Here is an 83,975-nt window from a genome sequence, read left to right on the forward strand (position 1 = left end):
TTTTGCAGGCGTGACGCCGCGCCAGAGGATGCGGCCATTCCAGAGCGGGGGGCCTTCGTCGGGGTAGAGTTTTTCTCGCGTGGCGGAATGGATGCCGTCGGCGGCGATCAGGATCGTGCCGTCGTAAGTCCCCGCGGCCTTGCCGGTCGCCTTGTCGATGAAATCGGCGCGCACGCCGTCAGCGGTTTCGCTCCAGCCGGTCAGATGATGGCTGATGAGGATGTTGTCGCGTCCGAGGCGTTCGACCGCGGTGTCGAGCAGGAGCTGCTGGAGCGTGCCGCGATGGATCGAAAATTGCGGCCATTGATAACCGGCCTCAAGCCCGCGCGGCTCGCTCCAGATCGGCTTGCCGTGCTTGGAGAAATAGGCAAGCTCGCGGGTGCGCACGCCGCTGGCATCGAGCTTGTCCATCAGGCCGAGCTCGATCAGCTCGCGCACCGCATGCGGCAGCACGTTGATGCCGACGCCGAGCGGCCGCAGTTCGGCGACGCTCTCGAACACTTTCGTGGGAATGCCGATTCCGTGCAGGCTGAGCGCAAGCGTCAGCCCGCCGATGCCGCCACCGGCGATGAGTACGGTCATGAGAAAACCCCTCCAATTGGGGGGTCTTGGCACAGGCGGGCGCCGGTGGGCAACTGCGAAGAGCAAGAGCACTGAGAATGCCCTACTATGGACCTCGGGGCCAGCAGCCGTTAACTTCCGGCTTTCTCATGAGGTCCGACATGCTCAAGCTCTACTACGCCACCGGCACCTGCGCGCTCGCCACCTACATCACCCTGGAAGAGGCTGGTGCCGACTATTCGGCCGAGCGGCTGAGCTTCAAGACCAACCAGCAGACCAGCGCGGATTATCTCGCGATCAACCCGAAGGGCCGCGTGCCCGCGCTGGTGACCGATCGCGGCGTCCTGACCGAGACGCCGGCGATGCTGGCCTATCTTGCGCAGACCTTCCCCAAGGCGGAGCTCGCGCCACTGGACGATCCCTTCGACTTCGCCCAGGTGCAGTCGTTCAACTCCTATCTCTGCTCGACCGTGCACATCAACCATGCCCACAAGATGCGCGGCGCCCGCTGGGCGAGCGAAGAGAGCTCGTTCGCCGACATGAAGCAGATGATCCCGAAGACCATGGGCGCGTGCTTCTCCCTGATCGAGCAGAAGATGTACAAGGGGCCCTGGGTGATGGGCGAGCAGTACACGATCTGCGATCCTTATCTCTACACCCTGTCGACCTGGCTTGAAGGCGACAGTGTCGACATCAACACAACGCCGAAGATCGCCGATCACTTTAAGCGCATGTCCGACCGTCCCGCCGTGCGCAAGGTGATGGACGCGCAGAAGGCGTAGGATCTTGTAGGGCGGGCAAAAGCGCAAAGCGCCGTGCCCCACCAACTTCCACACGACAACAGAAGGGGTGGGCACGCTTCGCTTGCCCACCCTGTAGGACTGCGACGTTAGGAAGCCTTTCGCTTCTCCAATTCCCGTCCCGTCTCCAGCATCAATCGCCGCAACCAGATCGATCCCGGGTCCATCTGGGACCGCGTCGGGTAGAACATGAACTGCTCGTCGATGCCGGGGTCGAGCGGCGGCGTCACCGTGATGAGGCCGAACTGCTTCGATAGCGCCGCGATCAGCCGGCACGGCACGAAGGCAACGAGGTCGGTGCGGGCTGTGACGTGCAGCGCTTCGAGATAGCCTGACACCACCAGTGAAATGTGCCGGTCGATGCCCTTGGTGCGCAGCCAGGTGTCGATCAGGTCCTCAGCGCTGCCGCGGATGATGACGCCGACATGGCGTGCGGCGAGGAATGTCTCGCGCCGCTTCAGCTTCGCAGCCATGGGATGGCCGCGCCGCACTGCCAGCGCATCGCTGTCGGTGTAGAGCAGCTGCCGATGAAAGCCCTTGAACGCGTTGCCGATCGAGATCACGAGATCGATGGTGCGGGCGAACTCGGTGTTGAAGATCGCAGGTCCCCGCCACGGCACGATGTCGATGCGGACGTTGGGCGCAACGCGCGTCACCTTCTCCATCAACGGCGGCATCAGGAGCTCGACCGCGAGATCCGGCATCATCAGGCGGAATTGCCGTTCGCTGCGGCCGGCGTCGAAGTCGTCAGGCACGAACAGCCCGCGCACCTGGTCGAGCGCCTGCGCCAGCGGCGCGCGCAAGGCTTGCGCCCGTGGCGTCAGCTCCATCCGCGCGCCTGTGCGCACCAGGAGCGGATCGCCAAAGATGTCGCGCAGGCGCTGCAGCGCATGGCTCGCCGCCGGTTGCGACAATCCGATCCGCAAGGCGGCGCGGCTGACGCTGGCCTCGCGCAGCAGCGCGTCGAGCGCGGTCAGAAGGTTGAGGTCGAGCGAATTCAAATTCATGAGGCGAATAGATATCATATCCGCTATCGATTTGAAGAATTTAGAGCCGGCGGCGATGATCCCGGTGTTCTCACCAACGGAGATGCCGCCATGAGCGCAAATGCCAACAAAAAACTGATGCAGGATATTTTCGCGGCCGCCGCCAGTTCCGATCCGGTCGCGCGCGACCGCGCCTTGTTCACCGCAAGTCTTGCCGACGACGCCAGATGGGTCGTGACCGGCCAGTACTCCTGGTCGCGCACCTTCGCAGGGAAAGAGGCGATCCTCAACGATCTGCATGCCTATGTGCGGACCCGTCTGGTCGACCGGACACGGACCGTCGCCCACCGCTTCATTGCCGACGGCGACATCGTCGTCGTGGAGGCCAAGGGCGACAACGTCACGCCCGAGGGGGTGCGCTATGACAACGACTATTGTCTCGTGTTTCGTCTCGAGGACGGCAAGATCAAGGAGATCCGGGAATATTGCGACTCGGTGCTGACCGAGAATGCACTCGGCCCGTTTCCGCAAACGGCCGTGAGCTGAGCGGGTCGAGCGGCGTCGCGTTCGGCGACCGCTGCCGTCCGCCCCGTCGGCGATGGTCGTGTCGGTCTGGCGCAGTCCGGATAAGCTGCAGCGGCCTGCACGCTGCTGCGGGCTTCGCGCCAAAACCGTGCTCAACCTGCCGATAAAATCAGCGATGTTGTGCCGTCTGACGCATGCGCGCTCGAAAAATTTGAAGGTTCAATTAACGAGTGTCCCCCATTGTGTCGCAGTGCAGCGTGAGTCGCGTAAAGCGTGACGCGCGGCTGCCGGGGGTGGCCGTGACGATCGCCGGAGTTGTTCGTCCGCCCGAATTCACATGCATCTGGGTGGACAGTGGGAATGCCGAGTTTTCGTTTGCGGATCAGGGGACGCCTGTACGCAGGTTTCATGGCCTTGGTGGCGGTTGGTCTCGTAATGGCGGTGGTCGCCGTCTGGAATTTACGGACCGTGCAGGATCAGGTCGCAAAGGCCTCGGCGTTTTCGGACAGTACGGCACGGGTTCTGGAGATATCGACCCATCTTCAGGCGATCCAGCGGGCCAATCTGCGATACATTTATGACGCCAACGAGCCTGCAATGCGGGAGGCGGCGGAACGGGAGGCCGCGGCGACCGAGCTGTTGCAAGTCGGGGCGAAGGGCACGCTCTCCGAGGAGCGCCGAAAGCTCTACAATGATCTGATCGCCGACATCGCCAAGATGCGAAGCCTGCGTGACAATCTCGGCGACGCCGTCAACGAGGCGAGAACCGGCAAGGCGACGCTGCTGCCGAGCGGCGATGAGCTCACCGTCAAGATGAACAAGCTGGTCGATGTGGCGCGCGCAGCCGTCGATGAAGACACTGCGTCCCTCGTCGCCGACCTCGAATCCAGGCTTCTTCTCGTTCAGATCGCAAACTGGCGTTTCCTGGCCCTGCGCGACGTGAAGGGGCCCGCGAACTTCAGAACCAATGTAGACAGGGCGTCGCAGCGGCTCGCAGCGATCGAAAAGAGCCCGCAGGCGACCGAATTACGAACCACGCTCGCCCCGGTGAAGACTTCGCTCGGAATCTACAAAACCGCCTTCGAGACGACGTCGGCGGCGATGCTCCAGGCCGACGAGATCTACCACAAGAACCTCGCGCCTCTCATCGTCGACAGTATCGCCAAGCTCAAGGTCGCGGAAACGGCCTTGAAGAAGGACTACAAGGATTCGCGCAGCAGGGCCGAAGCCGTCATTGACGGCACCACGACCGTGCAGGAGATCGCGGGCGGCCTTGCCATCCTGTTTGGATTGATCGTCGCCTTCCTGATCGCCCGCAGCATCGTCGGTCCCCTGACCTCGATGACGCGCGCGATGGGGCTGCTTGCCGGCGGCAATCTCGAGGTCGCGATCCCCGGCCGCGGCAAGCCTGACGAGATCGGCGACATGGCCAAGGCGATCGAGGTGTTCAAGACCAACATGATCGACACCGAGCGCCTGCGCCATGAGCAGACCGAAATCGAGGCGCGCCAGGCCGAGAGCCGCAAAGCCGACATGGTGAAACTGGCCGACCAGTTCGAGCAGGCCGTGGGCGAGATCGTCGACACCGTGTCGTCGGCATCGCACGAGCTCGAGGCGTCCGCAGGCACTTTGACCACGACCGCTTCGCGGGCCCAGGATCTATCGACGGAAGTCGCCTCCGCGTCGCAGGAAGCCACGGCCAACGTGCAGGCGGTTGCCTCGGCGACGGAACAGCTGTCCTCGTCGGTGACGGAGATCGCGCGCCAGGTACAGGAATCGGCCCGCATCGCCGGCGAAGCCGTCGGTCAGGCGAGCAGGACCAACGCGCGTGTCGGCGAGCTTTCCAAGGCCGCGGCCCGCATCGGTGACGTGGTTGAACTGATCAGCACCATCGCCGGCCAGACCAACCTCCTGGCGCTGAACGCCACCATCGAAGCGGCGCGCGCAGGCGAAGCCGGCCGCGGCTTTGCCGTGGTGGCCTCGGAGGTCAAGGCGCTCGCCGAGCAGACCGCGAAGGCCACTGGCGAGATCGCTCAGCAGGTTTCGGGCATCCAGGCCGCGACGGAGGAGTCGGTTGGCTCGATCAGGGAAATCAGCGGCACCATCCAGCGGCTGTCGGAGATCTCGTCGACCGTCGCCGCTGCCGTCGAAGAGCAGGGCGCGGCCACGCAGGAGATCTCCCGCAACGTCCAGCAGGCTGCCCAAGGCACGCAGCTTGTGTCGTCCAACATCGGCGACGTGCAGCGCGGCGCCTCCGAGACCGGCTCGGCTTCCTCGCAGGTGCTCTCGGCGGCGCGTTCGCTGTCGGCCGACAGCAACCGGTTGAAGCAAGAGGTCACCAAGTTCCTCAACTCGGTCCACGCCGCCTGAGGCTTGAAGGCAAAAAGCCACGCGCATGCGCGTGGCCTCGCTTAGCGGCGTGGCGCGATCAGGCCACTTTCGTGGTCATGTGCTTGAACATGTTGCCGCGGGCCTCGTCGTCCATTTCGGCCTTGAAGGTGAACTTGTCCTTCAACGCGATCGCGCGCGCCGCCGCGGGCCGCGCCGAGACCTCGTCCACCAGCCGCTTCACGTTCGGATATCGTGCAAAGGCGTCGTCGCCGAGCTTGAACGGCACCATCCGGGCCCAACCCCATAGCGCCATGTCGACGATCGAATAGCCGTCGCCGACCACATAGCGGCGGCTGGCGAGGTGGCCGTCGAGAATCTTGTAGTGGCGATCGGTCTCGAACTGATAGCGGTTATGCGCGTAGTCGTGGTTCTGGTCCTTCGGCGCAAAATGCTTGAAGTGAACGGCCTGACCCGAATAGGGCCCGACGCCCGTGGCGATGAACATCAGCCATGACAGCGTCTCGCCGCGAAAATCGGCGGCGGGCAGGAATTTGCCGGTTGTCTCGGCGAGATAGAGCAGGATGGCGTTGGAATCGAACACGATGGTGCCGTTGTCGTCGATCGCCGGCACCTTGCCGTTCGGATTGATCTTCAGATAGTCCGGCGTGAACTGCTCGCCCTTGCGGGTGTCGATCTTCACCGGCTCGAAGGGCAGGCCGGACTCTTCGAGATAAAGCGCGACCTTGGTCGGGTTCGGCGAACCGTTGAAATAGAATTTGAGCATCGGGCGTCTCCCCAGTGTTTGGTGGCCGAGAGCGGAGGCAGCGTCACTGTCGCTGACGGCCTTCTCTTGCCTGAACCTTGTCGGTGGGAGCAACCGGCGAGTTTGCCGGGCGGCACCTGCGCGCCATGCAGATCAGCCGGCGTAACAAAGGCCAATCGCCGCCGTAATGACCATGGCCGCGCCCACGGCCTCCAGGCGCAGCCCGAGCCGCGTGGCGATATGCATGTCGGAGGCCCGCGCCTTGCGTTCAGATCCGCGCGCGTTGCCGTGAATGATGACGTCATGATTGAAATTGTCGTGTGCCTCGTTGCTGCTGGCGAGCCCGGCGCAGACCACGAGCACGCCGAACAAGGCGAGGCCGAAGAAGCCCAGCAGCGCGATCAGGAACATCGGAAACATGCCGACCAGGAAGATCGGCAGTAGCGGTAGCAGCAGCAATGTCTCGGACTGTCGTCGCATGGGAGCCGACCGGTCGGGACTGACCTCTCAAATCTAGTCCCGGCCGTCACGTCATTCAAGACGCCGTGGGGTGGGCAAAGGCGCAAAGCGCCGTGCCCACCAGCACTGCTTCGGTCCGGATTGACAGGGATGGTGGGCACGATTCGCTTTGCCCACCCTTCAAGATCGCGGGAAGCCTACCCGGCCGCCATGCCGGCGCGGATTTCGGCGCGGAGTTCGTCGATCAGCTTGAGACCCTTCTTGGTCTCGATGTGCCAGAAGGTCCAGCCGTTGCAGGCTTGCGCACCTTGCGCCACCGCGCCCATGCGGTGGATGGAGCCGACCTTGTCGCCGAACATGATGGCGCCGTCAGCGCGCACCAGTGCGCCGAGCTTCTTCTTGGCGTCGAACAGTTTCGTGCCGGGCATGATCATGCCGCGCTCGATCAGCTCGGAGAACGCCACCCGCGGCGCTTCGCGCGCGGTCATGAACGGGGCAAGGCTCGCCTCCGGCAGCGGCTCGACCGCGGCGATGCGCGCTTGGGCCGCTTTCGCATAGGTCTTGTCGCGCTCGAAGCCGATATAGGAGCGACCGAGGCGCTTTGCGACCGCGCCCGTCGTGCCGGTGCCGTTGAAGGGATCGATCACGAGATCGCCGGGCTTCGATGACGACAGCAGCACGCGCGCGAGCAGGCCTTCCGGCTTCTGCGTCGGATGTACTTTCTTGCCGTCGGCGCCCTTGAGGCGCTCCTCGCCGGTGCAGAGCGGGATCAGCCAGTCGGACCGTGCCTGCACGTCCTCGTTGGCGGCCTTCAGCGCCTCGTAGTTGAACGTGTAGCCCTTGGCCTTTTCGTCGCGCGCGGCCCAGATCATGGTCTCGTGTGCGTTGGTGAAGCGGCGGCCGCGGAAATTCGGCATCGGATTGGTCTTGCGCCAGACGATGTCGTTCAGGAGCCAGAAGCCGAGGTCCTGCATGACCGCGCCGACGCGGAAGATGTTGTGATAGGAGCCGATCACCCAGATCGTCGCCGACGGCTTCATCGCGCGGCGGGCGGCAAGCAGCCAGGCGCGGGTGAAATCGTCATAGGCGGAAAACGAATCGAACTTGTCCCAGTCGTCGTTGACGGCGTCGACATGGGATTCGTCGGGGCGTTTGAGATCGCCCTTGAGCTGGAGATTGTAGGGCGGATCGGCGAACACCAGGTCGACCGAACCAGCCTGAAGCTTCGACATCTCGGCGACGCAATCGCCGAGGACGATGCTGTGCGAAGGAGATTCAAAATTTGTGCGGGGCGCCCTTGCAGACGCCCCGCGACGCGACTCTACCATGACTCAAGAACTCTGACTCAGGCGACGCTGTCGGCGACGCGGGACCAAACAACCGACTGACCGTTACATTGCAGCGGCAAAGTAAAAATCGACTTAACCCGCCGCTTTCGTGAGCAGTCGTCGCGTCGCGCGTCGTGCGTGGTTTGCTGCACGCTTTAGCCGTGTTTTACAGCGCATTTCGCGTTTCTTCGTGTTGCGGGAGCGGCCGGAGTGCCAAAAAACTTCAAATTTCTCTCGGAAAAAATTGCACGACGCCCGGAAAAAATTGCTGCCATGGTCATGCTGTCGCACTAGGCAATAATTGCCGAGCGGGATATTGATTAACGCCATGGAAATTTTACGTGTGTGGCGCGTTGAGCTTTCTTGCGCCCAAATGATGCCATCCAGGACCGAGGGAAGCCGCCATGCGCTACGATGATTTCCGCCGCAGCGACGATATCGAGGATCGTCGCGACGATGGCGGCGGCGGTGGTGGAGGAGGCGGGTTCGGCCTGCCCATGGGCGGCGGCGGGCTCGGCATCGGCGCCATGATCGTGCTCGGCCTGGTCGGCTATGCCTTCGGGATCGATCCGCGCATCCTGATCGGCGGCGCCGAGATCCTGACCGGCGGCGGTCAGGCGCCGTCCTACCAGACCGATCGCCAGTCGTCCTCGGCGAAGCGCGGTGCGCCGACCGACGAGATGGGCAGCATGATTTCCGGCATCCTCGGCGAGATCGACGATCGCTGGAGCGAGATCTTCCAGGCCTCGGGCCAGTCCTACACCGGTCCGAAGGTCGTGCTGTTCCGCAACGTCACCAATGGCGGCCGTTGCGGCCGGGCAGAGTCGGCAATGGGACCGTTCTATTGTCCGCCCGACAAGACCATCTTCCTCGATACCGGTTTCTTCCGCGAGGTCGAGACGCGTTTTCGCGGCTGCTCCGGCAAGTCCGCCTGTAACTTCACCACCGCCTACATCATTGCCCATGAGGCGGGCCATCACATCCAGAACCTGCTCGGCATCATTCCGCGCGTGACGCGACTGCAGCAGCAGGCCGGCAGCAAGGCGGAATCGAATGCGCTCCAGGTGAAGGTTGAATTGCAGGCCGATTGCCTGTCCGGTGTCTGGGTCAATCGCGAGGCGAAGAAGCGGCCGAACTTCCTGGAGCCGGGCGACATCGACGCCGCACTCACCACGGCGAGCGCGATCGGCGACGACACGCTGCAGCGCCAGGCCACGGGCCGCGTCGTGCCCGATTCCTTCACCCACGGCTCGGCGGCGCAACGCAAACAGTGGTTCATGACCGGCTACCAGCAGGGCACGGTCCAGGCCTGCAACACGTTCGGCGGCGGGTCGTTGTAGCGATGATCTCGTGCCCCGGACGCTGCGCAGCACGAAGTATGCGCTGCAGAGCCGGGGCCTACAAAGCCGGTCCTGCCGAGCTTCATAATGGGTCCCGGCTCTGCGCTGCACCGCTTCGCGCTGCATCGCGTCCGGGACACGAGAGGAAAGAGTCGTGGCGTCCATCGACGAAACAAAACAATTCATCCCGCTCAACATTGCGGTTCTCACTGTTTCCGACACGCGCGCGCTCGCTGACGACAAGTCCGGCCAGACGCTCGCCGACCGGATCCTTGCGGCCGGCCATCATCTCGCCGCGCGCGAGATCGTCACCGACGACGTCGAGGCGATCCGCGCCGTCATCCGCGGCTGGATTGCGGACGCGGGCGTTGATGTCGTCATCACCACCGGCGGCACCGGTTTTACGGGACGCGACGTCACGCCGGAGGCGATCGAGCCCTTGTTCGAGAAGCGCATGGACGGTTTCTCGATCGCATTCCACATGCTGAGCCACGCCAAGATCGGCACCTCGACGATCCAGAGCCGCGCCACCGCCGGCGTGACTGGCGCGACCTACATCTTCTGCTTGCCCGGCTCGCCCGGAGCCTGCCGCGACGGCTGGGACGGTATTCTCAAGGCCCAGCTCGACTACCGCACGCGTCCCTGCAATTTCGTCGAGATCATGCCGCGGCTGGACGAACACCTGCGCCGCCCGAAGGCCCAGGGCGCGACGGTGTAGTCGCGCTCTTCTTCCCCTTGTGGGAGCAGGTGGCGCAAAGCGCCGGATGCGGGGTCCATCCGCACGGGCACATTTACTTGCATCTCGCTCGTTGCGAATAATCAGAGATCCCGCTCCCAAGTCTCGCCGATCAGATCGGCACCGAAGCTGTGGTGCTTCTCTGCCTTCACGAGCTTGAAGCCTGCACTTTGATAGATGCCACGCGCGGCGACCAGATTGCTTTGGGTCCACAGCGTCATCCTGCTGTAGCCTCTCTCGCGTGCGCCCTGGATGCATTGCTCGACCAGCGCGCGGCCGACACCGAGTCCCCGCGCTTTCTTCTCCACCTGCAACAGGCGCAGTTTCGCAATCTCGTCCGTGGCCTTGACCAGGAAGATCGAGCCGACCGGCTCGCGACCCACTTCCGCAATCCAGCAGTGCTCGCGCGCGGCGTCATAGCCCTTGATGAACTGTGCGCAGATCTCGGCGACCAGGGCCTCGTAGCTGATATCCCAGTTGTAGTCGGCCGCATAGGCGGCGGCCTGCCGGGAGATGACCCAGCCCATGTCACCGACGCGATGGCCGCGCAGCATGAAAGCCGCGGGCTGGCTTCGACGTTGCTCCAGCACAGCCTCGATGGTCGCCATGGCCTGCGTGAGCCGCGTTGCATCGCTGGCCGAAAGCTGAGCCAGCATTGCGGCGACCTCATTTTGCGAGCCCAGGTTCAGCTTGGCAAAGGTCTGGCGGCCCTTAGCGGTGAGACTGAGCTGGTATTGCCTGCGATCCGCGGGCAGGGGCCTGCGGGTGATCAGCCCCTTTTCGTCGAAGCTTTGCACGATGCGGCTGAGATAGCCGGGATCGAGGCCAAGCTCGTTGCCGATCTCCTTTGCGGCAAGATCGTCCCGTTGCGCGAGCTCGTAGAGCACGCGGGCCTCGCTGAGCGAGAACGGGCTCTTTCCAAGGTGCTGGTCGAGCACGCCAAGCTTGCGAGTGTAGAAGCGGTTGAAGGCGCGGACCGCTGCGATGTGGTCGTCGGTACCGTTGAACGGCATGGTCACCTCGATATTTGCCATTGTCAAACAATTATTTGACTTTGGCAAGTATCTGGTGACCTCAGCCGACCATGACGATCCGGCTGCGCAGCATGATCCGGGACGAGCGGCCGAGCCGCCGCAGCAGCCGTGCCTCGGGGCGGCGGGCCTGGGGCGGGTAGCCGCCGATCCGGTCGTAGTGATCACGCGCGATCAAAAGTCCCTGATCGCCGAAGGGGCCGATGAGCTTGCGCGTCACGGCCCGGAAGATGTCGCGGAATCCGGCGTCGGCGTATGGCGAGCGCGCATAGCGGAAGACGGCCGCACGGTCCCGGCCGCTGGACGCGACGGTCTGGATGAACTGGGTGGTTTCCTCGATCCAGCCGGTTTCCAGCACGGCGCCTGCGGGCAGGAACATCAGCCAGGGCGAATGGGCCTGGAGTGCGCCGGCGGCGAGGGCTGCGCCTTGCGAGGATCCCTCGAAGCCGATGAAACGGCAGCCCGCGACGTCGGCAACGCGCTCGATGACGCCGTTGCGGGTGCCATCGACCAGGAGCACTTCCCGGATGATGCCCGCAGCGGCACCCGGTACCAGCGCGGCCAGAGTTGCGACCGCCGTCTGCTCGACGCCTTCGGTCGGAATGATGACGCTTAACATGATTGAGGCTTCAGTCTCCGCACTTCGGGAGAAGCGCAACTAATTATATTATGATGTTGTCATAAACATGCAGCGTCGCCGAGTGCAACTTTTCGGCCGCGCTTCGGTCTACGATGGTAAACCGCCGGAGCCGTCGCATCCAAATATGTCCCGTGCGGGGTGGCGATATTGCCGAATGTTTCGGCGCCGTCCTTGCTTGACCGTATTAGTGCGGAGGTTGCCGCAACCTTGCGCGACGCCCAGGCCGTTCGCAATCCTGCAAAAAGCGGATCCGATAGCTGACCAGCGCGGGAACGGGAAAAACGTGCAATCGCGCCGCTGACGAGGGGCTTCGAATGAACGCCGATCAACTTGCTGTTAACACGCCGGCAACATCTCCCAGGCTGGATGGCGCGCCGATCTTGCGGATCCGCGCCGTGATGCTGGGCGAACGCATCAATCCCTCAGGCCTCGAGATAGGCGCGACCGTCTCCTCGACGCCAGCCGCCTTCCGCGTCCATGCCGGCCTTGCGGTGATCTTCCGCTACGGCGTCGTGGTGCTGATCGGCCTCCTCCCTTCGGAAGAGAAGGTGCTGATCGACAGCCTGAAGCCCCGCGTGACCGGCGAGCTCAGCCCCCATGAGGAGGAGATCGCGCAGGCGCAGCTCTGCAAGGACGAAAGCGCCGAGGCGATCCAGCCGGGCGGCCCGATCTGCCTCGCCAAATTCTCCGACGACCGGCTGCTGCTGATCGCGGACGCGCTCGCCAAGAGTACCTCGCTTGCGCGCGACGAGCGGCGTGTCGCCGCGGTCTTCGACGTGATCGAGCCGTTTGCGCGCAAGCTCGCCGAGCAGGGCCGCACACCGCCCCGGCGCAAGGGCATCCTGCAACTGATCGGCAATGCGCTTCTCGTCCAGCAGCGCGTCGCCGGCCGTGTTGCGGTGGCCGAGAAGCCGGACGTGCTCTGGGAGAAGCCCGAGCTCGACCGGCTCTATGCCCGCCTGGAAGACGAGTATGAACTGAAGGAGCGCCTCGACACGCTCGAGCGCAAGCTCACCGCCGTGTCCGAGACTGCCAACGCGCTCACCGACATCATCGACACCCAGCGCTCGCTCCGCCTCGAAATCGCGGTGGTGGTTCTGATCGTGATCGAGGTTGCGATCGGCTGTTTCCAGATTTGGTCGGGGACGCACTGACTCTGCGAGCGTCCTTGGCCTTATGGTTCGAGACGCGCCGTAGGGCGGCGCTCCTCACCATGAGGGTCTAAGATTTCGCCGCGGAGCAGGACCTCATCCTGAGGAGCCCGCCAACGGCGGGCATCTCGAAGGATGGCTACGAAAAGATTGCCCTGCCACGTACTCTCAAATGTGATTTTCTTGTCGCAGCACCGCCGCACAATGCCGTGCGATCATCAGTTCCTCGTTCGTTGGAATGACGAAGACATCGACTGTACTATCGCTACTGCTGATACGCTCGCATCCCTCATCATTCGCCGGGGCATCCACGCGCATACCGAGCCAGCCGAGACGCTCGGCGATTGCGCTGCGGATTTCCTTGGCGTGCTCGCCGATGCCGCCGGTGAAGACCAGGCAGTCCAGGCCGCCGAGCGTGGTCGCCATCATCGCGACCTGCTGCGCCGCGCGGAACGTGAAGAGCTCGACCGCCTCCCGCGCCGCAGGCTCGCCGCTCGCAAGCAGCACGCGCATGTCCGAGGAGATGCCGGAGACGCCGAGCAGGCCTGATTCGTGATAGAGCAGACGCTGGACATCTTCGACCGACATCTTCTCGTGCTGTTGCAGATAGAGCAGCATGCCGGGGTCGATCGTGCCGCAGCGCGTGCCCATCACCAGACCGTCGAGCGGCGTCAGGCCCATCGTGGTGTCGATGCTGCGGCCATCGCGCAAGCCGCACAGGCTTGCGCCGTTGCCGAGATGCGCAATGACGGTGCGCTTTGTGATGAGCTGCGGCGCGGTCGCAGCGAGACGCCCCGCGACATATTCGAATGAGAGGCCGTGAAATCCGTAGCGCCGGACGCCGCGCTTTTCATAGCGCCTCTGGATGGCGAACCGGTTCGCGGGCGGCGTCAGGCCGTGATGGAAGGCGGTGTCGAAACAGGCAATCTGCGTCAGCGCCGGCCGGATCGCCTTGATGGTGCGGACCGGCTCCAGACAACGCGGCTGGTGCAGCGGGGCAAGCGGCGTCAGCGCCTCCAGCTTCGCGTAGACATCATCCGTCAGCTCGACCGGACCGGAATAGTCCGGGCCGCCATGGACGATGCGGTGGCCGACGGCGACCAAGCGGCGGTCGCCAAAACGGTCCTCGATGAAGCCCAGCACGTCGACGAAAAGATGATCGCTGTCCGGATCCGATGCTTTCCTCTGCTTCTCGAACAGATCGTCGCCCGCGGGGCTCTTCACGACGAGCCGCGGCCTGGTCTCGTGCTCGTCGAGCAAGCCCTTGCAGAGCAGGGCGGGCTCGGCCGCCGACATGCCGAACAGGCCGAACTTGATGCTCGACGATCCCGAGTTAAGAACGAGAACCGTTTTCGACATGGCTGCTGTCAGTCGCCCGCCTCCGCCGGAGTGTTGCCGCCTGCGCTGTTCGGCCAGACCCAGCCCTGGACATCCGGCATGTCCTCGCCGTGCTCGCGCACATAGCGCGAATGCTCGATCAGCTTGTCACGGAATTGCTGCTTCACCTGCGCCGCCTTGGCGGCGAGCCCAGGCACACGTTCGATCGCTTCGATCGCGAGGTGATAGCGGTCGAGCCCGTTGAGCACGACCATGTCGAACGGCGTGGTCGTGGTGCCTTCCTCGGCAAAGCCGCGCACATGCATGCCGGCATGGTTGGTGCGGTTGTAGGTGAGACGGTGGATCAGGTAAGGATAGCCGTGATAGGCGAAGATCACTGGTTTGTCGCGCGTGAACAGGCTGTCGAAGTCGCGGTCGTCGAGGCCGTGCGGATGCTGCTCCCGAGGCTGCAGGGTCATCAGGTCGACGACATTGACGACGCGCATCTTCAGGTCGGGCAGTGCCTTGCGCAGGAGGTCGACCGCGGCGAGCGTTTCCAGCGTCGGCACGTCACCGGCGCAGGCCATCACCACGTCGGGCTCTTGTCCCACGTCTTCCGTGCCGGCCCAGCTCCAGATGCCGATGCCCGCATCGCAATGCGTGGCCGCTTCCTGCATCGACAGCCATTGCGGCGCCGGCTGCTTGCCGGCGACGATCACGTTGATGCGATCGTAGGTGCGCAGGCAATGGTCCGCGATCCACAGCAGCGTGTTGGCATCCGGCGGGAAGTAGATGCGAACGATGTCGGCCTTCTTGTTGGCGACGAGATCGACGAAGCCGGGATCCTGATGGCTGAAGCCGTTGTGGTCCTGGCGCCAGACATGCGAGGTCAGCAGATAATTGAGCGAGGCGATCGGGCGCCGCCATGCGAGATGCCGCGTCACTTTGAGCCATTTGGCGTGCTGGTTGAACATGGAATCCACGATGTGGATGAAGGCCTCGTAGCAGGAGAACAAGCCGTGCCGTCCGGTGAGCAGATATCCTTCTAACCAACCCTGGCAGAGATGCTCGCTCAGCACCTCCATCACGCGGCCATCCTGCGCGAGATGCACGTCGTAAGATTCGATCGGCTCCATCCAGACGCGTTCGGTCGCCTCGAACACTGCGTCTAACCTGTTTGACGCGGTCTCGTCCGGACCCATGATACGGAAGTTGCGCTCTTGCGCGTTGAGGCGGATGACGTCGCGCAGGAATTTGCCGAACTCGCGCGTCGCTTCCCCCATGACGCCGCCGGGCTCTCGCACGTCCACCGCGAAGCTGCGGAAGTCCGGCAGCTTCAGCTCCTTCTTCAGAAGGCCGCCATTGGCGTGCGGATTGGCGCCCATGCGGCGATTGCCTTCGGGCGCGAGCGCCTGGAGCTCGGCAATGAGCGCGCCGCTCCCGTCGAACAGCTTTTCCGGCTCGTAGCTGCGCATCCAGTCTTCGAGAATCTTCAGATGCGCCGGATTCTCCCGGCAGTTCGCGACCGGCACCTGATGTGCACGCCAAAAACCTTCGACCTTCTTGCCGTCGACCTCCTTGGGGCCGGTCCAGCCCTTCGGGCTGCGCAGCACGATCATCGGCCAACGCGGACGTTCGACGCTCTTGCGGCCGTCGCGGGTGTGCTGCTGGATCGACCGGATGCCGGCGAGCGCGACGTCGAGCGCGTCCGCCATGGCTCGGTGCATCAATTTGGGATCGTCGCCCTCGACGAACAGTGGCTCGTGGCCGAGCCCGCGGAAGAGATCGCGGATCTCTTCATCGCGCATCCGCCCGAGCACCGTCGGATTGGCAATCTTGTAGCCGTTGAGGTGCAGGATCGGCAGCACCGCGCCGTCATGGGCGGGATTGAGGAACTTGTTGGAGTGCCAGGACGCCGCGAGCGGGCCGGTCTCGGCCTCGCCGTCGCCGACGACACAGGCGACGATCAGGTCGGGATTGTCGAAGGCCGCGCCGTAGGCATGCACCAGCGCGTAACCGAGCTCGCCGCCTTCATGGATCGAGCCCGGCGTTTCCGGCGCCGCGTGGCTCGGAATGCCGCCAGGGAAGGAGAACTGTCTGAACAGCTTGCGCAATCCGTCCGTATCGCGTGCGATATCGGGATAGATCTCGCTGTAGCTGCCTTCGAGATAGGTGTTGGCGACCATGCCGGGGCCGCCGTGGCCGGGACCGCAGACATAGATCACGCTCAGGTCCAGCGCGCGGATGACGCGGTTGAGATGGGCATAAATGAAGTTCAAACCCGGCGTCGTGCCCCAATGGCCGAGCAAACGCGGCTTGATGTGCTCGGGCCGCAAGGGCTCGCGCAGCAGCGGGTTGTCGAGCAGGTAGATTTGCCCGACGGAGAGATAGTTCGCAGCGCGCCAGTAGCGATCGAGGAGGCCGAGGTCGCTGCTCGCCGCAGGCGATTGTCTTCGATTTGTCATGTTCTTGCCGACCTTCACCCAGCGATTGTCACCAACATCGATCTGCGGCGATTGATCCCTGACCGGCATCAAACGAAGTCGTCGGAACGGGCGTGTTGCGCGAGGTCGAAGGCGCCCGCCCGACATTTGGGCGGTTACTGTGCATGGGGTTGTTTTTCAGTTTTTTGTTTGTGTTCTTGATTTGTTCCTTCGACATGCTATCTTGGCTTCATGAGTCCAGCATCCTCTCATGCTCTCAAGCACCCGCCGGTCACGGCGCCCTCCGAGCCGGCGGGTGCGCCTTCTGCTTTCCCTGAGCTTGCGGTCGCCATCGACAAGCAGCGCAGGCGAGGGCGGGGCGCCCAATCCAATGCCAGCGGCCGGTACGAGGCTGAGGCGCGCGTCGCCTTCGACGATGGCTGGCAGAGCCTGGAAGAGCTGCCGCCGTTCAAGACCACCGTCGGCGTCGACACCTCGCGCAAAGTGATCACCCGCAACGATTCTCCCGACATCGGGTTCGATCGCTCGATCAATCCCTATCGCGGCTGCGAGCACGGCTGCGTCTATTGCTTCGCGCGGCCGACCCATGCCTATCTCGGCCTGTCGCCGGGGCTCGACTTCGAATCGAAGCTGTTCGTGAAGCCTGAGGCACCGGCGCTGCTCGAGAAGGAGCTTGCTGCGCCCGGCTACGAGCCGCGGATGATCGCGATCGGCACCAACACCGATCCCTATCAGCCGATCGAGCGCGACCGCAAGATCATGCGCGGCATTCTGGAGGTGCTGGAACGCGCCGGCCATCCCGTCGGCATCGTCACCAAGTCGGCGCTGGTGACCCGCGACATCGACATTCTCGCGCGTATGGCCAAGCGCAACCTCGCCAAGGTCGGGATTTCGGTGACCTCGCTCGATCCGAAGCTCGCGCGCACCATGGAGCCGCGGGCATCGACGCCGCCGAAGCGGCTGGAGGCGCTGAAGCAGCTCTCGGAGGCCGGCATTCCGACCACCGTCATGGTCGCGCCCGTGATCCCCGCGCTGAACGATTCCGAGATCGAGCGCATCCTGGATGCCGCCGCCCATGCTGGCGTCAAGGAAGCTTCCTACGTGCTGCTGCGGTTGCCGCTTGAGGTACGCGATCTCTTTCGTGAATGGCTGATGGCGAACTATCCGGACCGCTACCGCCACGTCTTCACGCTGATCCGCGACATGCGCGGCGGCCGCGACTACGACGCGAAATGGGGCGAGCGCATGAAGGGCACTGGCCCGATGGCCTGGACCATCGGCCGCCGCTTCGAGATCGCCTGCGACAGGCTGGGGCTGAACAAGCGGCGCTCCAAGCTGACGACGGATCATTTTGCCAAGCCGAAGCGGAACGGCGATCAGCTCAGCCTGTTCTGAGCGACGAAGTGGACGAGGTGTTGTATGAGTAAGGAATTGCCAGCTCCTATCCCGCGGCTCACCGTCATCACGCTGGGTGTCAGCGACATCCGCGCCAGCATCGCTTTCTACGACGCGCTCGGGTTTTCGCGCCGGCTGAAGGTGACCGGTGAGGCCGTTGCGTTCTATGACACCGGCGGTCCGGTGCTTGCGCTGTTTCCCTGGGATCAGCTCGCGGCCGACGCCAAATTGCCCGATACTCCGAGGCCATCGACGTTCCGCGGCATGACGCTCGCATGGAACTGTCGCGCGCGTGAGGAGGTGGACGCGGTGCTGGCATTCGCCCTCAGCAAGGGGGCCGCGCTGCTGAAGGCCGCGCATCAGACCGACTACGGCGGCTATTCCGGCTATTTCGCCGATCCTGACGGCCATCCCTGGGAGGTCGTGGTCGCGCCAGGCATCGAGGTCGGCGAGGACCGGCGGGTGCATCTGGCGGAATAGGGCGGCTGACCCTGAATAACGGGAATTGTCCGAGGTTCCCGGTTGCGCAGGCCACGCCGCTTGCGCACGATCCCGGCCATGATTCGGGATCAATCCGCCAAGAAGCCGGCCAAAGGTGCGCCCAAGAAGGCTGCGCTCAGTAACAAGAAAGCTGCGCCCAAAAAATTGGCCAAGGCGCTGGCCGGCGGAAAAAGCGCCATCATCGTTCCCCCAAGCTTCCGCCGCGAGCGCGCGCTGTTCAAGTGCGGGATCTGGCCGGTCGCGGGCTGCGATGAGGCCGGCCGCGGGCCGCTGGCCGGTCCTGTGGTGGCGGCTGCGGTGATTCTCGATCCCGACCGCATCCCGCGCGGCATCGACGATTCCAAGCGCCTGACGCCCGAGGCGCGCGAAAAGCTGTTCGACAAGATCTGCGCCACCGCGCAGGTCTCGGTCGCCGTCGCTTCGCGCTCCCGCATCGACCGCGACAACATCCTGCGCGCCTCGCTGTGGGCGCTGAAGCGCGCCGTGGTGGCGCTGCCTGAGGCGCCCCGCCACGTCTTCGTCGACGGCCGCGACCGGCTCGATACCGAATGCGACTGCGAGGCCGTGATCGGCGGCGACGGCATCGTCCTGTCGATCGCGGCGGCCTCGATCGTCGCCAAGGTGACGCGGGACCGCCTGATGTGCGCGCTGGCGCAGGACTGCCCCGGCTACGGTTTCGAGCAGCACAAGGGCTACGCCGTTCCCGAGCACCTCGACGCGCTCAACCGCCTCGGCCCCACCGTCCACCACCGCAGCTTCTTTGCCCCCGTCGTCGCCGCCCGCGCCAAGCACATGCCCTGGACGGTTGAGCCGGCGCAGGACCTGTTTGCGGTGACCGAGATCGAGGTGCAGGTGGACACCAGCCTGGAAGTGGACGCGTCGGCAAATCTCTAGACCAGACTCGGTTGCCACGACGCGCAGCGCCCTCTATCAAAACAGTCGTGAGCGAATAGGGCCGGCTGGACGGGTTGGCTGCATCTTTCGGACGTTGCATGCGGTTTACCTCCCTGGTTATCGAGCTCATTCGCGCCCGGCCGCGGCTGATCGTGTGGATCGCCGTGCTGCTCCAGGCCGCGATGTGGCTGTTCGTGGCGCTGGCGTTCTATCGCAGCCCGCCCGGCAGCCTCGCGACGCTGCTGGCCTTCGGCCGCGAATACCAGGTCGGCACTGATTTGGGCCCGCCCTTGCCGATCTGGCTCGCCGACATCGCCTATCGCGCCGCCGGCGGCCACGTGTTCGGCGTCTACGTCCTGGCCGAGCTCTGCGGGATCGCAACCTTCATCACGCTCTATCATCTGTCCCGCGCCGTGGTCGGCCCCCAGCAGGCGGTGCTGGCCGTGCTGCTGACCATGACGATGCTGGCCTTCTCGTCGCCCGCACTCGACTTCGGCCCCCTTGTGCTGGCGCGGCCGCTCTGGGCACTGCTGCTGCTGCATTCCTGGCAGATCATCGGCCAGCGCCGCGGCAATGCCTGGTTCGCCTGGTCGATCGAGGCCGGCCTCCTGCTGCTGACGACGCCCGCGGCGATCTTCCTCCTGCTGCTGCTTATCGCCTTCGCGCTCGCAACCGCGGGCGGCCGCCGCACGTTGCGCGCATTCGACCCGCTGTTTGCGCTGGTGGTCGTCGCCGTGCTGGCATTGCCCTATGCGGTCTGGCTGATGCGCGCCGAGGCGCTCGTCCTGCCGGCTTGGCCTGAGGTCGCCGAACTCAATGCCCGCGCGCTGCACGCGGGCTGGCTGCTCGGAGGGCTCCTGCTCGGCGCGGCGGCGATCCCGGCGCTGACGATCCTCAACACCGGCCTGTTCGTGCCCAGGAGCGAGGAGGCGCCGATCATCTACCGCCCGCCGGTCGAGCCGCTCGCGCGCAACTTCGTCTATTTCTTCGCGCTGGCGCCGGCGCTCGGCGCGGTGCTGATCTCCGGCCTGCTGGGCCTCGATGCCGTCGTCGGCGGCGCCGGCGTCGTGTTGGTCATATCGGGGCTTGCCGTGGTCGTGGTGGCCGGTGATCTCATCGCGATGCGCCGGACGAAGATGCTGCGGATGGTGTGGGCCGGCGCCGTCGTGGCGCCCGCAATCGGCGTCGTGCTTGCCGTCCTGTTCCTGCCCTGGACCGGTGCCAACGAGATCGCGACCTCGATGCCGGCGCGGGCGATTTCGGACTTCTTCGACGAAAGCTTTGCCCGCCGCACCAATCATCGCCTGCGCGCGGTCGCCGGCGAGACCCAGCTTGCGAGCCTGATCACGCTGCATTCCGGCCGGCCGCATCTCTTCATCGATGCCGAGCCCGCGCGTACGCCGTGGATGAATCAGGCCAAATTCAGCGAGACCGGCGGCGTCGTGGTCTGGCGCGCCTCCGATACCGCCGGCACCCCACCGCCGGAAATCCTGGCGCGCTTTCCCGGCATCGTCCCGGAAGTGCCGCGCGCCTTCGAATGGCTGGTGACCGGACGCCAGCAGCTCCTGCGTATCGGCTGGGCCATCGTGCGGCCGAAGGGGACGTGACACTCTCGTGCCCCGGACGCTGCGCAGCACGAAGTGATGCGCCGCAGAGCCGGGGCCCATGTTGCGGCATGCTGGGTCCCGGCTCTGCGAAGCAGCGCTATGGCGCTGCATCGCGTCCGGGACACGAGAGACCGGCTATCCCGCCAGGATCTTCGCAATCGCCCGCAGATCCTGCCAAGCCAGCTTTTTGTACGAAGGCGAGCGCAACAGATAGGCCGGGTGGAAGGTCGGCAGCGCGCGGATGGTGCGGCCAGCCGTCTCGTAGTCGAACCAGCGGCCGCGGGTGCGCATGATGCCTTCGCGGGTCGAGAGCAGCGTCTGCGTCGCGGGATTGCCGAGCGTCACCAGCACATCCGGATTCACCAGCTCGATCTGGCGCTGGATGAAGGGCAGGCAGATTTGCGTCTCCTGCGGCGTCGGCGTGCGGTTGCCGGGCGGCCGCCACGGAATCACGTTGGCGATGTAGGCGGTGGTGCGGTTGAGCCCGATCGCGCCGATCATGAGGTCGAGCAGCTTTCCGCTGCGCCCGACGAAGGGCAGCCCCTCGATGTCCTCGTCGCGGCCCGGTGCCTCGCCGACGAACATGATGCGCGCCTGCGGATTGCCGTCGGCGAACACCAACCGCGTCGCCGTGTGTTTTAGCGCGCAGCCGTCGAAGCTTTGCATCAACTCGCGTAGCGCCTCCAGCGTCGGCGCGGTGCGCGCAGCCTCGCGCGCCGAGGCGATCGCGATGTCGGGCGCGGGTGCGGTCTCGCCGCGTATCACCGCGGGGGCGGCCACCGGTCGCGGTGCTTCGACCGGAGGTGGCGCACGCGGGGCCGGAGGCGGGGTATCCAATTCCGCCAGGCGGTCGGTCGGTTCCTCCGCGAGCGCGCAATCGACTCCAGCCTCCAGATAGAAGGCGAGAAGCTCTCGGACGGTGGGTGCGGGTTCTGGGATCATTTGGAAAGTCTGACTATTGGTTCAGTTTAGGCCGCCTTGTATCCCAGCGAAACGCATTTCCTAGGTTGTCCTACCCGGAAAAATCGGAAACAAGAGGGCGCAATCGACCAAGGACCGTCTCAAGGGCTGAGATCAGATGAGCACCGAAGAACTTCCCCCGCGCGAATCCATGGAATTCGACGTCGTCATCGTCGGCGCCGGCCCCTCGGGCCTGGCTGCGGCGATCCGGTTGAAGCAGATCAATGCCGATCTCAACATCGTCGTGGTGGAGAAGGGCTCCGAGGTCGGCGCGCATATTCTCTCCGGCGCTGTGATCGATCCGGCCGGGCTCGACAAGCTGATCCCGGACTGGCGCGAGGATTCCGACTGCCCGCTGAAGACGCAGGTCAAGGACGACCGCTTCTACTGGATGACGGGCGGCGGCGCGATCAAGCTGCCGAATTTCATGATGCCGCCGCTGATGGACAACCATCATTGCTATATCGGCTCGCTTGGCAATGTCTGCCGTTGGCTCGCGCGCAAGGCCGAGGCGCTCGGTGTCGAGATCTATCCGGGCTTTGCCGCCGCCGAAGTGCTCTATGACGAGCAGGGCGCGGTGAAGGGCATCGCCACCGGCGACATGGGCATTGGCCGGGACGGCAAGCCGAAGGACTCCTTCACCCGTGGCATGGAATTGCTCGGCAAGTACACGCTGTTCGCCGAAGGCGCCCGCGGCAGCCTGACCAAGCAGCTGATCGCGAAGTTCGCGCTGGATGCCAAGAGCGAGCCGGCGAAGTTCGGCATCGGGCTCAAGGAAGTCTGGCAGATCGATCCCGCCAAGCATCAAAAGGGCATGATCCAGCATTCGTTCGGCTGGCCGCTCGACCTGAAGACCGGCGGCGGCTCGTTCCTCTATCACTACGACGACAATCTCGTTGCAGTCGGCTTCGTCGTGCATCTCAACTACGACGATCCGTATCTGTCGCCGTTCGACGAGTTCCAGCGCTTCAAGACGCACCCCTCGATCCGCGGCACCTTCGAGGGCGGCAAGCGGCTCGCCTATGGCGCGCGCGCCATCACCGAAGGCGGCTATCAGTCGGTGCCGAAACTCAGCTTCCCCGGCGGCGCGTTGATCGGCTGCGCGGCCGGCTTCGTCAACGTCCCCCGTATCAAGGGCGTGCACAATGCGATGGGCACCGGCATGCTTGCCGCCGAGCATGTTGCGGCCGCGCTGGCCGCCAATCGCGCCAATGACGAGATCGTCGACTACGAGAACGCCTGGCGCTCTTCCTCGGTCGGCAAGGATTTGTTCCTGGTCCGCAACGTCAAGCCGCTGTGGTCGAAATTCGGCACCGTGCTCGGCGTCGCGCTCGGCGGCTTCGACATGTGGTGCAACACGCTGTTCGGCGCTTCGCTGTTCGGAACCCGGCCGCACGCCAAGCCTGATCGCTCGACACTCGACCCGGCCAAGGCCCACGCGCCGAAGAACTACCCGAAGCCGGACGGCAAGATTACCTTCGACAAGCTGTCCTCGGTGTTCCTGTCCAATACCAATCATGAGGAGGACCAGCCGGTCCATCTCAAGGTCACGGATATGAATCTTCAGAAGACCTCGGAGCACGACGTGTTCGCGGGTCCTTCGAATCGCTATTGCCCGGCCGGCGTCTATGAATGGGTCGAGGAGGGTTCGAGCCCGCGCTACCAGATCAACGCCCAGAATTGCGTTCACTGCAAAACCTGCGACGTGAAGGACCCCAACGGCAATATCACCTGGGTTCCTCCGGAGGGCGGTGGCGGCCCGAACTACGAGGCGATGTAAGCGGGGTTCACCGAGCCAAGACCCTGGTGATCAAGGCCCAATGTGACCAAAGCGACGTGACCCAGGCCTTGTGACGCACGTTCGCGTGAGAACCGGGCTGCGGTTGCGGTCCGTGGCCACGATAAGGCCATACTAGCAGCGTCTTGGGGCGCTCTTGACCGGTCACTTGGCCGATTTGGGACGTGCGGCGGGGATCGCCCGGCCCGAATCCTTGCGGTGAAGCGCCAAAAGCGGCATTGTCGGCCCGACGGTTCCGGGTCCCGATGCCACCGGCCGCGTTCGCTTGCGAGACGGCCTTTTGCTGCAGACCCAGGCACTACTAACTCAAGGCGAGCCCTGATGCTTTCAAATCGTTTCAACCGCTGGACTGTTGCCGCCATCACCCTCATGGGCACAGCGATCGCGACGGTCCCCGGCGCGGTCCTGGCGCAAACGCCGGATCATCCGTCCGACACGGCGGTGCAGTTTCCGACCCGAAACGATCTGAAGGCGCTCACCACCTCCGGCAGCTATCTCGCCGCCCGCCACGCCAGCGTCGAGCGCGACGCTGCCTCCGCCGCCGCGTTCTACCGCTCCGCTCTGCGCACCGACCCGAAGAACAACGAGCTGCTCGACCGCGCCTTCATCTCGTCAGTCGCCGACGGTGACATCGACGAAGCCGTCAAGCTCGCCGAGCGCATCCTCACCATCGACAAGACCAACCGCGTCGCGCGCCTCGTCGTCGGCGTGCACGATCTCAAGTTCAAGAAGTACGCGACCGCGCAGACCAACATCAACCAGTCGATCCGCGGTCCGATCACCGATCTCGTCGCCACGCTGCTGTCGGGCTGGGCCGCCTATGGTGCGGGCGATGCCAAGGGCGGTGTCGCGACCATCGACAAGCTGGCCGGTCCGGAATGGTATCCGCTGTTCAAGGACCTCCACGCCGGCATGATCCTCGAACTCTCCGGCAAGGAGAAGGACGCCGGCACCCGGTTCGAGCGCGCTTACAAACTGGACGATTCCATGCTGCGTGTCACCGAGGCCTATGCACGCTGGCTGTCGCGCAACAAGGACTCGGCCGCCGCGACCACCGTCTACCAGGCGTTCGACAAGAAGCTCGCCCGCCATCCGCTGATCGTGGAAGGCCTGCGCGAGACCAAGGCCGGCAAGAAGATGCCGCCGCTCGCCGATTCCGCGCAAGCCGGCGCCGCCGAAGCGCTCTACGGCATTGGCGCCACGCTGACCCGCCGCGGCGGCGAGGATCTGGCGCTGGTCTATCTCCAGCTCTCGCTCTACCTCCAGCCCAGCCATCCCCTGGCGCTGCTCTCGCTCGCCGATCTCTATGAATCGGTGAAGCGGCCGCAGATGGCGATCAAGGTCTATGAGCGGGTGCCGTCGTCCTCGCCGCTCAAGCGCAACGCGCAGATCCAGCTCGCCATCGATCTGGATTCCGCCGACCGCACCGACGAGGCGATCAAGATCCTCAAGGGTGTCACCACTGAGGATTCCAAGGATCTCGAAGCCATCATGGCGCTCGGCAACATCGAGCGCGGCCGCAAGAAGTTCGGCGAATGCGGCGCGACCTATTCGCAAGGCGTCGACGTGCTGCCGGCCGGCAACGACAAGGCCAACAGCGTTTGGTACTATTATCGCGGCATCTGTGAGGAGCGCTCCAAGCAGTGGGGCAAGGCCGAAGCCGACATGAAGAAGGCGCTCGAGCTGCAGCCCGACCAGCCGCACGTCCTCAACTATCTCGGCTATTCCTGGATCGACCAGGGCGTCAATCTCGACGAAGGCATGAAGATGATCAAGCGGGCGGTCGAGCAGCGCCCGGACGACGGCTACATCGTCGACTCCCTCGGCTGGGCCTATTACCGCATCGGCAACTACGAGGACGCGGTGAAGAACCTCGAACGCGCCATCGACCTCAAGCCGGAGGATCCGACTATCAACGATCACCTTGGCGACGCCTATTGGCGCGTCGGCCGCACGCTGGAAGCCAAGTTCCAGTGGGCGCACGCCCGCGATCTCAAGCCCGAGGCGGATGAGCTTCCGAAGATCGAAGCCAAGATCGCAAACGGTATGACCGACGACAATTCGAACTCCTCGGCTGCGCAGGCGGAGAAGGAGAAGAAGAAGGACGACGGCAAGGGCGGCGGCTGAGCTGAGCGCATGGTCCGGAAAAGTGTGTAGCGGTTTTCCGGCAAGATCATGCGAAGGAAAAACTAAGTTCTGGGGGCGTGTCGCCAATGCCGGCGTTCATTGAAGAAGGGCGCGCGAAGGTCAATTTGAGCCTTCGCGTGGTCGGCCGTCGTGCCGACGGCTATCATGATCTCGAAAGCGTCGTCGCGTTTGCCGACTGCGCCGACCGGCTGACGTTGGAGCCCGGCGGCGAGTTGAAGCTCACCACCACGGGGCCGCTCGCGGCGGCCTGCGGTGATATGGCCGACAACCTCGTGTTCAAGGCGGCCAAGCTCCTGGCCGACGCCGTGCCGAACCTGAAGCTGGGCGCCTTCGCGCTCGACAAGGTGCTCCCCGTCGCGGCCGGCATTGGCGGCGGCTCGGCCGACGCCGCGGCGGCGCTGCGGTTGCTGGCACGTCTCAACAATCTGTCGCTCGACGATCCGCGGCTCCAGACGGTCGCGCTTGCGACCGGCGCCGACGTGCCGGTGTGCCTGTTCTCGCGCGCCTGCGACATGACCGGCGTCGGCGAGCAGCTGCTGCCCTTGATGCTGCCGAGCATGCCCTGCGTGATGGTCAATCCGCGCGTGCCGGTCGCGACCAAGGATGTGTTCCAGGCGCTGGGCCTGCGCAACGGCGAACTCCTGGTCGGCGCCACCTCCGTCTTCGACGCCCCGGCCTGGCCGGACGAGGGCGCCACCATTGCCGATTGGGTCGATACTCTCGAGACCGTCGCCAACGATCTCGAAGCGCCGGCGATGCGCATCGAGCCGGTGATCGGCGACGTGCTGGAAGCCTTGCGTGACTCCGCCGGCGTCAAGCTCGCCCGCATGTCCGGCTCGGGTGCGACGTGCTTTGCGATCTATGGCGCGTCCACTGATGCGCATGCCGCCGCCGAGAAGATCCGCAGAGATCATTCCCGCTGGTGGGTGCACGCGGGGACATTGAGCTAGGCCAGCCCGAGAAACTTTCGAATCTCACCCGACACCTCTTGCGGCTTGTCATGCTGCAGCCAGTGTCCGGCCTCGGCGATGGTCACGACGCGCGCCTGCGGGAAGTAGCGCTCCAGGCCTGCGGCCCTGGCGCCCGCGAGAAAGCTTTCGCCAGCATTCAAGAGCAGCGTCGGGCAGGTGATGCGCGACCACAGCGCGACGTGGTCGTCCGGCCAGAGCCGGTGCGGCGCAGAGGCGCGCTGGTACGGATCGAACTTCCAGCTATAGGTGCCGTCGTCGTTCTGCCGCGCGCCGTGGGTGGCAAGATGCAGCGCGAGGTCGCGGGACAGCCGCTTGTTGTGAAGCACCATCTGCGCGGCCGCATCCTCAAGGGTCGAATAGCGGCGCGGCGTGCGATCGTGCAGTCTGTCAAGCTGGCCGACCCATTTGCTGATGCGCTCATGCGTCGGTGACTTCGGTGTATCCGGCAGCATGGTCACACCGTCGAGCACGACCAGCTTCGAGACCAGTTCGGGGAATGATCCTGAAAAAATCAGGCTCACCATGCCGCCCATCGAATGGCCGACGAGAGTGACTTGGGGCGCGGCGATGCTGCGGACGAGTTGGGTGAGATCGTACACATATTCGGTCAGCGCGTAGCTGCCGCCCTTGGTCCATTCGGAATCGCCGTGCCCGCGCAGGTCGGGCGCGAGCACGTGAAAATGCGGCTGCAGCGACCGGGCGATGACGTCCCAGCTCCGGCAGTGATCGCGGCCGCCGTGAACCAGGACGACTACGGGCGCGCCGTCGTTGCCCCAGTCGGCATAATGCAGCCGCAGGCCGTGAGATTCGTAAGTGCGGCTTTGCGGGGCGAGCGTGGTGGAGCTATCCATTCAGGGGGCGCCGCGCCAGTGCGAGCGACAGGCCGAGCCCTGCGATGAAGACGCCGGAGCCTTGGGTGAGACGTCGCATCAGCTGCGGCCTTCCGATCAACTGCGTGCGTGTCACGGAGGCCATCAGCACCACCACGATATCGGCGAGCGTGTTCAGCGTCACCGAGATCGCGCCGAACACGATGAATTGCAGCGTCGGGTTCGATCCCGCCGGGTCAAGGAACTGCGGAATGAAGGCGAGGAAGAACGCGGCGGTCTTCGGGTTCAGCGCCTCGACCAGCACGCCGTCGCGAAATGCGCGCTTGTCGCCGACGGGCTCGCTGTCGAATGACAGCGCGCGGCTGGCGCTGCGGAAAGTTCTGATGCCGAGCCAGACCAGATAGAGTGCGCCGACAAATTTCACGGCGGCAAACAGCTCGGCGCTGGCAAGGATGATCGCGGAGATGCCGAGGCTGCCCGCGACCACATGAACCAGCCCGCCGAGCGCGGTGCCCGCGGTCGATGCAAAACCGCTAGCGCGCCCTTCCGACATGGTCCGTGCCGCGACGTAGAAGATGCCGGGACCGGGAACGGCGGCGATGAGGAAAGCTGCGGCCAGGAATAGCCAGAAATTCGTTTCGATCATCCTGTTTCCTAGCGCAGCTTGCCGCGATTGCAAGCCCTCTTGCCTAGCCGATCCGGCGGAAGATCACGCTGGCATTGACGCCGCCGAAGCCGAACCCGTTGGAGATGGCGTTGAGCATGGGCATCGGCCGGGACGCGCCGGCGACGATGTCGATGCCGTCCGCACCCGGATCAGGGTTTTCGAGATTGAGCGTCGGCGGCGCGATCTGGTCGCGCAGGGCGAGGATAGTGAAGATCGCCTCGAGCCCTCCGGCGGCGCCGAGCAGATGGCCGGTGGCCGATTTGGTCGCGCTCACGGCAATGCCGCGGTGACGGCCGAACAGCGCGGCAATCGCGCCAAGCTCGCTCTCGTCGCCGGCCGGCGTCGACGTCGCGTGCGCGTTCAGGTGCTGCAAGTCCGCGGGCGCAAGCTTCGCCTGTCGGAGCGCGATCTCCATCGCGCGCCGGGCGCCGTCGCCATCAGGCGGACCCGACGTCATGTGATAAGCGTCCGCGGTCGTGCCGTATCCGACGATCTCCGCGATCGGCGTCGCGCCGCGCGCCAATGCATGCTCCAGCTCCTCGATCACCAGGATGCCGGCGCCTTCGCCCATGACAAAACCGTCGCGGTCGCGATCGAACGGCCGCGAGGCGCGTGCGGGCTCGTCGTTGAAGGAGCTCGACAGCGCGCGGGCCGCAGCAAAGCCGCCGAGGCTGACGATGTCGATGCATGCCTCCGCGCCGCCGCAGATCGCCACATCAATCTCGCCTGCGCGGATCATGCGCGCGGCGTCGCCGATCGCCTGAACGCCGGCGGCGCACGCCGTGACCGGTGTGCCCAGCGCACCCTTGTAGCCGTATTTGATCGAGACGTGGCCGGCCGCGAGATTGGCGAGGAAGGAGGGGATCGTGAACGGCGACAGCCGGCGCGGGCCGCGCTGTTCGGTGATGCGCACCGCCTCCGCCATCGCCGGAAAGCCGCCGACACCGGAGGCGATGATCGTCGCGGTTCGTTCCAGTGCGGTCGCATCCTGCGGCGTCCATTTGGACTGCGCGACCGCTTCCGCGGTGGCGAGCAGCGCAAACAGGATGAAGCGGTCCATCTTGCGCTGGTCTTTCGGCGAGGCGGCCTGCGCGGGATCGAAGCCGCCATCCGCGTCATCGGCCTTGTCGGGCACGAGGCCGGCAATGCGCGCGGGCAGCGCCAGCGACCATTCCGGCAGCGGGCGCAGCCCGCTTTGACCGGCCAACAGCCGGCGCCAGGACAGCTCGACACCGCAGCCAAGCGGCGACACCGCGCCCATTCCCGTCACGACGATACGACGCATGTCAGTCTCCCACCGGCGCGATGGCCGGGTTCATGGCTTTGAGCGAGGTCAGCCGTTTACGCATGACACGGCTGGCGCGGGGGCCGGCGATGATGACCGCATTGGCGAGCGTGATCGGCTGCATGTCGGCGGCATCGACCACGACCGGATCGAACGGACGACTATCGTCGCGGTTCGCCAGCAAAATGGATTCGCCTTTCGGCGTGAGATGCTTGTTGCCCCAGGCGAGCAGCGCGACGATCACGGGAAAGAAATCCCGCGCCTTGTCCGTCAGCACATATTCGTAACGCGGCGGCCGCTCGTGATAGCGGCGGCGGACGAACATGCCGCTTTCGGTGAGATGGGCCAACCGTCGCGACAGGATGTTTGGCGCGATGCCGAGGCTTTGCGAAAATTCGTCGAACTTCGTCGCGCCCTGGAACGCGTCCCGCAGGATCAAGATGCTCCACCATTCGCCGACCGTCTCCACGGCGCGGCCGACCGGGCATTCCAGGATGGAGGGGGATTTGGGCTGCATAGGGGGAAAGTAGGAGTGTAGCTTGCGAAATGCAAGTTACTCGTCATTGCGAGCGCAGCGAAGCAATCCAGCGTCTTTCCGCGGAGGCAGACGGGATTTCTTCGCTGCGCTCGCAATGACGATTGTTGATGCAGTCGGGCGCTGTCTCACCGACCTTCGCCGGCAAGACACCGAAATGTGCGGGTAGCGTGCGGGCCCTAATGCGACCGTGCCAGACAGAACGCCACGACCTGCTCCAGTGCGCTCTTCATCGGCGAGGACGGGAACAGCGCCAGCGCGTCCACGGCCATGGCGCCGTAGTGCTGGGCGCGGCTCCGCGTGTCTTCGAGCGCGCGGTGCTTGTTCATCAACCCGATGGCGTGGTCGAGGTCGGTGTCGCCGATCTCGCCGCGCTCGAGCGCGCGGATCCAGAAGGCGCGCTCGGTGTCGTTGCCGCGGCGGAAGGCGAGCACGACGGGCAGCGTGATCTTGCCCTCGCGAAAATCGTCGCCGGTGTTCTTGCCGAGTTTTGCGCTCTTGCCGCCATAGTCGAGCACGTCGTCGACGAGCTGGAAAGCGATGCCGAGATTCATGCCGACTGATCGGCAGGCGGTCTGTTCCGCCTTGGGGCGGTTGGCGATGACAGGGCCGACCTCGCAGGCGGCGGCGAACAGCTCGGCGGTCTTGCCGCGGATCACGGCGAGATATTCGTCTTCGGTGGTCGCGGTGTTCTTGGCGGCGGCAAGCTGCATCACCTCGCCCTCGGCGATGGTCGCGGCGGCCGCGGAGAGGATGTCGAGCGCGCGGAGCGAGCCGACCTCGACCATCATGCGAAAAGCCTGGCCGAGCAGGAAGTCGCCGACCAGCACGCTCGCTTCGTTGCCCCAGAGCATCCGCGCCGACAGCTTGCCGCGGCGCATCTCGCTCTCGTCGACGACGTCGTCGTGCAGGAGCGTGGCGGTATGCATGAACTCGACGGAGGCGGCGAGCTTGATATGTCCGTCACCGGCGTAGCCGGCGAGGTTGGCCATGGCGAGCGTCAGCATCGGCCGCAGGCGCTTGCCCCCGGAGGAGATCAAATGGTTGGCGACCTCGGGGATCATGGTCACGTCCGAACCGGTCCGCGACAGGATCGTGGCGTTGACGCGCTCCATGTCACCGGCGACAAGGACAACCAGCTCTTCGATCGACGCGCCGGGAGTTTCGAAAGGTACGATGACGGCCACGCCGGTCTCCAATATTTGCCCCGGAAGGGCTATTCTGATCGAAAGACAATAGAAACTGGACGGGGATGCGGCAAGGGCCCGTGGAACCATTGACATTGCCGCTTAATCCCCGTCAGGCAGGAGGCCTGTGTTTTGCGAGAACTGGTTCGGACCAACGACATGGTGCTGGTGTCGGCGGTCGGCGCGCTGCTCGACGGCGCCAACATCCATCATCTGGTGCTGGACCAGAACATGAGCATCATCGAGGGCTCGCTGGGCATTTTGCCGCGGCGGATCCTGATTCATGAGGACGACGCCCTCGAGGCCCGGCAGCTCCTGACCGACGCCGGCCTCAGTAACGAACTGCGCAGCGATGAGTGAAGCGCTGACAGACCTCACCGAAGACGCCTTTCTCGGCGGGCAGTTGCGACTGAAGCAGAAGCGGTCCGGCCATCGCGCCGGGCACGACGCCATTTTGCTCGCGGCGGCGACGCAGGCCCAAGCGGGCGACCGCGTGGTCGATCTCGGCGCCGGCATCGGCACAGCCGGGTTGGCGCTGGCCCGGCGCGTGGCCGGTATCAGGCTCAGCCTGGTCGAGATCGATCCGGAACTGGCAGGGCTTGCGCGCGCCAATGCGGCGGCGAATGCGATTGCTGCCGAGACCATCGTGCTCGACGTCACCGCGGACGCACAGGCGTTTGCGGCGAGCGGGCTGGCGCCCGACAGCGTCGACGTGGTGCTGATGAATCCGCCCTTCAACGATCCCGCTCGCCATCGTGGCTCGCCCGATCAAGCGCGCCACACCGCGCATGTGGCGACCGACGAGACGTTGAATGCGTGGGTGCATGCGGCACGGCGCATCCTCCGATCGGACGGCGCGCTGACATTGATTTGGCGCGCAGATGGGATCGCCGACGTTTTGGCAGCGCTGTCACGCGGCTTCGGAAGTCTCGCGATCCTGCCGGTTCATGGCGAAGCGGGACGCCCCGCGATCCGCGTGCTGGTGCGCGCCGTCAAGGGCGGCCGGGCTCCGACGCGCGTGCTGCCGGGCCTCATGCTCAACGACGGGCCGCGCGTGCCGAACAACGAGGTGAGGGATATTCTGGAGGGAAGGGCGGTGTTGCCGCTGGTTGAGCCGTGACGGCCTACTGCGGAAGCGATTCCGACTGCTGCTCTTGCGGAGTCGTCAGGCGGATCGCCGTGAACAGCGCACCGATCAGCAGCATCAGCAGATAGATTTTCATGGTGTTCTCCGCTGGCCCATTGCAGCCTCTCAACGGAGTTTCCGCAAAACACGTTCCGGGCCCTTCCAATGACAGTCGCGTGATAAGAAATGGTTAATCAGAGGTAACGGCATGGCCGAACAATTGAACGATCGTGAGAGTTCCGGCCTGGCCGACAAGCTCATGCAATATCTGCCGGCGCGCTTCCGTCCCGGCACGGCCGTGGTGCCGGTGGTGCGGCTGTCCGGCGTGATCGGCGCGGTGACGCCGCTGCGCCCGGGCATGACGCTCGCGACCGTTGCGCGGGTGCTGGAGCGGGCGTTTTCGATGCGCAACGCCAAGGCGGTGGCGCTGGTGATCAACTCGCCCGGCGGCTCGCCGGTGCAGTCGCGCCAGATCTATCTGCGCATCAAGCAACTCGCGGCGGAGAAGAAGCTGCCGGTGCTGGTGTTCGTCGAGGACGTCGCCGCATCCGGCGGCTACATGATCGCCTGCGCCGGCGACGAGATCATCTGCGATCCGTCCTCGATCCTCGGCTCGATCGGCGTGGTCGGCGGCAGCTTTGGTTTCCAGGAAGCGATCAGGCGGCTCGGCATCGAGCGGCGCCTCTACACCGCCGGTGCGCACAAGGCGATGCTCGATCCGTTCCTCCCCGAGAATCCCGACGACGTCGCCAAGCTGAAGGCGCTCCAGCGCGAGATCCATCGGATCTTCATCGCGCTGGTGAAGGAGAGCCGCGGCACGCGGTTGAAGGGCGACGACGACACCCTGTTCACGGGCGAATACTGGGCCGGCGAAAGCTCAATCGCGCTGGGGCTCGCCGACAGCATCGGCGATCTCCGCTCAACTCTTCGTGCCCGCTTTGGTGAGAAGGTTCTCACGCCCGTGATTGCCCAGCCGACCGGTCTGCTTTCCAGTCTTTTGGGCCGGAAATCGCCGGGCGCCGGGCAGCTTTCGGCCATGGAATCAGTGGCTGGCCTGCCGGACGATCTGATCTCGGCTGTCGAGACACGGGCGATCTGGGCGAAATTCGGGTTCTAGACCGAGGCCGCCCGCGCCATTTCGCCCGGGGCGTGCCGATTGCGGCGCGGCCCGGTCTGCGCAAGAATGCGCGTGGGGGCTGAGCATTGTGAACAAGGAACGACCAATGCCGCCGTTCGTCGCATTCGCGGGCGTCCTGGGCGGGCTTGCCGTGGTCCGCTGGACCTACAAGACCGCTGTCCGGATCAACCGGGAGCTGGAGGAGATGCGCCTCTCGCGCGTCGCCGAGGCCGCCCATAGAGGGGCCGTCCAGACGCTGAAACAGGACCCCGTCACCGGAGCCTACCGGCCGGGTTAGTTGGTGCCGTAGGCTGGGCAAAGCGAAGCGTGCCCACCACCGGCATCGCGATCTTGGAAAGATGGTGGGCACGACGCAATTGCGCCTTGGCCCACCCTGCTCCGTTGTCCCGGAACGATGGAGTGTTTGGCCCGAAACGGCCCCCTTCACCTTGATTCCCACCCCTGCCGTCGATACGGTCCCGCGCGATTCAAACCCCCGCGAGAGCCTGATCTGACGATGGACGCCTCATTGCCCGCCCATATGCGCCCGGAACGCTCGTTCCAGGGTTTTATCCTTGCGCTCCAGCGGTTCTGGGCCGAGCAGGGCTGCGTGATCCTGCAGCCCTACGACATGGAGATGGGTGCGGGCACCTTCCATCCGGCCACCACGCTGCGCGCGCTCGGGCCAAAGCCCTGGAACGCGGCCTATGTGCAGCCCTCGCGCCGGCCCAAGGACGGCCGCTATGGCGAGAATCCGAACCGGATGCAGCACTACTACCAGTTCCAGGTGATCATGAAGCCGTCGCCTCCGAACCTTCAGGAGCTGTACCTGAAGTCGCTTGCCGCGATCGGCATCGATTCCGCCGTGCACGACATCCGCTTCGTCGAGGACGATTGGGAGAGCCCGACGCTGGGCGCCTGGGGCCTCGGCTGGGAGTGCTGGTGCGACGGCATGGAAGTGAGCCAGTTCACGTATTTCCAGCAGGTCGCGGGTGTCGAATGCGCGCCGGTCGCGGGCGAGCTCACCTACGGGCTCGAACGCCTCGCGATGTATGTGCAGGGCGTCGACCGCGTCTACGACCTCAACTTCAACGGCCGCGATGGTGACGCCAAGGTCACCTATGGCGACGTCTTCCTGCAGGCCGAGCGGGAATATTCGAAGCACAATTTCGAAGTCGCCGACACCGCGATGCTGTTCGAGCAATTCAAGATGGCGGAATCTGCCTGCAGGAAATATCTCGACGCGGGCTGGAAGGATAGCAAACGCGAGGCGCATCTGATGGCGCTGCCGGCCTATGACCAGTGCATCAAGGCGAGTCACGTCTTCAACCTGCTCGATGCCCGCGGCGTGATCTCGGTGACCGAGCGGCAGAGCTACATTCTTCGCGTACGCGAGCTGGCCAAGGCCTGCGGCGAGGCCTGGATCCATACTGAAGCGGGCGGAGCAGCCTGATGCCCGATCTTTTGCTTGAACTGTTCTCGGAAGAAATCCCCGCGCGCATGCAGGCCAAGGCGGCCGACGATCTGCGCCGCATGGTCACCGACAAGCTCGTCGCCGAAGGCCTCGTCTATGAGGGCGCGAAGGCGTTCGCGACGCCGCGCCGCCTCGCGCTCACCGTGCACGGCATCCCTGCGCGCCAGCCCGATTTGAAGACCGAACGCCGTGGACCGAAAATGGGCGCGGCCGATGCGGCCGTGCAGGGTTTTCTGAAAGCGACGGGTTTGACGTCGCTGGACGAAGCCAAGATCCAGCGCGACCCGAAGGGCGATTTCTACATCGCGCTAATCGAAAAGCCCGGCCGCGATGCCATCGACGTGCTCGCGGAAATCCTCCCCGTGATCATCCGCACCTTCCCCTGGCCGAAATCGATGCGCTGGGGCGCGCGCTCCGGAAAACCGGGGTCGCTGAGCTGGGTGCGCCCGCTGCATGCGATCACCGCGACCTTCGGGCCCGAGACCGAAGAGCCCGATGTCGTCAAATTCTCAGTGGACGGCATTGAGACCGGCCAGACCACCTACGGTCATCGCTTCATGGCGCCTGACGCGATAAGCGTGCGCCGGTTCGAGGACTACGAAGCCAAGCTGAAGGCTGCAAAGGTCATCCTCGATCCGCAGGCCCGCAACGACATCATCTTTGCGGACGCCAAGGAGCTGACATTCGCGCAAGGGTTCGAACTCGTCGAAGATCAGGTGCTGCTGGACGAAGTATCCGGTCTGGTTGAATGGCCGGTCGTCATGATGGGATCGTTCGAAGCGGAATATCTCGCGATCCCCGAAGAGGTAATCCGCGCCACCATCCGCAACAACCAGAAGTGCTTCGTCGTCAAGGATTCCAAGACCGGCAGGCTGACCAATAAGTTTGTCCTCACCGCCAATATCGAGGCGGCCGACGGCGGCAAGACCATCGTCGCCGGCAACGAACGCGTGATCCGCCCGCGGCTGTCGGATGCGAAATTCTTCTATGAGGCCGATCTGAAGACAAAACTCGAGGATCGGCTTCCGAAGTTCGAGCAGATCGTGTTCCACGAGAAGCTCGGGACGCAGGCCGCGCGCATCAAGCGGATTGAACGCCTCGCCGCCGAGATCGCGCCGCTGGTCGGCGCCGATGCCGCCAAGGCGACGCGCGCCGCACATCTGGCGAAAGCGGATTTGCTGACCGAAGTCGTCGGCGAATTCCCCGAGGTGCAGGGCCTGATGGGCAAGTACTACGCGCTGGCCCAAGGCGAGGACGCTTCCGTCGCCGCCGCCTGCGAGGAGCACTACAAGCCGCAGGGCCCTGCTGATCGCGTGCCGACCGATCCGGTCAGCATCGCGGTGGCGCTCGCCGACAAGCTCGACACGCTCGTTGGTTTCTGGGCCATCGATGAGAAGCCGACGGGGAGCAAGGATCCGTATGCGCTGCGTCGCGCGGCGCTGGGTGTGATCAGGCTGATCGCCGAGAACGCACTGCGTCTGTCGTTCATGAAGGTGGCGGCGTCCGCACTCGCCGGCTTGTCCGTGAAGCCTGCCGATGCGCAGAAGCTTCCGAGCGACCTGTTGGCTTTCTTCGCCGATCGCCTGAAGGTCCAGCTCCGCGAACAGGGCGCGCGTCACGATCTCGTCGACGCCGTGTTCGCGCTCGGTGGTCAGGACGATCTCCTGATGATCGTTCGCCGCGTCGAGGCGCTGGGAAAATTCCTCGAGTCCGACGACGGCAAGAACCTGCTCGCCGGTATCAAGCGCGCCAGCAATATCCTCGGCATCGAGGAGAAGAAGGACAAGCGCACCTTCGATGGTGCGCCGGATGCTGCGCTTTACAGCCTCGACGAGGAAAAGGCGTTGGCGAAGGCAATCGGCGAGGTGCAGGCGGAAGCCAGTGCTGCCGTCGCCAAGGAAGATTTTGCCGCCGCGATGAGCGCGATGGCAAAGCTGCGGCCGCCGGTCGATGCGTTCTTCGAGAAAGTCCGCGTCAACGACGACGACGCGAAAGTGCGCGAAAACCGCCTCAAGCTGCTGAACGAAATCCGCAGCGCCACGCGTGCGGTGGCGGATTTCTCGAAGATCCAGGATTGATCTCGTGCCCCGGACGCAGCGCAGCGCATCTTTGCGGTGCGCTGCAGAGCCGGGGCGCGTACCGCCGGGACTTGGAGCTTCTGGGTCCCGGGTCGCGCTTCGCTTGCCCGGGACACGAGAGCACGCACACGAGATGCACAAAAAAGCCCCGCCCGGCGGGGGGAAGACCGGGCAGGGCCAGATGTCCGATTACACTGCTCGCGTCAGCCTGATTGATGTGACGCGCCGGACATCTAGTTGATCCTTGAAAGCGCTAGTCCATGACCTCGACGATGCGCCGCGAGCGCGGCTCGACCAGCACGGTCTCGCCGTTCACGACGGTGTAGCGATAGGTGGTGGCGCCAAAACGTTGCGGCACGTCATAATAGGTGACGCCGCTTTCGGGTAAGGTGGCACCGACCACCACGCGATCGGGGATACGGAAAGCCGGCACACGTTGTTCGACGACATAGTCGCGGAAAGCCGGCCGCTGTTCGACCGGAATGGTCGGGCCGCTGTCGACGACGACGGGTGCGCGTCCCACCGTGCCGCTTTGCGCCTGCGCCGCAAGGGGCGAGCCGATCGCGGCCGCGAGCGCTGCAAGAGCAAGAATCCTGTTCCGCATGTGCAACTCCTTCGAGAAGGTTTTCGGGAAGCGCCAGCGGCGCAACCGGTTGCCAATGCGCGCGTCTTCGCGATGTTCCGGAAAACACCTGCCGCATTCGCGGCATTTTCGGGCAGTTTTCGCGGAGCCGGGAACTCCCACGTCCCCTGTGCGTCTCTACCCGCGGAACCCGGTCCGCTATGATCCGGCCGCGATTCGCCCCACCCACGGAAAGACAATTCATGCACATCACCGTCGCCCACATCTCGCCAATCCTGTCGCTGCTTGCGGGCGTGCTCATCCTGATCATGCCGCGCCTCCTGAACCTGATCGTCGCGATTTTTCTCATCATAAATGGTGCGATCGGGCTCGGATTGTTGAAGTGGCTCCATCTCTAGGCCTTCATTCTCCGGAACTCTTCGACTTGCGCGGGCCTGCCCAAAGTGGTGTAAGGCGCGCCATTACCCATTCCTCTCGCAGGTTGTGTGCAAGCTATGGCCAAAGCCGCCTCGAAAATCCCAGCGAAATCAAAGTCCTCCGCCAAGGCGAAAGCCGCGCCGGTGGCCCGCAAGGCACTTGCCAAGAGCGCCCCGAAGCCAGTGGCCAAGGCCGCTGCGAAACCCGCTGCCAAGCCGGCTGTGAAGCCTGCCGCCAAGACCGTTTCCAAGACTGTTTCCAAGCGTGCTTCAAAGGCACCGACCAAACCGGTTGCGCCGAAGGTCGCCGTGAAGCTCGCGCCGAGCAAGGCTGCGCCGGCCAAGGCAGCGCCTGTTACGGCCAAGGCCGGCAAGTGGGTCTATACGTTCGGGGACGGCAAGGCCGAGGGCAAAGCGGAGATGCGCGACCTGCTCGGCGGCAAGGGCGCCAACCTCGCCGAGATGGCCAATCTCGGCCTGCCGGTGCCTCCGGGCTTCACCATCCCAACCTCGGTCTGCACCTATTTCTACGCGCACGACAAATCCTACCCGAAGGAATTGCAGTCGCAGGTTGAGAAGGCGCTCGCGCATGTCGGCAAGTTGACCGGCAAGAGCTTCGGCGATTCCAGGAACCCGCTGCTCGTTTCGGTTCGCTCCGGCGGCCGCGCCTCGATGCCGGGCATGATGGACACCGTGCTCAATCTCGGCCTCAACGACGAGACCGTGGAAGCGCTGTCGGAACTGTCGGGCGACCGCCGCTTCGCCTATGACAGCTATCGCCGCTTCATCACCATGTATTCGGACGTGGTGCTCGGCTTCGAGCATCATCATTTCGAGGAAATCCTCGACACCTTCAAGGACGGCCAGGGCTACACGCTCGACACCGACCTCACCGCCGAGGACTGGGTCGATCTGGTCGGCAAATACAAGGACGCAGTCGCGCGCGAGACCGGCAAGGATTTTCCGCAGGATCCGCACGACCAGCTCTGGGGCGCGATCGGCGCGGTGTTTTCTTCCTGGATGAACGCGCGCGCGGTGACCTACCGCAAGCTGCACGACATTCCGGAATCCTGGGGCACCGCGGTCAACGTGCAGGCCATGGTGTTCGGCAACATGGGCGAGACCTCGGCGACCGGTGTTGCCTTCACCCGCAACCCCTCGACCGGCGAGAGCAAGCTTTACGGCGAGTTCCTGATCAACGCGCAAGGTGAGGACGTGGTGGCGGGCATCCGCACGCCGCACGACATCACCGAGGAAGCGCGAAAGGACTCCGGCTCCGACAAGGCGTCGATGGAATCGGCGATGCCGGAGGCCTTCAAGGAGCTGACGCGGATCTACACGCAGCTCGAGAAGCACTACCGCGACATGCAGGACATGGAGTTCACGGTCGAGCAGGGCAAGCTCTGGATGCTCCAGACCCGCGGCGGCAAGCGCACTGCGAAAGCAGCGCTGCGCATCGCGGTCGAGCTCGCCAATGAAGGCCTGATCACCAAGAAGGAAGCGGTGACACGAGTCGACCCCGCTTCGCTCGACCAGCTCCTGCATCCGACCATCGATCCCAACGCCAAGCGCGACGTGATCGCGACCGGTCTGCCGGCCTCGCCGGGTGCGGCTTCCGGCGAGATCGTGTTCTCCTCGGACGAGGCGGCCAAGCTTCAGGCCGACGGACGCAAGGTGATTCTGGTCCGCATCGAGACCAGCCCCGAAGACATCCACGGCATGCATGCCGCCGAAGGCATCCTGACGACCCGCGGCGGCATGACCTCGCATGCTGCGGTGGTCGCGCGCGGCATGGGCAAGCCCTGCGTCTCCGGCTGTGGCACCATCCGCGTCGATTACGGCCGCGGCACCATGAGCATCGGCTCGCGTACCTACAAGACCGGCGACGTCATCACCATCGACGGCTCGCTCGGCCAGGTGCTCGCCGGCCGCATGCCGATGATCGAGCCGGAGCTGTCCGGCGAGTTCGGCACGCTGATGAAATGGGCCGACCAGGTCCGCAAGCTCGGCGTGCGCGTCAACGCCGACACGCCGGAGGACGCGCACACAGCGATCAAGTTCGGCGCGGAAGGCATCGGCCTCTGCCGCACCGAGCACATGTTCTTCGAGGAAACGCGCATCCGCACGGTGCGCGAGATGATCCTCTCCGAGGACGAGCAGTCGCGCCGCGCCGCGCTGGCAAAACTGCTGCCGATGCAGCGCGCCGACTTCGTCGAGCTGTTCGAGATCATGAAGGGCCTGCCCGTCACGATCCGCTTGCTTGATCCGCCGCTGCACGAGTTCCTGCCGCACACCCATGCCGAGGTCGAGGAAGTGGCGCGCGCCATGAACACCGACCCGCGGCGCCTGGCCGACCGCGCGCGCGAGCTGTCGGAGTTCAATCCGATGCTCGGCTTCCGCGGCTGTCGTATCGCGATCGCCTATCCAGAGATCGCCGAAATGCAGGCGCGCGCGATCTTCGAGGCGGCGGTCGAGGCCGAGAAGCGCACCGGCAAGGCCGTCGGCCTCGAGGTGATGGTGCCGCTGATTGCCACCAAGATGGAGCTCGATCTCGTCAAGGCGCGGATCGATTCCACCGCGAAGGCGGTGATGCGCGACACCAACACCAAGCTGACCTATCAGGTCGGTACCATGATCGAGTTGCCGCGCGCCTGCCTGCTCGCGGGCGAGATCGCGGAGAGTGCCGAGTTCTTCTCGTTCGGCACCAACGACCTCACGCAGACGACGTACGGCATCAGCCGTGACGACGCGGCGAGCTTCCTCGGTCCGTACGTGACGAAGGGCATCCTGTTGGTCGATCCCTTTGTGGCGCTCGACCAGGAAGGCGTCGGCGAGCTCGTCAAGATTGGCGTCGCGCGCGGCCGCAAGACGCGCGCCTCGCTCAAGGTCGGAATCTGCGGTGAGCACGGCGGCGATCCGGCCTCAGTCGCCTTCTGCCACGCGATCGGCCTCGACTACGTCTCCTGCTCGCCCTACCGGGTCCCGATCGCTCGCCTCGCCGCGGCGCAAGCCGCGCTCGGCAAGGCGGTCGCGAGCCACGCGTAAATCGAAGAGTTGAAATATTGACAGCGAAGGAGGCGGGGGCAAAACCCCGCCTCTTTCATTTGAAGCACAACGTCGGGGAGGGAACCGCGCGCCTCGCGTAAGGATACGTGCGCGCAAGAGTTCCTTCACCATTCGCGTTGACCAATTGTTTACCTCGTCGCGTGAGGCCGCATTTACCAATGCGCATCGTCGCTCCGTGAAAACACCTGAGATTGCTTGCGTGTGCCGCATGCGCAACGTCGATTAACGCCCCGGCAACCTAAATTAGATACTCACGATAAAGATCGAATTGCACGGATGTACTGCTGCTCGATTTTTCTAGCGTAAGCCTAGCGTGAGCGTAGCGATGTTTTTGTTGCGTAACCATCCGAAGGGCGCGCGGTTCGCGTCCTTCGGCATCGGTCTCTGCATCTTCGCATTGATGCCGAGAGAGACCGGCTATCAGGACATTGCCTCGCTGCTGGCGCGCCAACCCGGCGTCGCTGAGCGCTGGCAAAAGCAGGTGTTCTCTGCTGCATCCTCCATACAGCTCGCCACCTACAGTTTTTCGCGGCCGATCGGCACTTCGGTTCCGCAGAGCACGATGGTTCGCCTCGCAAGCCTCGATGGCCGCGACGTCACCGGCGCGATCAACCGCAACCCGGCGCTTCAGGCGCCGCCCCGCTACCAAGCCTCTGATTTTCCGAAGGTCGATCGCTCCATGAAGGGTGATCGTCTCGCAACGATCACACCGACGCAGGCTCCCGAGGCGAGCGCGCCGACGGCAGCGCCGGCGCAGGAAGATCCCGCGACCTCGAACAGCTCGGTGTTCGGCGCCAAGACCGTCGCGCTGCCACAAGCGATGTCGCCGGAGTCCGCGGCCGCGCTCGATCCCGAGCTCGCGGAAGCACTGCGTGCGCCGCCGCTGCCGCAATACACCAATACGCCACGAGCCAGTGACGCTGCGCGCTCGCTCGCGCTCCAGCCGCTCGAAGCGCTGAAGCAGGCCACCATTCCGGCTGCACCGCCACGCGATCCATTCCGCGTCAAGACATCGAACCTGTTCTTCGGCAGCTCCTCGCTCGGCGGCAATGTCGAGAGCATCGAGAGCTGGCAGCCCGGTGCCGAGCCGCTGATCGTGATGCCCGACCCTGATATGAAGGTGACAGCCTCGTTGACGCCGCCGACGGAGGAGATTGCGAAGGACATCGAGAACGGCGAGAGCGTCGCGCCGAAGGGCGAGGTCAACGTCGACAACCAGCGCGCCAGATCGCCGGCGGAGCGGCTCGCACTCGACGACAAGTCGCGCGTGAAGTCCGAGAAGTGCCTCGCGGAGGCTGTCTACTTTGAATCGCGCGGCGAGGCCGTGCGCGGCCAGATGGCGGTTGCGCAGGTGGTGATGAACCGCGTGTTCTCCGGCAAATATCCAGATACCGTGTGCGGCGCGGTCTATCAGAACAAGCATCGCCATCTCGCCTGCCAGTTCACCTTCGCCTGCGACAACAACGCCGACGTGATCCGCGAACCCGAGATGTGGGAGCGTGCGAAGAAGATCTCGAAGGCGATGCTCGACGGCCAGATATGGCTGCCCGAGGTCGGCAAGTCGACGCACTACCACGCCTATTGGGTGCGCCCGTCCTGGGTCGCCGAGATGAAGAAGATGTACAAGACCGGCGTCCACACCTTCTATCGCCCGCGCGCGTGGGGCGACGGCAGCGAGGAGCCGAGCTGGGGCACCCCGGCGCAAACCGCCGCGCTCTCCGCCGAGCTCACCCAGGAAGCCAAGAGCTCCGCCGAGATGGGCGCGACCGAGCGGCGGTAGCCGCTAAGCTTCGATGTCCAACGCGCAATCGAAATTCGGCGCCGAATGCGTCAACGCGCCTGCCGACGCATAATCAACGCCGGTCGCTGCGATCGCGGCGATCGAATCCAGCGTGACGCCGCCGGAGACCTCCAGTTTGAGGCGCCCCTCGTTGAGCCTGACCGCATCGCGCAGCGTCGCATTGTCCATGTTGTCGAGCAGGACGGCATCGGCGAGGCCGGTGTCGAGCACCTCGCGCAGCTGCGACAGCGTATCGACCTCGATCTCGATCTTGACGAGATGGCCGGCATGGGCGCGGGCGCGCTCGAGCACGGGGCGGATGCCGCCGGCGACCGCGATGTGGTTGTCCTTGATCAGGATCGCGTCATCGAGACCGAAGCGGTGATTGAAGCCGCCGCCGCAGCGCACCGCATATTTCTCCAGTGCGCGCAATCCCGGCGTGGTCTTTCGCGTGCAGCAGATCCGCATCCTGGTGCCTTCGGTGCGCGCAACGTAGGCCGCCGTGAGCGTCGCAACGCCCGACAGGCGGCCGACGAAATTCAGCGCGGTCCGCTCCGCCGTGAGAATGGCGCGTGCCGGCCCGGAGATCGTCAGCACCTGCTGGCCGCGGGCGACGAGCGCGGCGTCGCGAACATGTGCGCGCACCTCGATGTCGGGTGAAAATTTTTGCAAGGTTGCGAGCGCCAGCGGCAATCCCGCGATCACGCCGGACTGGCGTGCGACCAGGATCGCCTGTGCCTTGGTTGCTTCGGGAATCGTCGCCAGCGAGGTGATGTCGCCGGCGCGGCCGAGATCCTCGCCGAGCGCGCGCTGCACGGCCTCGTCGATCGCGAGCGGGGAGAGGAAGGCGTCGGGATAGAGCAGAGAAGTCGGGGTGATCATGGGGTTTCCTTCAGGCGATTATAGGTTGCGCGGCGCGTGAGAGCGGACGTTCGGTCAAGCTGTCCGCGACCTCGCGTGTCGCCGAGAGCGTGGTCATGGTGCGTTGTGCCAGCGCAGGTGCATCGGCCGGATGGTCGGACCGGAAATGCGCGCCGCGGCTTTCGCGCCGGTTCCAGGCGGAGCCCGCCACAAGCAGGGCTGCCGTTGCCATGTTGCAGACTGCGATGCTCGTGGCCTCGCGTTCGAGCGTGGCGAAGCTGCGAACCGCTTCCGCGAGCCCGTCGCCGTCGCGGATCACGCCGACATGCGCGCTCATCATCGTCCGCAGCCGCTTCACGGCCGCAGCATCCGGCGCGCCGCCGCGCGGCATCACCACGTCCGAAAGACGGGCAGGCGAGGGGATCGTGCGCCCGGCGATGTCGTCGGCGATGCGCGCGGCATAGACCACGGCCTCCAACAGCGAATTCGAGGCGAGGCGATTGGCACCATGCGCGCCGGTGGACGACACTTCGCCGCCGGCCCAGAGCCCGTCGATCGAGCTGCGGCCGCGATCGTCCACCGCGATGCCACCCATATGATAGTGCGCCGCCGGTGCGATCGGAATGGCCTGCGTGGCGGGATCGATGCCGGCGGCGATGCAGCTCGCATGCACCGTTGGAAATCTTTCGGCGAAGCGCGCGCCCAGCGCCTGCCGCGCATCGAGGAAGGCGCCGCGCCCGACCGCGATCTCCGCGAATACGCCGCGAGCCACGATGTCGCGCGGTGCGAGCTCGGCAAGCGGATGGCGCGCCGCCATGAAACGCTCGCCATGGCCGTTGATTAGCGTCGCGCCTTCGCCGCGCAGAGCTTCAGTCGCGAGCGGCGCCGGATCGCGTCCGGCCATGATGGCGGTCGGGTGGAATTGCACGAACTCGGGATCTGCAATCACCGCGCCCGCGCGCGCGGCGATCGCAAGGCCGGATCCGCTGGCCTCGTGCGGATTGGTGGTGACGGCATAGAGATGTCCGATGCCGCCGGTGGCGAGCACCACCGTGCGAGCGGCGAGCAGGATCGGCAGCGCGGCGAAATTGCCGGCTTCACGCAATTGAAGACCGGTGACGGCGCCATCCTCGGTCAACAGCGCTTCGGCGACGAGACCTTCGATCAGTCGGATCGACGGCGTGCGCCGCACGGCATCGCTCAGCGCGGCAATGATGGCCGCCCCCGCACCATCGCCTCGCACGTGAACGATGCGCCGCGCGGAGTGTGCGGCTTCGCGCCCGACTGCGAGCTTGCCTTCGAGATCGCGGTCGAACGGCACGCCATAGGCGAGAAGATCGTGAACCCGTGGGGCGGCCTCGCGCGCGATTCCCAGTGCCACCGCTTGGTCGACGAGGCCGCCGCCGACCGAAATCGTATCCGCAGCATGTGCTTCCGGCGTATCGCCTTCGGCTACTGCCGCCGCGATGCCGCCTTGCGCCCATGCGGACGACGCGCCCTGTCCCAGCGGCGCGGCCGAGATCAATGTCACCGGTCGCGGCGCGAGTTTTAGCGCGCAGAACAATCCGGCAAGCCCGCCACCGACGATGACGACGTCGTCGGAACGGGTGAGGTTATCGATGTTATCTTGCATGTCGTGCTCTCAGTTCTTCAGATTGATCATCCGCTCGACCGAACGCCTTGCGCGTTCCGCGAGCGCGGGATCGATCGTCACCTCCTCGCGGAGCATCAGCAGGCTCTCCAGAATGTTGGCGAGCGTGATGCGCTTCATGTGCGGGCAGATATTGCAGGGGCGCAGCATCTCCACATCGGGGAGCTCGGCGCGCACATTGTCGGCCATCGAGCATTCCGTGATCATCACCAGCCGCCTCGGCCGCTTTTCGCGCACCCAGTTGATCATATGCGCGGTCGAGCCCGTGAAGTCGGCCTCAGCCAGCACATCCGGCGGGCATTCGGGATGCGCGATGATTTGCACGGAGGGATCGGCCTCGCGGTAGCTGCGCAGCTCCGCGCCCGTAAAGCGCTCGTGCACCTCGCAGGCGCCCTTCCACGCGATGATCTTCACGTCGGTCTTCGAAGCCACGTAGGTGGCGAGATAGCGATCGGGCAGGAAGATCACGCTTGGCACGCCCAGGCTCTCGACCACCTGCACGGCGTTCGACGAGGTGCAGCAGATGTCGACCTCGGCCTTCACCTCCGCCGAGGTGTTGACATAGGCAACGACGGGCACGCCGGGAAATTTTTCGCGCAGCAGGCGAACGTCCGCGCCGGTAATGCTGGCGGCGAGCGAGCAGCCGGCGCGCGTATCAGGGATCAGCACCATCTTGTCCGGATTGAGCAGCTTTGACGTCTCCGCCATGAAGTGCACGCCGCACTGGACGATGATGTAGGCCTTCACCTTGGTGGCTTCGACCGCGAGCTGGAGTGAATCGCCGCCGATGTCGGCGACGCAGTGGAAGATCTCCGGCGCCTGGTAATTGTGCGCGAGGATCACCGCGCCCCGCGCGCGCTTTAGCTCGTTGATCGCCTTGATGGTCGGCGCCATCAGCGGCCACTCGATTGGCGGGATCACGTGCTTGACGCGCTCATAGAGCGGCGCGGTGGCGCGCTCGACCTCCGGCGTCCATTCCAGCGAAGGCATCGGCAGCGGAGGTCCAGTTCGCGCCGGCGCGGCCCGGGGCGAGGTGGTGACCTGGCCCTGCGGCCGGTTGGCAAAGTCGTCGGGGCCGTAAATTCCAGTTAGCGGCATTGAAGCCTCCCGTACATGTCATATATACTCAATATGAGTATATGTAGAGCCCGAGAAATCCGACCGAAAGGCCGGTGGAGCCTCTGATATGCTCAATCTGAGTAAATTGAAGATAACACGTCTTGGAGAGGGTCGCTAGGTCCCGCCGCACACATTCTCGTCAAGGCGTGGCGCATCTCGCCCAGGAGGTCTCGGCGAAACGCAATGCTCCCGCGGCAGCTCTTCGTGGAACGCAATCATTTTTGACTTGGGGTTTTCATGCACCTGCATTAAACGCCTGACTCGTGGCGGCCTATTCCGGATGCGCCACCGACTGATGGGGAACACCATGTCGATTCAAGCGGGCAAGCTCGGTCCGGTTTCGCGTTCCTCCTCCTGGCGCACGCCGGCGATCATCATTCTCTGCGGTTGTGCAATCGGCATGCTCGGCTTCGGCCCGCGCTCGGCGCTGGGCTTCTTCGTGCAGCCGATGAGTCACGAGTTCGCCTGGGGGCGCGACGTGTTCGGCCTCGCCATCGCTTTTCAGAATTTGCTGTGGGGACTGGGCCAGCCCGTCGCCGGCGCAGTCGCCGATCGCTTCGGCCTGTTCCGGGTGATGTGCGTCGGCGCTCTGCTTTATGCCGGCGGCCTGCTCCTGATGCGCTACTCCTCGACGCCGCTGTCGCTCAACATCGGCGCGGGCGTCATGGTCGGCTTCGGCCTTGCCGGCTGCTCGTTCAATTTGGTGCTGTCGGCGTTCACCAAGCTGCTGCCGGCGGAAAAGCGCGGCCTTGCGCTTGGCGCCGGCACTGCGGCGGGCTCGTTCGGGCAGTTTCTGTTCGCGCCGATCGGCGTGGCGCTGATCGACAATTTCGGCTGGCAGCAGGCGCTCACCGTGTTCAGCTTCCTGATGCTGCTGATCATCCCGCTGTCGCTGGCGCTCTCGACCCCACCGGTCGCAAGCACCGCCACCGCGGCGCCGGCGGACGAGCAGACCTTCACCAAAGCACTCGCGGAGGCCTTCGGCCATCGCTCCTACGTGCTGCTGGTGCTCGGCTTCTTCACCTGCGGCTTCCAGCTCGCCTTCATCACCGTGCATCTGCCGGCCTTCCTGGTCGATAGCGGCATCTCCACGCAAACCGGCGGCTGGGTGATCGCGGCGATCGGCCTGTTCAACATCATGGGATCGCTGAGCGTCGGCTATCTCCAGAACTCACTACCCAAGCGCTACATCCTCTCGACCATCTATTTTACCCGCGCGCTTGCGACGCTTGCCTTCATCTCGTTCCCGATTACGCCGTTCTCGGCGATCGCGTTCGGTGCGGTCTCGGGCCTGACGTGGCTGTCGACGGTGCCGCCGACCTCGGCGCTGGTCGCATTGATGTTCGGCACGCGCTGGTTCGCCACCCTCTATGGCTTTGCCTTCGTCAGCCATCAGGTCGGCGGCTTCCTCGGCGTCTGGCTCGGTGGCATCGTATTCGAGCGGTTCGGTTCCTACACGCCGATCTGGTGGCTCTCGATCCTGTTTGGCGTGCTCTCCGCGCTGATCAATCTTCCGATCGTGGAGAAACCTGTCGTCCGAGCGGTTGCGCAGCCTGCCTGATCGGCTAAACATCCCTGAAACAAGTCAGGGAGTTTTGCTATGGCCAATTTCAAGGCGATCCGGATCGACAAAGCGGACAAGGGCACCACCGCGCAGCTCACGCAGTTCGACGAAGCAGAGCTGATGGAGGGCGACGTCACCGTTCGCGTGGAATGGTCGACGCTGAACTACAAGGACGGCCTCGCGCTCACCGGCAAGGCGCCGGTGGTGCGTCGCTTCCCGATGATCGCCGGCATCGATTTCGCCGGCACGGTCGAGCGGTCCTCGCATCCGCAGTGGAAGGCGGGCGACAAGGTTGTCTGCACCGGCTGGGGCATGGGCGAGACCCATCTCGGCGCCTATGCCGAGAAGGCGCGGGTGAAGGGCGACTGGCTGGTCGCCTTGCCGCAGGGCCTGTCGGCGCGCGACGCCATGGCGATCGGCACCGCCGGCTTCACCGCGATGCTGTCCGTGCTGGCGCTGGAGAAGCACGGGCTGTCGCCGAAGAGTGGTCCGGTCGTGGTGACGGGCGCGGCCGGCGGCGTCGGCTCGGTTGCGACCGCCGTGCTCTCGAAGCTCGGCTATCACGTCATCGCGTCCACCGGCCGTGCGTCCGAAGCCGACTATCTGAAGGAGATCGGCGCAACTGAGGTGATCGACCGCAACGAATTGTCGGCGGCGGCCAAGCCCATTGGCAAGGAACGCTGGGCTGGTGGCGTCGACAGTGTCGGCTCGACCACGCTCGCGAATCTGCTGTCGATGACGAAGTACGGCGGCGCGATTGCGGCGTGCGGCCTGGCTGCCGGCATGGACCTGCCGTCTTCTGTCGCACCCTTCATTTTGCGCGGGGTGTGCCTTCTCGGCATCGATTCCGTGATGTGCCCGATGGAGCCGCGGAAAGCCGCCTGGCAACGCCTGGCGTCCGATCTGGATCGGACAAAACTAGCTGAAATTACTCACGAAATTCCGCTCTCTGAAGTTCCGGAGTGGGGCGCGAAAATCCTCGCCGGCCAGGTCCGCGGTCGCATCGTGGTAAAAATTGTCTAACGACGTTCAGACTTTACCAACCAAGCTGCTTCAATGTCGCCATGGTTAGTATGGTAAGCAGCGGGTAAAGAGATAAGGCATAGCCCGCTGCGGGGGTGGTTCGGAGTTGAGCATGCTTGCGCGTATTGTGTTGGGGGCGGTCACGGCGGTAGCGACGTTTGCGCCGGCCATTGCTGGAAGCATGAACGCCGACGAGGCGCGCCGCTTCGTCGCCGGCAAGGTGTTTGCGTTCACCTGTTTTGACGGCACCCGCGGCGCGGGCCGCATCATGGACGACCTCGGCGCCGCCGGCGCCGTGCAGTTCTCGGGCGCAGGTCCGGTGAAGCATCTCCGCCTGCCCGGCAACACGCTTCAGATCCGCGGCCAGAACGTCTGCGCCTCGATCAAGGGCATTCCGTTCGAGCCCTGTTTCAACCTTGAAAAGACCGACGATCGCAGTTTCCGCGGCTCGGTGTCGGGGATGGGCTTCGCCTATTGCGACTTCCATCATCAGGGCGGCAACCAAATGCTGATGGCGCGCGCCGCGGCGCGGCCGCGCTCGCTGCGCAACTCGGAACACACGGGTTCGGTCGGTGCGTCCAACACCGAAGTCGCCGCGCGCGTCGAGACCCCGCGCGTCGAGAGCAGCCGGCTCGAGCCGGTGAAGCCGGAAGCCAAATCAGAGCCCGCCAAGAACGACGCCCCGCTGGAGTTGCGCCGCTCGACCCAGTGAGTTTGCTGCGCGGGACAGTCCGCGCACTTTGTCGTTGAGAGCTGCCGTCGAACACGAAGCCGCCGCGCCGTAGTCATACGGGCGGCGGCTTTTATGCGTTGGTAGCTGTTCGCGCCCCAATTTGCGTACGGCCGGGGGGCGCGGCCCGATAAAAGGGTTCGACGATGTCGCTGTATTTCTTCCGTATCAGCACGGGCCGCTATTCCGGCGCTGCCGACCAGCCATACGAGTTCGAGGATCGTGCCGCGGCCTGGACCGAGATGACCGAGGTCTGCGCCAATTTGCTCGGCGGCATCTCGCGCAACCTGAAGCCGAACGCCGAGTGGCGCATGGAGCTGCTCGACGAGAACAAGAAGCCGGTGTTTCGTATCAGTCTCGTCGGTGAGAGCCATCCGCTTCCCAACCGCATCGACTGATCTTCGGGGCGAGCGGGCGACCATCGTGGCGGCTGTCCTCGGCACCGTGCGCACCGCCTGACGGCGGCATCGCGCCCAGATGCAAGCCGAACGCGAAATCCGCTCCGTCAGCGATGACGCGCTCGCGCAAGGGGATCGACGTTAACGCACGTGACCTCCGTAAATTCGCGAAGCATGTTTCGATTGCGCGGAATGGTTGCGATAATCCGGCAATTGGAGCGGCATATTCAGTATTTCTACCCAAGCGGTGTCGCCTCCCGCTTAACGTTAATGGAAAGCTCGCAGACTAATCTCCCACGCTATTCACGCGCTTCGTCGCGGCGACAATGCGTATCCCGGGGATTTTTCGATGATGTTCATTCAGAACCTGCGAATCGGCACCAAGCTCGCCATCACCTCGGCGCTGACCCTCGCGCTCGTCGCGCTGATGATCCTGCTCCAGATGAGCGGAGGCGCCGAGGTCCAGAAGCTCAGCAATGGCGCATCGGGACAGCAGGCGGTCGCGCAAAACGCCGCGGAAGCGAAGGCGTCGGTGCGGGGAATGCAGATCGGCATTCGCGACATCCTGACGTCCGGCTCGCCGACCGAGATGCAGAAGGCCACCAGCTATTTCAACGACCGGCAGACGGCGGCCCTGAAGTTCTCCGGTGAAATGGCAAGGCTCTCGCAATCGCCGGAGAACCACAAGCGTATCGACCGCCTGACCGTGTTGATCGGCAGTTTCCAGAAGGGCGCGCAGCAGATCGAGGCGATCCGCAAGCAGGAGCTCGCGCTTGAGTCAAAGAAGGACGGCGAAGCGGCGACGCAATTGGCAAAGCTGACTGCTGAGGTCGACCACATCCGCAAGGAAGTGCTGGCTCCGATCAACGCAGAAATATCGGAACTCGCCGACCAGATCACGAATTTTGCCAAGCAGAAAAGTGCAGAGGCGCGCACGGCGGCGGAAGCAGAGGCTGCGTCCGTTGCGCGGACGTCGTTCATCGCCGCTGTGGTGGTCGCGTTCGTCCTGATCGGCGCCTGCGTCTTCTCGATCTTCAGCATTGCCCGTCCCATGCGCGCCCTGACTGCCGCGATGGAGAAGCTCGCCGGCGGCGACTTCGCCGTGGTGCTACCTGGCCTCGGCCGTAAGGACGAGGTCGGCGGCGTTGCCGGCGCGGTCGAAAAATTCAAGACCGTATCCGAGCGGACAGCGCGCGAGGAAGCGGAAGCCAAGATGCGGCAGGACCAGATCGCGGCCGAGCAGCGCAAGGCCGAGATGCGCAAGCTTGCCGACAGTTTCGAAGGCGCCGTCGGCGAGATCGTCGGAACGGTGTCGTCGGCCTCGACCGAGCTCGAAGCGTCCGCCACGACGCTGACCTCGACCGCCGAGCGCACGCAACGGCTCACGACCGTGGTTGCGGCAGCCTCGGAGGAAGCCTCGACCAACGTGCAGTCGGTGGCGTCGGCAACGGAAGAGCTGTCGTCTTCGATTACGGAGATCAGCCGGCAAGTCCAGGAATCCGCGCGTGTGGCAAGCGAGGCGGTCGGCCAGGCGCGCACCACGACCGAGCGCGTCAGCGAACTGTCCAAGGCCGCGACGCGGATCGGCGACGTGGTCGAGCTGATCAACACCATCGCCGGCCAGACCAACCTGCTGGCGCTCAATGCGACCATCGAGGCGGCACGGGCCGGCGAGGCCGGACGCGGCTTTGCCGTGGTCGCTTCCGAGGTCAAGGCGCTGGCCGAGCAGACCGCGAAGGCGACCGGCGAGATTGGCCAGCAGATCGCCAGCATCCAGACCGCGACCGAGCATTCGGTCGGCGCCATCAGGGACATCAGCGACACCATCGAAAAGCTGTCGGAGATTTCCTCGGCCATCGCGGCGGCCGTCGAGGAGCAGGGCGCGGCGACGCAGGAGATTTCCCGCAACGTGCAGCAGGCGGCGGAAGGCACCCATCAAGTCTCGTCCAACATCACCGACGTGCAGCGCGGCGCGAGCGAGACCGGTTCGGCATCGTCGCAGGTGCTGGCAGCCGCACAGTCATTGTCCGGCGACAGCAACCGGCTCAAGCTCGAGGTCGGCAAGTTCCTCGATACCGTCCGCGCAGCTTGACGGGGCATGTCCTGAGAGAACTGCAACCGCCGCGCGTACAAGCGCGGCGTTTGCGCGGGGGCACATTGCGGCGCCGTGACGAAGACCGCGCAGGGTTAACCTTGCGGAAAACCGATGCGGTCATGATCCCCGCAATATTCCGGGCGCTGAGTCGCCCTCCTTGTATTGCGTATCGACGTATTGGAGCACACTCATGAGCGGCCTTTCCATCCGTCTCACTCATAAGGTCATGGCCATCGGACTCTTCGGCCTGGTCGGTCTCGCCGCCTTCGGCGCAATCTACCAGATCGGCAGCCTCTCCCAGGACGCCTCCCGGGCCGTCGCCAACCGTGCTCGTGCGATCGCCGATCTGAACAAGCAGCTCTCGATCGAGATGCTGGAGGCGCGGCGCAACGAGAAGAACTTTCAGCAGCGCCGAAACGAGAGCTACGCCAAGGCGCATGCCGAGCTGATAGGCCCGATCAACCGCGATTTCGACGAGGTCGAGCGGCTGATGACGGCCGGCGGCATGAGTACGCTCTCAGAGAGGATGAAGGAAGCGCAGGGCGGCTTCAAGCGCTATGCGTCGGACTTCAATGCGCTGGTCGGCGCCGAGACCCGGCTCGGCCTGAACGAGACCCTGGGCCTGTCCGGCTCGCTCCGCGCCGCGGTGCACGACATCGAGGCCAAGCTCAAGGAGATCGACGATCCGCGGACCACGAGCTGGATGCTGATGATGCGCCGGCACGAGAAGGACTTCATGCTGCGGCGCGACCCAAAATACATTGTCGAGATGAAGAAGGCTGCAGCCGAATTCTCCAAGGCGATAGAGCTCGTCGCAATCCCTACGGAGGCGATGAACGAGGTCACGGCCGAGCTGCAGAAATATCAGTCCGAGTTCGCGTCCTGGGCGGAGACGGCGCAGCAAACCGCGGCACTCGACGCCAGCATGATGAAGACGTTCCGTGGGTTAGAACCGGGTATGATCGAGGTGCGCAACACAGTCGAAGACCTGTATAAGCAGGCCGAGGCGGCGGAAGCTGCGACCCGCGATTCCGTACGCCTGTGGATGGCCGTCGCCTTCGGCGTCACCGTTGTGGTGCTCGCCGCGGTCGGCTTCCTCCTGGGACGCTCGATCTCGAAAGCGCTTGCCGGCATGGTCGGTGCGATGACGCGGCTTGCGCGCGGCGAGCTTTCGACTTCCGTTCCCGGCATCGGGCGCAGGGACGAGATCGGTGAGATGGCTGGTGCCGTCGAGGTGTTCAGGACCAACATGGCGGAGGCCGAGCGGCTGCGCACTGAGCAGGTCGCAGCCGATGTGCGCGGTCGCCAGCAGCGCAAGGCCGACATGCAGGAGCTCGCCGACAATTTCGAGGGCGCGGTCGGCGAGATCATCGAGACCGTGTCGTCGGCGGCAACCGAGCTCGAGGCATCCTCGAACACGCTGACGCAGGCCGCCGAGCGCGGCAACGGGCTTGCCACCGTCGTGGCGGCGGCCTCCGAAGAGGCTTCCGCCAACGTACAGTCGGTGTCTTCCGCGAGCGAGGAAATGACCTCCTCGATCTCCGAGATCAGCCGTCAGGTGCAGGAATCGGCGCGTGTCGCCGACGTCGCCGTCGAGCAGGCCCAGCGCACCAATGGGCGCGTCGCCGAGCTGACCAAGGCCGCCTCCCGCATTGGCGACGTGGTCGAGCTGATCAACACCATCGCCAGCCAGACCAATCTGCTGGCGCTCAACGCGACGATCGAGGCGGCACGGGCGGGCGAAGCCGGCAAGGGCTTTGCCGTGGTCGCAACCGAGGTGAAGGCGCTCGCCGAGCAGACTGCGAAAGCCACCGGCGAAATCAGCCAGCACATCGGTGCGATCCAGACCGCGACGCAAGACTCAGTCGGTGCGATCAAGGAGATCGGCGACACCATCGCGCGGATGTCGGAAATCTCGTCGGCCATCGCCGCCGCGGTCGAGGAGCAGGGCGCCGCCACGCAGGAGATCTCCCGCAACATTCAGCACGCCGCGCACGGCACCTCCGAAGTCTCGGCGAATATCGGCGACGTCCAGCGCGGCGCAGGCGAAACCGGGGCTGCCTCGGCGCAGGTGCATTCGGCCGCGCAATCGCTGTCGCAGGAGAGCAACCGGCTGAAGAGCGAGGTCGCGCGCTTCCTGGAGTCGGTGCGGGCTGCATGACGGCGGCCACTTAGGTTGAATGCTGCGAGCAAGCGTAGCGCTGCGCGTCGCAGCATGAGGCGCCGTTGCAGCTGCAACAGACAGTTGCAGGAGAAATAGTGACGGTTAGGCCCATCCCGTAGTTTTACGTAGGCTCCTGTTAACGGGTGTTTGCAACTATGGGAGCAATCTCACGGGATAAGAACCAGCCAGCATTGTTGAACTGACCTCCGTCTCGCCACCGTCGTGGCGATTACGGCGGGTGATCTGCGCGTTGCTAGGTATCATCGGGATTTGTCGTGATGTCGAAATTGTCGATCGTCTTCAAGCTTTTGGCCGTGCTGTCGGTCCTGGTTCTTTCGCTCGCCGGTGTCGGCGTGACGGCGATCGGCACCATGCAGAACATCAATTCCCATACGGTCGAGATCGCGGAGAGCTGGCTGCCCGGCGTGCGCGCGCTCGGCTCGCTTCGTGCCGACATCAACGAGCTGCGCGTCGCGCTCCGCCTGCATCTGATGCAGGACACCATTGAGGGCAAGGACGCCGCCGAGAAGCGCCTCGCCTCGCTGCAGGCACGCATCGACCAGACCCGCAAGGTCTACGAGCCGCTGATCACCACCGCGGAGGAGCGCTCGCTCTACGGGCAGTGGGCCAAGGCGTGGGCCGAATATTTGATCGGCGTGCAGGACGTGATGGCGCTGTCGCGCAAGGGCGTTGGCCATTTCCCGACTGATGCCAACGAGTTGTTGCAGACCAAGGTGGCGAAGATGGCCCAGGCTGCAGATCCGCTGCTCCAAAAGGGCATCGAGCTCAACAACCGGGGCGCCGAGCTGGAGACGAAGCAGGCGGCCGACAGTTATGCCATGATCTTCCGCGTGCTGGTCGGCATCATCGTGCTCTCGGTCGTGATCGCGATCGGCGCCGCCTATTATCTCGTGCGCGACGTTTCCCGTGGCATCGCTTCAATCATCCGCCCGATGCAGTCGCTCGGCGAAGGCGATCTCTCGGCCGATGTGCCGCATCGCGGCGAGCGGACCGAGATCGGCTCGATGGCGGATGCGCTCCAGATCTTCAAGGAGGCGCTGATCGCCAAGAAGGCCGCCGACGAGGCCGCCGCGCACGACGCCGAAGCCAAGATCGAGCGCGGCCGCCGCGTCGACGCCATCACCCGCAAATTCGAAGCCATGATCGGCGAGGTCGTCGGCACCGTGTCCTCCGCCTCGACCGAGCTCGAGGCCTCCGCGTCGACACTGACCAACACCGCGCAGCGCGGACAGGAGCTGGCGACCGTCGTCGCAGCCGCGTCCGAGGAAGCCTCCACCAACGTACAGGCGGTGGCATCCGCTTCGGAGGAGCTGTCGTCCTCCATCACCGAGATCAGCCGTCGCGTGCAGGATTCGGCACGGATGGCAGCGGAAGCCGTCGAACAGGCGACGCGGACCAACGACCGCGTCAACGCGCTGTCGCAGGCGGCGTCCCGTATCGGGGACGTCGTCGAGCTCATCAACACCATCGCGGGCCAGACCAATTTGCTGGCGCTGAACGCGACCATCGAGGCCGCGCGTGCCGGCGAGGCTGGCCGCGGCTTCGCGGTCGTGGCCTCCGAAGTCAAGGCGCTGGCCGAGCAGACCGCGAAAGCAACCGGTGAGATCGGGGCGCAGGTCTCCGGCATCCAGGCGGCGACGCAGGAATCGGTCAGTGCCATCCAGGAGATCGGCGGCACCATCGAGCGGCTGTCCGAGGTGGCCGCGGCCATCGCTGCCGCCGTCGAGCAGCAGGGCGCGGCCACGCAGGAAATCTCGCGTAATGTGCAGCAGGCTTCGGTCGGCACGCAGGAGGTCTCGTCGAACATCACCGACGTGCAGCGCGGTGCGATCGAGACCGGCGAGGCCTCGAACGAGGTGCTGTCGGCGGCGAAATCGCTGGCGACCGACAGCACGCGGCTCAAGGTCGAAGTCGCGCAGTTCCTGGAATCGGTCCGCGCGGCCTGATCCTCAAATGCTTGTCTGCGGAGCCGGCGGCGGTGCGACCTGCCGCCGGAACAGGATGCGCTGGTAGAGCCAGCCGATCGCGACCAGCACGATGCCGAGGCACATGAACGACAACGCGCGGTAGACGCCCGTCAGCGTCGACATGTCGATGACGAAGGCCTTCAGGATCGTCAGCGCGATTACGGCGGCCGAGGCCAGCCGCGCCCGCTCCGAGTTGACGAGAATGCCGACGCCAAGCAGCACCACGCCGAAGCCGAGCCAGCCGATCGAATAGGTGTATTGCTCGGCGCCCGTCGTCGCCCCGGTGGAGAGGATCGGGCCGTGATAGAAGCGGCGGATCTCCAGCGTGACATAGGCAAGCGCGAACAGCAGCGCGCCGCCCGCGATCGTGTTGGCGTAGGCCTTGCCGCGTTGGCCAGCCACGGCATAGGAGAGCAGCAGCATCAGCACCGCCGGCAGCGCGTAGCCGAGCATGAGCAGGTTGAACACGGCGCCGCCGACATCGGTGCGCCACAGCAGCGGGTTCTCGAGGATCAACAGGCCGAACACGCTGACGAGCCCGCCGATCGCCGTGAGCACGACCGCGCCGACATTGTGCACGATACTGCGGCTGCGCAGTCGCAGGCGCTCCAGCCCGATCGCCATGGCGAGCGTGACGCAGACTTGCAGCGCGCATTCGAGCAGCGACGGTGCGTCCGTCATGTTGCCGCCGGTCGCAAAATGGCGGATCTCCATGAAGGCGAGCAGCGTGGTGAACAGGATCGCGGCGCTCTCGACCATGCGCAGCGGGGCGTCGTCGCCGCGGCGGCGCAGGAACAGGCTCGCTGCCCAGAACGATGCCGCCGGCAAGCCGTAGCCCCACAACAGCCAGTTGAAGATCGGCGTGGTCCCGACGGCGTCGCCGACAATGCGCGGATCATAGCCGATGCGTGCGGTGACCAGCCCAGCGAAGATCGCGGCCAGCCAGCGCAGGAACGGGATAGGCCGCTGCATCGAGATCCAGGCGGTGCCGAGCGACATCAGCGCCAGTGCGATCGTGAGCCAGCCCTTCTCCAGCGCAAACGTCAGCGCCAGCGCCAGCGCACCGAGCGTGCCGGTCGCAAACAAGGCCGTGGAGATCTTGCCGCCCGGCCGGGTCTCGCGGCGCGCTAGCGCTTCGGTGGCTGCGCCAAAGGCGGCCGCGAGCAGCACTGCGAGGATGGCGAACGGGATCGAGCGGTCGAGATGCGCGATGCGTGCGTAGAGCGCGACCAGGATAGCGATCGGCGTCGCGACAGCCGCGGCCGACCACACCACCGGAATGATCGCCGAGTTCGAGCGTCCCTGCGCGAGGAAGCCCGCGATGCCGAAGCCGGCGGCGAAGACCGCCGCCATCACGAGATGCAGCGTCACCGCGCTGTCGGTCGCTGTCGGTGCGATGCCGGCCAGGGGGCCGCCCGGCAGCACCAGCATGTCGGGATTAGCGCGAACCGCCCATTCGGCGAATACGATAAAGACGGTCGCGGCGGCCGCGCCCAGCGCGCCCGTAGCCGCCGGCGCGCGCCAGGCGACGAGCAGCGTCGCGCCGACGAGCAGCGTGAAGGCGATCAGCGCCAGATCCGCATGCGCGCTCGACAGCACGATCAGCATCGCGCCGAACAGATAGGCGCCGAGCGAGTTCGACGAGACCGGCTCGATCTCTCCGTCCTCGATCGTCGGGCCGAACATGAAGCCGCAGACGACGAGCAGGGCCGCGAGGACAAAGCCTGCGATCACATGGAAAGCGTGCGGCGCGACCTGCAAGTCGCTGGTGTCGAGACCCGGGAAGATCCAGAGCACGGCGAAGGCGATTGTCGTGACTGCAAGCCAGCGCCACAGCCGGATGCGCGCGAGGCCGAAGCTCGCGGCGGTGACGATGGCGAGATAGATGTAGAGAGCCCAATAGTCCGGCTTGCCGCTGGTGACGAGGATCGGCGTCACGAACGCGCCGACCACGCCGAGGCCTGCGAGCGCGGGCCCGTGCAAGAGCGCCGCCGCCAGGGTGCCGAGCGCGACGAGGCCGAGCAGCACGAAGGCGGTCGCGGGCACCAGGAAGCCATAGAGCACGTAAGCCGCGTAGATGGTCGCAAATGCCACCGCCGTGCCGGCCGCGGTGAGGATCGCGGGAATGTTGGCGATCGGCAGCGCGGCGATGTTGGAGATGCTCTCCTTGCGCCGCGACCACTCGCCGGCGCCAAGCAGCGCCAGCGCGAACACGCCGCCAAGGAACACGCGCACGCCGGGGCCGACCAGGCCGGCCTCGATCGAATAGCGCACCATGAAGAAGCCGCCGAGCGCAAGCGCGAGGCCGCCGATCCACACCACCCAGCGCGTGCCGAGCCGTTCCTCGAAGCCGGGCGCGGGTGCAGGCAGCGGCGGCGGCGCATCGGCTTCGGTGCTCGCCTCGAGTGGGGGCGGTGAAACATCCTCCGTGACGGGAGGGGGCAGCGCCTCGGCGTCGGGCGCAAGCGGCGGCGGCGCTTCGGAAGTTGCTGCGGGCGCTTCGGCCCGCATCGGCGGCGCGGGCATCAGTGGCGGCGGCTGCACTTGCCGCTGCGCATAAAACATCTCTTCGAGCGAGCTCAGCCGTCGTCGCAGCCCGGCCGCCTGGCTGGAGGCCTTGATCGCGATTATGAAAGCGATGATCGCAATGATCAGCGCGAAGACGTCGAACGGGCCGTCTGACATAAAGCCTCCAGGCAATCGGCGGGCAGGGGCCGATCACGCATTTCTCGGGTTAGCGCCGGGAGCGAACGCGCAAGCCCGGCGCGGGCCGCTCCTGGAGCACGTCGCGACGGAAGCGGTAGAGCGCCGCCGGACGTCCACCCGTCTGTGTCGACATCACTCCGGTCGGTTCGACCAGGGCTTCCATTTCGACCAGGCGGCGGAAATTTTGTTTGTGCAGGTGGCGGCCGGAGATCGCCTCCACCGTGTGCTGCAATTCGGTGAGTGTGAATTCGGCGGGCAAAAGTTCAAAGACCACAGGACGATACTTCAGTTTTGCGCGTAGCCGCGCGATCGCTGTCGCAAGAATCCGGCGGTGGTCGAAGCGCATGGATGTGCCGAGCGCGGGAAGCGTCTTGCGCGCTAATGCCGCGGGGCGGCCGTCGCGCCGTGCCTCCTCGATCAGTCCGGCCTCGTACAGGAGCTCGTAGCGGTCGAGCACACGCTCCTCGTCCCAGGGCGCGCCGTCGAGACCGAAATAGAACCGTACGCGATCCCGGCGCGGCAGCGCCCGCGTCGTCTCCGGCGTCTCCTCTTCGGCCCATGTTGTCAGTGCCGGGATGATGTCGCGCGCGATGATCGCCGGCGGCTCCTCGCGCCAGTCTTCCCAGGGCAGGAAGCGATACCACGGCGCGAAGCTCGCACTCGTGGCTGCGAGTTCACCGCCGACGGCGCGCGTCAGTGCGAGATAGCCGATCGACACCATGTGCGCGCCGGTATCGCCGGCCTCGGCATGCCGGCCGCGATCGCCAAACGTGTAGAGTTGTTCGACATAGCCGAGCCGCAGGCCCGTCTGTTGCTCGACCCAGGCCCGCAGGCCGATCTCGAAAGTGCGATGGCTCGGCGCATCGAACGGGCCGAACGGCAGTCCGGCCAGTCCGTCGCTGCCGCGCGCGGTGAGAATCAGCGGTTCATGATCCTCGATCGCGACGATCGCAGCAGTCAGGCCGATCTCGATCGGCGTCAGGAGCTTGTCGCTCATGCGGTGGCGATCGCCGGTGTTGTGAGAAGGTTGATTGAGCCGGTCTCGCCGCGGGCTCGCTGCAACCTCTCCCGCTTGCGGGAGAGGTCGGCGCGCAGCGCCGGGTGAGGGCTTTCTCCTCTGGGGGACTGTCCCGATGCGGAGATACCCTCTCCCCATCCCTCTCCCGCAAGCGGGAGAGGGAGCGCAGTCCCGTTGGGGCTGCTATTCGACTCTCTTCTCATTCGAGCTCGATCACGAAGGGGCGGCCCTCGACCGTCATCGCGCCCGGGCCCATCTCGTCGAGTGCGCGCAGCATGCGGCCGTTGCGCCCCAGCGCACGGTCGGCGAGGCCGACGATGCGCCGGTTCGGCGAGGCGATCGGCGAAGCCGCGCGAATCTTCTTCGCGATTTCGGTCTCGTCGCGATCCGGATTGAGCGCGCAGACGGCGGCAAAGGCGCTCGCGGTGGAGCGGCTGATTCCGGCATAGCAATGCACCACCAGCGCTGCGCCGCGGTCCCAGCCGCGCACGAAGTTCAGCACCTGCTCGATATGGCTCTCGGACGGCGCGACAAAACCGTCGATCTCCTCGGTGATGTCGTCCATCGACACCTTGAGATGGTTGGCCGGCAGCACCGACACCGGCCGCGCGACCTGTTCGACATTGGCCATTACGGTCAGCACGTGACTGGCCTTGGTGAGACGGACGGTTTCGGGAAGGGCGGCGAGGGAACAGACGTGAATCATGGCGGACCTTTTCCGCAGATTATAGCGGGCGTTCGTAGGGTGGGCAAAGCGACGCGTGCCCACCACTTTCGTCGCATTTTGGGAAAAATTGGTGGGGACGGCGCAAGGGCGCCTTTGCCCACCCAGAGGACTCTAACTCACGACAACGATCACGCAAACACCGCGCCAAACCGCTCCAGGAACTGCTTCTCCGCCCGGGCCGCCGTCCAGGGCGTGAGATAGTCGCGCCGGACGCTGTCGGACAGGCCCGGATCGCGGCCGAACAGGCGCCTGGCCTCGCTTTCGCTGAAGCCGGCGAGCTCGGTGGCCTCCAGATAGGCCGCGCCGCGATCGGCGGCCTTGATCGCCAGCGTGATCTCGTCAGCCAGCACCGGCGGTAGCCCGAACCGGACGTGGATGGCGGCGAGCAGGCGTTTTTCGACCGCCTTGTAATGGCCATCGAGCACGGCCTTGAACGGCGAGATCATGTCGCCGATGACGTATTCGGGCGCGTCATGCAGCAGCGCGGCAAGCCGCATGCGCTGGTCGACGCGCGGCATCTCGTGCCGCATCACGGTTTCCACCAGCAGCGTGTGCTGCGCGACCGAGAAGATGTGCGCGCCGATGGTCTGGCCGTTCCAGCGGGCGACACGCGCCAGCCCATGCGCGATGTCGGCGATCTCGACGTCGAGCGGGGAGGGATCGAGCAAATCGAGCCGCCGGCCCGACAGCATGCGCTGCCAGGCGCGGGACGCCACATCGCGTGACGACTTCTTGGCCGTCATTTGGATTTGAGGCGGGGCTTGCGCTGCGTCTTGCCGCAGCTCGCGTGACAATGGCAGTCGACGAGATGATCGTTGACCAGGCCGGTCGCCTCCATGAAGGCATAAACGATGGTCGGGCCGACGAACTTGAAGCCGCGCGAGGACAGCTCCTTGGAGATCTGCATGGAAAGCGGCGTCGAGGCCGGCACGCTCGCGGTGGTCTTGAAATGATTGACCTTGGGGCTACCGTCCATGAAGTCCCACAGCAGTTTCGAGAAGCCGGGGCCCTTCTCCATGATATCGAGATAGGATTTCGCGCTTGCTATCGCGCCGTCGATCTTGGCCTTGTTGCGCACGATGCCGGCATCGTTCATCAGCGCGTGGACTTTCTTCTCGTTGTAGCGCGCGATCTTCTCCGGCTGGAAATCGTCGAAGGCTTTGCGGAAATTGTCGCGCTTGCGCAAAATCGTGATCCAGGACAGGCCCGCCTGGAAACCGTCGAGGATCAGCTTTTCATAGAGCGCACGGTCGTCATACTCCGGCACGCCCCATTCGGTGTCGTGATAGGCGACGTAGACCGGATCTTCGCCGGGCCAGGGGCAGCGCGTGATTCCGTCGGGATGCAGGCGAGGGGCACGGCTCATGCGATGGGCTGCTTGGCTGAAATGCGGACAACGTTAGGCTCCGCTAGCCTCACAGCGAGGCCACCGGCAGTCAGCGCCTGTCCCGCATCGAGCGCATCGGCGACACGGTCGATGCGCACTAGCGCGATACCCTTGCCCTGCGCCGACGAGCCCATCGTGCCGACCGGCTTGTCGCCGGCAAGAACGCTGACGCCGAGCTCAGGCGAGAGATCCTCGAGCAGCACCTTGACACTGCGGGTGCGTGCGGTGCCGCGATGCTGCATGCGCGAGACGACCTCCTGGCCGACATAACAGCCCTTGTCGAAATCGACGCCGGAAAGGCGGTCCATGTTGGTCTCGTGCGGGAACGCATCGCTGTACATGAAATCGAGCCCGCCGCGCGGCACGCCGAGCGCGATGCGGTGGGCCTCGTATGCAGCGGCGTCGACCAGCTCGGCGCCGATCAGATCGGAGAGCTTCTGTTTGAGATCTTCAGGGATCAGGATGCGGTAACCGAGTTCGCCATTGCGCGGATCGGCGAAGGCGAGGTCGGGCTGGGCCGAGGGCTTGCCGTCCCAGGCCGCGAGCACGCCGAGATCGTCGGACAGGTTTTCCACGGTGACCTTGGCGCGCAGCTTGTAGAATTTCAGCTTGGTGGCGAGGCCGTCGGCAAGCGGCTTCGGGCAATCGATCAGGAACCCGCCGCCATGGCCGGCAGGCGCCTCCGTGATCAGAAAATCGACGGTGATCTTGCCCTGCGGCGTCAGCAACGCGCCGAATCGCCCCAGGCCCGGCTTGAGCTTGTCGACATCGGTCGTGACGAGGCCATTGAGGAAGTTGCGCGCGTCCTCGCCCGCGACCTTCACCACGCCCCGGTCGGGAAGAAACGCTGATTTCATACGAAAATCTCTTGCGACATGTTGCTCCGGAACGTAAGCCCGCAAGGCAAAAACGACAAGACCTCAAGCCCTGCGCTTGGGGACGAGAGAGGCCTCCAGCCATGACCCAGCGTTTCGACCTGATCCTCAAGGGCGGCACTGTCGTCAACCAGGACGGCGAGGGAGCCCGCGATATCGGCGTCGTCAACGGCCGCATTGCCGATATCGGCGCGCTGTCGCAGGCTTCCGCCGCCGAAATGATCGACTGCAAGGGCCTGCACATCCTGCCCGGCGTCATGGACACGCAGGTGCATTTCCGCGAGCCCGGGCTGGAGCAGAAGGAAGACCTCGAGACCGGCTCGCGCAGCGCAGTGATGGGCGGCGTCACCGCCGTGTTCGAGATGCCGAACACCTCGCCATTGACCGTGACGGAGGCCACCTTCACCGACAAGGTGAAGCGCGCCCATCATCGCATGCATTGCGATTTCGCTTTCTTCATCGGCGGCACCCGCGAAAACGTGCAGGACTTGCCGGTGCTGGAGCGTGCGCCGGGTTGCGCCGGCGTCAAAGTCTTTATCGGCTCCTCGACCGGCGCGCTGCTGGTGGAGGACGACGAAAGCCTGCGCCGCATTTTTCAGGTGATCCGCCGCCGCGCCGCGTTCCACGCCGAGGACGAGTACCGCCTCAACGACCGCAAATCGCTGCGCATCGAGGGTGATCCGCGCTCGCATCCGGTGTGGCGCGACGAGACCGCGGCGTTGATGGCGACGCAGCGCCTGGTCAAGCTCGCGCACGAGACGGGCAAGCGCATCCATGTGCTGCACATCTCGACCAAGGAAGAGATCGAGTTTTTGCGCGACCACAAGGACGTCGCCTCCTGCGAGGCGACGCCGCATCATCTCACGCTGGTTGCGCCCGAATGCTACGAGCGGCTCGGCACGCTGGCGCAGATGAATCCGCCGGTGCGCGGCGCCGATCACCGCGCCGGGATCTGGCGCGGCATCGAGCAGGGCATCATCGACGTGCTCGGCTCCGACCACGCCCCGCATACGCTGGAAGAGAAGCAGAAGACCTATCCTGCCTCGCCCTCCGGCATGACCGGCGTGCAGACGCTGGTGCCGCTCATGCTCGATCATGTCAATGCCGGCCGCTTGTCGTTGGCAAGGTTTGTCGATCTCACCAGCGCCGGCCCCGCGCGCCTCTACAACATGGCCTGCAAGGGCCGCATCGCCGCCGGCTACGACGCCGACTTCACAATCGTCGATCTCAAGCGCAGCGAGACCATCACCAACAAATGGGTGGCGTCCAAGGCCGGCTGGACCCCCTATGACGGCGTCCGCGTTACAGGCTGGCCCGTCGGCACCTTCATCCGCGGCCGCCGGGTGATGTGGCAGGGCGACCTCGTGACGGCGTCGCAGGGCGAGCCGGTGCGGTTTCTGGAGACGTTGAAGGCGTAGCCGCGGTGTTGCCACACATTCGTCATTGCGAGCGCAGCGAAGCAATCCAGAGTCTTTCCGCGGAGGCAGACGGGATTGCTTCGTTGCGCTCGCAATGACGAGTGGAGAGAGCTACACTCCCTCGATAGGGAGAGTAGTCAATGCCCCAACCCACCCCCCTCATCACCACCGAGCAACTCGCAGCCCAGCTCGGCGACCCCAATCTCCGCCTCTACGACTGCACGACCTACAACGAGCCGGTGCCATCAGGCAGCGACGTGCCCTATCGCGCCGTCCCCGGCGACAAGACGTTCGAGGCCGGCCACATCCCGGGCGCCGATTTTCTCGACCTGCAGGGCGAGTTCTCCGACGCCTCCGCGCAACAATTCTTCATGATGCCTGATGTTGCCCACCTAGAGGCCGCCTTTGGCCGCCACGGCCTCGATGCTAGCAAGACCATCGTGCTCTACAGCATCGGCACCATGATGTGGTCCACGCGGTTCTGGTGGATGCTGCGCTCACTCGGCGTCGATGCGCAGGTGCTCGATGGCGGCCTCGACAAATGGAAAGCCGAGGGGCGGCCGCTCGAGATGGGCGCCCCAAAGGGATATCCGCCCACGACCTTCAAGGCCACACCGCGCGAAGGCTTGTTCGTCGACAAGACCGCCGTGAAGGCGCGGCTTGGCGATCCCGCGACTGTTATCGTCAACGCGCTCGGTCCGCAATTTCATCGCGGGCTCGAGCCGAGCCGCTACGGCCGGCCGGGTCGCGTTCCCGGCAGCGTCAACGTATCAGCGGCAACGCTTACCAATGCCGACAAGACGCTGACGACGCTTGCCGATGCTGAGGCCAAATTCGCCGCGGCAGGCGTCACCCGCGACAAGAATGTGATCCTTTATTGCGGCGGCGGCATCTCGGCGACGATCGACCTGCTGCTGCTGACGCAACTCGGCTACGACAAGCTGACGCTCTACGACGCCTCGATGGGCGAGTGGGCAAGGGATCCGGCGCTGCCGATCGAGACGGACTAGGATATCCCTTAACCCTTCCCCCAAGGGAACCCCGAGGAGAGGATCAGAAAGTTGGGAACCTTTCCCTTGGGCCGGCATCCAATGTCCGGAACGAAGCGAAACGAGCAGGTGACCGCTATGCAACGGACCGCAGCCGGCCTGTCCGCCGGCGCCAAGACATCAGAAATCAGGGCATTGGAAGCCGAACTGGTCGACCGGGCGCGGGGCCGGGACGAGGCCGCGTTGCGTGAGATCATGCAGGCCAACAACCGCAGGCTCTATCGACTGGCGCGCGGGATTTTGCGCAGCGACAGCGAAGCCGAGGATGTGGTTCAGGAAACCTACGTCCGCGCCTTCACCCATCTCGACGGCTTCCGCGGCGGGTCCGGACTGTCGACCTGGCTGTCGCGCATCGCAATCAACGAGGCGCTTGGCCGGGCGCGAAGCGCCAAGCCGCATGTCGAGCTCGGCTCGGTCCCCGAAGCGATGCTCGAGGCGCAGATCATAAAATTTCCCGTTTCTCCCGCAGGCGATCCGGAAAGGACCATGGCCCAACGTGAAATCCAGCGCGTCGTCGAGCGCGCCATCGATGAGTTGCCGGATGTCTTCCGCATGGTCTTCGTCGCACGCGTCATGGAAGGCATGAACATCGAGGAGACCGCCGAGCTGCTCGGCGTCAAGCCCGAGACCGTGAAGACGCGGCTGCACCGTGCCCGCACCATGCTGCGCGAGAACGTCGAGAAGGAGATCGGTCCGTTGGTGATGGATGCGTTCCCGTTCGCCGGGTGGCGCTGCGAGCGGCTGACCGTGTCAGTGCTGAAGCGGCTCGGCATCGGCGGCTGAAGTTTTTCGGGAACGTTCGCGCGAAAATTCCATCCAACGCCTGTGAAGCAAAGCGCCGGCAATCCGTCCGGCAGCACAGGAGTGTCAAACCATGTTCGTTCGTTGGAGTGCGGCGATCGCCGCAGCAATTTTGTTGTCGAGCCCCGCGCTGCTGCAAGGCGCCAGAGCAGCCGACAAGCCGACCGATCCGCAGATCGCCCACATCGCCTACACCGCGGGCGTGATCGACATCAACGCGGCCAAGCAGGCGCAGAAGAAGGCCAAGAACAAGGATGTGAAGGCATTTGCAGAGGACATGCTGCGCGACCACGAGGCCGTCAACAAGCAGGCGCTGGCGCTGGTCAAGAAGCTGAACGTTACGCCTGAAGACAACGACACCAGCAAGGCGCTGTCGAAGCAGGCGAGCGATAAGCTGGCCGAACTCGGCAAGCTGGACGGTGCGGCCTTCGACAAGGCTTATGTCGCGAACGAGGTCGCCTACCACAAGGCGGTCAACGGCGCGCTGGAGACGCAGCTCATTCCGTCCGCCAACAATGCCGAGCTGAAGAGCTTGCTGCAGACCGGTCTGAAAATCTTCCAGGGGCATCAGCAGCACGCCGAGCACGTCGCGGCCGAACTGAAATAGGGAGAGACGATGATGCCGGGACGATTGTCTGCGATCGCGACAGCGGTCGTGCTCGTGGCGATGGCCGTCCCGGCGCACGCCGCGACCATACAAATCACGATGGAGAATCTCGAAATGTCGCCGAAAGACGCTTCGGCGAAGGTCGGCGACACCGTGGAATGGATCAACAAGGACGTCTTCGCCCACACCGCGACCGCTGGGAACGGGGATTTCGACGTGAACCTGCCGGCGAAAAAATCGGCGACGTTCGTTTTGAAGAAAGCGGGCACGGTCGATTATTACTGCCGCTATCATCCCAACATGAAAGCGACGCTCAAGATCGAGCCGTGACGGGCTGGGGCGCGCATTCCCGATGGCTGCGGGAACAACTCCCGGCCCTGACGAGACTAATGCTTGGCCGGGGGAGGCCGCTTCCGTGCGATAAACACGGCAGACTTCGCGACGCCTTCGCCGAGACTTCGTCGTAAAGTCATTCATCCGTAGACTGGCCCCGCCCGTGCGGCGGGGTCATTTTCGGCAAGGCTTACTGCCTGGAGCAAGGCTTACTGTCTGGAGATGTCGACCGAGAATTCGCCGTTGCGGATGCGGCCGGGAAAGCCCTCGACGAATTTCGCCACCGCGTCCTCGCCATAGGTGCCGACGAGTTCGGCCAAGGCCGCGAACAGGCTCGCCTGCGCCAGGCAGTCGCCGTCGACGCCATCATGGCGCGCTTCGGCCCAGGCCTCGTTGAGATAGCTCAGTGCGGCCTGTTTCTGCTCGTGATCGGGCAGCGGCGCGCGGGCGGGGGCGTAGGACACTGGATGGCTCATGAAACTCGACAGGGCTGGAGGCGCGTCCACGGCGATGCGCTGTGCGAGAGGTGTAGCACGCGCGTTAACGCCCGCTAGGCCACATCTTTAGGAACGGTTAACGGCTGTGTACAAAGACGATGACAGGGTTCCCCGATGCCCAACCCTCATGGTGAGGAGCGTGCGAAGCACGCGTCTCGAACCATAGAGGCCCCGCTGCAGCAGCAGGGCCTTTCATCCTTCGAGACGCGCGTTCCGCGCTCCTCAGGATGAGGAGTTCACGGTCTGGATGCGGTTGGCAGTAAATCAGTTCGCGTAGCGTGCCGTGAGATCGCGCGAGATCTTCGAGCCTTCCTCGATGTAGCGGCGGATCGCCACCGTCGCGGCCGGCGTGCAGCTGCGGTAGGTCTGCTGAAAACCGTTATAGCCGCGGTTGAAGCCGGCGATCATGCGGGTGCGGCGCTCCCCCGCGGGGGTTTCGGCATCGATCAGCGCCTGCATCTCGCTGCGCCATTTGTTGCCCTCGTTAGACCCGCAGATGCCGCGCAGATAGTGCAGCCCGCCGAGGATCTCCGCCAGCCGCTGCAAATCGCCGTCAAACGGCGCTGCCCCGTCCTGGGCCCGGGCGGGCGCGGAGGCGCAGGCGAGAAGCAGGGCAAAAATGGCCAGAAATCGCGTGGACATCGGCGGGGTGTATGCCTCCTCGGGGCGGTAGACGCAAGGCGGGGTCAGGGGCCGATCAGCCGGTGGGCCGACTGGATGATCTCTTCCAGCCCTCCGGTCAGCTTGAGGTCGCCGAGGCTCGCCAGGGCCTCTGGGGCGACCCAGCGGTAGTCGTCGAGCTCGTCGTTGAGAACAGGCTCCCGCGCCACCCAGCGGGCGGCAAAGGACATGATCAGGTAATGGCCGGCGCCGCCCGAGGGCGGCAGCACTTCGCGCCAGCCGGCCAGGCCAATGATGTCGATATCGAGCGCCGTCTCCTCGTCGACCTCGCGTGCCAGCGCCTGGTGCAGCGATTCGCCGAACTCGACCCGGCCGCCGGGCAGCGAATAGAACCCCTTTGCGGGCGAGCGCGCGCGGCGGGTCAGGAGCACCTTGCCGTCGCGAAAAATCGCGGCACTGACCGCGAGTTGGGGATGGGTGGGCTGGACGACCGCGGCCATGACTTCACCTGCTCGGGCTCAGTTCGCCATGATGGTGTCGACGTCGGCTTCCGCGCCGCCATTGATGATGCCGCCGCAGGCCGCTATCAGCGGCCTGACCCAGACTGCGGCCTGCTCGGCGAGGCGGACGCGGGTCGTATCCTTCTCGACCTCGCGCATGGCCGAGCCGACCGCTGACAGAATCGAGGTCATGGTGTCGGTGAGATGGTCGAACTGGGCGCGCACGTTCGGGTCGGCCTTATCATAGGCCTCGATCGCCAGATCCCGGGCCTTGAAATTCGAGGCGGTGAAATGCTCGGCGTAGGACAGCGGCGACCAGGTCAAGAAATCTTCCGCGCATTCCGGCATGTCCGGGACCATTTCCAGCAGCATCACGGCTTCATTGAAATGGTTGAGATAGTCGGTGGCAAGCCCGGTCCGCGGGTTGATGTTGGCGACGCGCAGCCGCTCGGCCCAGGCCGCGGCCTCGGGCCCCGTCTGTCCATGCATTCGCGCCGGCTGGGAGACCGTTGAGCTCATCTGCCGCAGTGTTAACGTTCGGGGTTAAAAGGACCTGAACGGACCCTATATAGGCGCTCAAGGATGTGTGGACGCTTCGTCATAACTTCAGCCCCGGCGGCTTTGCGGCAACTGTTCGGCTATATCGAGCAGCCGAATTTCCCGCCCCGGTTCAACGTGGCCCCGACACAACCGATTCCGGTCGTGCTGGCCGAGAGCGGCGCGCGGCATTTCCGCCTGATGCGCTGGGGCCTGTTGCCGGGCTGGCTCAAGGATCCCAAAGGATTTACGCTGCTGATCAACGCCCGTTCCGAGACGGTGCTGGAGAAGCCCGCGTTCAAACGCGCGATCCGCCGGCGGCGCGGCCTGATTCCGGCCGACGGCTATTACGAATGGAAGTCGATCGACGGCCGCAAGCAGCCCTTCTTCATCCACCGCGCCGACGGCGAGCCGCTCGGCTTTGCCGCATTGTTCGAGACTTGGGTCGGGCCGAACGGCGAAGAGCTCGACACGGCCGCGATCGTAACGGCGGCGGCGAGCGAGGATCTCGGCACGTTGCATGACCGCGTGCCTGTCACCATCGGCCCGCGCGATTTCGAGCGCTGGCTGGACAGCCGCAGCGATGACGTCGACACCGTGTTGCCGCTGATGACCGCCCCGCGCATCGGCGAATTCGCCTGGCACCCGGTCACCACCCGTGTCAACCGCGTCGCCAATGATGACGAGCAGCTGTTGCTGCCGATCAGCGCGGAGGAGATCGAGGCGGAAGCGGTGAAGCCGAAGAAGGTCGTGCGGAAGGCGGTTGGATCGGAGGATGGCGGGCAGGGGTCGTTGTTTTAGGTGGCGCCGCCCTCAAACAATCTCCCGCGCCTTCAACTCCGCAATCGCCGCCGCGTCAAAACCTAGCTGGCCCAGCACCGTATCCGTATCCGCGCCGAGTTCCGGCGCCATTCGGTCGAGCTTGCCGCTGCCATGGGCGAGCTTGAACCCGCTGCCGGCGAAGCGCAGGCGGCCGTAGGGCGTATCCAGCTCCTGGATCGCACCGCGCGCCTTGATCTGCGGATGGTCGATCACCTCCTCGACCTTCCAGATGCTGGCGCAGGGCGCGCCGGCATCTTCCAAAATCGTCTCCCATTCGCGCGCCGGCCTGGCCGCGAGCGCCTCCTCGATGATGGCGCGCAGCGCCGGCTCGTTGTCGTTGCGCGCAAACCAATCGGCGAAGCGCGGATCGGTCAGCGTGTCCTCGCGGCCGAGCGCAGACATCAGCGCGCGATATTGTTTCTCGTTGTTGACGGCGAGCAGAATGTGGCCGTCGCCACATCGAAACAAATTCGCCGTGGTCCGGCGGCTCACCGCCTGATTGCCCGACAGTGTCTGGCGATGGCCCGCGACCGACCAGTCCGCGATCTGTCCTGAGAGAAACGCCATCGTCGCTTCCAGCATGGAGACGTCAATGAGTTGGCCCTTGCCGGTGCGATCGCGCTGGTACAGCGCGCTCGACACGCCAAAGGCGGCCGTGGCCCCCGACAGCACGTCGCACACGGCAAAGCCCGCGCGGGTCGGGCCGGTCTCCGGATGGCCCGTGATCGCCATGATGCCGGACAGCGCCTGCATCTTGCCGTCATAGCCGGGGCGCAGCCGATCCGGACCGGTCTGGCCGAAGCCGGATACCGCGCAGTAGATCAGCTTCGGATTGATCGCGGACAGCGCCTCATAACCGATGCCGAGCTTGTCCATCACGCCCGGCCGGAAATTCTCCATGACGACGTCGACTTGCGCCACGAGCTTCTTCACGATCGTGATCGCATCGGGCTTTTGCAGATCGAGGGTCAGGCTGCGCTTGTTGCCGTTGATGGCCTGGAACGCCGGCGCGAGGCCGCGGTCGGCCCATTCGCGCGACAGCGGCGTGCGGCGCATGTCCTCGCCCTCGCGCCGCTCGACCTTGATCACGTCGGCGCCCAGCAGCGCGAGCTGGTAGCTCGCATAAGGGCCGGCCAGCACTTGCGTGAAGTCCAGGATCTTCACGCCTTCGAACGGTCGCGTCACGTCGCTCTCCCTTTTGTTTTGGTTGTCGGAGGACGTCAGGCGGCGCGGTTGCCGCGCGCGAGCTCCTTCTGCTTGTCGAATTCGGCACGGCGGCGCGCCAGCTCTTCAGGTGAGAGCTGCGCGACGTTGTTGTAGTCGAGCTTCCAGGAGGCATCCTCGCTCCAGCGCAGCGGCGACTGCATGGTGGTCTGCGGGCCGCTCGCGGTCTCCAGCAGTTTCAGCGCCAGTTCGAGCGTCTGCGCCTGCGAGGCGATGTCGTGCGGCTTGCCCGCGGAATTGCCGAGCGGGAAATCGCTGAACAAGAAGCGCGGCACGGCGGCGTGCTCGATGATGTCCTTGGCGCAGCCCATGATCACGGTCGGAATGCCGTTCGCCTCGAGATGCCGCGCCACCAGCGCCGTGGTCTGGTGGCAGACCGGGCAGTTCGGCACCAGCACGGCGACATCGACCTTGTCGGCAACGGCCCGCGCCAGAATTTCCGGCGCGTCGGTGTCGAGGGTGACGCGATGGCTGCGGTTGGTCGGCGCGCCGAAGAAACGCGGGGCCACCTCGCCGATGCGCGCGGCGGCGCTCGCCTTCAAAAGCTGCGGCAGCGGAAACCAGGTGCCGTTGTCGGTGGCCGAAGTGTGCTTGCGGTCGTAGCCGATATGGGAGATGCGCAGATCGTGCGCTTTCGAGGTGTCGCCGTCATAGACCTGGTAGAATTTCGCGCCGCCATTATACGCCGCGCCCGGCCCCTGGTCGCCCTTGTCCGGATCGTACGGCGCGGCCGTCGTGATGATCGTGACGCGCGATTGCGAAAGCGACTTCTTCAGCGGCTGGAACGGCGCCTCGGTGTAGTGGGCCCAGCGATACGCCGTGGTGTAGCCGATCGCGGTGTAATAATCCCGCGTGCGCTGCATATAGGGGACGGGGGCATCATAGTCGGGCGCAAAGCCGAATTCGTCGTCGCGCGAAGCGGTCATGGGGCGCGTCTCCTGTGGTTCTTGTTGGCAACAGACTATTGATAGTTGGAGGTGAGCTCAAGGGTAAGCAAGCTCACCGAAACAGATGCAGCGCCGCGTATTGCAGCAGCATGATCGCCTTGGCGTCGATGATGCGCCCGTCCGCGATCATTGCCAGCGCCTCGTCGATGCCGAGCTCCAGCACCTCGATGTCCTCGCCTTCATGTTCGAGGCCGCCGCCGTCGCTGACCCGCATCTCCGGCTCGTATTCGGCGACGAAGAAATGCAGCTTCTCGGTGATGGCGCCGGGGCTCATGAACGCCTCGAACACCTTATGGACGTGGTGCAGGCGATAGCCGGTTTCCTCCTCGGCCTCGGCGCGGATGCGCATTTCGGGCGAGGCATCGTCCAGCACGCCGGCGGCCGCCTCGATCAGCAAATCGTCGTAGCCGCGGATGAACGCCGGCAGGCGGAATTGCTTTACCAGGATCACCGTGCGCCGTGCGAGATTATACGGCAGCACGGCCGCGGCGTTGTCGCGCTCGTAGGTCTCGCGGTGCTGCGTCTGCCATTCGCCATTTGCGCGCCGGTACTCGAACGTGGTGTTCTTGAGGGTGGTCCAGTTGTCCGAGAGCACGCGGACGTCCTTGATGCGGACGCGGTCGGAAATGGTCATGGCTCGATCTCAGTTGCTTGCTCAGTTGCTTGGAGTCGTGTCGCGGCCGTCGAGCCACTTCTGGAACATCACCGAGGTCGATTCCTCAAACCCCAGCGACTGATAGAACGCATTGGCCTGCGCGTTCCCGCGCCGGACCAGGAGCTGGAGCTTCGCGATGCCGGCCTGGCGCAGCCAGTCCTCGGCGGCGGCCATGATCACCCGGCCATGGCCGCGCTTGCGGCCATCGGGGTCGACCGCGACGTAATAGACCCAGCCGCGATGGCCGTCATGGCCGACCATGACGGTCGCGACGATCGCGCCGCCGTCGTGACCGATCAGGATGGTGGAATTGTCGCGCCGTCGCGCCAGCGCGATGTCCGAATGTGGATCGTTCCACGGCCGGGTCAGGCCGCATCGCTGCCACAGCGCGACCACCAACTCGACATCGGCGTCATTGATCGCATCGATCTCGAGAGCACTCACAGCACTTTTCCCGGGTTCATGATTCCAAGCGGATCGAGCATCGCCTTGATGGACCGCATCAGCTCGATTGCGGTCTTGTCCTTCACGTCAGGCAGCTCGTCGCGCTTGAGCACGCCGATGCCGTGCTCGGCCGAGATCGAGCCGCCCATGCGCAACACGATCGCGAACACGACCGCGTTCATCTCGTGCCAGCGTGCCAGGTAATCCGCGGTGTTGGCGCCGATCGGCTGGCTGACATTGTAATGCAGATTGCCGTCGCCGAGATGGCCGAACGGCACCGGCCGCGCGCCGGGGATCAGTTTGATCACGGCGGCATTGGCCTCCGTGATGAAGGCGGGAACAGTGGCCACCGGCACGGAAATGTCGTGCTTGATCGAGCCGCCCTCCGGCTTCTGCGCCGACGACATCTCGTCGCGCAGCTTCCAGAAGCCGGCGCGCTGGGTGAGATTGGCCGCGATCACGGCGTCGTCGACGATCTCGTCCTCCATGGCGCGGCCGAGGATCGTTTCCAGCGGCGTGCGGGCATCGTCGCCCGGAGAGGACAATTCCATCAGCACGTACCAGGCATGTTTTTGCGCGAGCGGGTCACGCACGTCGATGCCGTGGCGGATCGAGAAATCGACCGCCAGCTCCGAGAGCAGCTCGAAGCTCGTCAACGCATTGGCAGCCTCGCTTTGCGCGATCGTCAGGAGCTTCAGCGCCGCGTCAGGCGACTTCAGCCCGACGAAGGCGGTCTCGATCGACCGCGGCTTCGGAAACAGCTTCAGCGTCGCGGCCGTGATGATGCCGAGCGTGCCTTCGGCGCCGATGAAGAGATTGTGCAGATTGTAGCCGGTGTTGTCCTTCTTCAGCTTCGACAGCACGCCCAGCACGCGCCCGTCGGCCAGCACCACCTCGAGCCCCAGCGCCATCTCGCGCGCGACGCCATAGGCGAGCGCGGCCGTGCCGCCGGCATTGGTCGAGAGATTGCCTCCGATGGTGCAGCTTCCTTCGGCGCCGAGCGAGAGCGGGAACAGCCGGTCCATTTCAGCGGCCTTCTGCTGCGCGATCTGCAGCACCACGCCGGCCTCGCAAGTCATGGTGTTGGAGGCGACGTCGACCTCGCGGATCTTGTCCAGCCGCCGCAGCGACACCACCACCTCGCCATTGTGCGGCGTCTGTCCGCCGACGAGGCCGGTGTTGCCGCCCTGCGGCACCAGCGCAATTTTGTGCTCCGAAGCCAGCTTGCAGATCGCGGAGACCTCCGCGGTCGAGCCCGGGCGCAGCACCAGCGGCGAGCGGCCGTGAAACAAATTGCGCTCCTCGGTGACGTACGCCTCGATGTCGGCCGCATCGGTGATGGCGTGGCGATCGCCGACGATCTTGCGGAATTGTTCGATCAACTCGGGCGCAAGCGGAGGCGTGGCGGAATGATTGACGTTCATTTGTGTTGTCTCTTGCTTCGCTCTTATCTCGCCACCGCGGCCCGGCGCAGCCGGTCGTTGATCGCTTCGCCCAAATCGTCTTCGGGGATCGCCATCACGGCGATTGCGCGCGGCCTCCTGGCATCGAGGGCGCGAAGATAGCCGAACAGATTGGCGGCGGCTTCATCGAGATCACCGGTGGGCGACAAATTCATGACAGCGGCGGCGGCGTCAACGCCCGGCAGGCGCGCGGGGCCGAACGCCAGCAGCGCTTCTCCGGGCGCAACGTCCTGTGCATTGAGCCGCACATTGGCGCGCGGCGCGTAATGCGAGGCCATCATGCCCGGCGCCAGCGGCTGGCTGTCGTTGCTCTCGGCCTCCGTGGGCAGTCGCGCCAGCGGTGCGCCGAGCACGGCTTCGATCCGCTCACGTGACAGCCCACCGGGCCGCAGCAGCATCGGCGCATTGAGGCAGCCGACAATGGTCGATTCGACGCCGACCGTAACAGGCCCGCCGTCCACGATCAGGTCGATCCGCCCCGCAAGGTCGCTTTCGACATGGGCGGCCAGCGTCGGCGAGACGTGGCCGGAGAGGTTGGCGGACGGCGCCACCACCGCCCCGCCAAAGGCGCGCAGTATCGCCTGCGCCACCGGATGGGCCGGAATCCGGATCGCGACCGTGTCAAGGCCCGCGGTGGCGAGATCGGCGACCGGGCAGTTTTCCGTCTTCGGCACCACCAGCGTCAGCGGCCCCGGCCAGAACGCCTCCGCGAGGCTTGAGGCGCAGGCGTCGAACCGCCCGATCCTCCGCGCGGCCGCGAGGTCGGCGACATGGGCGATCAGCGGGTTGAAGGCCGGCCGCCCCTTGGCGGCGTAAAGATGGGCGATCGCGCCGGCATTTCCAGCGTCCGCCCCGAGCCCGTAGACCGTCTCGGTCGGGAACGCGACCAGCCCGCCGGCAGCCAATGTCCGGGCCGCAGCTTCCGCGCCGGCCTCGCCGGCCGGTAAAATCAGCGTTTCAAGACCCGTTTTCACAGGGATAAGATTCCTCAGCTCGGCCGCTTGCGGTGCGCCAAACCCGACGCTATAAGCCGGCCTCTTGTCGGAGTGTGGCTCAGCCCGGTAGAGCACTGCGTTCGGGACGCAGGGGTCGCAGGTTCGAATCCTGCCACTCCGACCAAGACTTTCAGACACTTAGGGTTTTGCACTTTTTTCAAGCCCAAGAAATAGCCCAAGATTGATATCAGCCCACGGCTTTTTTCATGGGCCGCTTGGCCGTGATGCCCCGCACCGCGTCCGCCAGATGGTCCGGGTGGTGATGGCCGTATACCCGTTCCAACACTTCGACCGTCATGCCGAGATAGCCGGCCGCCGTCCATAAATCGACACCCTGGTGCATCAACCACGTCGCCGCCGTGTGGCGGAGCGTGTGGGGGGTTACATTTCCGACGGTGGTGTCGATTTCCGCGAGCTTGACGACCGTTCTGAAGGCCTTTTTGACGGATAGAACGGGCTTCCCGTTGTATTCGACGAAGTGTTCCTTGGCGATGCCCAGCCGGTCCCAGCGACGCATATGCGCCAGGAGGCGAGGTGGGATCGGTGCGGGAGGCTGGCGCTTGTTCGTTGCCTTCTTGCCGATTGCCTTGCGGTAATACATGCCCCGTTCCAGGTCGACATACGACTTTCCGATCGAACGTAATTTGGACGCCGATGCGATCGCTCCTGCGCGCGTTCCGGTGTAGCACCCGATGAGAAGGAAGCGGGCGATATGCCGAAGCGGTCGGCGGTCGGTGACGACCTTCTTACCCCTGTCGGGGCCGACGTGGATCGTCTGGACCTCGCGATAGCGCCAAGCACTCCAGATCATTTGGGCAGCCTCGCTCCGCGTGAGCCAACGCTCGCGAGCTTCCCCCTTTTCCGGCAGCCAAACGCTGACTTTGCCGTAGTGCAGGTTCTCGGCGCCGTGATGATTGATGGCGGCTCGCAGGATTTCCAAATCACGGCGTGCGCCACCGGGTCCGCCACCTTGTTTCTCGCGATGCTTGACGTATCCCTTCGACTCCCTCGTGTTGATCTCGGTCAGGACCTTGCTGCCCCAAAATTCATTGAGGCGATTGATCGTTTGGACTAAGTGCCGCTCTTGACCTGTCAACTCGTCTTCTGGCCTGCCTGCCTCGACATGATCGTCAAGATAGATCGTAAGTACATCCGCGATCGGGATGTCTTCGATCTCGCGCGCCTTTCGCTCAGGCCTGACTTGCTTGATCAAGTAGTCGGAGAGGAATTTTATCGCTTCCTTTGGAGCCCTTGACTGATCCGGAGTTGCAGCAACTCCTGTGGAGATTTCCTTGCCTCCGTCGAGCACGACCCAGACTGGATTTCGGACGACTGCCCCATTCTTCCGGCGCGCAGCGCGCTTATAGAGGCGCGGTCCCTTACTGGTACGCGACATAGCTTTCTCATTTCCTCGATATCGTTGAGCGTGACGTAGTGTTTGTTCGCAATCACTTCATAAGCGAGCCGACCGCGTGCGATCTCGCGGCGCAGTCCAGCTACCTTCATTGACCCATCCGGAAAGGCGAGCTTGGCTGCTGCCTCCAATCTCAGTGGCGTAGCCGCTCCGATGATGCCGACCGCGGAAGAGATTCCCTCCGCCTCAAAGAGCGCTTTTGTCATTCGTGGCCTGGTCGTTAGGTGGACATGGAGTGTCTGCTCCATGTCCCCTGGATCATGGGCAGCTTAAGAGGCTTGAACGAGGTCCAGCGCGGACCAAAGCTCATATCGGATGGCCAGCGGCCCGCGCTCCAACTCCTGCATCGAAGGGCGGATCGTCCTCACAAGGCCGGCGGAGGCTAGGCGCTCGATTGCGCGTTTTCCGTCGCGCATTTTCAGCTTGGTCGCGGCCAAGATATCAGCCAGTGACATGGCGGATTTTCCTTCGGAGAGTGCCTGAAAGCACATGGCCGATGCGACTTGGAACTCGTGGAGATCCATGCACACGTCGTTCCAAACTTCGCCGAGGACTTTTCCGATCGCGTAGCTCGCTCCGGTTAAGTTCGGGCGAGCACTTTGCTCCTGCGCAGCGGTAACTGATTGGACCACCGGCTGCTTCGATTCATTGACGTGTGGCTGATTTGACAAGTCTGCTTTCCTTTTAGGCGCCGGGGGGCAAGATGCCGCCCCTTGGTTTTTGCATTATTACCATATTATGCAAATAATGCAAGCGCCGGCTTCTGTCCGTTTGATAGGGCCCCGTCGTCGCATCATGGCATGCCGGGGTCCAGAACCTCAGCTGGCTTAGTCACCGTCGCTCTTGTCGCAGAGGAGTTGCGTCGAGCCGAGGGAGGTGATTGCATTTGCATTTAATTGCTTTTTATGTTAGAAATGCAAATGAGCTCGTTGGAGGTGGGGTGATGGTGCGCGGCCGTCGGAAATCAGGTCGATCGAGAGAGGCTGTGATTGAGTGGATCAGGCTCCTTATGCGGAAGCGGGATTGGAGCGGCACAGATCTGGCCCGCCACGCAGGCATCTCACCATCAACAATTCTTCGGGCTCTCAACCAGCCGGATTACCAGTACGTCTTCTCGTCGAGGACGCTGGAGAAAATCGCTCGCGGGGCACGGGAGTCGCTGCCTGCTCACCTGAGGGATGAGACAGCCGAAGTCGGTCTGCCGGATGGAAGTCATTCCACCAAATGGGGGTGGCAATCGCCGTCCCACCCCTATCGGCTTGTCGAAGTACGGAGCGTGTCTGCTCTGCCAGTCAGCTCTCACTCCAGGGTGAAGATGACAAAAACCGAACTCGTGCCGGCGCCGTTTCAGTTGGAAGACGATGAGACCGCGTTTGCTTTTCGAAATCCGGACGAGTCGTTGGGGCCGTGGTTCCGGCCACGCGCACTCATGTTCGCAACGAAAGCCCGAGATCCTAGCGGCGGAGATCTTGTGATGCTGACGGGAAAAGATGGTCGGACAAGAGTCCGATTGTTGATGGGAATGGATGAAAAAAGCCTCAGCTTGTCGAGGTCCATGCCGGCCAAAGAGGATGAGAAAATGGCATTTGATGAGATCGGAGACATTGCGGTGATTGTGGAGGTCGTGACCGACTGAACAATCGCGACTCGACCGGCAGCCACAGGCCGCGTCATCCCACAAACGCGGAAGCCGCGACGTTGGCGCGTCACGGCTCTCGAAATCGTTATCCTCTTATGCTCAATCCGCTAAGATCGAACGAAAGTATTCATGCAAAGTCACGAAAAGCACAACACCAAGACCAAATTCTACATCTCGCCAACCGCTCGTTTGGACCTGTTATCCGCCTTGACGAAGGCGCAAGCGAAAGAGCAAGCCAAGGGTAAGAAGCACAAGAAACTCTTGGAGCAAGTCGACCTGTTCGTCGTGGTAGCCCTGTTCGGCCATCGAAACAACAAAACCGGTCAATGCGATCCCTCCCATGCGACGATCGCCAGTGAGATCGGGGTCTCAGAGTCGACCGTGAAACGATCGTTCAAGCGACTCGCGGATGCCGGCTTCATCACCACGACCGCCAAATTCTTCAAGGGCCGCAAAAGCAGCAGTCAAGTCGATATTCAATTCCAGAAGGGTGAGTCATGGATCATCAAGTCTGATGAAGATTGGTCATCGGTGACCGATCGATCGGTCACCGATGATGCCACGATTGGTCATCAGTGCCCGCCACGTTCGGTCGCCGATGACACCGACGCTCGATCACTGATGACCGATAAACACAGTGAACAAAACCCAGAGAAAGAACCCAGTGAAGAGAACACGCGGAACGCTCCGCGTCAGCAGGGGCCGGTTGGTCGTGACGGTGACGTTGACGGCGATGAAGCCAGACCGACCCCACCGGGCGGAAATTGGCCGGCCGACATGGTCGAGAAGTTCCAGTCGCATTACCCGAAGGGCGGCGACCGAACGAAAATATCGGAGGCATTGGAAGCAATCAGGCTGGAAGGTCTGACCGACTACAGAGATATCTTACGAGGTGCCAAATACTACACGCGCGATGAGAGAAAAAAGATTGAGGACGGCTTTGCACTGAAGCCCGAGAACTTCCTGACGAAGCGTCTCTATACGGGCTACCAGAAAGACAACCGGCCCAAGCCCAGGATGCACATGGCAATCTAACCTACCCATGCTGACCGGTGGCAACTCAAGCCACCGGTCGCTCCCCTGTACCTCGCCACAATCAATCCATGCCGGTGTGTGCGCCGTATCGCGTCACCGGTTGCCAAGGAAATATCATGACCACCGCCGCCACGACGACCATCACCCACTTCAAGACCATTCGCCGCCCCTCCGAGATCGACGACGCGCTAGACTGGCTCGCCCATGGCGCTGAACTTGCCCGCGATCTCAGGGGGGACAAGGCGAAACACCAGGACGCGATCTGGCAGTTGCTGGTCGAGGCCGTCGAGGTGATCGACAAGGCGCCAGACCAGGAACGGCAATGGCTCACGTCCGGCACTCGTTCGAGCTGGAAGTCTCCGGGCCTCTCGCGCGCTGAGTTGATCGACCTGGAACGAATCCGGTTCCTCAACAGCATGAAACCCTACGACGCCGAACAGACGAGGTACTCGTCCCAGTGGGACGATGAGGAACGCGCCCTGGGCGTCCTTGCCTGGCTTCGTTGGCTCCATGCCGCGCCGTCCGGCGATAAGCTCCGCAAGGCCGCAGTCGCCCTCGTCCGTCATGACGACTACGGAATTGCGCTTGAACTCTATTCTGGGGGACGAAAGACCGATCGCCAGAATGTTAATCAGATCAAAATCCGAACGATCGGCTTCATCCTCAACGGCTTGAAGGAATATCTAGGCATCGTCCCGGGGGGCGGCATCAGCTTCCGCTGCGAATAGAAGGCGGCTTCCCGCGCGCCGGAGCGCCGTGCAGGCACTTGCCGCTACGACCGAGCGCGGACACCCCTCCCATCGTTTGGGGCGCGGCAGCACCCCCGACAGAACGTTCTAGATGCATCGCCATACAGACGCACTGGGAACCGACCATCGGGTGATGATTGCCGTCGTTACGACATTCCTCGCCGACCTGAGACCCTGCGCGCTATAAAAGTACAAAGAGTTACGACCCCAAGCGAGAAAACGCGCGAAACCCCATGTCAGAAGGGGTTTCCGATACTTCTGAAATTCAGTAGTTTACGATTTTCGTGCCCTGTCTTTCTTGCATGGCAGGAGGCTGGGCTTGACTCCGGGGGCCCCCTAGTGTAGGTTGGGTACAGCTACCAAAGGGCCGTCAAGCTGAAACGCTGGCGGCCTTTTTGATTCACCCCTCCGCATCTTCACCTTGTATCCACCGGACCGCGTTTCTCGCGGTGCCGGCGATCCGTTTTTGGAGTTTACATGATCGACCTAGATCGGGTTCGTTTCGAACCCAACCGAACTATCGGCGTCGCCTTGCCGGTTTCGTTGTTTGACGAAATCGAGCACCGCGCGAAGCTTGAGTTGGCATCGAAATCAGGCTGGGTACGCCGCCTGATTTTGAACGAACTGAATAAGGGGGCTGCCCCTTCGAAGGATGCCGCCTGATGACTAACGAAATTGAGGACGCGATCGTCGCGGCGGCACGGTCCAAAGGCTATTCGATCAACAGCACGACCATGATGACGGTCGCCTGCGATTTGGCGGGCGGAACCTTGAATGGTGACCAAATCACGATCCGAGGCAAGGGGACGCTGGCTGTCCGTGATTATCTCCGCGACCTTCAGGATCGCGCACCGTCTGGGTTCAGCAGGCTGCAACAGCCCGACAAGCCGGCCGATGAGCGAACGGTCAGCCAGATGCGCAGGCGACGTCCCGCCATCACCGCCAATGACATCAATCGATATACCGGTGTCACCCGCGCCCACATGACAGAGCTTGCTGCCTCCCGCAGCGCCAAACGATAGGAGTTACCACTATGTCTCGCAGACTACGAAGTGCGGTTGCCACCCGGCAGGATATCGAGCAGCTTTCACCGATGGTGCGGCAGAGTCGTGCCGCCCATCTGGTCGCCCGTGATCGGATGCAGCGACTGGTCGATGCCCAGCACGAGCTGGCCGTCGTTACGCAGGCACATCAGGATGCACTTGCTCTAGTGGCTGAATCAGCGGCATCCATCAAGGCGACCAAGGCGACGATTGCCGCCATCGAAGCAGAGGTCAACGCAACGAACATCTTGATGGCCGGTTGACCAAGATCGGCCGGCCGTGGAACTCACACCATGAGCAGGCCGCAAGGGAGGCGCGACCACATGACGATTCTGAGACTCGCATTGCATGGCGCGGTGGCTCTCTCTGTGGCCGCGCCTCCCGCTTTCGCAGGCAAGTACTGCCAGCCGACCAATGGTCGCGACCAGATCGCCAAGATCGGCATCGCGTGTCCGGTCAACTATCTGGCGTCGGGGACGTGCTGCATCGCGCTCCATGGGGACTCGCCGCGGGCCTTTGCTCGGCTGCCCGGCCGATCATGTCCAACCGGCTCATTCGCCAGCAACAGCAGCTATTGCGTGTCACTGCGGTAACCGCGCCAAGACGCGCTGCACCTGCAGCGCCTGCCACTTGCCGTTGCCGAGAGCGGTAGGAATGCCGGCCTCGTTCAAGCCATCTGCAATCGCCCGTAACGACGTTGCGCCGTCCGCCTGTAGCTTGCGGATCGTTGGGCCGATATCTGCCGCATGCTTCGCGGTGCGCTCCAAGAGGGCTTTCCGAGATGCTTCCTGCATCTTCGCGCCGGGAACAACGCCACGGTTGCCACCGAGCTGCTTACCGCGCCGCTTGGCCGCTGCCAGCGCCGCCTTGGTGCGAGCGGAGATCATGCCGGCCTCCAACTCAGCGACAGCAACCATTTGCTGGAGCAGGAAGCGGCCGGTAGCGCCTTCGATCACGGGAAGATCAGCAAATCGGACATCAACACCGGCCTCAAGCAAGCGAGACAGGAACGCGACGGAGCGCGTCAGTCGATCAACCTTACTGACAACCAAGGCCGCGCGATGCAGTCGTGCTGCGGCCAAGGCTTGCTCAAGCGCGGGCCGATCAGACCTCTTGCCCGATTCGACCTCGGTGAACTCAGCAACAATCGTCCAGTCACCACCATTGAGATACGCCGCGACCGCCGCCTGCTGGGCCTCGATACCGAGACCCGACTTGCCCTGCTTGCCGGTCGAAACACGGTAGTAGGTGACGAATTTACCGTTGTGCTGCGCCATAGCTAATCGCGTTACAAACACTTCAACGTCCGTTGACGTATTTGTAACGGACCGGAATCGGCTTCGTCAAACGAAATCTTGTGCTGCCGCCCGTCATATTCCCGGATGCGCTTCCTCGGTCGCAAACCGCAGCGCTCGACCACCACCCGCCAGCGCGTCCCGGTCGCGTGGCGCCGTCATGCGTGCCACCCGTAATTTCCCCAGGCTTCGAGACAGCCTCCCGCGTCGCTGCACCATCGGCAGCGCGGTGGTCGTGCCTGCCCCTTGTGCTGGCGGCGCCATGCAAGGCTGCGATGCCCACCCGCCACCGATGCCAGCGCGCTAGGTCGCAGGCCACCCGTGGTCGACCATCATCGCGCAGCGCGTCCCGCCTGCATGCTGGCTGTCATGGCCGCAGGCGTGGTGGGTCCCTGCCGGACCGGTGGCTGCTATCCACTCGACCACGCGCCCACGCTTGGCCTTTTTGTGACGGGGTGATCTTGCACGGCGTGACAGACAGCGCGGCCGGCCGGTGCGCCTGCATCCGGCTCACGTAGTTGGATCGCGATCACTCTCCATAGTCGCCGTCGGCACGGGCAGCGGAGGTTTCCCAGCGCAGCGCGGTGGTCGTGCCTGCCCCTTGTGCTGGCGGCGCCATGCAAGGCTGCGATGCCCACCCGCCACCGATGCCAGCTCGCTAGGTCGCAGGCCACCCGTGGTCGACCATCATCGCGCAGCGCGTCCCGCCTGCATGCTGGCTGTCATGGCCGCAGGCGTGGTGGGTCCCTGC

79 protein-coding genes and 1 tRNA gene (1 of these 80 running past the window's edge) are annotated in these 83,975 nt (G+C 64.5%); 42 read left to right on the forward strand and 38 right to left on the reverse strand.

The features are described 5' to 3' along the window. Positions 1–582: the 5' portion of a flavin-dependent oxidoreductase gene (locus ABIB06_RS02075; RefSeq protein ID WP_354045816.1), read on the reverse strand. 699 nt of this gene lie to the left of the window's left edge; 582 of the gene's 1,281 nt are visible here — the first part of the coding sequence; the start codon lies at positions 580–582; its stop codon lies beyond the left edge, outside the window. A gap of 140 nt (positions 583–722) precedes the next feature. Between ABIB06_RS02075 and ABIB06_RS02080 the strand changes: the two genes are divergently transcribed. Further along, positions 723–1,343: a glutathione S-transferase family protein gene (locus ABIB06_RS02080; RefSeq protein WP_354045817.1), complete on the forward strand. Its 621-nt coding sequence runs from the start codon at positions 723–725 to the stop codon at positions 1,341–1,343. Between the two features lie 107 nt (positions 1,344–1,450). On the opposite strand, the gene ABIB06_RS02085 is transcribed toward ABIB06_RS02080, so the two are convergent. Continuing rightward, positions 1,451–2,368 (reverse strand): LysR family transcriptional regulator, encoded by a 918-nt coding sequence (locus ABIB06_RS02085; RefSeq protein WP_354046110.1) that lies wholly within the window; start codon positions 2,366–2,368, stop codon positions 1,451–1,453. 90 nt (positions 2,369–2,458) lie between these two features. On the opposite strand from ABIB06_RS02085, the gene ABIB06_RS02090 reads away from it, so the two are divergent. Continuing rightward, on the forward strand, positions 2,459–2,893 hold the full coding sequence (locus ABIB06_RS02090) for a nuclear transport factor 2 family protein (protein WP_354045819.1): 435 nt from the start codon (positions 2,459–2,461) through the stop codon (positions 2,891–2,893). A 339-nt stretch (positions 2,894–3,232) separates the two neighbouring features. Then, on the forward strand, positions 3,233–5,242 hold the full coding sequence (locus tag ABIB06_RS02095) for a methyl-accepting chemotaxis protein (protein WP_247340353.1): 2,010 nt from the start codon (positions 3,233–3,235) through the stop codon (positions 5,240–5,242). Positions 5,243–5,300: 58 nt separating this feature from the next. Here ABIB06_RS02095 and ABIB06_RS02100 read toward each other — a convergent pair whose 3' ends face one another. The 3 genes from ABIB06_RS02100 to ABIB06_RS02110 form a co-directional block, all read right to left on the reverse strand. Then, positions 5,301–5,987: a glutathione S-transferase family protein gene (locus tag ABIB06_RS02100; RefSeq protein WP_247340350.1), complete on the reverse strand. Its 687-nt coding sequence runs from the start codon at positions 5,985–5,987 to the stop codon at positions 5,301–5,303. A 132-nt stretch (positions 5,988–6,119) separates the two neighbouring features. Beyond that, complete coding sequence (locus tag ABIB06_RS02105) at positions 6,120–6,446, reverse strand: hypothetical protein (protein WP_247340348.1); 327 nt, start codon at positions 6,444–6,446, stop codon at positions 6,120–6,122. 176 nt (positions 6,447–6,622) lie between these two features. Continuing rightward, on the reverse strand, positions 6,623–7,753 hold the full coding sequence (locus tag ABIB06_RS02110) for a site-specific DNA-methyltransferase (RefSeq protein WP_276000874.1): 1,131 nt from the start codon (positions 7,751–7,753) through the stop codon (positions 6,623–6,625). Positions 7,754–8,157: 404 nt separating this feature from the next. Here ABIB06_RS02110 and ypfJ point away from each other — a divergent pair, with 404 nt between their 5' ends. Then, the gene (ypfJ, locus tag ABIB06_RS02115) at positions 8,158–9,093 is read left to right on the forward strand and encodes a KPN_02809 family neutral zinc metallopeptidase (protein WP_247340343.1); all 936 of its coding nucleotides are present in this window, start codon (positions 8,158–8,160) and stop codon (positions 9,091–9,093) included. A gap of 154 nt (positions 9,094–9,247) precedes the next feature. Beyond that, positions 9,248–9,811, forward strand: coding sequence for a molybdenum cofactor biosynthesis protein B (gene moaB / locus ABIB06_RS02120; protein WP_247340341.1), 564 nt, complete (start codon positions 9,248–9,250; stop codon positions 9,809–9,811). Positions 9,812–9,912: 101 nt separating this feature from the next. On the opposite strand, the gene ABIB06_RS02125 is transcribed toward moaB, so the two are convergent. Together ABIB06_RS02125 and ABIB06_RS02130 are read right to left on the reverse strand one after the other, a co-directional pair. Next, positions 9,913–10,842 (reverse strand): bifunctional helix-turn-helix transcriptional regulator/GNAT family N-acetyltransferase, encoded by a 930-nt coding sequence (locus tag ABIB06_RS02125; RefSeq protein ID WP_354068577.1) that lies wholly within the window; start codon positions 10,840–10,842, stop codon positions 9,913–9,915. A gap of 61 nt (positions 10,843–10,903) precedes the next feature. Further along, a complete protein-coding gene (locus ABIB06_RS02130) occupies positions 10,904–11,479 on the reverse strand; it encodes a glycosyltransferase family protein (protein WP_247340335.1) in 576 nt (191 codons plus the stop codon). Positions 11,480–11,814: 335 nt separating this feature from the next. Between ABIB06_RS02130 and ABIB06_RS02135 the strand changes: the two genes are divergently transcribed. After that, on the forward strand, positions 11,815–12,654 hold the full coding sequence (locus tag ABIB06_RS02135; RefSeq protein WP_247440819.1) for an RMD1 family protein: 840 nt from the start codon (positions 11,815–11,817) through the stop codon (positions 12,652–12,654). A 165-nt stretch (positions 12,655–12,819) separates the two neighbouring features. Here the strand turns inward: ABIB06_RS02135 and ABIB06_RS02140 are convergent, their stop codons facing one another. Together ABIB06_RS02140 and ABIB06_RS02145 are read right to left on the reverse strand one after the other, a co-directional pair. After that, positions 12,820–14,010, reverse strand: a complete 1,191-nt coding sequence (locus ABIB06_RS02140) for an acetate/propionate family kinase (protein WP_354045822.1) — start codon at positions 14,008–14,010, stop codon at positions 12,820–12,822. A gap of 8 nt (positions 14,011–14,018) precedes the next feature. Continuing rightward, positions 14,019–16,433, reverse strand: a complete 2,415-nt coding sequence (locus ABIB06_RS02145; protein ID WP_354046114.1) for a phosphoketolase family protein — start codon at positions 16,431–16,433, stop codon at positions 14,019–14,021. A 210-nt stretch (positions 16,434–16,643) separates the two neighbouring features. Here ABIB06_RS02145 and ABIB06_RS02150 point away from each other — a divergent pair, with 210 nt between their 5' ends. The 4 genes from ABIB06_RS02150 to ABIB06_RS02165 all read left to right on the forward strand — a co-directional run bounded on the left by ABIB06_RS02150 (position 16,644) and on the right by ABIB06_RS02165 (position 20,809). After that, positions 16,644–17,807, forward strand: coding sequence for a PA0069 family radical SAM protein (locus ABIB06_RS02150; RefSeq protein ID WP_247340329.1), 1,164 nt, complete (start codon positions 16,644–16,646; stop codon positions 17,805–17,807). A gap of 24 nt (positions 17,808–17,831) precedes the next feature. Then, positions 17,832–18,287: a VOC family protein gene (locus tag ABIB06_RS02155; protein WP_354045825.1), complete on the forward strand. Its 456-nt coding sequence runs from the start codon at positions 17,832–17,834 to the stop codon at positions 18,285–18,287. Between the two features lie 78 nt (positions 18,288–18,365). Next, entirely contained in the window at positions 18,366–19,202 is an 837-nt protein-coding gene (rnhB, locus tag ABIB06_RS02160; RefSeq protein ID WP_354045826.1) for a ribonuclease HII, read from the forward strand. A 98-nt stretch (positions 19,203–19,300) separates the two neighbouring features. Beyond that, positions 19,301–20,809, forward strand: coding sequence for a glycosyltransferase family 39 protein (locus ABIB06_RS02165; RefSeq protein ID WP_354045828.1), 1,509 nt, complete (start codon positions 19,301–19,303; stop codon positions 20,807–20,809). A gap of 135 nt (positions 20,810–20,944) precedes the next feature. Here the strand turns inward: ABIB06_RS02165 and ABIB06_RS02170 are convergent, their stop codons facing one another. Beyond that, a complete protein-coding gene (locus ABIB06_RS02170; protein ID WP_354045830.1) occupies positions 20,945–21,751 on the reverse strand; it encodes a uracil-DNA glycosylase in 807 nt (268 codons plus the stop codon). Between the two features lie 136 nt (positions 21,752–21,887). On the opposite strand from ABIB06_RS02170, the gene ABIB06_RS02175 reads away from it, so the two are divergent. From ABIB06_RS02175 to ABIB06_RS02185, 3 genes are all read left to right on the forward strand, one after another. Then, positions 21,888–23,549, forward strand: a complete 1,662-nt coding sequence (locus tag ABIB06_RS02175; protein WP_354045831.1) for an electron transfer flavoprotein-ubiquinone oxidoreductase — start codon at positions 21,888–21,890, stop codon at positions 23,547–23,549. Positions 23,550–23,888: 339 nt separating this feature from the next. Then, positions 23,889–25,694, forward strand: a complete 1,806-nt coding sequence (locus ABIB06_RS02180; protein WP_354045833.1) for a tetratricopeptide repeat protein — start codon at positions 23,889–23,891, stop codon at positions 25,692–25,694. Positions 25,695–25,780: 86 nt separating this feature from the next. Beyond that, the gene (locus ABIB06_RS02185; protein WP_354045834.1) at positions 25,781–26,665 is read left to right on the forward strand and encodes a 4-(cytidine 5'-diphospho)-2-C-methyl-D-erythritol kinase; all 885 of its coding nucleotides are present in this window, start codon (positions 25,781–25,783) and stop codon (positions 26,663–26,665) included. On the opposite strand, the gene ABIB06_RS02190 is transcribed toward ABIB06_RS02185, so the two are convergent. The 5 genes from ABIB06_RS02190 to ABIB06_RS02210 form a co-directional block, all read right to left on the reverse strand. Then, the gene (locus ABIB06_RS02190) at positions 26,662–27,537 is read right to left on the reverse strand and encodes an alpha/beta fold hydrolase (protein ID WP_354045836.1); all 876 of its coding nucleotides are present in this window, start codon (positions 27,535–27,537) and stop codon (positions 26,662–26,664) included. The genes ABIB06_RS02185 and ABIB06_RS02190 overlap by 4 nt on opposite strands. Then, positions 27,530–28,162: a LysE family translocator gene (locus tag ABIB06_RS02195; RefSeq protein ID WP_354045838.1), complete on the reverse strand. Its 633-nt coding sequence runs from the start codon at positions 28,160–28,162 to the stop codon at positions 27,530–27,532. The genes ABIB06_RS02190 and ABIB06_RS02195 overlap by 8 nt, the downstream gene beginning before the upstream one ends. A 43-nt stretch (positions 28,163–28,205) precedes the next feature. Then, positions 28,206–29,468, reverse strand: coding sequence for a beta-ketoacyl-ACP synthase II (gene fabF / locus ABIB06_RS02200; RefSeq protein ID WP_354045840.1), 1,263 nt, complete (start codon positions 29,466–29,468; stop codon positions 28,206–28,208). Position 29,469: 1 nt separating this feature from the next. After that, positions 29,470–29,985, reverse strand: coding sequence for a winged helix-turn-helix transcriptional regulator (locus tag ABIB06_RS02205; RefSeq protein WP_354045841.1), 516 nt, complete (start codon positions 29,983–29,985; stop codon positions 29,470–29,472). A gap of 197 nt (positions 29,986–30,182) precedes the next feature. Then, positions 30,183–31,190, reverse strand: a complete 1,008-nt coding sequence (locus ABIB06_RS02210; protein WP_247440845.1) for a polyprenyl synthetase family protein — start codon at positions 31,188–31,190, stop codon at positions 30,183–30,185. 132 nt (positions 31,191–31,322) lie between these two features. Here ABIB06_RS02210 and ABIB06_RS02215 point away from each other — a divergent pair, with 132 nt between their 5' ends. The 6 genes from ABIB06_RS02215 (at position 31,323) to glyS (ending at position 36,985) form a co-directional block, all read left to right on the forward strand. Further along, positions 31,323–31,550 carry a putative signal transducing protein gene (locus ABIB06_RS02215; RefSeq protein ID WP_354045843.1) on the forward strand — a complete coding sequence of 76 codons (228 nt, stop codon included), beginning with the start codon at positions 31,323–31,325 and terminating at the stop codon, positions 31,548–31,550. Further along, positions 31,543–32,310: a tRNA1(Val) (adenine(37)-N6)-methyltransferase gene (locus ABIB06_RS02220; RefSeq protein ID WP_354045845.1), complete on the forward strand. Its 768-nt coding sequence runs from the start codon at positions 31,543–31,545 to the stop codon at positions 32,308–32,310. The genes ABIB06_RS02215 and ABIB06_RS02220 overlap by 8 nt, the downstream gene beginning before the upstream one ends. 214 nt (positions 32,311–32,524) lie before the next feature. Beyond that, positions 32,525–33,433, forward strand: coding sequence for a S49 family peptidase (locus ABIB06_RS02225; protein ID WP_354045846.1), 909 nt, complete (start codon positions 32,525–32,527; stop codon positions 33,431–33,433). Between the two features lie 106 nt (positions 33,434–33,539). Further along, complete coding sequence (locus ABIB06_RS02230) at positions 33,540–33,731, forward strand: hypothetical protein (protein WP_247440924.1); 192 nt, start codon at positions 33,540–33,542, stop codon at positions 33,729–33,731. Between the two features lie 219 nt (positions 33,732–33,950). After that, on the forward strand, positions 33,951–34,886 hold the full coding sequence (locus tag ABIB06_RS02235) for a glycine--tRNA ligase subunit alpha (RefSeq protein WP_354045848.1): 936 nt from the start codon (positions 33,951–33,953) through the stop codon (positions 34,884–34,886). Continuing rightward, positions 34,886–36,985 carry a glycine--tRNA ligase subunit beta gene (gene glyS, locus ABIB06_RS02240; protein ID WP_354045850.1) on the forward strand — a complete coding sequence of 700 codons (2,100 nt, stop codon included), beginning with the start codon at positions 34,886–34,888 and terminating at the stop codon, positions 36,983–36,985. The genes ABIB06_RS02235 and glyS overlap by 1 nt, the downstream gene beginning before the upstream one ends. Positions 36,986–37,238: 253 nt before the next feature. On the opposite strand, the gene ABIB06_RS02245 is transcribed toward glyS, so the two are convergent. Further along, positions 37,239–37,589, reverse strand: coding sequence for a DUF1236 domain-containing protein (locus tag ABIB06_RS02245; protein ID WP_247340295.1), 351 nt, complete (start codon positions 37,587–37,589; stop codon positions 37,239–37,241). 221 nt (positions 37,590–37,810) lie between these two features. On the opposite strand from ABIB06_RS02245, the gene ABIB06_RS02250 reads away from it, so the two are divergent. From ABIB06_RS02250 to ABIB06_RS02260, 3 genes are all read left to right on the forward strand, one after another. Then, the gene (locus ABIB06_RS02250; RefSeq protein WP_007594951.1) at positions 37,811–37,966 is read left to right on the forward strand and encodes a DUF3096 domain-containing protein; all 156 of its coding nucleotides are present in this window, start codon (positions 37,811–37,813) and stop codon (positions 37,964–37,966) included. Between the two features lie 96 nt (positions 37,967–38,062). Further along, the gene (gene ppdK / locus ABIB06_RS02255) at positions 38,063–41,029 is read left to right on the forward strand and encodes a pyruvate, phosphate dikinase (protein ID WP_354045853.1); all 2,967 of its coding nucleotides are present in this window, start codon (positions 38,063–38,065) and stop codon (positions 41,027–41,029) included. A 346-nt stretch (positions 41,030–41,375) separates the two neighbouring features. Further along, the gene (locus tag ABIB06_RS02260) at positions 41,376–42,830 is read left to right on the forward strand and encodes a cell wall hydrolase (RefSeq protein ID WP_354045855.1); all 1,455 of its coding nucleotides are present in this window, start codon (positions 41,376–41,378) and stop codon (positions 42,828–42,830) included. A 3-nt stretch (positions 42,831–42,833) separates the two neighbouring features. On the opposite strand, the gene nadC is transcribed toward ABIB06_RS02260, so the two are convergent. Genes nadC through nadA form a run of 3 tightly spaced genes read right to left on the reverse strand, consistent with a single transcriptional unit; the run spans position 42,834 to position 46,440 of the window. After that, positions 42,834–43,712 carry a carboxylating nicotinate-nucleotide diphosphorylase gene (gene nadC, locus ABIB06_RS02265; RefSeq protein WP_354068487.1) on the reverse strand — a complete coding sequence of 293 codons (879 nt, stop codon included), beginning with the start codon at positions 43,710–43,712 and terminating at the stop codon, positions 42,834–42,836. A 10-nt stretch (positions 43,713–43,722) separates the two neighbouring features. Then, complete coding sequence (locus ABIB06_RS02270) at positions 43,723–45,324, reverse strand: L-aspartate oxidase (protein WP_354045859.1); 1,602 nt, start codon at positions 45,322–45,324, stop codon at positions 43,723–43,725. 9 nt (positions 45,325–45,333) lie between these two features. Then, positions 45,334–46,440 carry a quinolinate synthase NadA gene (gene nadA / locus ABIB06_RS02275; RefSeq protein ID WP_354045861.1) on the reverse strand — a complete coding sequence of 369 codons (1,107 nt, stop codon included), beginning with the start codon at positions 46,438–46,440 and terminating at the stop codon, positions 45,334–45,336. 328 nt (positions 46,441–46,768) lie between these two features. On the opposite strand from nadA, the gene ABIB06_RS02280 reads away from it, so the two are divergent. The 7 genes from ABIB06_RS02280 to ABIB06_RS02310 all read left to right on the forward strand — a co-directional run bounded on the left by ABIB06_RS02280 (position 46,769) and on the right by ABIB06_RS02310 (position 56,402). Beyond that, positions 46,769–48,022 carry an MFS transporter gene (locus ABIB06_RS02280; protein WP_354045863.1) on the forward strand — a complete coding sequence of 418 codons (1,254 nt, stop codon included), beginning with the start codon at positions 46,769–46,771 and terminating at the stop codon, positions 48,020–48,022. Positions 48,023–48,061: 39 nt separating this feature from the next. Then, on the forward strand, positions 48,062–49,048 hold the full coding sequence (gene acuI / locus ABIB06_RS02285) for an acrylyl-CoA reductase (NADPH) (RefSeq protein ID WP_354045865.1): 987 nt from the start codon (positions 48,062–48,064) through the stop codon (positions 49,046–49,048). A gap of 112 nt (positions 49,049–49,160) precedes the next feature. Next, positions 49,161–49,760 carry a hypothetical protein gene (locus tag ABIB06_RS02290; RefSeq protein ID WP_354045867.1) on the forward strand — a complete coding sequence of 200 codons (600 nt, stop codon included), beginning with the start codon at positions 49,161–49,163 and terminating at the stop codon, positions 49,758–49,760. Positions 49,761–49,924: 164 nt separating this feature from the next. Next, entirely contained in the window at positions 49,925–50,176 is a 252-nt protein-coding gene (locus tag ABIB06_RS02295; RefSeq protein WP_354045869.1) for a DUF6894 family protein, read from the forward strand. A 349-nt stretch (positions 50,177–50,525) separates the two neighbouring features. Then, positions 50,526–52,268 (forward strand): methyl-accepting chemotaxis protein, encoded by a 1,743-nt coding sequence (locus ABIB06_RS02300; protein WP_354045871.1) that lies wholly within the window; start codon positions 50,526–50,528, stop codon positions 52,266–52,268. Between the two features lie 193 nt (positions 52,269–52,461). Further along, on the forward strand, positions 52,462–54,432 hold the full coding sequence (locus ABIB06_RS02305; protein WP_354068485.1) for a methyl-accepting chemotaxis protein: 1,971 nt from the start codon (positions 52,462–52,464) through the stop codon (positions 54,430–54,432). Between the two features lie 281 nt (positions 54,433–54,713). Then, positions 54,714–56,402 (forward strand): methyl-accepting chemotaxis protein, encoded by a 1,689-nt coding sequence (locus tag ABIB06_RS02310; protein ID WP_354045874.1) that lies wholly within the window; start codon positions 54,714–54,716, stop codon positions 56,400–56,402. A 3-nt stretch (positions 56,403–56,405) separates the two neighbouring features. Here the strand turns inward: ABIB06_RS02310 and ABIB06_RS02315 are convergent, their stop codons facing one another. The 6 genes from ABIB06_RS02315 to ygfZ all read right to left on the reverse strand — a co-directional run bounded on the left by ABIB06_RS02315 (position 56,406) and on the right by ygfZ (position 63,118). Beyond that, a complete protein-coding gene (locus ABIB06_RS02315) occupies positions 56,406–59,108 on the reverse strand; it encodes a DUF2339 domain-containing protein (protein ID WP_354068483.1) in 2,703 nt (900 codons plus the stop codon). A gap of 49 nt (positions 59,109–59,157) precedes the next feature. After that, the gene (locus ABIB06_RS02320) at positions 59,158–60,126 is read right to left on the reverse strand and encodes an NUDIX hydrolase (RefSeq protein ID WP_354045878.1); all 969 of its coding nucleotides are present in this window, start codon (positions 60,124–60,126) and stop codon (positions 59,158–59,160) included. 220 nt (positions 60,127–60,346) lie between these two features. Beyond that, the gene (locus ABIB06_RS02325; RefSeq protein WP_247440872.1) at positions 60,347–60,853 is read right to left on the reverse strand and encodes a tyrosine phosphatase family protein; all 507 of its coding nucleotides are present in this window, start codon (positions 60,851–60,853) and stop codon (positions 60,347–60,349) included. 149 nt (positions 60,854–61,002) lie between these two features. Then, the gene (locus ABIB06_RS02330) at positions 61,003–61,617 is read right to left on the reverse strand and encodes a YfbR-like 5'-deoxynucleotidase (RefSeq protein ID WP_354045880.1); all 615 of its coding nucleotides are present in this window, start codon (positions 61,615–61,617) and stop codon (positions 61,003–61,005) included. Further along, the gene (locus ABIB06_RS02335; RefSeq protein WP_247340249.1) at positions 61,614–62,240 is read right to left on the reverse strand and encodes a DNA-3-methyladenine glycosylase I; all 627 of its coding nucleotides are present in this window, start codon (positions 62,238–62,240) and stop codon (positions 61,614–61,616) included. The genes ABIB06_RS02330 and ABIB06_RS02335 overlap by 4 nt, the downstream gene beginning before the upstream one ends. After that, entirely contained in the window at positions 62,237–63,118 is an 882-nt protein-coding gene (gene ygfZ / locus ABIB06_RS02340; protein WP_354045882.1) for a CAF17-like 4Fe-4S cluster assembly/insertion protein YgfZ, read from the reverse strand. The genes ABIB06_RS02335 and ygfZ overlap by 4 nt, the downstream gene beginning before the upstream one ends. Before the next feature lie 101 nt (positions 63,119–63,219). Here ygfZ and ABIB06_RS02345 point away from each other — a divergent pair, with 101 nt between their 5' ends. The 5 genes from ABIB06_RS02345 (at position 63,220) to ABIB06_RS02365 (ending at position 67,341) form a co-directional block, all read left to right on the forward strand. Further along, positions 63,220–64,554 (forward strand): dihydroorotase, encoded by a 1,335-nt coding sequence (locus tag ABIB06_RS02345; RefSeq protein ID WP_354045884.1) that lies wholly within the window; start codon positions 63,220–63,222, stop codon positions 64,552–64,554. Positions 64,555–64,694: 140 nt separating this feature from the next. Next, entirely contained in the window at positions 64,695–65,564 is an 870-nt protein-coding gene (locus ABIB06_RS02350) for a sulfurtransferase (protein WP_354045886.1), read from the forward strand. A gap of 117 nt (positions 65,565–65,681) precedes the next feature. Beyond that, positions 65,682–66,386: an RNA polymerase sigma factor gene (locus ABIB06_RS02355; protein ID WP_354045887.1), complete on the forward strand. Its 705-nt coding sequence runs from the start codon at positions 65,682–65,684 to the stop codon at positions 66,384–66,386. A gap of 91 nt (positions 66,387–66,477) precedes the next feature. Next, the gene (locus ABIB06_RS02360; RefSeq protein WP_247440886.1) at positions 66,478–67,011 is read left to right on the forward strand and encodes a DUF4142 domain-containing protein; all 534 of its coding nucleotides are present in this window, start codon (positions 66,478–66,480) and stop codon (positions 67,009–67,011) included. Positions 67,012–67,023: 12 nt separating this feature from the next. After that, complete coding sequence (locus ABIB06_RS02365) at positions 67,024–67,341, forward strand: cupredoxin domain-containing protein (RefSeq protein ID WP_354046116.1); 318 nt, start codon at positions 67,024–67,026, stop codon at positions 67,339–67,341. A 212-nt stretch (positions 67,342–67,553) separates the two neighbouring features. On the opposite strand, the gene ABIB06_RS02370 is transcribed toward ABIB06_RS02365, so the two are convergent. The 4 genes from ABIB06_RS02370 to ABIB06_RS02385 all read right to left on the reverse strand — a co-directional run bounded on the left by ABIB06_RS02370 (position 67,554) and on the right by ABIB06_RS02385 (position 69,481). Next, positions 67,554–67,820 (reverse strand): hypothetical protein, encoded by a 267-nt coding sequence (locus ABIB06_RS02370; RefSeq protein WP_007594892.1) that lies wholly within the window; start codon positions 67,818–67,820, stop codon positions 67,554–67,556. Between the two features lie 285 nt (positions 67,821–68,105). After that, positions 68,106–68,483, reverse strand: coding sequence for a TIGR02301 family protein (locus ABIB06_RS02375; RefSeq protein WP_247440890.1), 378 nt, complete (start codon positions 68,481–68,483; stop codon positions 68,106–68,108). A 44-nt stretch (positions 68,484–68,527) separates the two neighbouring features. Further along, entirely contained in the window at positions 68,528–68,962 is a 435-nt protein-coding gene (locus ABIB06_RS02380; RefSeq protein ID WP_354045890.1) for an NUDIX hydrolase, read from the reverse strand. A gap of 18 nt (positions 68,963–68,980) precedes the next feature. Next, positions 68,981–69,481, reverse strand: coding sequence for a hypothetical protein (locus tag ABIB06_RS02385; protein WP_354045892.1), 501 nt, complete (start codon positions 69,479–69,481; stop codon positions 68,981–68,983). Between the two features lie 63 nt (positions 69,482–69,544). Here ABIB06_RS02385 and ABIB06_RS02390 point away from each other — a divergent pair, with 63 nt between their 5' ends. Beyond that, entirely contained in the window at positions 69,545–70,300 is a 756-nt protein-coding gene (locus ABIB06_RS02390; protein WP_354045894.1) for an SOS response-associated peptidase, read from the forward strand. A gap of 12 nt (positions 70,301–70,312) precedes the next feature. Here ABIB06_RS02390 and ABIB06_RS02395 read toward each other — a convergent pair whose 3' ends face one another. The 6 genes from ABIB06_RS02395 to ABIB06_RS02420 all read right to left on the reverse strand — a co-directional run bounded on the left by ABIB06_RS02395 (position 70,313) and on the right by ABIB06_RS02420 (position 76,028). Further along, a complete protein-coding gene (locus ABIB06_RS02395) occupies positions 70,313–71,506 on the reverse strand; it encodes a CaiB/BaiF CoA transferase family protein (RefSeq protein ID WP_354045896.1) in 1,194 nt (397 codons plus the stop codon). A 35-nt stretch (positions 71,507–71,541) separates the two neighbouring features. Beyond that, a complete protein-coding gene (locus ABIB06_RS02400) occupies positions 71,542–72,471 on the reverse strand; it encodes a glycine reductase (protein ID WP_354045897.1) in 930 nt (309 codons plus the stop codon). 73 nt (positions 72,472–72,544) lie between these two features. After that, a complete protein-coding gene (locus ABIB06_RS02405) occupies positions 72,545–73,126 on the reverse strand; it encodes an NUDIX hydrolase (RefSeq protein WP_354045899.1) in 582 nt (193 codons plus the stop codon). A 21-nt stretch (positions 73,127–73,147) separates the two neighbouring features. After that, entirely contained in the window at positions 73,148–73,591 is a 444-nt protein-coding gene (locus ABIB06_RS02410; RefSeq protein ID WP_354045901.1) for a GNAT family acetyltransferase, read from the reverse strand. After that, positions 73,588–75,015 (reverse strand): FAD-binding oxidoreductase, encoded by a 1,428-nt coding sequence (locus ABIB06_RS02415; protein ID WP_354045903.1) that lies wholly within the window; start codon positions 75,013–75,015, stop codon positions 73,588–73,590. Before ABIB06_RS02415 ends, ABIB06_RS02410 begins: the two co-directional genes overlap by 4 nt. Positions 75,016–75,038: 23 nt before the next feature. Continuing rightward, on the reverse strand, positions 75,039–76,028 hold the full coding sequence (locus tag ABIB06_RS02420; RefSeq protein WP_354045905.1) for an L-threonylcarbamoyladenylate synthase: 990 nt from the start codon (positions 76,026–76,028) through the stop codon (positions 75,039–75,041). A 68-nt stretch (positions 76,029–76,096) separates the two neighbouring features. Between ABIB06_RS02420 and ABIB06_RS02425 the strand changes: the two genes are divergently transcribed. Continuing rightward, a tRNA-Pro gene (locus tag ABIB06_RS02425) sits at positions 76,097–76,173 on the forward strand. 63 nt (positions 76,174–76,236) lie between these two features. Here the strand turns inward: ABIB06_RS02425 and ABIB06_RS02430 are convergent. Further along, entirely contained in the window at positions 76,237–77,445 is a 1,209-nt protein-coding gene (locus tag ABIB06_RS02430; protein ID WP_354125555.1) for a tyrosine-type recombinase/integrase, read from the reverse strand. Between the two features lie 287 nt (positions 77,446–77,732). Beyond that, positions 77,733–78,134, reverse strand: a complete 402-nt coding sequence (locus tag ABIB06_RS02435; protein ID WP_354125556.1) for a hypothetical protein — start codon at positions 78,132–78,134, stop codon at positions 77,733–77,735. A gap of 644 nt (positions 78,135–78,778) precedes the next feature. Here ABIB06_RS02435 and ABIB06_RS02445 point away from each other — a divergent pair. From ABIB06_RS02445 to ABIB06_RS02470, 6 genes are all read left to right on the forward strand, one after another. After that, a complete protein-coding gene (locus ABIB06_RS02445) occupies positions 78,779–79,099 on the forward strand; it encodes a hypothetical protein (RefSeq protein ID WP_354125564.1) in 321 nt (106 codons plus the stop codon). Positions 79,100–79,231: 132 nt separating this feature from the next. Next, positions 79,232–80,137 carry a helix-turn-helix domain-containing protein gene (locus tag ABIB06_RS02450; RefSeq protein WP_354125557.1) on the forward strand — a complete coding sequence of 302 codons (906 nt, stop codon included), beginning with the start codon at positions 79,232–79,234 and terminating at the stop codon, positions 80,135–80,137. Positions 80,138–80,253: 116 nt separating this feature from the next. Further along, on the forward strand, positions 80,254–80,865 hold the full coding sequence (locus ABIB06_RS02455) for a hypothetical protein (RefSeq protein ID WP_354125558.1): 612 nt from the start codon (positions 80,254–80,256) through the stop codon (positions 80,863–80,865). A 498-nt stretch (positions 80,866–81,363) separates the two neighbouring features. After that, on the forward strand, positions 81,364–81,549 hold the full coding sequence (locus ABIB06_RS02460) for a hypothetical protein (RefSeq protein WP_354125559.1): 186 nt from the start codon (positions 81,364–81,366) through the stop codon (positions 81,547–81,549). Further along, complete coding sequence (locus tag ABIB06_RS02465; protein WP_354125560.1) at positions 81,549–81,908, forward strand: hypothetical protein; 360 nt, start codon at positions 81,549–81,551, stop codon at positions 81,906–81,908. Before ABIB06_RS02460 ends, ABIB06_RS02465 begins: the two co-directional genes overlap by 1 nt. Positions 81,909–81,919: 11 nt before the next feature. Next, the gene (locus tag ABIB06_RS02470; RefSeq protein ID WP_354125561.1) at positions 81,920–82,192 is read left to right on the forward strand and encodes a hypothetical protein; all 273 of its coding nucleotides are present in this window, start codon (positions 81,920–81,922) and stop codon (positions 82,190–82,192) included. 318 nt (positions 82,193–82,510) lie between these two features. Here the strand turns inward: ABIB06_RS02470 and ABIB06_RS02475 are convergent, their stop codons facing one another. Further along, positions 82,511–83,206 (reverse strand): recombinase family protein, encoded by a 696-nt coding sequence (locus tag ABIB06_RS02475; protein ID WP_354125562.1) that lies wholly within the window; start codon positions 83,204–83,206, stop codon positions 82,511–82,513. Positions 83,207–83,975: the final 769 nt, after the last annotated feature.

The organism is Bradyrhizobium sp. LB8.2, assembly GCF_040548035.1.
Classification (GTDB): domain Bacteria; phylum Pseudomonadota; class Alphaproteobacteria; order Rhizobiales; family Xanthobacteraceae; genus Bradyrhizobium.

Excerpts from the sequence above, each read along its gene's own strand:
- ABIB06_RS02415 (WP_354045903.1), bottom strand. The coding sequence starts at position 75,015 with ATGAACGTCAATCATTCCGCCACGCCTCCGCTTGCGCCCGAGTTGATC.
- ABIB06_RS02335 (WP_247340249.1), bottom strand. The coding sequence starts at position 62,240 with ATGAGCCGTGCCCCTCGCCTGCATCCCGACGGAATCACGCGCTGCCCC.
- ABIB06_RS02145 (WP_354046114.1), bottom strand. The coding sequence starts at position 16,433 with ATGACAAATCGAAGACAATCGCCTGCGGCGAGCAGCGACCTCGGCCTC.
- ABIB06_RS02155 (WP_354045825.1), top strand. The coding sequence starts at position 17,832 with ATGAGTAAGGAATTGCCAGCTCCTATCCCGCGGCTCACCGTCATCACG.
- ABIB06_RS02250 (WP_007594951.1), top strand. The coding sequence starts at position 37,811 with ATGCACATCACCGTCGCCCACATCTCGCCAATCCTGTCGCTGCTTGCG.
- acuI (WP_354045865.1), top strand. The coding sequence starts at position 48,062 with ATGGCCAATTTCAAGGCGATCCGGATCGACAAAGCGGACAAGGGCACC.
- ABIB06_RS02445 (WP_354125564.1), top strand. The coding sequence starts at position 78,779 with ATGACAAAAACCGAACTCGTGCCGGCGCCGTTTCAGTTGGAAGACGAT.
- ABIB06_RS02085 (WP_354046110.1), bottom strand. The coding sequence starts at position 2,368 with ATGAATTTGAATTCGCTCGACCTCAACCTTCTGACCGCGCTCGACGCG.
- ABIB06_RS02370 (WP_007594892.1), bottom strand. The coding sequence starts at position 67,820 with ATGAGCCATCCAGTGTCCTACGCCCCCGCCCGCGCGCCGCTGCCCGAT.
- ABIB06_RS02365 (WP_354046116.1), top strand. The coding sequence starts at position 67,024 with ATGCCGGGACGATTGTCTGCGATCGCGACAGCGGTCGTGCTCGTGGCG.
- ABIB06_RS02380 (WP_354045890.1), bottom strand. The coding sequence starts at position 68,962 with ATGGCCGCGGTCGTCCAGCCCACCCATCCCCAACTCGCGGTCAGTGCC.
- ABIB06_RS02405 (WP_354045899.1), bottom strand. The coding sequence starts at position 73,126 with ATGACCATTTCCGACCGCGTCCGCATCAAGGACGTCCGCGTGCTCTCG.
- ABIB06_RS02475 (WP_354125562.1), bottom strand. The coding sequence starts at position 83,206 with ATGGCGCAGCACAACGGTAAATTCGTCACCTACTACCGTGTTTCGACC.
- fabF (WP_354045840.1), bottom strand. The coding sequence starts at position 29,468 with ATGCGTCGTATCGTCGTGACGGGAATGGGCGCGGTGTCGCCGCTTGGC.
- ABIB06_RS02270 (WP_354045859.1), bottom strand. The coding sequence starts at position 45,324 with ATGCAAGATAACATCGATAACCTCACCCGTTCCGACGACGTCGTCATC.
- ABIB06_RS02190 (WP_354045836.1), bottom strand. The coding sequence starts at position 27,537 with ATGGATAGCTCCACCACGCTCGCCCCGCAAAGCCGCACTTACGAATCT.
- ABIB06_RS02125 (WP_354068577.1), bottom strand. The coding sequence starts at position 10,842 with ATGCCGTTCAACGGTACCGACGACCACATCGCAGCGGTCCGCGCCTTC.
- rnhB (WP_354045826.1), top strand. The coding sequence starts at position 18,366 with ATGATTCGGGATCAATCCGCCAAGAAGCCGGCCAAAGGTGCGCCCAAG.
- ABIB06_RS02310 (WP_354045874.1), top strand. The coding sequence starts at position 54,714 with ATGTCGAAATTGTCGATCGTCTTCAAGCTTTTGGCCGTGCTGTCGGTC.
- ABIB06_RS02390 (WP_354045894.1), top strand. The coding sequence starts at position 69,545 with ATGTGTGGACGCTTCGTCATAACTTCAGCCCCGGCGGCTTTGCGGCAA.
- ABIB06_RS02330 (WP_354045880.1), bottom strand. The coding sequence starts at position 61,617 with ATGACGGCCAAGAAGTCGTCACGCGATGTGGCGTCCCGCGCCTGGCAG.
- ABIB06_RS02375 (WP_247440890.1), bottom strand. The coding sequence starts at position 68,483 with ATGTCCACGCGATTTCTGGCCATTTTTGCCCTGCTTCTCGCCTGCGCC.
- ABIB06_RS02295 (WP_354045869.1), top strand. The coding sequence starts at position 49,925 with ATGTCGCTGTATTTCTTCCGTATCAGCACGGGCCGCTATTCCGGCGCT.
- ABIB06_RS02105 (WP_247340348.1), bottom strand. The coding sequence starts at position 6,446 with ATGCGACGACAGTCCGAGACATTGCTGCTGCTACCGCTACTGCCGATC.
- ABIB06_RS02185 (WP_354045834.1), top strand. The coding sequence starts at position 25,781 with ATGCCGGCGTTCATTGAAGAAGGGCGCGCGAAGGTCAATTTGAGCCTT.
- ABIB06_RS02360 (WP_247440886.1), top strand. The coding sequence starts at position 66,478 with ATGTTCGTTCGTTGGAGTGCGGCGATCGCCGCAGCAATTTTGTTGTCG.
- ABIB06_RS02280 (WP_354045863.1), top strand. The coding sequence starts at position 46,769 with ATGTCGATTCAAGCGGGCAAGCTCGGTCCGGTTTCGCGTTCCTCCTCC.
- ABIB06_RS02325 (WP_247440872.1), bottom strand. The coding sequence starts at position 60,853 with ATGATTCACGTCTGTTCCCTCGCCGCCCTTCCCGAAACCGTCCGTCTC.
- ygfZ (WP_354045882.1), bottom strand. The coding sequence starts at position 63,118 with ATGAAATCAGCGTTTCTTCCCGACCGGGGCGTGGTGAAGGTCGCGGGC.
- ABIB06_RS02230 (WP_247440924.1), top strand. The coding sequence starts at position 33,540 with ATGCCGCCGTTCGTCGCATTCGCGGGCGTCCTGGGCGGGCTTGCCGTG.
- ABIB06_RS02290 (WP_354045867.1), top strand. The coding sequence starts at position 49,161 with ATGCTTGCGCGTATTGTGTTGGGGGCGGTCACGGCGGTAGCGACGTTT.
- ABIB06_RS02165 (WP_354045828.1), top strand. The coding sequence starts at position 19,301 with ATGCGGTTTACCTCCCTGGTTATCGAGCTCATTCGCGCCCGGCCGCGG.
- ABIB06_RS02355 (WP_354045887.1), top strand. The coding sequence starts at position 65,682 with ATGCAACGGACCGCAGCCGGCCTGTCCGCCGGCGCCAAGACATCAGAA.
- ABIB06_RS02350 (WP_354045886.1), top strand. The coding sequence starts at position 64,695 with ATGCCCCAACCCACCCCCCTCATCACCACCGAGCAACTCGCAGCCCAG.
- ABIB06_RS02400 (WP_354045897.1), bottom strand. The coding sequence starts at position 72,471 with ATGACCGCTTCGCGCGACGACGAATTCGGCTTTGCGCCCGACTATGAT.
- ABIB06_RS02465 (WP_354125560.1), top strand. The coding sequence starts at position 81,549 with ATGACTAACGAAATTGAGGACGCGATCGTCGCGGCGGCACGGTCCAAA.
- ABIB06_RS02450 (WP_354125557.1), top strand. The coding sequence starts at position 79,232 with ATGCAAAGTCACGAAAAGCACAACACCAAGACCAAATTCTACATCTCG.
- ypfJ (WP_247340343.1), top strand. The coding sequence starts at position 8,158 with ATGCGCTACGATGATTTCCGCCGCAGCGACGATATCGAGGATCGTCGC.
- ABIB06_RS02455 (WP_354125558.1), top strand. The coding sequence starts at position 80,254 with ATGACCACCGCCGCCACGACGACCATCACCCACTTCAAGACCATTCGC.
- ABIB06_RS02430 (WP_354125555.1), bottom strand. The coding sequence starts at position 77,445 with ATGTCGCGTACCAGTAAGGGACCGCGCCTCTATAAGCGCGCTGCGCGC.
- ABIB06_RS02320 (WP_354045878.1), bottom strand. The coding sequence starts at position 60,126 with ATGAGCGACAAGCTCCTGACGCCGATCGAGATCGGCCTGACTGCTGCG.
- ABIB06_RS02460 (WP_354125559.1), top strand. The coding sequence starts at position 81,364 with ATGATCGACCTAGATCGGGTTCGTTTCGAACCCAACCGAACTATCGGC.
- ABIB06_RS02175 (WP_354045831.1), top strand. The coding sequence starts at position 21,888 with ATGAGCACCGAAGAACTTCCCCCGCGCGAATCCATGGAATTCGACGTC.
- ABIB06_RS02305 (WP_354068485.1), top strand. The coding sequence starts at position 52,462 with ATGAGCGGCCTTTCCATCCGTCTCACTCATAAGGTCATGGCCATCGGA.
- ABIB06_RS02170 (WP_354045830.1), bottom strand. The coding sequence starts at position 21,751 with ATGATCCCAGAACCCGCACCCACCGTCCGAGAGCTTCTCGCCTTCTAT.
- ABIB06_RS02470 (WP_354125561.1), top strand. The coding sequence starts at position 81,920 with ATGTCTCGCAGACTACGAAGTGCGGTTGCCACCCGGCAGGATATCGAG.
- ABIB06_RS02150 (WP_247340329.1), top strand. The coding sequence starts at position 16,644 with ATGAGTCCAGCATCCTCTCATGCTCTCAAGCACCCGCCGGTCACGGCG.
- ppdK (WP_354045853.1), top strand. The coding sequence starts at position 38,063 with ATGGCCAAAGCCGCCTCGAAAATCCCAGCGAAATCAAAGTCCTCCGCC.
- ABIB06_RS02235 (WP_354045848.1), top strand. The coding sequence starts at position 33,951 with ATGGACGCCTCATTGCCCGCCCATATGCGCCCGGAACGCTCGTTCCAG.
- ABIB06_RS02205 (WP_354045841.1), bottom strand. The coding sequence starts at position 29,985 with ATGCAGCCCAAATCCCCCTCCATCCTGGAATGCCCGGTCGGCCGCGCC.
- glyS (WP_354045850.1), top strand. The coding sequence starts at position 34,886 with ATGCCCGATCTTTTGCTTGAACTGTTCTCGGAAGAAATCCCCGCGCGC.
- ABIB06_RS02225 (WP_354045846.1), top strand. The coding sequence starts at position 32,525 with ATGGCCGAACAATTGAACGATCGTGAGAGTTCCGGCCTGGCCGACAAG.
- ABIB06_RS02195 (WP_354045838.1), bottom strand. The coding sequence starts at position 28,162 with ATGATCGAAACGAATTTCTGGCTATTCCTGGCCGCAGCTTTCCTCATC.
- ABIB06_RS02080 (WP_354045817.1), top strand. The coding sequence starts at position 723 with ATGCTCAAGCTCTACTACGCCACCGGCACCTGCGCGCTCGCCACCTAC.
- nadC (WP_354068487.1), bottom strand. The coding sequence starts at position 43,712 with ATGATCACCCCGACTTCTCTGCTCTATCCCGACGCCTTCCTCTCCCCG.
- ABIB06_RS02260 (WP_354045855.1), top strand. The coding sequence starts at position 41,376 with ATGTTTTTGTTGCGTAACCATCCGAAGGGCGCGCGGTTCGCGTCCTTC.
- ABIB06_RS02100 (WP_247340350.1), bottom strand. The coding sequence starts at position 5,987 with ATGCTCAAATTCTATTTCAACGGTTCGCCGAACCCGACCAAGGTCGCG.
- nadA (WP_354045861.1), bottom strand. The coding sequence starts at position 46,440 with ATGCCGCTAACTGGAATTTACGGCCCCGACGACTTTGCCAACCGGCCG.
- ABIB06_RS02095 (WP_247340353.1), top strand. The coding sequence starts at position 3,233 with ATGCCGAGTTTTCGTTTGCGGATCAGGGGACGCCTGTACGCAGGTTTC.
- ABIB06_RS02315 (WP_354068483.1), bottom strand. The coding sequence starts at position 59,108 with ATGTCAGACGGCCCGTTCGACGTCTTCGCGCTGATCATTGCGATCATC.
- ABIB06_RS02130 (WP_247340335.1), bottom strand. The coding sequence starts at position 11,479 with ATGTTAAGCGTCATCATTCCGACCGAAGGCGTCGAGCAGACGGCGGTC.
- ABIB06_RS02140 (WP_354045822.1), bottom strand. The coding sequence starts at position 14,010 with ATGTCGAAAACGGTTCTCGTTCTTAACTCGGGATCGTCGAGCATCAAG.
- ABIB06_RS02300 (WP_354045871.1), top strand. The coding sequence starts at position 50,526 with ATGATGTTCATTCAGAACCTGCGAATCGGCACCAAGCTCGCCATCACC.
- ABIB06_RS02220 (WP_354045845.1), top strand. The coding sequence starts at position 31,543 with ATGAGTGAAGCGCTGACAGACCTCACCGAAGACGCCTTTCTCGGCGGG.
- ABIB06_RS02180 (WP_354045833.1), top strand. The coding sequence starts at position 23,889 with ATGCTTTCAAATCGTTTCAACCGCTGGACTGTTGCCGCCATCACCCTC.
- ABIB06_RS02245 (WP_247340295.1), bottom strand. The coding sequence starts at position 37,589 with ATGCGGAACAGGATTCTTGCTCTTGCAGCGCTCGCGGCCGCGATCGGC.
- ABIB06_RS02110 (WP_276000874.1), bottom strand. The coding sequence starts at position 7,753 with ATGGTAGAGTCGCGTCGCGGGGCGTCTGCAAGGGCGCCCCGCACAAAT.
- ABIB06_RS02090 (WP_354045819.1), top strand. The coding sequence starts at position 2,459 with ATGAGCGCAAATGCCAACAAAAAACTGATGCAGGATATTTTCGCGGCC.
- ABIB06_RS02385 (WP_354045892.1), bottom strand. The coding sequence starts at position 69,481 with ATGAGCTCAACGGTCTCCCAGCCGGCGCGAATGCATGGACAGACGGGG.
- ABIB06_RS02345 (WP_354045884.1), top strand. The coding sequence starts at position 63,220 with ATGACCCAGCGTTTCGACCTGATCCTCAAGGGCGGCACTGTCGTCAAC.
- ABIB06_RS02135 (WP_247440819.1), top strand. The coding sequence starts at position 11,815 with ATGAACGCCGATCAACTTGCTGTTAACACGCCGGCAACATCTCCCAGG.